104 protein-coding genes, 1 tRNA gene, 1 other RNA gene and 1 riboswitch (2 of these 107 cut by a window edge) are annotated in these 111,803 nt (G+C 61.0%); of the genes, 47 read left to right on the forward strand and 59 right to left on the reverse strand.

Annotation, left to right across the window (positions count from 1 at the left end; all coding sequences use genetic code 11):
* Positions 1-58, forward strand: the 3' portion of a protein-coding gene (gene mtgA, locus ACTJJ6_RS11905) for a monofunctional biosynthetic peptidoglycan transglycosylase (protein ID WP_143778463.1). 674 nt of this gene lie to the left of the window's left edge; the window shows 58 of its 732 coding nt (coding positions 675-732); the start codon falls outside the window, past its left edge; the stop codon is at positions 56-58.
* Between the two features lie 39 nt (positions 59-97).
* Here mtgA and dolP read toward each other — a convergent pair whose 3' ends face one another.
* From dolP to ACTJJ6_RS11925, 4 genes are read right to left on the reverse strand one after another with little or no spacing between them, the layout of a single operon-like run.
* Positions 98-673, reverse strand: a complete 576-nt coding sequence (gene dolP, locus ACTJJ6_RS11910; protein WP_004937101.1) for a division/outer membrane stress-associated lipid-binding lipoprotein — start codon at positions 671-673, stop codon at positions 98-100.
* A 9-nt stretch (positions 674-682) separates the two neighbouring features.
* Positions 683-1,273, reverse strand: a complete 591-nt coding sequence (diaA, locus tag ACTJJ6_RS11915; RefSeq protein ID WP_004937103.1) for a DnaA initiator-associating protein DiaA — start codon at positions 1,271-1,273, stop codon at positions 683-685.
* 51 nt (positions 1,274-1,324) lie between these two features.
* Positions 1,325-1,678 (reverse strand): YraN family protein, encoded by a 354-nt coding sequence (locus ACTJJ6_RS11920; RefSeq protein ID WP_015379164.1) that lies wholly within the window; start codon positions 1,676-1,678, stop codon positions 1,325-1,327.
* Positions 1,675-3,714, reverse strand: coding sequence for a penicillin-binding protein activator (locus ACTJJ6_RS11925; protein ID WP_143778464.1), 2,040 nt, complete (start codon positions 3,712-3,714; stop codon positions 1,675-1,677). Before ACTJJ6_RS11925 ends, ACTJJ6_RS11920 begins: the two co-directional genes overlap by 4 nt.
* A gap of 62 nt (positions 3,715-3,776) precedes the next feature.
* On the opposite strand from ACTJJ6_RS11925, the gene rsmI reads away from it, so the two are divergent.
* Together rsmI and rnpB are read left to right on the forward strand one after the other, a co-directional pair.
* On the forward strand, positions 3,777-4,640 hold the full coding sequence (gene rsmI, locus ACTJJ6_RS11930) for a 16S rRNA (cytidine(1402)-2'-O)-methyltransferase (protein ID WP_004937108.1): 864 nt from the start codon (positions 3,777-3,779) through the stop codon (positions 4,638-4,640).
* 41 nt (positions 4,641-4,681) lie between these two features.
* Positions 4,682-5,059, forward strand: an RNA gene (rnpB, locus tag ACTJJ6_RS11935) — RNase P RNA component class A.
* A gap of 57 nt (positions 5,060-5,116) precedes the next feature.
* On the opposite strand, the gene ACTJJ6_RS11940 is transcribed toward rnpB, so the two are convergent.
* Complete coding sequence (locus tag ACTJJ6_RS11940; protein WP_048794646.1) at positions 5,117-5,818, reverse strand: pirin family protein; 702 nt, start codon at positions 5,816-5,818, stop codon at positions 5,117-5,119.
* 107 nt (positions 5,819-5,925) lie between these two features.
* Here ACTJJ6_RS11940 and ACTJJ6_RS11945 point away from each other — a divergent pair, with 107 nt between their 5' ends.
* The gene (locus ACTJJ6_RS11945) at positions 5,926-6,822 is read left to right on the forward strand and encodes a LysR family transcriptional regulator (RefSeq protein WP_004937113.1); all 897 of its coding nucleotides are present in this window, start codon (positions 5,926-5,928) and stop codon (positions 6,820-6,822) included.
* 51 nt (positions 6,823-6,873) lie between these two features.
* On the opposite strand, the gene ACTJJ6_RS11950 is transcribed toward ACTJJ6_RS11945, so the two are convergent.
* The 11 genes from ACTJJ6_RS11950 to ACTJJ6_RS12000 all read right to left on the reverse strand — a co-directional run bounded on the left by ACTJJ6_RS11950 (position 6,874) and on the right by ACTJJ6_RS12000 (position 14,420).
* On the reverse strand, positions 6,874-7,860 hold the full coding sequence (locus tag ACTJJ6_RS11950; protein WP_004937116.1) for a glutathione S-transferase family protein: 987 nt from the start codon (positions 7,858-7,860) through the stop codon (positions 6,874-6,876).
* A gap of 70 nt (positions 7,861-7,930) precedes the next feature.
* Positions 7,931-8,326: a DoxX family protein gene (locus ACTJJ6_RS11955; protein ID WP_016930186.1), complete on the reverse strand. Its 396-nt coding sequence runs from the start codon at positions 8,324-8,326 to the stop codon at positions 7,931-7,933.
* 295 nt (positions 8,327-8,621) lie between these two features.
* Positions 8,622-8,909 carry a YqjK-like family protein gene (locus ACTJJ6_RS11960; protein WP_016930185.1) on the reverse strand — a complete coding sequence of 96 codons (288 nt, stop codon included), beginning with the start codon at positions 8,907-8,909 and terminating at the stop codon, positions 8,622-8,624.
* Positions 8,906-9,307, reverse strand: coding sequence for a phage holin family protein (locus tag ACTJJ6_RS11965; protein WP_015379160.1), 402 nt, complete (start codon positions 9,305-9,307; stop codon positions 8,906-8,908). The genes ACTJJ6_RS11960 and ACTJJ6_RS11965 overlap by 4 nt, the downstream gene beginning before the upstream one ends.
* A gap of 2 nt (positions 9,308-9,309) precedes the next feature.
* The gene (locus tag ACTJJ6_RS11970; RefSeq protein WP_004937125.1) at positions 9,310-9,615 is read right to left on the reverse strand and encodes a DUF883 family protein; all 306 of its coding nucleotides are present in this window, start codon (positions 9,613-9,615) and stop codon (positions 9,310-9,312) included.
* 162 nt (positions 9,616-9,777) lie between these two features.
* Positions 9,778-10,149: a DUF1090 domain-containing protein gene (locus tag ACTJJ6_RS11975; RefSeq protein ID WP_048794645.1), complete on the reverse strand. Its 372-nt coding sequence runs from the start codon at positions 10,147-10,149 to the stop codon at positions 9,778-9,780.
* Positions 10,150-10,391: 242 nt separating this feature from the next.
* On the reverse strand, positions 10,392-10,766 hold the full coding sequence (gene mzrA, locus ACTJJ6_RS11980) for an EnvZ/OmpR regulon moderator MzrA (protein ID WP_004937130.1): 375 nt from the start codon (positions 10,764-10,766) through the stop codon (positions 10,392-10,394).
* Positions 10,763-11,443: a DedA family protein gene (locus ACTJJ6_RS11985; protein ID WP_004937132.1), complete on the reverse strand. Its 681-nt coding sequence runs from the start codon at positions 11,441-11,443 to the stop codon at positions 10,763-10,765. The genes mzrA and ACTJJ6_RS11985 overlap by 4 nt, the downstream gene beginning before the upstream one ends.
* Before the next feature lie 136 nt (positions 11,444-11,579).
* A complete protein-coding gene (locus ACTJJ6_RS11990; protein WP_004937135.1) occupies positions 11,580-12,026 on the reverse strand; it encodes a hypothetical protein in 447 nt (148 codons plus the stop codon).
* Between the two features lie 186 nt (positions 12,027-12,212).
* Complete coding sequence (exuR, locus tag ACTJJ6_RS11995) at positions 12,213-12,989, reverse strand: transcriptional regulator ExuR (protein WP_004937137.1); 777 nt, start codon at positions 12,987-12,989, stop codon at positions 12,213-12,215.
* A 132-nt stretch (positions 12,990-13,121) separates the two neighbouring features.
* Positions 13,122-14,420: an MFS transporter gene (locus ACTJJ6_RS12000; RefSeq protein ID WP_015379157.1), complete on the reverse strand. Its 1,299-nt coding sequence runs from the start codon at positions 14,418-14,420 to the stop codon at positions 13,122-13,124.
* 284 nt (positions 14,421-14,704) lie between these two features.
* On the opposite strand from ACTJJ6_RS12000, the gene uxaC reads away from it, so the two are divergent.
* Together uxaC and ACTJJ6_RS12010 are read left to right on the forward strand one after the other, a co-directional pair.
* Positions 14,705-16,117: a glucuronate isomerase gene (uxaC, locus tag ACTJJ6_RS12005; protein ID WP_079451619.1), complete on the forward strand. Its 1,413-nt coding sequence runs from the start codon at positions 14,705-14,707 to the stop codon at positions 16,115-16,117.
* Between the two features lie 20 nt (positions 16,118-16,137).
* Positions 16,138-17,625 carry a UxaA family hydrolase gene (locus tag ACTJJ6_RS12010; protein ID WP_049299891.1) on the forward strand — a complete coding sequence of 496 codons (1,488 nt, stop codon included), beginning with the start codon at positions 16,138-16,140 and terminating at the stop codon, positions 17,623-17,625.
* Between the two features lie 53 nt (positions 17,626-17,678).
* Here the strand turns inward: ACTJJ6_RS12010 and sstT are convergent, their stop codons facing one another.
* From sstT to ACTJJ6_RS12045, 7 genes are all read right to left on the reverse strand, one after another.
* Positions 17,679-18,914 carry a serine/threonine transporter SstT gene (gene sstT, locus ACTJJ6_RS12015; RefSeq protein ID WP_049299890.1) on the reverse strand — a complete coding sequence of 412 codons (1,236 nt, stop codon included), beginning with the start codon at positions 18,912-18,914 and terminating at the stop codon, positions 17,679-17,681.
* 262 nt (positions 18,915-19,176) lie between these two features.
* On the reverse strand, positions 19,177-20,145 hold the full coding sequence (locus ACTJJ6_RS12020; protein ID WP_016930179.1) for a TerC family protein: 969 nt from the start codon (positions 20,143-20,145) through the stop codon (positions 19,177-19,179).
* 252 nt (positions 20,146-20,397) lie between these two features.
* Entirely contained in the window at positions 20,398-21,129 is a 732-nt protein-coding gene (locus ACTJJ6_RS12025; protein ID WP_016930178.1) for a glutamine amidotransferase, read from the reverse strand.
* 1 nt (position 21,130) lies between these two features.
* Positions 21,131-22,111 (reverse strand): Gfo/Idh/MocA family protein, encoded by a 981-nt coding sequence (locus ACTJJ6_RS12030; protein WP_049299889.1) that lies wholly within the window; start codon positions 22,109-22,111, stop codon positions 21,131-21,133.
* 49 nt (positions 22,112-22,160) lie between these two features.
* Positions 22,161-22,673: a M48 metallopeptidase family protein gene (locus tag ACTJJ6_RS12035; RefSeq protein WP_016930176.1), complete on the reverse strand. Its 513-nt coding sequence runs from the start codon at positions 22,671-22,673 to the stop codon at positions 22,161-22,163.
* Complete coding sequence (locus ACTJJ6_RS12040; RefSeq protein WP_016930175.1) at positions 22,666-22,989, reverse strand: HigA family addiction module antitoxin; 324 nt, start codon at positions 22,987-22,989, stop codon at positions 22,666-22,668. The genes ACTJJ6_RS12035 and ACTJJ6_RS12040 overlap by 8 nt, the downstream gene beginning before the upstream one ends.
* Positions 22,990-23,003: 14 nt before the next feature.
* On the reverse strand, positions 23,004-23,294 hold the full coding sequence (locus tag ACTJJ6_RS12045) for a type II toxin-antitoxin system RelE/ParE family toxin (protein ID WP_049299887.1): 291 nt from the start codon (positions 23,292-23,294) through the stop codon (positions 23,004-23,006).
* A gap of 230 nt (positions 23,295-23,524) precedes the next feature.
* On the opposite strand from ACTJJ6_RS12045, the gene rlmG reads away from it, so the two are divergent.
* Positions 23,525-24,664, forward strand: coding sequence for a 23S rRNA (guanine(1835)-N(2))-methyltransferase RlmG (gene rlmG, locus ACTJJ6_RS12050; RefSeq protein WP_016930173.1), 1,140 nt, complete (start codon positions 23,525-23,527; stop codon positions 24,662-24,664).
* Positions 24,665-24,858: 194 nt separating this feature from the next.
* Here rlmG and ACTJJ6_RS12055 read toward each other — a convergent pair whose 3' ends face one another.
* A complete protein-coding gene (locus ACTJJ6_RS12055) occupies positions 24,859-26,880 on the reverse strand; it encodes an oxidoreductase (RefSeq protein WP_440803706.1) in 2,022 nt (673 codons plus the stop codon).
* A gap of 424 nt (positions 26,881-27,304) precedes the next feature.
* On the opposite strand from ACTJJ6_RS12055, the gene ACTJJ6_RS12060 reads away from it, so the two are divergent.
* Positions 27,305-28,924 (forward strand): ABC-F family ATP-binding cassette domain-containing protein, encoded by a 1,620-nt coding sequence (locus ACTJJ6_RS12060; RefSeq protein WP_049189086.1) that lies wholly within the window; start codon positions 27,305-27,307, stop codon positions 28,922-28,924.
* A gap of 22 nt (positions 28,925-28,946) precedes the next feature.
* On the opposite strand, the gene pdxR is transcribed toward ACTJJ6_RS12060, so the two are convergent.
* On the reverse strand, positions 28,947-30,419 hold the full coding sequence (pdxR, locus tag ACTJJ6_RS12065; RefSeq protein ID WP_440803703.1) for a MocR-like pyridoxine biosynthesis transcription factor PdxR: 1,473 nt from the start codon (positions 30,417-30,419) through the stop codon (positions 28,947-28,949).
* Between the two features lie 121 nt (positions 30,420-30,540).
* On the opposite strand from pdxR, the gene ACTJJ6_RS12070 reads away from it, so the two are divergent.
* The 3 genes from ACTJJ6_RS12070 to ACTJJ6_RS12080 are packed head-to-tail and all read left to right on the forward strand — an operon-like array spanning position 30,541 to position 34,573.
* Complete coding sequence (locus ACTJJ6_RS12070; protein WP_049189084.1) at positions 30,541-31,806, forward strand: 4-aminobutyrate--2-oxoglutarate transaminase; 1,266 nt, start codon at positions 30,541-30,543, stop codon at positions 31,804-31,806.
* A gap of 12 nt (positions 31,807-31,818) precedes the next feature.
* Entirely contained in the window at positions 31,819-33,273 is a 1,455-nt protein-coding gene (locus ACTJJ6_RS12075; protein ID WP_004937166.1) for an NAD-dependent succinate-semialdehyde dehydrogenase, read from the forward strand.
* Positions 33,274-33,331: 58 nt separating this feature from the next.
* Entirely contained in the window at positions 33,332-34,573 is a 1,242-nt protein-coding gene (locus ACTJJ6_RS12080) for an aromatic amino acid transport family protein (RefSeq protein WP_028127589.1), read from the forward strand.
* 73 nt (positions 34,574-34,646) lie between these two features.
* On the opposite strand, the gene yfcF is transcribed toward ACTJJ6_RS12080, so the two are convergent.
* Positions 34,647-35,282 (reverse strand): glutathione transferase, encoded by a 636-nt coding sequence (gene yfcF / locus ACTJJ6_RS12085; RefSeq protein ID WP_004937171.1) that lies wholly within the window; start codon positions 35,280-35,282, stop codon positions 34,647-34,649.
* A gap of 171 nt (positions 35,283-35,453) precedes the next feature.
* On the opposite strand from yfcF, the gene ACTJJ6_RS12090 reads away from it, so the two are divergent.
* The gene (locus tag ACTJJ6_RS12090) at positions 35,454-36,170 is read left to right on the forward strand and encodes an HPP family protein (RefSeq protein ID WP_016930165.1); all 717 of its coding nucleotides are present in this window, start codon (positions 35,454-35,456) and stop codon (positions 36,168-36,170) included.
* Here ACTJJ6_RS12090 and ACTJJ6_RS12095 read toward each other — a convergent pair whose 3' ends face one another.
* Complete coding sequence (locus ACTJJ6_RS12095; RefSeq protein WP_016930164.1) at positions 36,171-36,611, reverse strand: aminoglycoside N-acetyltransferase AAC(6')-Ial; 441 nt, start codon at positions 36,609-36,611, stop codon at positions 36,171-36,173.
* A 175-nt stretch (positions 36,612-36,786) separates the two neighbouring features.
* Here ACTJJ6_RS12095 and ACTJJ6_RS12100 point away from each other — a divergent pair, with 175 nt between their 5' ends.
* The 3 genes from ACTJJ6_RS12100 (at position 36,787) to ACTJJ6_RS12110 (ending at position 37,909) form a co-directional block, all read left to right on the forward strand.
* Entirely contained in the window at positions 36,787-37,116 is a 330-nt protein-coding gene (locus tag ACTJJ6_RS12100) for a hypothetical protein (protein ID WP_440803695.1), read from the forward strand.
* Positions 37,117-37,134: 18 nt separating this feature from the next.
* Positions 37,135-37,422, forward strand: coding sequence for a hypothetical protein (locus tag ACTJJ6_RS12105; RefSeq protein ID WP_164052767.1), 288 nt, complete (start codon positions 37,135-37,137; stop codon positions 37,420-37,422).
* Positions 37,423-37,687: 265 nt separating this feature from the next.
* Positions 37,688-37,909 (forward strand): hypothetical protein, encoded by a 222-nt coding sequence (locus ACTJJ6_RS12110; protein ID WP_164052765.1) that lies wholly within the window; start codon positions 37,688-37,690, stop codon positions 37,907-37,909.
* A 106-nt stretch (positions 37,910-38,015) separates the two neighbouring features.
* On the opposite strand, the gene ACTJJ6_RS12115 is transcribed toward ACTJJ6_RS12110, so the two are convergent.
* A tRNA-Ile gene (locus ACTJJ6_RS12115) sits at positions 38,016-38,091 on the reverse strand.
* A 146-nt stretch (positions 38,092-38,237) separates the two neighbouring features.
* Between ACTJJ6_RS12115 and mug the strand changes: the two genes are divergently transcribed.
* Together mug and ACTJJ6_RS12125 are read left to right on the forward strand one after the other, a co-directional pair.
* Complete coding sequence (mug, locus tag ACTJJ6_RS12120) at positions 38,238-38,726, forward strand: G/U mismatch-specific DNA glycosylase (RefSeq protein WP_016930160.1); 489 nt, start codon at positions 38,238-38,240, stop codon at positions 38,724-38,726.
* A gap of 17 nt (positions 38,727-38,743) precedes the next feature.
* Positions 38,744-39,196, forward strand: coding sequence for a nuclear transport factor 2 family protein (locus ACTJJ6_RS12125; protein WP_079451628.1), 453 nt, complete (start codon positions 38,744-38,746; stop codon positions 39,194-39,196).
* 55 nt (positions 39,197-39,251) lie between these two features.
* On the opposite strand, the gene rpoD is transcribed toward ACTJJ6_RS12125, so the two are convergent.
* The 3 genes from rpoD to rpsU form a co-directional block, all read right to left on the reverse strand.
* Positions 39,252-41,093, reverse strand: a complete 1,842-nt coding sequence (rpoD, locus tag ACTJJ6_RS12130; RefSeq protein WP_004937194.1) for an RNA polymerase sigma factor RpoD — start codon at positions 41,091-41,093, stop codon at positions 39,252-39,254.
* Positions 41,094-41,250: 157 nt separating this feature from the next.
* On the reverse strand, positions 41,251-42,999 hold the full coding sequence (gene dnaG / locus ACTJJ6_RS12135; protein ID WP_016930158.1) for a DNA primase: 1,749 nt from the start codon (positions 42,997-42,999) through the stop codon (positions 41,251-41,253).
* Positions 43,000-43,135: 136 nt separating this feature from the next.
* Entirely contained in the window at positions 43,136-43,351 is a 216-nt protein-coding gene (gene rpsU, locus ACTJJ6_RS12140) for a 30S ribosomal protein S21 (RefSeq protein WP_001144069.1), read from the reverse strand.
* Between the two features lie 325 nt (positions 43,352-43,676).
* Here rpsU and tsaD point away from each other — a divergent pair, with 325 nt between their 5' ends.
* The gene (tsaD, locus tag ACTJJ6_RS12145; RefSeq protein ID WP_440803688.1) at positions 43,677-44,693 is read left to right on the forward strand and encodes a tRNA (adenosine(37)-N6)-threonylcarbamoyltransferase complex transferase subunit TsaD; all 1,017 of its coding nucleotides are present in this window, start codon (positions 43,677-43,679) and stop codon (positions 44,691-44,693) included.
* A gap of 268 nt (positions 44,694-44,961) precedes the next feature.
* On the forward strand, positions 44,962-46,002 hold the full coding sequence (locus tag ACTJJ6_RS12150) for an Abi family protein (protein ID WP_197798899.1): 1,041 nt from the start codon (positions 44,962-44,964) through the stop codon (positions 46,000-46,002).
* 94 nt (positions 46,003-46,096) lie between these two features.
* Here ACTJJ6_RS12150 and plsY read toward each other — a convergent pair whose 3' ends face one another.
* Complete coding sequence (plsY, locus tag ACTJJ6_RS12155; RefSeq protein WP_197798898.1) at positions 46,097-46,738, reverse strand: glycerol-3-phosphate 1-O-acyltransferase PlsY; 642 nt, start codon at positions 46,736-46,738, stop codon at positions 46,097-46,099.
* Between the two features lie 107 nt (positions 46,739-46,845).
* Here plsY and folB point away from each other — a divergent pair, with 107 nt between their 5' ends.
* Positions 46,846-47,205 (forward strand): bifunctional dihydroneopterin aldolase/7,8-dihydroneopterin epimerase, encoded by a 360-nt coding sequence (folB, locus tag ACTJJ6_RS12160; protein ID WP_015379095.1) that lies wholly within the window; start codon positions 46,846-46,848, stop codon positions 47,203-47,205.
* 133 nt (positions 47,206-47,338) lie between these two features.
* Entirely contained in the window at positions 47,339-48,163 is an 825-nt protein-coding gene (bacA, locus tag ACTJJ6_RS12165; RefSeq protein ID WP_016930155.1) for an undecaprenyl-diphosphate phosphatase, read from the forward strand.
* A gap of 39 nt (positions 48,164-48,202) precedes the next feature.
* Here the strand turns inward: bacA and ACTJJ6_RS12170 are convergent, their stop codons facing one another.
* Positions 48,203-49,447 (reverse strand): multifunctional CCA addition/repair protein, encoded by a 1,245-nt coding sequence (locus tag ACTJJ6_RS12170; RefSeq protein ID WP_049299879.1) that lies wholly within the window; start codon positions 49,445-49,447, stop codon positions 48,203-48,205.
* 122 nt (positions 49,448-49,569) lie between these two features.
* Complete coding sequence (locus ACTJJ6_RS12175) at positions 49,570-50,190, reverse strand: TIGR04211 family SH3 domain-containing protein (RefSeq protein WP_016930153.1); 621 nt, start codon at positions 50,188-50,190, stop codon at positions 49,570-49,572.
* 278 nt (positions 50,191-50,468) lie between these two features.
* Between ACTJJ6_RS12175 and ACTJJ6_RS12180 the strand changes: the two genes are divergently transcribed.
* From ACTJJ6_RS12180 to hldE, 3 genes are all read left to right on the forward strand, one after another.
* A complete protein-coding gene (locus ACTJJ6_RS12180; RefSeq protein WP_033639359.1) occupies positions 50,469-51,776 on the forward strand; it encodes a CYTH domain-containing protein in 1,308 nt (435 codons plus the stop codon).
* A gap of 45 nt (positions 51,777-51,821) precedes the next feature.
* Complete coding sequence (gene glnE, locus ACTJJ6_RS12185) at positions 51,822-54,659, forward strand: bifunctional [glutamate--ammonia ligase]-adenylyl-L-tyrosine phosphorylase/[glutamate--ammonia-ligase] adenylyltransferase (RefSeq protein WP_049299878.1); 2,838 nt, start codon at positions 51,822-51,824, stop codon at positions 54,657-54,659.
* Positions 54,660-54,736: 77 nt separating this feature from the next.
* Positions 54,737-56,167 (forward strand): bifunctional D-glycero-beta-D-manno-heptose-7-phosphate kinase/D-glycero-beta-D-manno-heptose 1-phosphate adenylyltransferase HldE, encoded by a 1,431-nt coding sequence (gene hldE, locus ACTJJ6_RS12190; RefSeq protein WP_004937214.1) that lies wholly within the window; start codon positions 54,737-54,739, stop codon positions 56,165-56,167.
* A 51-nt stretch (positions 56,168-56,218) separates the two neighbouring features.
* Here hldE and ubiK read toward each other — a convergent pair whose 3' ends face one another.
* Positions 56,219-56,494 carry a ubiquinone biosynthesis accessory factor UbiK gene (ubiK, locus tag ACTJJ6_RS12195; RefSeq protein ID WP_004937216.1) on the reverse strand — a complete coding sequence of 92 codons (276 nt, stop codon included), beginning with the start codon at positions 56,492-56,494 and terminating at the stop codon, positions 56,219-56,221.
* Between the two features lie 145 nt (positions 56,495-56,639).
* Positions 56,640-56,800: riboswitch (FMN riboswitch) on the forward strand.
* Between the two features lie 109 nt (positions 56,801-56,909).
* On the opposite strand from ubiK, the gene ribB reads away from it, so the two are divergent.
* Positions 56,910-57,563 (forward strand): 3,4-dihydroxy-2-butanone-4-phosphate synthase, encoded by a 654-nt coding sequence (ribB, locus tag ACTJJ6_RS12200; protein WP_004937218.1) that lies wholly within the window; start codon positions 56,910-56,912, stop codon positions 57,561-57,563.
* A gap of 54 nt (positions 57,564-57,617) precedes the next feature.
* Here the strand turns inward: ribB and ACTJJ6_RS12205 are convergent, their stop codons facing one another.
* On the reverse strand, positions 57,618-59,150 hold the full coding sequence (locus ACTJJ6_RS12205) for an alkaline phosphatase (RefSeq protein ID WP_440803678.1): 1,533 nt from the start codon (positions 59,148-59,150) through the stop codon (positions 57,618-57,620).
* Positions 59,151-59,472: 322 nt separating this feature from the next.
* Between ACTJJ6_RS12205 and ygiD the strand changes: the two genes are divergently transcribed.
* Positions 59,473-60,255, forward strand: a complete 783-nt coding sequence (gene ygiD / locus ACTJJ6_RS12210; RefSeq protein WP_028127592.1) for a 4,5-DOPA dioxygenase extradiol — start codon at positions 59,473-59,475, stop codon at positions 60,253-60,255.
* 48 nt (positions 60,256-60,303) lie between these two features.
* Here the strand turns inward: ygiD and ACTJJ6_RS12215 are convergent, their stop codons facing one another.
* Positions 60,304-61,464, reverse strand: a complete 1,161-nt coding sequence (locus tag ACTJJ6_RS12215; protein ID WP_016930148.1) for a glutathionylspermidine synthase family protein — start codon at positions 61,462-61,464, stop codon at positions 60,304-60,306.
* Between the two features lie 3 nt (positions 61,465-61,467).
* Positions 61,468-62,130 carry a DUF1190 family protein gene (locus ACTJJ6_RS12220; RefSeq protein WP_004937226.1) on the reverse strand — a complete coding sequence of 221 codons (663 nt, stop codon included), beginning with the start codon at positions 62,128-62,130 and terminating at the stop codon, positions 61,468-61,470.
* Positions 62,131-62,482: 352 nt separating this feature from the next.
* Between ACTJJ6_RS12220 and ACTJJ6_RS12225 the strand changes: the two genes are divergently transcribed.
* From ACTJJ6_RS12225 to dhaM, 4 genes are read left to right on the forward strand one after another with little or no spacing between them, the layout of a single operon-like run.
* Positions 62,483-63,583, forward strand: a complete 1,101-nt coding sequence (locus ACTJJ6_RS12225; protein ID WP_440803673.1) for a glycerol dehydrogenase — start codon at positions 62,483-62,485, stop codon at positions 63,581-63,583.
* 51 nt (positions 63,584-63,634) lie between these two features.
* Entirely contained in the window at positions 63,635-64,705 is a 1,071-nt protein-coding gene (gene dhaK / locus ACTJJ6_RS12230) for a dihydroxyacetone kinase subunit DhaK (protein ID WP_015379086.1), read from the forward strand.
* 9 nt (positions 64,706-64,714) lie between these two features.
* Positions 64,715-65,347, forward strand: a complete 633-nt coding sequence (gene dhaL / locus ACTJJ6_RS12235; RefSeq protein ID WP_016930145.1) for a dihydroxyacetone kinase subunit DhaL — start codon at positions 64,715-64,717, stop codon at positions 65,345-65,347.
* Positions 65,348-65,358: 11 nt separating this feature from the next.
* Entirely contained in the window at positions 65,359-66,789 is a 1,431-nt protein-coding gene (gene dhaM / locus ACTJJ6_RS12240) for a dihydroxyacetone kinase phosphoryl donor subunit DhaM (RefSeq protein ID WP_176062646.1), read from the forward strand.
* On the opposite strand, the gene dhaR is transcribed toward dhaM, so the two are convergent.
* The gene (dhaR, locus tag ACTJJ6_RS12245) at positions 66,786-68,735 is read right to left on the reverse strand and encodes a dihydroxyacetone kinase operon transcriptional regulator DhaR (RefSeq protein WP_143778504.1); all 1,950 of its coding nucleotides are present in this window, start codon (positions 68,733-68,735) and stop codon (positions 66,786-66,788) included. The two genes, dhaM and dhaR, sit on opposite strands and share 4 nt — an antisense overlap.
* Before the next feature lie 151 nt (positions 68,736-68,886).
* Positions 68,887-70,386: a multidrug efflux transporter outer membrane subunit HasF gene (gene hasF, locus ACTJJ6_RS12250; RefSeq protein ID WP_016930142.1), complete on the reverse strand. Its 1,500-nt coding sequence runs from the start codon at positions 70,384-70,386 to the stop codon at positions 68,887-68,889.
* A gap of 347 nt (positions 70,387-70,733) precedes the next feature.
* On the opposite strand from hasF, the gene nudF reads away from it, so the two are divergent.
* From nudF to ACTJJ6_RS12280, 6 genes are all read left to right on the forward strand, one after another.
* Positions 70,734-71,366, forward strand: a complete 633-nt coding sequence (gene nudF, locus ACTJJ6_RS12255) for an ADP-ribose diphosphatase (protein WP_016930141.1) — start codon at positions 70,734-70,736, stop codon at positions 71,364-71,366.
* The gene (locus tag ACTJJ6_RS12260) at positions 71,366-71,791 is read left to right on the forward strand and encodes a DUF1249 family protein (RefSeq protein ID WP_004937244.1); all 426 of its coding nucleotides are present in this window, start codon (positions 71,366-71,368) and stop codon (positions 71,789-71,791) included. The genes nudF and ACTJJ6_RS12260 overlap by 1 nt, the downstream gene beginning before the upstream one ends.
* Positions 71,792-71,818: 27 nt before the next feature.
* Positions 71,819-72,646: a 3',5'-cyclic-AMP phosphodiesterase gene (gene cpdA, locus ACTJJ6_RS12265; protein WP_004937250.1), complete on the forward strand. Its 828-nt coding sequence runs from the start codon at positions 71,819-71,821 to the stop codon at positions 72,644-72,646.
* Entirely contained in the window at positions 72,646-73,230 is a 585-nt protein-coding gene (gene yqiA / locus ACTJJ6_RS12270; protein ID WP_015379081.1) for an esterase YqiA, read from the forward strand. Before cpdA ends, yqiA begins: the two co-directional genes overlap by 1 nt.
* 46 nt (positions 73,231-73,276) lie before the next feature.
* Positions 73,277-75,172, forward strand: coding sequence for a DNA topoisomerase IV subunit B (parE, locus tag ACTJJ6_RS12275; RefSeq protein ID WP_025304305.1), 1,896 nt, complete (start codon positions 73,277-73,279; stop codon positions 75,170-75,172).
* An 82-nt stretch (positions 75,173-75,254) separates the two neighbouring features.
* Positions 75,255-76,151, forward strand: a complete 897-nt coding sequence (locus ACTJJ6_RS12280; protein ID WP_164052759.1) for a LysR substrate-binding domain-containing protein — start codon at positions 75,255-75,257, stop codon at positions 76,149-76,151.
* A gap of 8 nt (positions 76,152-76,159) precedes the next feature.
* Here ACTJJ6_RS12280 and ACTJJ6_RS12285 read toward each other — a convergent pair whose 3' ends face one another.
* Positions 76,160-76,468, reverse strand: a complete 309-nt coding sequence (locus tag ACTJJ6_RS12285; protein ID WP_004937258.1) for a putative quinol monooxygenase — start codon at positions 76,466-76,468, stop codon at positions 76,160-76,162.
* A gap of 33 nt (positions 76,469-76,501) precedes the next feature.
* On the reverse strand, positions 76,502-77,083 hold the full coding sequence (locus ACTJJ6_RS12290; protein ID WP_016930136.1) for an NAD(P)H-dependent oxidoreductase: 582 nt from the start codon (positions 77,081-77,083) through the stop codon (positions 76,502-76,504).
* A gap of 325 nt (positions 77,084-77,408) precedes the next feature.
* Between ACTJJ6_RS12290 and parC the strand changes: the two genes are divergently transcribed.
* The 3 genes from parC to ftsP all read left to right on the forward strand — a co-directional run bounded on the left by parC (position 77,409) and on the right by ftsP (position 82,211).
* A complete protein-coding gene (gene parC, locus ACTJJ6_RS12295) occupies positions 77,409-79,682 on the forward strand; it encodes a DNA topoisomerase IV subunit A (RefSeq protein WP_016930135.1) in 2,274 nt (757 codons plus the stop codon).
* Positions 79,683-79,928: 246 nt separating this feature from the next.
* Positions 79,929-80,663, forward strand: a complete 735-nt coding sequence (locus ACTJJ6_RS12300; protein WP_004937266.1) for a 1-acylglycerol-3-phosphate O-acyltransferase — start codon at positions 79,929-79,931, stop codon at positions 80,661-80,663.
* A 132-nt stretch (positions 80,664-80,795) separates the two neighbouring features.
* Complete coding sequence (gene ftsP / locus ACTJJ6_RS12305) at positions 80,796-82,211, forward strand: cell division protein FtsP (protein ID WP_004937270.1); 1,416 nt, start codon at positions 80,796-80,798, stop codon at positions 82,209-82,211.
* A 17-nt stretch (positions 82,212-82,228) separates the two neighbouring features.
* Here the strand turns inward: ftsP and ACTJJ6_RS12310 are convergent, their stop codons facing one another.
* On the reverse strand, positions 82,229-83,140 hold the full coding sequence (locus ACTJJ6_RS12310) for a LysR family transcriptional regulator (protein ID WP_049278926.1): 912 nt from the start codon (positions 83,138-83,140) through the stop codon (positions 82,229-82,231).
* Positions 83,141-83,277: 137 nt separating this feature from the next.
* Between ACTJJ6_RS12310 and xapA the strand changes: the two genes are divergently transcribed.
* A complete protein-coding gene (gene xapA, locus ACTJJ6_RS12315) occupies positions 83,278-84,099 on the forward strand; it encodes a xanthosine phosphorylase (protein WP_079451636.1) in 822 nt (273 codons plus the stop codon).
* Between the two features lie 82 nt (positions 84,100-84,181).
* Entirely contained in the window at positions 84,182-85,432 is a 1,251-nt protein-coding gene (locus ACTJJ6_RS12320) for a nucleoside permease (protein WP_176062653.1), read from the forward strand.
* Positions 85,433-85,465: 33 nt separating this feature from the next.
* On the opposite strand, the gene ACTJJ6_RS12325 is transcribed toward ACTJJ6_RS12320, so the two are convergent.
* Both ACTJJ6_RS12325 and ACTJJ6_RS12330 read right to left on the reverse strand, forming a co-directional pair.
* Positions 85,466-86,398: a PfkB family carbohydrate kinase gene (locus tag ACTJJ6_RS12325; RefSeq protein ID WP_143778506.1), complete on the reverse strand. Its 933-nt coding sequence runs from the start codon at positions 86,396-86,398 to the stop codon at positions 85,466-85,468.
* Positions 86,395-87,792 (reverse strand): purine-cytosine permease family protein, encoded by a 1,398-nt coding sequence (locus ACTJJ6_RS12330; RefSeq protein WP_004937281.1) that lies wholly within the window; start codon positions 87,790-87,792, stop codon positions 86,395-86,397. Before ACTJJ6_RS12330 ends, ACTJJ6_RS12325 begins: the two co-directional genes overlap by 4 nt.
* A 657-nt stretch (positions 87,793-88,449) precedes the next feature.
* On the opposite strand from ACTJJ6_RS12330, the gene ACTJJ6_RS12335 reads away from it, so the two are divergent.
* Entirely contained in the window at positions 88,450-89,184 is a 735-nt protein-coding gene (locus ACTJJ6_RS12335; protein WP_110147419.1) for a GntR family transcriptional regulator, read from the forward strand.
* 80 nt (positions 89,185-89,264) lie between these two features.
* Positions 89,265-91,433 (forward strand): YgiQ family radical SAM protein, encoded by a 2,169-nt coding sequence (locus ACTJJ6_RS12340; RefSeq protein WP_004937285.1) that lies wholly within the window; start codon positions 89,265-89,267, stop codon positions 91,431-91,433.
* A 63-nt stretch (positions 91,434-91,496) separates the two neighbouring features.
* Here ACTJJ6_RS12340 and ACTJJ6_RS12345 read toward each other — a convergent pair whose 3' ends face one another.
* The 3 genes from ACTJJ6_RS12345 to yqhD form a co-directional block, all read right to left on the reverse strand.
* Positions 91,497-92,102, reverse strand: coding sequence for a transglycosylase SLT domain-containing protein (locus ACTJJ6_RS12345; RefSeq protein WP_016930129.1), 606 nt, complete (start codon positions 92,100-92,102; stop codon positions 91,497-91,499).
* Between the two features lie 142 nt (positions 92,103-92,244).
* Positions 92,245-93,069: a 2,5-didehydrogluconate reductase DkgA gene (dkgA, locus tag ACTJJ6_RS12350; RefSeq protein WP_016930128.1), complete on the reverse strand. Its 825-nt coding sequence runs from the start codon at positions 93,067-93,069 to the stop codon at positions 92,245-92,247.
* Between the two features lie 285 nt (positions 93,070-93,354).
* The gene (yqhD, locus tag ACTJJ6_RS12355; RefSeq protein ID WP_016930127.1) at positions 93,355-94,518 is read right to left on the reverse strand and encodes an alcohol dehydrogenase; all 1,164 of its coding nucleotides are present in this window, start codon (positions 94,516-94,518) and stop codon (positions 93,355-93,357) included.
* A gap of 226 nt (positions 94,519-94,744) precedes the next feature.
* On the opposite strand from yqhD, the gene ACTJJ6_RS12360 reads away from it, so the two are divergent.
* Entirely contained in the window at positions 94,745-95,632 is an 888-nt protein-coding gene (locus tag ACTJJ6_RS12360) for an AraC family transcriptional regulator (protein ID WP_156866316.1), read from the forward strand.
* Positions 95,633-95,639: 7 nt separating this feature from the next.
* Here the strand turns inward: ACTJJ6_RS12360 and ACTJJ6_RS12365 are convergent, their stop codons facing one another.
* Positions 95,640-96,668: a zinc-dependent alcohol dehydrogenase family protein gene (locus ACTJJ6_RS12365; RefSeq protein WP_123867903.1), complete on the reverse strand. Its 1,029-nt coding sequence runs from the start codon at positions 96,666-96,668 to the stop codon at positions 95,640-95,642.
* Positions 96,669-96,776: 108 nt separating this feature from the next.
* Here ACTJJ6_RS12365 and ACTJJ6_RS12370 point away from each other — a divergent pair, with 108 nt between their 5' ends.
* Positions 96,777-97,697 (forward strand): LysR family transcriptional regulator, encoded by a 921-nt coding sequence (locus tag ACTJJ6_RS12370; RefSeq protein WP_016930125.1) that lies wholly within the window; start codon positions 96,777-96,779, stop codon positions 97,695-97,697.
* A gap of 10 nt (positions 97,698-97,707) precedes the next feature.
* On the opposite strand, the gene ACTJJ6_RS12375 is transcribed toward ACTJJ6_RS12370, so the two are convergent.
* On the reverse strand, positions 97,708-98,370 hold the full coding sequence (locus ACTJJ6_RS12375) for a DedA family protein (RefSeq protein WP_004937300.1): 663 nt from the start codon (positions 98,368-98,370) through the stop codon (positions 97,708-97,710).
* A gap of 145 nt (positions 98,371-98,515) precedes the next feature.
* A complete protein-coding gene (metC, locus tag ACTJJ6_RS12380; RefSeq protein WP_016930124.1) occupies positions 98,516-99,712 on the reverse strand; it encodes a cystathionine beta-lyase in 1,197 nt (398 codons plus the stop codon).
* Positions 99,713-100,143: 431 nt separating this feature from the next.
* Here metC and exbB point away from each other — a divergent pair, with 431 nt between their 5' ends.
* Entirely contained in the window at positions 100,144-101,124 is a 981-nt protein-coding gene (gene exbB / locus ACTJJ6_RS12385) for a tol-pal system-associated acyl-CoA thioesterase (protein WP_075205904.1), read from the forward strand.
* 3 nt (positions 101,125-101,127) lie between these two features.
* On the forward strand, positions 101,128-101,550 hold the full coding sequence (gene exbD / locus ACTJJ6_RS12390; RefSeq protein ID WP_004937307.1) for a TonB system transport protein ExbD: 423 nt from the start codon (positions 101,128-101,130) through the stop codon (positions 101,548-101,550).
* A gap of 55 nt (positions 101,551-101,605) precedes the next feature.
* On the opposite strand, the gene ACTJJ6_RS12395 is transcribed toward exbD, so the two are convergent.
* The 8 genes from ACTJJ6_RS12395 to ACTJJ6_RS12430 all read right to left on the reverse strand — a co-directional run.
* The gene (locus ACTJJ6_RS12395) at positions 101,606-102,649 is read right to left on the reverse strand and encodes a LacI family DNA-binding transcriptional regulator (RefSeq protein ID WP_016930122.1); all 1,044 of its coding nucleotides are present in this window, start codon (positions 102,647-102,649) and stop codon (positions 101,606-101,608) included.
* Between the two features lie 21 nt (positions 102,650-102,670).
* Entirely contained in the window at positions 102,671-104,080 is a 1,410-nt protein-coding gene (locus ACTJJ6_RS12400) for a sucrose-6-phosphate hydrolase (RefSeq protein WP_440803725.1), read from the reverse strand.
* The gene (locus ACTJJ6_RS12405; RefSeq protein ID WP_049299867.1) at positions 104,080-105,450 is read right to left on the reverse strand and encodes a sucrose-specific PTS transporter subunit IIBC; all 1,371 of its coding nucleotides are present in this window, start codon (positions 105,448-105,450) and stop codon (positions 104,080-104,082) included. The genes ACTJJ6_RS12400 and ACTJJ6_RS12405 overlap by 1 nt, the downstream gene beginning before the upstream one ends.
* A gap of 63 nt (positions 105,451-105,513) precedes the next feature.
* Positions 105,514-106,923 carry a carbohydrate porin gene (locus ACTJJ6_RS12410; protein ID WP_117287317.1) on the reverse strand — a complete coding sequence of 470 codons (1,410 nt, stop codon included), beginning with the start codon at positions 106,921-106,923 and terminating at the stop codon, positions 105,514-105,516.
* A 194-nt stretch (positions 106,924-107,117) separates the two neighbouring features.
* On the reverse strand, positions 107,118-108,044 hold the full coding sequence (locus ACTJJ6_RS12415) for an aminoimidazole riboside kinase (protein WP_016930118.1): 927 nt from the start codon (positions 108,042-108,044) through the stop codon (positions 107,118-107,120).
* Between the two features lie 178 nt (positions 108,045-108,222).
* Positions 108,223-109,749, reverse strand: a complete 1,527-nt coding sequence (gene abgT, locus ACTJJ6_RS12420; protein ID WP_028127596.1) for a p-aminobenzoyl-glutamate transporter — start codon at positions 109,747-109,749, stop codon at positions 108,223-108,225.
* Between the two features lie 100 nt (positions 109,750-109,849).
* On the reverse strand, positions 109,850-111,301 hold the full coding sequence (locus tag ACTJJ6_RS12425) for a M20 family metallopeptidase (protein ID WP_117287301.1): 1,452 nt from the start codon (positions 111,299-111,301) through the stop codon (positions 109,850-109,852).
* Positions 111,298-111,803, reverse strand: the end of a protein-coding gene (locus tag ACTJJ6_RS12430) for a M20 family metallo-hydrolase (protein WP_016930115.1). Its footprint extends 811 nt past the window's final position; the window shows 506 of its 1,317 coding nt (coding positions 812-1,317); its start codon lies off the right edge, out of view; the stop codon is at positions 111,298-111,300. The genes ACTJJ6_RS12425 and ACTJJ6_RS12430 overlap by 4 nt, the downstream gene beginning before the upstream one ends.

A 111,803-nucleotide genomic window follows, 5' to 3' on the forward strand; every position in this document is an offset into this window, starting at 1 on the left:
GCGGCAGATGCGGCAACTGGGCGGGGAAGCGTTTTTACGCGAGAACAAGCTGGATTAAACGGGCGGGAACGGCACGGCGCCGCTCCCGCCAGGCGGATTATTTCACGTAGGTAAAGGCGGTGGTGACGTGCTTCACGCCGCTGACCTGGCTGGCGATCTGCGCCGCCGACTGCCCTTCCTGCTGTGTGACCAGGCCCAGCAAGAACACTTCGCCGTTTTCGGTGGTGACCTTCACATTGGACGATTTCACCGTATCGCTGGTCAACAGCTGCGAACGCACCTTGGTGGTGATCCAGGTGTCGGAGGACGCGGTGCTCAGGCTGACCGGTGTGCCCTGACGGATTTCGTTATACACTTCGGTGGTGCCTTCCACGCCCATGGCGATCTGCTTGGCGCGCGCGGTGAGATCGGCGTTAGGCGACTGGCCGGTCAACAGCACCTTGCCCTGATAGGCGGTGGCGACCACCCGGGCATCTTTCTTCAACTGCTGGTCTTTGCTCAGGGCGCTTTCGACCCTGGCTTCCAGCGTGCCGTCATCCACCTGGGTCCCTACGCTGCGCGGGTCGGTGGCGGTTTTGGTCGCGACGGCCGCACTGCCGACGACGACGCCGGCGATACAGCCTTGCAACAGCAGGGCGCTGGACAGCACTGCAAATGTGGCTTTTAGCTTCATCTCAGTTCCTTAATCGTCCTGGTGGGGGAATAACGTATTGTCTATCAGGTCGCACAGGCAGTTTACGGTCAGCATATGCATTTCCTGAATGCGCGAGCTGCGGTGCGACGGGATGCGGATTTCGACATCCTGCTGTCCGAGCAGCCCGGCCAGCTCGCCGCCGTCGTAGCCGGTGAGCGCGACGATGGTCATATCGCGCGTAACGGCCGCCTCGACCGCTTTCACAATATCACGGCTGTTGCCGCGGGTGGAAATCGCCAGCAGCACGTCGCCGGTGTGCCCGAGCGCACGCACCTGCTTGGCGTACACTTCGTCGTGCAGCCGATCGTTGCTGATTGCCGTCAGCACCACGTTGTCGGCGTTGAGAGCGATGGCCGGCAGGCTGGGGCGCTCGGTTTCAAAACGGTTGATCATGCTGGCGGCGAAGTGCTGCGCGTTGGCTGCCGAGGTGCCGTTGCCGCAGCACAGGATTTTGTTGCCGTTGAGTAAGGATTGAACCAGCGTCATCGCAGCGCGGGAAATGGCGTCCGGCAGTGCTTCCGCCGCCGCGATCTGGGTTTGGATGCTTTCGGTGAAACAGACTTTAATTCTATCCAGCACGTTGTATTAATCCACTAAGTCAAAGGGCCGGTCTGCGCCGTAAAACCCCGATTAATCCGCATTGAAGGCGTTGGGTATCCATTCTAACTGGCTACCGGTAATGGCCAAAACATCAAAACGGCAAGATGATGTGTCAAAACTGGCTCCGCGCCCCGCCAGCCAGACGGCGGCGGCGTGCAGCAACCGCTGTTGTTTGCGAAAGGTGACGCTGGCGGCCGCGCCGCCGAAGGCGTCGTTGCGGCGGTAGCGCACTTCGACGAACACCCAGGTGGTGCCGTCGCGCATGATGAGGTCGAGCTCACCGCCGCGCACCGCGACATTGGCGGCGCAGAAGGTGAGCCCGGCGTGTTCCAGGTGACGGCGGGCCAGTAACTCATAGCCCGCCCCTGAGGCGCGTGGGTTCAAGAGACTGGAACGACCGTGCCCTGACGGTATTGCAGCCAAGGCAGCTTACGGTTGATCACGCAGTTCGGCGACGCGCTCAGCGTGCCGGTGGTGCCGGAAACCTGGAAGCCCGGCAGCTGGCGCATTTCAGCAAAGTGGTTGGCCAATGTCCAGGCATCCATCCCCATTGCATACAGGCGCACCAGCGAGTAGTCGTTGCGGAAACGCGCGCTGGCCTGCTGCAACAGCTGAGGGTTTGAGCCGGCAAGCAGCGGGATGTCGCTGAACTGCAGGCCTTCCATTTCCAGACGGAAGTCCGGGCCGGCGCCGGCCTGGTAGCTGCGCGAACTGGCGTACATCGCCGGCTTGCCGCGCGAGCTGGTGGCCATGTCGATCATCGGTTTGATCAGCGTCAGCTGAGACTGCGTGGCGACGATATACACCGCGTCAACGCTGCCGCCGGTGGCGGCGGGCACGTCGCTCGGCGGCGCAGGAATGGTCAGCCCGGCGATGGTGACGCTCTGCGGCGCCGGGGCGCTCGACATCGGCGTGCCGGTCATGCGGATGCCGCCGCTGTTCACCATCTGGCGCAGCTCGCCGGCGGAGCCGATGTCCTGGCGCAGCACGGTTTGCCCGCCTTGCTTCTGCCATTCCTGGTTAAAGGCCCTGGCGACGCGATCGCCGAAGGCGCCGCGCGGCACCAGCAGCAGCGGTTGACGCTTCTGCTGTTCCCAGATGTGGCGGGCAGCGTCGCGCGCTTCATCTTCCGGCGACAGGGCGAAGTAACAGATGTTCAGATTGTCCTTCGGCGTTTCGGGCTGGTTGAGCGCCAGCACGTTCAGCGTGGTGGTGCTGGCGGACAACTGATCGACGTTCTCTTTCAGCAGCGGCCCGACCACCAGAGTGGCGCCATCCTGCTGCGCCTGGCTCAGCAAGGCGGCCAGCGGCTGGCTGGTGGTGTCGTACACTTTGACCTGCGCATTAGCGGCCTGCAGCGGCGTTATCGGCGCGCTGGACGGCGCAGCGGGTTGCGCGGCGGTCACGGCGGGCTGGCTCTCTTGCGCCGAAGGGCTGACAGCGCCGTTGGCGTTGATGTCACCCGTAGTGGCCTGATCGGCCGGCGCCGTTTGAGCCGGCGTGCTGGCCGGTTGCGCGGCTTGAGGCTGCGGCGCCGGCATGGAGCCGCCGTTTTTCGCCGCTTCGAAGCCTTGCTGGATGGCGTCGGCGAACACTTTCGCCTGGCCGTTCAACGGCAGCAGCAGGGCGATTTTCGAGGTGGAGGCCTGGGTGAAGTTCAGCACCTGGTTCAGGCGAGCCGGCAGCGTTTTGGCCGCCGGGTTCTTCGGATAACGGTTCTGCCAGTCTTTGATGCCGGCCTTCAGCAGATCGGGATCCTGCTTGTTGTCCTGATAGACGCGCAGCAGATCCAGCCATCCTTGCAGCACGTTCTCGTCGGCGTTGATCACCAGGCTGTTCATCTCCTGCGGCGGCAGTTGCAGCAGGGCCTGCCAGGTTTGATCCAGGTTGTCTTGGTGCGCCTTGCCGGTCAGCAACGGCTCCTGAGCGATATAGGCGCGGATCAGCGGCAGCGACGCTTTGCCCTGGTTGGCGGCGATCTGCGCCTGGTAGTAGCGCACCTTCTGATTCGGCGACAGCGCACCGCTGTCCAGGTGGCCCAGCGTGCTGCGGGCGCTGACGTAGCTCTTGTTGGCGATCTGCAGTTCGGCAGTCAGCAACTGGCGTTCAGTCTGCTGTGCGCCGCTGAGGTTTTTCGGCAACTGATTCAACTGGTCGCCGGCCTGCGGCAGTTTTCCTTCACGCAGCAAGGCGCGAATAGCAAGTAATTGCCAGTCAGCCTTGTTATCATCGCTGCTTTGCTGCAACTGCTGCAGGTAGTAATCGGAGCTGGCGCTCGCTTCGTCCTGTATATTGGCGGGCGGCGTTTGCGGGGCCCGACTTGGACAGCCTGCCAGGAAAAGGGCGGCCGCGATGACTGCGGTAAGTCGGACAGGCTTGGAACGCCCTGCTTTGGTACGAACGAATGTTGAGGAAAGCATACTGTATCCAGTGATGTTTTTTTCAAGATGCTCAATATTAAATCGGCAACCCGGATGAAACAATGAATCAACACCAACAATCAGTCATTTCTGCATCAACGCTGTATGTGGTGCCCACCCCCATCGGCAATCTGGGCGATATCACCCACCGTGCGTTAGAGGTACTGAAAAGCGTTGATCTGATCGCGGCGGAAGACACGCGCCATACCGGATTGCTGCTGCAACACTTCGCGATTAACGCGCGTCTGTTCGCGCTGCACGATCACAACGAACAGCAAAAGGCCGATCAGCTGCTGGCGAAACTGCAGGAAGGCCAGAGCATCGCGCTGGTGTCCGACGCCGGCACGCCGCTGATCAACGATCCCGGTTATCACCTGGTGCGCCGCTGCCGTGAGGCCGGCATTCGCGTGGTGCCGCTGCCGGGCGCCTGCGCCGCCACCACCGCGCTGTGCGCCGCGGGCGTCGCTTCCGACCGTTTCTGCTACGAAGGCTTCCTGCCGGCGAAAACCAAGGGACGCAAGGATACGTTGATGGCGCTGGCGGAGGAACCGCGCACGCTGATTTTCTACGAATCCACCCATCGCCTGCTGGAAAGTCTGCAGGACATGGTCACCGTCTGGGGCCCGCAGCGCTATGTGGTGCTGGCGCGCGAGCTGACCAAAACCTGGGAATCCATCCACGGCGCGCCGGTGGGCGAGCTGCTGGCGTGGGTGCAGGAAGATGAAGTGCGCCGCCGCGGTGAGATGGTGCTGATCGTCGAAGGCCACAAGGCGCAGGAGGATGCGCTGCCGCTCGAGGCGCTGCGCACGCTGGCGCTGCTGCAAAAAGAGCTGCCGCTGAAAAAGGCGGCGGCGCTGGCGGCGGAAATCCACGGCGTGAAGAAAAATGCGCTGTATAAGCACGCGCTGGAGCAACAACAGCCGTAAAGCGGTTGACCTGCCGCCGTCGCGACGCTACTATCCGCGCCGGAGTTGACCAGACAGTCGCCGCTTCATTGCCGTCCTCTTCGGGGAGACAGATGGAGGGGAGGAAAGTCCGGGCTCCATAGGGCAGGGTGCCAGGTAACGCCTGGGAGGCGCAAGCCTACGACTAGTGCAACAGAGAGCAAACCGCCGATGGCCCGCGCAAGCGGGATCAGGTAAGGGTGAAAGGGTGCGGTAAGAGCGCACCGCGCGGCTGGCAACAGTTCGTGGCACGGTAAACTCCACCCGGAGCAAGGCCAAATAGGGGTTCACATGGTACGGCCCGTACTGAACCCGGGTAGGCTGCTTGAGCCAGTGAGCGATTGCTGGCCTAGAGGAATGACTGTCCACGACAGAACCCGGCTTACCGGTCAACTCCCTCGACAAAAGAAAACCCCGCGCAACGCCAGTTGCGCGGGGTTTTTCGTTTTTCGGCCGGCTTACACCGGCAGGTCAATCAGCAGCGCGCGCAGCGGCGTCTCGGCGCGGATCGTCAGGCGATTCTCCTCACGCACGAAGGCGCCGTCGCCGCAGGTCAGACGCTGTTCCTCGTGGCGCTCGCCGGTGGCGGCGATGGTGCCGTGAATCGACTGCAAATAGGCGCGCGGCCCGTTAATCGTCAGCGTTTGTTCTTCGCCCGGCTGCAGATCGAGATGGTGGATCCAAACCTGCTGGCGCAGCTGCAGGCTGCCCTGCGCGCCGTCCGGCGAGGCCAGCAGCAGGTTGCCTGCCGCCGGCAGCGCCAGGCGCTGTACCCGCTCGTTGTTGCGTTCCGGGCAGGCGTCCAGCCACAGCTGCAGGCGGGTCAGCGGCGTATCGCTGCTGACGTTCTGTTCGCTGTAACTCAGGCCCGGCTGGGTGGCCAACAGCAGCGCCTCGCCGGCTTTGGCGCGCGCGGTGTTGCCGTCGCTGTCGCGGTATTCCGCCTCGCCCTGCAGGATCAGGTTCAGGATATCCACGCTGGGATAGGTGCGCGGCTGGAACGACGCGCCCGGTGCCAGCACCTCCTGATTCAACACCCGCAGCGAGGCGTAGCCCATCAGTTTGGGATCGAAGTAGTGACCAAAGGAAAAGGTGTAGCGAGCCTGCAGCCAACCAAAGTCAGCTTGCCCGCATTGTTGTGCTGTTCTGCATGTAATCATGGCAATCGGCTCTCTAAATTCATTATCCAAATGGTAAGCATCTGGACGTCGGATTGTTAGCCAGTTAATCTGGTCGGCATATTCAAATTTCCTGACAGAGGGATGTGATGGCCAGAGATCGGGCGCTCACGCTTGAGGCGCTGAGAGTGATGGATGCGATCGACCGGCGTGGCAGTTTCGCCGCGGCCGCCGACGAATTGGGCCGGGTGCCGTCGGCGCTCAGCTACACCATGCAAAAATTGGAAGAAGAATTGGACGTGGTGCTGTTCGACCGTTCGGGCCACCGCACCAAGTTCACCAACGTCGGGCGCATGTTGCTGGAGCGCGGGCGGGTGCTGCTGGAGGCGGCCGATAAGCTGACCACCGACGCCGAGGCGCTGGCGCGCGGTTGGGAAACCCACCTGACCATCGTCAGTGAAGCGCTGTCGCCGCCAAGCCTGCTGTTCCCGCTGGTGGACAAGCTGGCGCTGAAGGCCAACACCCAGGTGTCGATTTTCACCGAAGTGCTGGCGGGCGCCTGGGAGCGGCTGGAACAGGGTCGCGCCGACATTGTGATCGCGCCGGACATGCATTTTCGCGCGTCGTCGGAGATCAACACCCGCAAACTGTACAAGGTCATGAGCGTTTATGTCGCCGCGCCGGATCATCCTATCCACCAGGAGCCGGAGCCGTTGTCCGAGGTGACCCGCGTGAAATACCGCGGTATCGCGGTGGCGGATACCGCTCGCGAGCGCCCGGTGTTGACCGTACAGCTGCTGGACAAGCAACAGCGCCTGACGGTGAGCACCATTGAAGACAAACGTCTGGCGCTGCTGGCCGGGTTGGGGGTGGCGACCATGCCGTATCCGATGGTGGAGAAAGATATCGAAGCCGGCCGGCTGCGCGTGGTGGGGCCGGAATACAGCCGCGAAGCCGACATCATTATGGCCTGGCGGCGCGACAGCATGGGGGAGGCGAAGGCCTGGTTCCTGCGCGAAATCCCGCGCCTGTTCGCGCAACGTTAACGTCGGTGGGATGACATCCCCTTGCCGGGCGGCAAGGGGATTTTTTTCGCCTTAACCGAAGCGCTGGTCGCGGCCGTGCGGCTCGTCCAGATCCTGCGCCGGCCCGATGGAAATGATGCCGTGCGGGTTGATGGTGGCGTGGCTGCGGTAGTAGTGGTTGCGAATGTGCGGCAGGCTGACCGTTTCGGCGATGCCCGGCATCTGGTAGATGTCGCGCAGGAAACCGTACAGGTTCAGATAGTCGCTGATGCGGTGTTTGTCGCACTTGAAGTGGGTGACGTACACCGGATCGAAACGCACCAGCGTGGTCCACAGACGCAGGTCGGCTTCGGTCAGCCGATCGCCGGTCAGGTAGCGATGTTGCCCCAGGATCTGCTCAAGGCGCTCCAGCGCGTTGAATACCCCGTTGACCGCTTCGTCATAGGCTTCCTGGCTGGTGGCGAAACCGGCCTTGTACACGCCGTTGTTCACTTGATCGTAAATCCAGCCGTTCAGCTCATCGATCTTGCCGCGCAGATCGGTCGGGTAGTAGTCCCCAGCCCGAGCGCCGACGCCGTCAAACGCGCTGTTGAACATGCGGATGATGTCGGCGGATTCGTTGCTGACGATGGTTTGCCTCTGTTTATCCCACAGCACCGGCACGGTCACGCGCCCGCTGTAGTGCGGGTCTGCCCGCAGGTAGATCTGGTACAGGAAGTCGGCGTGATACAGCGGATCGCCGGTGGTTTCAGGAAAATCCTGGCCGAAGGTCCAGCCGTTTTCCAGCATCAGCGGGTGCACCACCGAGACCGGAATGATCTGCTCCAGCCCTTTCAATTTGCGCATCAGCAGCGTGCGGTGCGCCCAGGGGCAGGCGAGAGAAACGTACAGGTGATAACGGCCCGCTTCGGCCTGGAAGCCGCCCGCGCCGTGTTCGCCGGGCTGACCGTCGGCGGTCACCCAATTGCGAAACTGAGCGGTTGAACGTTTGAAACGGCCGCCGGTAGATTTCGTGTCATACCAGATGTCTTGCCAAACGCCATCGACGAGTTGTCCCATGGGAATCTCCTTGGTGTCCGAGTGAAAAACGACAGGGCCCGGCATGCCGGGCCCTGAATGACAGTTTAGATTACCATTTCTTGTTCAGAAGACGGTCGATGCTGAAGCCGCCCGGGCCTGCGACCGCCAACACGATGAAGCCGCCGGCGATGGTCAGGTTTTTCATGAACATCAGCTGGTTTACGCCTTCCGCAAAATCAGTGTGGAACAGCAGCGCGGTCAGGATGGTGAAACCGGCAGTGAACAGCGCCACGGTGCGGGTCAGGAAGCCGAACAGGATCGCCAGACCGCCGCCAAACTCCAGCAGAATGGTCAGCGGCAGCAAGAAGCCAGGCACGCCCATCGATTGCATGTACTGTTGAGTTCCGGCGTAAGCGTCACCCATTTTGCCGTAGCCTGCCACGATAAACAGGATTGGCATCAGGATACGAGCAACCAGCAAACCTGCATCTTCTAATTTTTTCATCATCTACTCCAAAGTGTTTTTGTGTGCCTGTTCGGCGGTAGTCATATCAACGGGCGGCGTAGCGGGTCTCTGACCCTGTCCGCTCCGTATCGTATTGATGGAGTGAATGTTAAGCGGGAAGTGCTCAGGTTGTTAGCAAGTAAAACTGTCGTAATTTTTCAAAAAATCTGAATCTTTAGCGTGCTAATAAAATACCGCCGATCAGCAGGTTGCCCGGCCCCGGGGTTAGACGCGTTGTATCAAGGGAGAAAATGCGGGCAGAGCAACAGGAGGTTTGAAGGAAAGGTTAAGTGACTTACTTGGAGGAAAACGTCTTTTTAAACAGTCGAATAGCGCTCCAGGCGCCGAAAGCACGACGCGACCAGCGGATCATCTTGCTGGGGTGGCGGATGCCGTACAGCGCCATGACGCTGGAACCGAGTACCAGATAGCGGCGCAGGCCAAACACTGTCTGCCAGCCGCGGTCAATGCGTTCGGTCTTTTCCAGCCACAAAGACTTGTGTTCGGCCAGATCCAGACGCTGTTGCTGGATCTGGCGAATCAGCCTCTCTTTTTTCCATTCCAGGTAGCGGCGGCGGCTCATGGTTCGCGCTCCAGTTCGGCGCGGTCGAGTTCCAACTGCTTGCGCGTGGCGCCCAGCAGCGTGGTGCGACGAGCCTTGACCAGCGTCCAGATGGTGCCGACCACGGCCAGGAACAGCAGCACGCCGGTTGTTGCGCCCAGCGCCACCAGCCGGTAGACCGGATCGATGGCCCAGAAGATCAGGATCAGCAGGCTCATCAAACCGAAGGCGGTGAACAGCAGCGTCATGCCGGCCATGATCAGCAGCTGAATGAGGTTGGCTTTCTCCTCTTCCAGCTCGACTACCGCCAGCCGGACACGGGTTTCCACCATGCCGACCAGGATCGTGATGATGCGCTGACCGATATCCAGGACCCCTTTGGCGGGGCCCTGCGCGCGAACTTGCGGTTGTTCAGCCATGATTAACGACGCGCGAGCAGCACGCCCAACACCACGCCGACCGCCGCGCCGATACCGATGCCGGTCCACGGGTTGTCGCGCACATAGTCGTCGGCCTGGCCGGCGATCTGTTTGGTTTGCGAAGCCAGCTTGTCACCGGCGTCGCTCAGGCGAGCGCGGGTCTCTTTCAGCGCGCCTTCCGCTTTCGAACGCAGCTTCTCCAACTCGGCTTTCGGCTTGTCGGTGGAGGAGTTCAGCACTTCCTCCAGCGTATCGGCTAAGGACTTCAGTTCAGCGCGTAAGTTTTCTGCATTTGAATCATGTGCCATGTGATTATTCCTTAACGTTTATTTCGACAGACTTTTAACATAGCGGATTTTTTCGCCGGAGCAAAGGGGTGATGGTCAGAAGATAACACCAGACATCAATTCCATATGCTTAAGAAATCCCGTACGATGGGGCTCTCATCGACAAATCCGCTGGTATAAAAATTATTCCGCTTGGGCGCGTTTCAGCTCAGCCTGCGCTTCCGTCAGCTTTTGCTGTTTCTTGGCGACCTTGTCCAGCTTGCCGGTTTGCTGCGCTTCTTTCAGCTCCTGCCGGCGCTCGTCGACCTTGCGCTGTTTCTCTGCGATGTTTTTCTGGCGTTCGGCCTGCAGGCCGGCTTCGGTGCAGTGGGTCTGCACTTCGCTCAGCGCTTTTTTCAGCCCTTCCACGCGGCGGGTGTTGCCGTGTTGGGTGGCGTAGTCAATTTGCTGCTGGATGTCTTGCGCTTTGGCGGCGCAGCCGCCCTCAGCGGCCGAAGCGAGCGCCGGCAGCGTGCAGAGTGGCAACAGCAGTAACAGTGAGTGGCGTAATTTCATCTTTCAGTTCCTTTTCATGAGATGCCTGAACAGGCATCCGCTTTCCTGGCTGCCGAAGGCGGCAGCACGAGAGGAGGGCGTTCATCGCCGGCTGAAGTTACCCTTCAGCATAGTCATGAAACCGGCGAGCCCCCAAAGAATCAGCCGTGACCCAGTGCTGACTGATTAATTCTTGAGCTAATCGATGCGAATGAAAATGAAGATAATGGCAATGAAAGGAAACCCCTTCATATGAAGGGGGATTATCCCAGATTGAGTGGGGAACGCGCAAATTCGCGCACCCAATGCGACGGCACGGGGGACTCGCTCAATGCGATGTGGTAACCGGGCGGCAGAATGGTTTGCAACGCTTCGCGCGCCAGCAATTGCTGCTCTGGCGAATCCAGACGGATGACCAGGCCATCGCCTTCCGGCGTAATGCTTTTGATGCGGATGCCGCGTTCATCCAGGCGCTGGTAGACATAAAAGCCGTCGGGCAGCGACAGCCCTTGCTGGCTGGCGCGGATGCGCAGCTCGCTCTCGGTGCGCACCATACAGGGCACCAACAGCGTCGCCAACGCCAGCAGGGCGAGCGCGATCATCAGGACGTATTGCCAGCGCGGGCGCTTTGCTGTCACGCCCCTTTCCCCGGGTTCTGGCTGTTGGCGCGCTTCTTGCGCCACAACACGATCAACGAGCCGACCAGCCCGACCACCAGCAATACCAGCGGTAACATCATCAGGCAGAACATCAGCTGATCTTCATACTTGCGGAACACCGGAGTTTTCCCCAGGGCGAAGCCCAGCGTCGTCAAGATCAAGACCCACAGCAGGCCGCTCATCCAGTTGAAGAACTGGAAGCGCGCGTTGCTCAGGCCGGACAGGCCGGCGATGGTTGGCAGCAGGGTGCGCACGAAGGCCAGGAAGCGGCCGACCAGCAGGGCGGAAAGGCCGTGGCGGTGGAACAGGTTGTGAGCGCGTTGATGGTAGTGAGCCGGCAGATGCGAAAGCCAGCCTTGCACCGTTCGCGTATTGCCGAGCCACCGGCCTTGTATATAACTGACCCAGCACCCCAGGCTGGCGGCGACGGTCAGGATAACGATGGTCAATGGGAAGCCCATGGTGCCTTTGGCGATCAGCACGCCGACCAGGATCAGCAGGCTGTCACCCGGCAGGAAAGCGGCCGGCAGCAGGCCGTTCTCCAAAAACAGGATCATGAACAGCAGGATGTAGAGGGTCCACACCAACGAAGGGTTCGCCAGCGTCTCAAAATCCTGCTGCCATAAGGCATGTATCAGTTCTTTAATGATGTCCATCCGGTGTTCCTAAAACGTCATTGTTTATTTTTATCTCAGCGGCGGAGCGGGCGTGAGCTGAAAGCGCGCGGCGATCCTGAGTGCTGATAACGATGAAACGGCGTTGCTTTAAGGTTTCTAAGCGGTGCGACACCGGTCATAGGTGGTAAGTCAGCGTGCCACGGTACTGCATGTTGCTTTCTTTCCAACCGGCCTGGCGACTCTGTTGCCTGGAAGCGTCCAGCATCCAGTCGACCTGGGCAAGCCGGTTGGGGGCCGGGGTGTCCTGGCGGGGGAAGCGAATTCGGTAACCCGGCTCTGCGGCCAGGGTATAGACCGGCGCCGGCAGGGAGGATGCGAGCAGCGAACCGGAGAAAGAGTGCGCTCTGGGCAGCAGCAGCGGCAACTTGCCGGGGGCTTTGCGGCGCGCTTCGGCCGGCGCCCGATACACATGATCATAGGGGGAAAGCGCCGGCTCCGCCAGCAGCGGCAGGCTGCTCAGCGCGCTGGGGGTTGGCTTGGGTGACGCCACGCATAGCTGTTGGCCGGAGACCGAACCGGTCCAGCAGAAAACAGCAATCAGCATGGCAAACAACCAGCGCATTTATTCGCGTCCCGCCCCCGCAGCAATGGGTAAAAAAGTGGGCTAACTCTACCAAAATAGCACGATTGGCAACAGGGAAATCTACGTTGCCGACGGTGAAATAGTACACGGCAAACGGCGGTTCCGGCATCGATTCAGCGGATTTTACATTACCTGACATAAGCCGACGGTTTTTGACCGCCGTGGCTATTTCGGCTCGTGGTTCACGCCATCCAGATGCACCACCGGATTCTCGGCGAACAGGTAGCGATCGGCGTTGTATTCGAAGTCATCGCTGGTGGCGTTGAACAGCATCTGTTTGGTGTTTTCCAGGTGCTGCCACATCGCCAGTTTGGCGGCGTAAGGGTCTTTGCGCATCAGCGCTTTGAGGATCTGATCGTGATCGTCGCACCAGCTGGCGATCGAGCGTTCGTCGATATGTTCATGCAGTTTTTTCCAGTAAGGGTTGTTGACCCGCTGCACCCACATTTTTTCCACGATGGTGGCCATGGCGGTGTTCTGGGTGGCCAGCGCCACCTGCACGTGGAACTTCAGATCCCACTGCGAGTCGCGGAAGCGATCCTCTTTACGGGCGTGCTCCTGGATCTCCATCAACTGCACGATATCTTGTTTGGTCACCTGGGTGGCGGCGAATTCGGCGATGTTGCTTTCTATCAGCTGGCGCGCCTGCAGCAGCTCAAACGGGCCGGCGGTGGCGAACTCGATGCTGTCGCCCGGCACCACCAGGTGCTTTTGCTGGTTGGACACCACGTGGATCCCGGATCCTTTGCGCACGTCCACATAGCCTTCCACCTCCAGCATGATGATCGCTTCGCGCACCACGGTGCGGCTGACATTCATCTCTTCGGCGATGTATCGCTCGGCCGGCAGCTTGTCGCCTACCGGGTAGCGGCCGCTTTCGATGCGTTGCTTGAGCTCGGCGGCCAGTTGCTGATACAGGCGTCTGGTTTCGGTGAATTCCATAGTGAATGCTCTATACGGTGCGGTGGGAAGGGGCGCGTGGCCATCGGATTTGTTATACCACTTATTCGGCACCGCTGCCAGAGGAGCAAGAGGCCCGGCGCGCAGCGGCCGGGCGGCGGCCGGGCGGCGGGATCAGCTGCGCGCCGGGGCAGGCTGCAGCGTGGCCGGCTGCGTTTCGGCGGCCGGGCGGTTTTGCAACACCGTCCAGATGACGATGGCGCCGAGAATGTCGAAGACCGACAGCGCGGCGAACAGCGGGCTGAAGCCGAGGGTGTCCGCCAGGGCGCCGACCACCAGGGCGAACAGTGTGCTGGCTGTCCAGGCCGCCATGCCGGTCAACCCGTTGGCGGTCGCCACCTCATTGCGGCCGAATACGTCGGAAGAGAGGGTAATCAACGCGCCGGACAGCGCCTGATGGGCGAAGCCGCCGACGCACAGCAGCGCGATAGCCGCGTAAGGGCTGGTGAACAGGCCGATCATGCCGGGGCCGATCATCAACACCGCTCCCATCGTCACCACCAGCTTGCGTGAAACGATCAGATTAACCTTGAAATACTTCTGGAACAGCGGCGGCAGGTAGCCGCCGACGATGCAGCCGAGATCGGCGAACAGCATCGGCATCCAGGCGAACATGGCAATCTCTTTCAGATTAAAACCGTAGGCCTTGAACATGAACAGCGGGATCCAGGCGTTGAAGGTGCCCCAGGCCGGTTCCGCCAGAAAGCGCGGCAGCGCGATGCCCCAGAACTGGCGGTTGCGCACGATCTGCCAGGCGGACATCTTTTTGGCGTTAGAGGTCTGGTGCTGCGCTTCCTGGCCTTCGAGGATGTAACGGCGCTCTTCCTGGCTCAGTTTCTTCTGATCTTTCGGGTGTTTGTAGAACAGCAGCCAACAAATGGCCCAGATCAGGCTCAGCACGCCGGTGATGATGAACGCCATTTCCCAGCTGTGCGCCACGATGGCCCATACCACCAGCGGTGGGGCGATCATGCCGCCGATCGATGAACCCACGTTGAAATAACCGACGGCGATCGAACGCTCTTTGGCCGGAAACCACTCGCTGCTGGCCTTCAGCCCGGCGGGGATCATCGCCGCCTCGGCCATGCCGACCGCGCCGCGCGCCAGCGCCAGGCCGCCCCAGCTGTTGGCCAGCGCGGTGCCCATGCAGAACAGCGCCCACAGAATGGCGAACATGGCGTAACCGACCTTGGTGCCCAGCACGTCCAGCACGTAGCCCGCCACCGGTTGCATCACGGTGTAGCAGGCGGAATAGGCGGCGACGATATAGGAATACTGTTGGGTGGTGATGTGCAGCGTATCTTCCAGCGTCGGCGCCGCGACGGCGATGGCGTTGCGGGTCAGGTAGCCCAGCACGGTGCCGATGGTCACCAGTCCGATCATGTACCAGCGTAACCCTTTAATTTTACGCATCCGAAATGTCTCCCCGTTTGAAGGTGTGGCCGTCGATGCGGCTGGCGAGACAATAACCTGTCATACAGGTTTAAAAGTTGAGTGATATCACAAAAGGAATTATTCGCCTGAGCGATACTGTGGCCGGTGAAATAGGGCATTTTTGCCGGTAAATTGAGCGAAAAAGGGCGTGGAGAGAGGATGAACGGCAGACATCGGGAAAAATCTGCTGGACGCTAGTTAAAATTGGTGTGATAACTTTTGTGATTCGAACCCCGTGCCGCACGGCAAGTAAGGAGCCCGAGATGGCGACGTTTTTGAGCGAAGATTTCCTGCTGGACAGCGAATTTGCCCGGCGCTTGTATCACGATTATGCGGCGCCGCAGCCGATTTTCGATTATCACTGCCATTTGCCGCCGCAGCAGATCGCGGAGAATACCCGCTTCAGCAACCTGTACGATATCTGGCTGCGGGGCGATCACTACAAATGGCGGGCGATGCGCACTAACGGCGTGGCGGAGCGGTTATGCACCGGCGATGCGGGCGATCGCGAGAAATTCGACGCCTGGGCCGCCACGGTGCCGCACACCATCGGCAACCCGCTCTATCACTGGACGCATCTGGAGCTGCGTCGGCCGTTCGGCATCACCGGCACGCTGCTGTCGCCGGCCACGGCGGATGAGATCTGGCAGCGCGGTAATGCGCTATTGGCGCAGGATGCGTTTCGCGCGCGCGGCATCATGCGGCAGATGAACGTGAAAATGGTCGGCACCACCGACGATCCGATCGACGATCTGCGCCACCATCGGGCGATCGCCGACGATCGTGGCTTCGATATCAAGGTATTGCCGAGCTGGCGGCCGGACAAGGCTTTCACCATCGATGCGCCCGGCTTCAACGACTATCTGCGGCAGTTGGAGGCGGCGGCGGACACCGCCATCGGCCGCTTCAGCACGCTGTGCGACGCGCTGTACAAGCGCATGGATCACTTCGCCGCCCACGGTTGCAAGGTGGCCGATCATGCGCTGGACGTGGTGGTGTTCGGCGAGGCCGATGAAGCGACGTTGGATGCGATCCTGCTGCGCCGCCTGAACGGCGAGCTGCCGACGCCGGAACAGAGCGCCCAGTTCAAAAGCGCGGTGCTGCTGTTCCTGGCCGGCGAATACCGGCGCCGCGGCTGGGTGCAGCAGTATCACATCGGCGCGCTGCGCAATAACAACAGCCGCATGCTGGCCGCCGTCGGGCCGGATATCGGCTTCGACTCGATCAACGATCGGCCGCTGGCGGAACCGCTGTCGCGGCTGCTGGATGCCCAGGCGCGGCAGGGGGGCCTGCCGAAAACCATTCTCTACTGCCTCAACCCGCGCGATAACGAAGTGATCGGCACCATGATCGGCAATTTCCAGGGGGAAGGCACGCCGGGCAAGATGCAGTTCGGCTCCGGCTGGTGGTTCAACGATCAGAAGGACGGCATGCAGCGCCAAATGACGCAGCTGGCGCAGCTCGGGCTGCTGAGCCGCTTCGTCGGCATGCTGACCGACAGTCGCAGCTTCCTGTCGTATACGCGCCATGAATACTTCCGCCGCATCCTTTGCCAGATGATCGGTCGTTGGGTGGCGGACGGCGAAGCGCCGGCGGATATCGCGCTGCTGGGCGAGATGGTGAAAAACATCTGCTTCGACAACGCCAAAGACTATTTCGCCATTGAACTGGCGTAGCCGTTATCCGGGACCGGTTTATGCAAAGTACGATAAAGATTCATGAGCAGGATAACGTGGCGGTGGCGCTGCGCGATCTGGCTGCCGGAGAGTGCGTTGAGCTGGAAGGCGCGGTCATCCAACTGGCGCAGCCGGTGGCGCGCGGGCACAAATTTGCGCTCGGCCCAATCGCCGAGGGCGAAGACATCATCAAATACGGCCAGCCGATCGGCCATGCGCTCGCGGCCATTGCGCCTGGGGAGCACATTCATTCGCAAAACGTCAAAACCAACCTGAGCGATCTGGACAGCTACCGTTACCAGCCGCAGTTCCCGACGTTGCCGCCGCAGGCGGCGGATCGCGAGGTGCTGCTGTACCGCCGGGCCGGCGGCGAAGTGGGGATCCGCAACGAGCTGTGGATCGTGCCGACCGTCGGCTGCGTCAACGGCATCGCCCGTCAGATCCAACAGCGCTTTTTGCAGCAAACGCAGGCGGACGGGATCGACGGCGTTCACCTGTTCAGCCATCCGTTCGGCTGCTCGCAGCTTGGGCAGGATCATGCCAATACTCGCATCATGCTGCAAAACATGGCGCGCCACCCCAACGCCGGCGCGGTGCTGGTGATCGGGCTGGGTTGCGAGAACAATCAGGTGGATGCCTTTCGCGCCACGTTGGGGATAGAGGACGAGCGGCGGCTGCGCTTTATGGTGTGCCAACAACAGGACGACGAAGTGGAAGCCGGGCTGGCGCTGTTGCACGAGCTGTACCGGGAGATGCGCCACGATCGCCGCGAGCCGGGCCGCCTGAGCGAGCTGAAGTTCGGCCTGGAGTGCGGCGGTTCGGACGGATTGTCGGGTATCACCGCCAACCCGCTGCTGGGGCGGTTCTCCGATTATGCGATCGCCAACGGCGGCACCACGGTGCTGACCGAAGTGCCGGAGATGTTCGGCGCCGAGCGCATTCTGATGAGCCGCTGTCGCGATGGGGAGACCTTCGGCAAAACCGTCGACATGATCAACGATTTCAAACGCTATTTCATTGCCCATCAGCAGCCGATTTATGAGAATCCGTCGCCGGGCAACAAGGCCGGTGGCATCACCACGCTGGAGGAGAAGTCGCTTGGCTGCACCCAAAAGGCGGGGCTAAGCCAGGTGGTGGACGTGTTGAAATACGGCGAGCGGCTGCGCGTGCCGGGGCTGAATCTGCTCAGCGCGCCGGGCAACGATGCGGTGGCGACCAGCGCGCTGGCCGGCGCCGGCTGTCATATGGTGCTGTTCAGCACCGGGCGCGGCACGCCGTACGGCGGCTTTGTGCCGACGGTGAAGCTGGCGACCAACAGCGAGCTGGCGGCGAAGAAACCGCACTGGATCGATTTCGACGCCGGCGGCCTGGTTCACGGCGTGGCGATGGAGACGTTGCTCAGCCGCTTCATCGACCTGATTGTCGAGATCGCCAACGGGCGTCCGGCGCGTAATGAAACCAACGACTTCCGCGAGCTGGCGATATTTAAAAGCGGGGTGACGCTGTAAGGCTGATAAAAAAGGCGCTCGAGGGAGCGCCTTTTTGATGAGGCAAGGCGGGGTTAACGCACCTTCAGCGGGTCTTCGTTCGCCAGCCGCTGGTCTTCCGCCTGGCAGGCCGCGGCGGTGAACAGCACGTCGGTGGAGGAGTTGAGGGCGGTTTCCGCCGAATCCTGCAGCACGCCGATGATAAAGCCGACCGCCACCACCTGCATCGCCACGTCGTTCGGAATGCCGAACATGTTGCACGCCAGCGGGATCAGCAGCAGCGAGCCGCCGGCCACGCCGGAGGCGCCGCAGGCGCAGAGGGCGGCCACCACGCTCAGCAACAGGGCGGTCGGGACGTCTACCGCGATGCCCAGCGTGTTTACCGCCGCCAGCGTCAGCACGGTGATGGTGATCGCCGCGCCGGCCATGTTGATGGTGGCGCCCAGCGGAATGGAAACCGAGTAGGTGTCCTCATTCAGGTTCAGCTTCTTGCACAGCTCCATGTTTACCGGGATGTTGGCGGCCGAGCTGCGGGTGAAGAAGGCGGTCACGCCGCTCTCGCGCAGGCAGGCGAACACCAGCGGATACGGATTGCGGCGGATCTTCCAGTAAACGATCAGCGGGTTGAGCACCAGCGCCACCAGCAGCATACAGCCGAGCAGCACCATCAGCAGCTGGGCGTAGCCCCACAGCACGCCGAAGCCGGTTTCCGCCAGCGTGGAGGCCACCAGGCCGAAGATGCCGAGCGGCGCACAGCGGATCACTGCGCGCACCACCAGCGTGACCGCATGGGACATGTCGTTGATCAGCCCCTTGGTGGTCTCGGAAGCGTGGCGCAGCGCCAGCCCCAGCCCGACGGCCCACGCCAGAATACCGATGTAGTTGGCGTTAATCAGCGCATGGAACGGGTTGGCCACCACGCTCATCAACAGGCCCTTCATCACCTCCACAATGCCGCCCGGCGGGGTAATGTCGGTCGCGCCGGTGGTCAGCGCCAGCGTGGAAGGGAAGATAAAGCTGACGACGACCGCCACCAGCGCTGCGGCGAAGGTGCCCAGCAGGTAGAGGAACAGGATCGGGCGAATGTTGGTTTTCTGCCCCTGTTTATGGTTGGCGATCGAGGCCATCACCAGAATCAGCACCAGCACCGGCGCCACCGCTTTCAGCGCGCCGACGAACAGGGAACCGAGCAGGCCGACCGCCGCCGCGGCCGCCGGCGAAACCAGCGCCACCAGAATGCCGGCCACCAGGCCGGCCATGATTTGTTTGACCAGGCTGCCCTGCGTGATCTTTTGTAGTAGTTTTTGCATAGTGCTTTCTTCCTGATGTTATCTGGCCGCCGCGGCGGGAACGACGCCGGGCAGCTTTATATGATTCTGTAACTAAGTGTGTTTGCCGAATCAGTATTCAGCAATCGAATGAGGTTGGAAAGAGGCGAGGGTGAAATTCTGAGCGCGGATCAACACTTGATAACATACTGGTTACATTTGTGTGATCGCAATAACGTTTGGCGTTTTGGGGGAATTGCCAAACAATCGCGGGGCGGCTAGCGCCCCGGATAACAGATTATGGTTATTTCTTCGCCAGGCGATCGTTGCGGCGATTGACCCAGGCGTTGATCAGCAAGGTGAGCGTCAGGATGCCCGCCACCACGCCGAGCGATATGCCGATCGGGATGTGGAAGAAGTCGATAATCAGCATCTTGATACCGATAAACACCAGGATCACCGACAGGCCGTATTTCAGCATCGAGAAACGTTCCGCCACGTTGGCCAGCAGGAAGTACATGGCGCGCAGACCCATGATGGCGAACAGGTTAGAGGTCAGGACGATGAACGGATCGGTGGTCACGGCGAAGATCGCCGGAATGCTGTCCACCGCGAAAATCACGTCGCTCAGTTCCACCAGGATCAGCACCAGCACCAGCGGGGTGGCGAACAGGATGCCGTTGCGGCGCACGAAGAAACGCTCGCCTTCCAGGCTGTCGGTCATGCGCAAGCGGCTGCGCAGCCATTTCACCAGCGGTTTGTCGCCGATCGCCGAGTCATCTTCCTTCGCCAGCGCCATTTTAATACCGGTGAACAGCAGGAAAGCGCCGAACAGATACAGCAGCCACTGGAACTGGCTGACCAGCCAGCTGCCGGCGAAGATCATGATGGTGCGCAGCACGATTGCGCCCAGCACGCCGTAGATCAGCACCCGCCGTTGCAGGTTGGCCGGCACGGCGAAGTAGCTGAACAGCATCAGCCAGACGAACACATTATCCACCGCCAGCGCTTTTTCGATCAGGTAACCGGTCAGGAAGGCCAGCGCCTGGGTATCGGCGACGGCGCGCCCGGCGGTTTCATTCAGGTAGTACCAGAAACCGAAGTTGAACAGCAGGGAGAGGCTGACCCACACCAGCGACCAACTGGCGGCCTGCTTCATAGTCATGGTGTGCGCGCCTTTACGGCCCTGCAACAGGAGATCGATTGCGAGCATCACGACTATGACGGCGGCGAAGCTGCCCCATAACCACGGTGTGCCAACGGAATTCATCATCAGAGGTATCCTTCAAAAACAAAAACGGCCAACGTCGGAAGACGCCAGCCGCTCTGTGAACGCTGCAAGCAAACCTCGCCTTCCGGCAAGGTCTCACTTACAACGTTGATGAAGGTGGTTACACCTTTGACATCAGGTTGCCCGGTAACCGGATGCTTGCGCATCGTAATGACGATTGACCGGCAATGAAGTTACTCCCCTTTGCAGAGCAGAAAGTAATGCAAAATGTGTCGGCGGTCAACGTGAATCGCGTTAGCCGGCCATCGCTTTTTGCGCACCGAGGCTGACGACGAATCCCTGCAGCAGCAGGCGGCTGAACGGCGTGTCGCTAACCTGTTGTTGTTGCTGGTGGTAGCGGGCTTGCTGCTCGGGATGCAGCTGGCCGAGCCACTGCAGATACTGGCTCATCACCGCGCCGTTGAATTCCGGGTGGAACTGGGTGGTCAGGGCATGATCGCCATAGCGCAGGATCTGGTGCGCGTCCTGCTGCGAACGCGCCAGCGTCTGCGCGCCGGCGGGCGGCGTCAGCACGCTCTGCGAGTGGATCAGGTTGGCTTTGAAGCGCGGCGGCAGCAGGGTGAGCCGCCGATCGTCGGCCGCGGCGGGCAGCAGTTCGATCTCCAGCGTGCCGACTTCCATGCCCTGCGGGTGGTAACCCACTTCGCCGCCGAGCGCGTAGGCCAACAGCTGATGGCCGTAGCAGACGCCGAACAGCGGCAGTTTGATCGCCATCGCCTGACGCAGCCATTCGGCGGCCTCCTCGCTCCACGGCAGCCGTTCGGTCACCATCGCCGGCGAGCCGGTGATGACCACGCCGCAATAGGCGGCCGGCGGCAACGGCCGTTCGCCGGCGGGCAAGTGTACGATGTGCGCGCGTTCGGCGTCGATATTGCCCTGTTGCAGGAACATGCCTTCAAAGTTTGCCAATTCCTGACGAATGGCCTGCGGCGCGTCGCCGGTTTGCATCACGAGCAGCGGTTTCATCTCATTCTCCGTCGGCGGGGAAGACGACGCCGGTCTGGCGGCGGATATCGGTCAGCAGGCGGGCGACGATCAGCGAATTCTCCAGCCCCGGATGTTCCACCTGACGCTTCTCAACCAACTCGGCGAAGGCCAGCGCCTCATACAGCATGGTGTTGATGTGCTGCGGCTGGCTCAGATCCTGGCGGTTGCCGCCGCGCGGCGTCAGCGCCACGCCCTGGCACTCGGAGATTTTGTCGATAATCAGCGTGCCTTCTTCTCCCTGGATCTCGCTGGGGATCGCCGAGTCGCTGACCTTGGAATGGGAAAGCGTGACGTCGAAATCGCCGTAGTTCAGGCAGACGGTGCCGTGGGCGTCCACACCGGTATCGAGCAGCGTGGCGTTGGCGAGCACCGACTGCGGCGCGCCGAACAGCGCCACCGCGCTGGCCAGGCAGTAGTAGCCGATGTCCATGATCGAGCCGTTGGAGAACTGCAGATTAAACGTGTTGGGGTTCTCGCCGGCCAGGTAGCGCGGGTAGCGCGAAGAGTATTGGCAATAGTTGATGAAGGCTTTGCGCAGCCGGCCGATTTTCGGCAATGCCAGTTGCAGCGCCAGAAAATTCGGCAGATAGGCGCTTTTGAACGCCTCGAACAGCACCACCTGGTTTTCCCGCGCGCAGGCTACCACCTGTTCCGCTTCGCGCTGGTTGGAGGCCAGCGGTTTTTCGCAGATCACATGCTTTTTATGGCGCAGGAACAGCAGCGATTGCGGGCAGTGCAGGGAGTTGGGGCTGGCGATATACACCGCGTCTATGGCATCGGACTGGGCCATGGTCTCGAGCGAGTCGAAAAACTGCGTGACCTGATAGTTGGCGCCAAACGCCTGCGCCTGTTCCAGGGAGCGTGAATACACGGCGCTCAACTTGAGTTTGCCGCTTTCATGGGCGGCATCGATAAAACGTTCCGTAATCCAGTTGGTGCCGACAACGGCAAAGCGAATCATAGCGAGCTCCGGTCCAGCCTAAAACCGCAGATTATCACGCCCTCACTCGCTATGCATACAGCTCGCCGAACAGCGAAAGGTGCGTCAGATACAGCCGGGTATCGAACTCCAGCTGGTGGTAATCCGGCTCCATATGGCAGCACAGGCTGTAGAACGCCTTGTTATGATCTTTCTCTTTCAGATGCGCCAGCTCATGCACCACGATCATGCGCAGGAACGGCTCGGGCGCGACCTTGAACACCGTCGCCACGCGGATTTCCGCCTTGGCCTTCAGCTTGCCGCCCTGCACGCGCGAGATGGCGGTGTGCAGGCCCAGCGCATGTTTCATGACGTGGATCTTGCTGTCGTAGGCCACCTTGCTCAGCGGCTGGGCGTTGCGCAGATACTGGTTTTTCAGATCGACGGTAAACTGATACAGCGATTTGTCGGTGGTGCAGTCGTGCACCTGCGGATAGCGCTGCAGCAGCACGTCCCCCAGCCGATTCTGATGGATCAGTTGCTGCACCTGGCTTTGCAGATGCGTTGGGTAGCCTTGCAGGTAGGCGAGTTCGATGTCATGCATGAGTGATATTGCGCCTCAGTATTTCTTTGATCGGCCGCAGCCGCACACGCTGCGCATCGGCCTGTCTGGCTTCCCAGCGATCGTGCGCCGCCTGCAGGTTTAGCCAAAAGTCAGCGGTCGTTTCGAACAGATCGGCAAACAGATTGGCCTCGGCAACGCTCATGCGTCGATGCCCGTTGCACAGGCGATTGACGGTGGCGCGGGTGACGCCCAATACCTTTGCCAGTTCCTCCTGGCCGATGCCTAGCGGCGTTAAATATTCTTCCTGCAGCACTTCTCCCACCGTGGTGGGTTCGCGAGTCGTGGTTTCCAACATAGGTACCCCCTCGTTCAGGTATCTTGATGAGGATCGAGGTAAATTTTTTCAGCGGCATCATGCCGCCACTGGAACATCAGCCGCCAGTGCATATTGACGCGCGGACTTGACCATCCCTGAAATGGTCCGGATAGCCGCTTGTAATAGTTACCCGTGGGGTGATGCAAATCACGCTCTTGCTGCGCGGCGGCCAACATATCGAGTTTTCTGGCCAACTGTCGCTCAAGCGCGCCGGGGATCAGACGGCTGCGCCTGCCTTCCAGATAGAACTGCTCCAGATAGCGATCGCGGAAAGATTTAATCATGCTTTCCCCCTTCCATAGGGACTGCCAGTGTAACATTTAAAGTTACACCCCGTCAGGTTAAAAAAACGTCGACATGGGTGCTCGGGAGGGAAAGGTTAATGTTGTTAAAGGAGAAAAGGGGCACGGGTTTTCAGATACGCGGCGCAATACGCAATTTATCCGAAAAAACATTTTACTGACGGGCGTTTTTAGGGGATAAACAGCCCAAATTTTATCAGTCAGGAGGGGCAATGAGCCAACTCGATCTGGGAACACAGCAACTTGAGCTGGAGCGTTATCCCCAACAGGAAGAATCCACCCAACTGCAGGCGTGGGAAGCGGCGGACGAATATCTGCTGCAACAGCTTGAAAACGTAGATATCGGCGGCCGTCCGGTGCTGATTTTCAACGATAACTTCGGCACCCTGGCCTGTGCGTTGCACGCGCATCGCCCTTACAGCGTCAGCGACTCGTACATGAGCCAGCTGGCGACGCGCCACAACCTCAAGCTCAACGGTCTGGATCCCGAGCAGGTCACGCTGCTGGACAGCCTGGCCGAGCTGCCGGCGGCGCCGGCGGTGGTGCTGATTCGCGTGCCGAAAGCGCTGGCGCTGCTGGAACAGCAGCTGCGCGCGCTGCGCCACGTCGTGACCGAAGACACGCTGATCGTTGCCGGCGCCAAAGCGCGCGACGTGCACACCTCGACGATGCAGCTGTTTGAAAAAGTGCTGGGCCCAACGCGTACCAGCCTGGCGTGGAAGAAGGCGCGCCTGATCTTCTGCCAGGCGGCGGACATCGTTCCGCCGGCGGCAGCGGAAACCACCAACTGGACGCTGGACGGCACCGATTGGCTGATCCACAACCACGCCAACGTCTTCTCGCGCGGCAGCCTGGATATCGGCGCGCGCCTGTTTATGGAGCATCTGCCGCGCGGCCTGAACGGCCATATCGTCGATCTGGGCTGCGGCAACGGCGTGATTGGTTTGACGGCGCTGGCGCAAAACCCGGAAGCGCAGGTGACCTTTGTCGATGAATCTTACATGGCGGTGGCCTCCAGCGAGCTGAACGTGGAGCACAACCTGCCGCAAGAGCTGGATCGCTGTCAGTTTGAGGTGAACAACGCGCTGGCGGGCATCGAGCGCGAAAGCGTGCAGGCGGTGCTGTGCAACCCGCCGTTCCACCAGCAACACGCCATTACCGATCACACCGCCTGGCAGATGTTCTGCGACGCCAAGCGCTGCCTGCAGGTGGGCGGCGAATTGCGCATCGTCGGCAACCGTCACCTCGACTACCATCAGAAACTCAAGCGCCTGTTCGGCAACTGCACGCTGGTGGCCTCGAACAAGAAGTTCGTGATTCTTCGAGCGGTGAAATCCGGCGCGCGTCGCTGAGCGTGAATAACAAGGGGCGCCGGGCGCCCCTCAGTCTGCAGACAAAGGAGGAAAAAGCGTGGTTTTTCCCCCTTTGTGGTTATCAGCCGAAAATCAATAAATTGATTTTCCTTGTTTTCTTTTCGCTGCTCTCTGCCAACCCGGCATGGGGATGAGGTTTGTCATCAATATCAGGGGCGCCGGGCGCCCCTTTTTTATAGCGTCATCGCCAACCGCGTGCCCTGATCGATCGCGCGGCGGGCGTCCAGCTCGGCGGCCACGTCGGCGCCGCCGATCAGGTGCACGGTTTTTCCCATTGCCAGCAGCGGCTGCTGCAGTTCGCGGCGCGGTTCCTGCCCGGCGCAAATGACCACCGTGTCCACCGGCAGGCATCTGTCTTGCTCGGCGCGGGTGATGTGCAGCCCTTCGTCGTCGATCAGCCGATAGCTGACGCTGTTGAGCATCTTCACGCCGCGCATCGCCAGGCTGGCGCGGTGGATCCAACCGGTGGTTTTCCCCAGGCCTTCGCCCACTTTGCTGGTTTTGCGTTGCAACAGGTAGATCTGCCGGGCGGCGCGCGGCGCCTGCGGCCCTTGCTCCGCCAGCCCGCCGCGCTGCTCAAGGCGCCCGTCGATGCCCCATTCGCGATTGAATTCCGCCTGATCCAGGCTGCTGGACACGCCGTGCTGGCTGAGGTACTCGGCGGTATCGAAGCCGATGCCGCCGGCGCCGACGATCGCCACCCGCTGGCCGACCGGTTTTTTATCGCGCAGCACGTCCAGATAGCTCAGCACCTTGGCGTGCCCGATGCCGGGAATATCCGGGGTGCGCGGCACGATGCCGCAGGCGAGGATCACCTCATCGAATTCGCTTAAATCCGCCGCTTCGACCTTGACGCCCAGCCTGACCGTCACTTCACGCAGCGCCAGCTGGCGACGGAAGTAACGCAGGGTTTCATGGAATTCTTCCTTGCCGGGGATCTGCTTGGCGATGTTGAACTGGCCGCCGATCTGCTCGGCGGCGTCGAACAGCGTCACCCGATGGCCGCGGCTGGCGGCGGTGGTGGCAAACGCCAGCCCGGCGGGGCCGGCGCCGACCACCGCCAGTTTTTTCGGTTTTTCCGCCATCGTCAGCGGCATTTCGGTTTCACGGCAGGCGCGCGGGTTGACCAGACAGGAAGTCAGCTTGCCTTCAAAGATCTGGTCGAGACAGGCCTGGTTGCAACCGATGCAGGTATTGATCTCGTCGGCGCGCCCCTCGGCGGCTTTCTGCACAAAGGCGGCGTCGGCGAGAAACGGGCGCGCCATCGACACCATGTCGGCGCAGCCGTCCGCCAGCACCTGCTCGGCCACCGCCGGATCGTTGATGCGGTTGGTGGTGATCAGCGGGATGCTGACCTTGCCCATCAGCTTGCGGGTCACCCAGCTGAATCCGGCGCGCGGCACCATGGTGGCGATGGTCGGAATACGTGCTTCGTGCCAGCCGATGCCGGTATTGATGATCGTGGCGCCCGCCTGTTCGATCGCCAGCGCCAGCTGCTCGATCTCCTCCCAACTGGAGCCGTCTTCCACCAGATCAAGCATCGACAGCCGGTAGATCAGAATGAATTCCGGGCCCACGGCCTGGCGTACCGCCCTGACGGTCTCGACGGCGAAGCGCATGCGGTTGGTGAAGCTGCCGCCCCATTGGTCGTCGCGCTGGTTGGTGCGCGTCGTCAAGAATTGGTTGATCAGGTAGCCTTCGGAACCCATCACTTCAACGCCGTCGTAGCCGGCCTGCTGCGCCAGCGCCGCGCAGCGGGCGAAGTCGGCGATGGTCTGCGCGATCTCCGCTTCACTCAGGGCGCTCGGCGTAAACGGGTTGATTGGCGCCTGCAGCGCGGAAGGGGCCACCAGCTTGGGTTGATAGCTGTAGCGGCCGGTGTGCAGGATCTGCAGCGCAATTTTGCCGCCCGCCCGGTGGACGGCCTCGGTTACCGGGCGGTGGTGAGGCAATTGCGCCTCGCTGTTGAGGATCGAACCGCCGCGAAACACCACGCCCTGTTCGTTCGGGGCAATGCCGCCGGTGACGATCAGCGCCACGCCGGCGGCGGCGCGCTCGGCATAGAACGCGGCCAAGCGCTGCGGGCCGTCGGGCAGCTCTTCCAGGCCGGTATGCATCGATCCCATCAGCACCCGGTTTTTCAGGGTGGTGAAGCCGAGATCCAGCGGCGCCAGCAGGTGAGGGTAATTGCTCATTGCACTCTCCATCGTTCATCCCCCGCCTCTTTCAACCTGCAGCGTTGTTGCCTGCGTTCGCTCGCCCCAGTCACTTACTTGAGTAAGCTCCTGGGAACGCCCGAACTTGCCGCCTAGCTGCAGGTTGAAAGCGATTGGGGATGAGCATCTGTTATTATTATGTGAACACAAGTGGTCGGATGAGATAAATCTAGCCGTTGTCGCGCCGCTTGGGAATCTGCGTTGCGCCGAATGTGATAGATGTCATGAATCTCAGACTCTGTTTGCATAACGAACAAAAGATCGGTTAGCCTTTACGCGTTGCAAATTCCTTCTCTCTGCGGAGCCATAACCGAAAATGAACAACCACGCCTGTTGATATCTGGTCCCACGCTGTGCGCTCTCGCGCCCTGTGGGGATATTTTGATCTCATTCAGGAGTGCTTATGGCTCATTTAGCGCAGTCCCCTTATTTCGTTTTACATCAACTGACCTGCCAATTTGCTGACGGCGAAACGCTGTTCGGCCCGCTGGATCTCGTTTTTGATCGGTCGCGCTGCGGCCTGGTGGGGCGCAACGGCGTTGGCAAAACCCAACTGCTGCGCCTGATCGCCGGATTGGATCTGCCGGGCAATGGACACGTTGAATCTCATGCCGCAGTAGTTTACGTTGCGCAGCAGCCGGAGATCGCGCCGCACACTACGCTGGCCCAGCTGTTGGGCTACGGCGAGGTGTTCGCCGCGCTGGCGCGTCTCGAGCAGGGGCGGCCGTTGGCGGACGATATCGATCGTCTGGAAGGGCGCTGGGATCTTCACGATCGTCTGCAAAACGCCTTTGCCGCCGCCGGGTTGCCGGCCTTCGATCCGTTGCGATCCGCCAGTTCGCTGAGCGGCGGCGAGCGGATGCGCGCGTCGCTGTGCGGCGCCTTGCTCGGCGAGGCGGATTTTCTGCTGCTGGACGAACCGACCAACCACCTCGACAGCGCCGGCCGCGCCTGGCTGTATCAGCAGCTGGATCAGTGGCGGGGCGGGCTGCTGATCGCCAGCCATGACCGGCAGCTGCTGGGGCGCATGGAGCGCATCGTCGAACTGACGCCCGGCGCGCTGCGCAGCTACGGCGGCAACTATGAGGACTACCGGCGCCAGCGCGATATGGAGCAGCAGGCGGCGCGCGCCGATCTGGAGCATGCGCGCGAGGAGCGCCGCCGCACCCGTGCTCGCCAACAGAAAGAGCACGACATGAGCCAGCGGCGCTCGGCGCAAACGCTGCGCGTCGTCGATACGCTGAATATCGCCTCTTTCGAACGGGTGGCCTACAAGTCGGCGGCGAAGGAGAGCCTCGGCACGCTGCGCAAACAGCATCAGGATCGGCGCGACAGCCTCGATGCGGCGGTGCGTGAAGCCTATCAGCGGGTGGAGGAGGAACCGCCGGTGTTGCTGGCGCTGCCGGGCAGTGAAGTGAACGCGAACAAGCAGGTGCTGGTGCTCGAGCGGCTGCAGCTGCCGTTCGTCAGCGCGCCGCCGCTGGATCTGCGGATCGACGGCCCGATGCGCGTGGCGTTGACCGGCCCCAACGGCTGCGGAAAATCCACCTTGCTGAAGACCCTTCTCGGGCAGCTGACGGCGCTTTCCGGCCATTGTCATTGCCCGCTGTCGACGGCCTACCTCGATCAAACCCTGTCGCAGCTCGATCCAGGCCTGTCGGTGATGGAACATCTGGGGCTACAGGATTCGCCGCTGGCGGAAGGGGCGTTGCGCACCCGGCTGGCGCAGCTGCAGCTTGGCGCGGATCGCATCGCGTTGCCGCTGGGCTCGCTGAGCGGCGGTGAACGCTTGAAGGCGGCGCTGGCCTGCGCGCTGTGGCGGCGACAACCGGCGCAGCTGCTGTTGCTCGACGAGCCGACCAACCATCTGGATCTGGCGTCGTCGCTGGCGATCGAAACCGCGCTGGCGGATTTCCCCGGCGCGATGCTGGTGGTGTCGCACGACGAAGACTTCCTGCAGGCGCTGAGGCCGACGCACCGCCTGAACAGGCAAGCGGACGGCTGGCGGCTTCAGGCCTGGTGAGGCAGGCGGGCGGCGCTCTGACCTAGTGCGGGGCGTTGATGCACGCCAGCAGCTGGGTGAAGGCGGCGGCCATTTGCTCTTCCGGCACGCAGGCAAAGCCCATCAGCAGGCCGCGCCGGCGGTTGGGCAGCATGTAGTAGCGCGACAGCGGCCGCACCAGCACCCCTTGCGCGCCGGCGGCGGCGGCGATCGCCACGTCGTCGGCCTCGTCCGGCAGGTTGAGGATCAGATGCAAGCCGGCGTTGCTGTTGAACTCGCTGAGCGCCTGCTTGCCGAGATGTTGTTCGATCAAGCCGGTCAGGAAGGCGCGCCGCCGGGCATACAGCAACCGCATGCGGCGGATATGCGCCGTGTAGTGCCCCGCCTGAATAAACTCCGCCAGCGCGCTCTGGATCAGCAGGTGCCCGCCGCGGTACAGCTCGGCATGGGCGGTTTTCAGCGCCTGCACCAGCGGCGGCGGCAACACCACATAGCCGAGGCGCAGCGCCGGGTAGAGCGTTTTGCTGAAGGTGCCGATATAGATCACCGGCGCGTCGGCTTCCAGCCCTTGCAACGCCGGGATCGGCTGGCCGGAAAAACGGAATTCGCTGTCGTAGTCGTCCTCGACGATCCAACCGCCGGCGTTGCGCGCCAGCGCCAGCAGCCGTTGGCGGCGCGCCAGGCTCATCACCGAGCCGAGCGGATACTGGTGCGACGGGGTGACGAAGATCAGCCGCGGTGGGTTGACCGGCTGCTCCGGCGGCACCAGCCCGGCCTCGTCCACCGCCAGCGGGCAGATGTTCAGCGCATTGATGCGCAGGATATTGCGGATCCCCCAATAGCCCGGCTCTTCGATCCAGGCGTCATCCCCCGGATTGCACAACATGCGCGTCACCAGATCGATCGCCTGATGGATGCCTTCAGTGATCAGGATCTGTTCCGGCGAGCAGCGCACCGAGCGCGCCACCCGTAAATACTCCACCAACGCATGCTGCAGCTCCGGGCTGCCGCCCTGATTGCTGTAGGTCAGCCGTTGCGGCGTCGGGCGGCGGCTGAGGCGCGCCTGGATCTTGCTGAACAGCTGATGAGGAAAGGCGTTGACGTCGGGGACGCCGGGAATGAACGCCCCCCACTGTTTGGGGCTGGCGCTGGCGTGGTGCAGCAGCGTGGCGCCGCGCTCCGACAGTTCGACGCGCCGCGGTTGCCCGCTGCCGTCCGCCGGGGCGCCGCCGGTGGACAGGCAGCTGTCCGGCACCGTGTCGGCGACGAAGGTGCCGCTGCCGGCGCGCGCCGACACGTAGCCTTCCGCCAGCAGTTGTTCATAAACGGTTAACACGGTGTTGCGGGACAGGCTGAGCTCCTGCGCCAGATCGCGCGAGGCGGGCAGGCGGCTGGAGGGCGGCAGGCTGCCGTCGAGAATGCTGGTGCGGATCGCGTTGTAAAGCCGCTTGTGCAGCTTGTCATCGGGCTGTTCGCCGAGGCGCTGCAGCAACAGATCACCACTCAATGAGCGCAATTGGATCCCTCAATTATTCGTAACTGGCACTCGATTATAGGGCCACATCCTGTGTAAATAAACGGCATTGTTTCACGAATGTGAACGAAACGTGTAACTGGCACCGACCGGAGAGAACAGCATGAAAAACGCAGAATTGAACCAACGCCGTCAGGACGCCACCCCGCGCGGAGTGGGCGTGATGTGTGGTTTTTACGCCGAGCGCGCAGAGAACGCCACGCTGTGGGATGTGGAAGGCAAAGAAGTGATCGACTTTGCTTCGGGGATCGCCGTGCTGAACACCGGTCACCGTCACCCGAAGGTGATCGCCGCGATTGAAAAGCAGCTGCAGGCCTTCACTCACACCGCCTATCAGATCGTTCCTTACGAAAGCTATGTCTCTCTGGCGGAGCGCATCAACCAGCGCGCGCCGATCGCCGGTCCGTGTAAAACCGCCTTCTTCACCACCGGCGCGGAAGCGGTGGAAAACGCGGTGAAGATCGCCCGCGCTTACACCGGCCGCCCGGGGTTGATCACCTTCGGCGGCGGTTTCCACGGCCGCACCTACATGACCATGGCGCTAACCGGCAAAGTGGCGCCTTACAAACTGGGCTTTGGCCCATTCCCCGGCTCGGTGTTCCACGGCCAGTACCCGAACGCGCTGTACGGCGTGACCACCGAAGACGCGATGAACAGCCTGGACCGCCTGTTTAAAGCGGATATCGATCCCAAGCAGGTGGCGGCGATCGTGCTGGAGCCGGTGCAGGGCGAGGGCGGCTTCAACGTGGCGCCGGCCGATTTCATGCAGGCGCTGCGCACGCTGTGCGACCAGCACGGCATTCTGCTGATCGCCGACGAAGTGCAGACCGGCTTCGCCCGCACCGGCAAGCTGTTCGCCATGGAACACTACAGCGTTAAGCCCGATTTGATCACCATGGCGAAAAGCCTGGCGGGCGGTATGCCGCTGTCGGCGGTGGCGGGCCGCGCCGAAGTGATGGACGCGCCGGCGCCGGGCGGGCTGGGCGGCACCTATGCCGGTAACCCGCTGGCGGTGGCCGCGGCGCACGCGGTGCTGGACGTGATCGACGAAGAGCAGCTGTGCCAGCGCGCCCAACGCCTCGGCCAACACCTGGTGGAAGTGCTCCAGCAGGCGCGCAAAACCAGCCCGGCGATCGCCGATGTGCGCGCGCAGGGGTCGATGGTGGCGGTGGAGTTCAACGATCCGGCTACCGGTAAACCTTCAGCCGATATCACCCGTCAGGTGCAGCAGAAGGCGATGGAGGAAGGGCTGCTGCTGCTGAGCTGCGGCGTGAACGGCAACGTGATCCGCTTCCTGTATCCGCTGACTATCCCGGACGATCAGTTCACCAAGGCGATGGGTATTCTGTCCCGCGCGCTGGCCCACTAAGGAGCGAACGGCATGAAATTGAACAATCCCGAGCTGTTGCGCAGCCAGTGTCTGATCAACGGCGAATGGTGCGACGCCCTGAGCGGCAAGCGCGAAGCGGTGATCAACCCGGCCACCGGCGCCGAACTGGCCAGCATTCCGCTGGTCAGCGAAGAGGAAACCCAACAGGCGATCGCGGCGGCGCAGCGGGCGCAAAACGACTGGAAACAGCTGACCGCCAAGCAGCGTTCCGCACTGCTGTTGGCCTGGGCTGATAAGGTGCTGGCCGCGCAGGAAGATCTGGCGCAGCTGATGACCGCCGAGCAGGGCAAATCGCTGGCGGAAGCGCGCGGCGAAGTGGCCTACGCCGCGTCGTTCATCACCTGGTTCGCCGAAGAGGCCAAGCGGGTGGACGGCGCGGTATTGCAGGCGCCGCAGGCTTCGCAGCGCCTGGTGGTGGTGAAGCAGCCGATCGGCGTGTGCGCGGCCATCACCCCGTGGAACTTCCCGGCGGCGATGATCACCCGCAAGGTGGCACCGGCGCTGGCGGCCGGTTGCGCCATCATCGTCAAACCGGCCGAGCAAACGCCGTTGACCGCGTTGGCGCTGGCCAAGCTGGCGCAGGACGCCGGCATTCCCGCCGGCGTGTTGCAGGTGGTGACTGGGGAAGCGGCGCAGGTGGGCAAGGTGTTGTGCGACAGCCCGGTGGTACGCAAGCTGAGCTTTACCGGTTCGACCGAGGTCGGCCGCATCCTGATGGCGCAGTGCGCGCCGAGCATCAAGAAACTGTCGCTGGAGCTGGGCGGCAATGCGCCGGTTATCGTGTTCGACGACGCCAATCTGGACGCGGCGGTGGCGGGCATCATGGCCTCCAAGTTCCGCAACAGCGGCCAGACCTGCGTGTGCGCCAACCGCATCTACGTGCAGGACGGCATCTACGAGCGGCTGGCGGAGAAGCTGGTGGCGGCGGTCGAGCAGTTGAAAGTCGGCGACGGCAGCCAGGAAGGCACCACTCAGGGGCCGCTGATCGACAGCGATGCGGTGGCGAAGGTGCAGAGCCACATCGACGACGCGCTGATCAAAGGGGCGCAGATCGCCACCGGCGGCCAGCCGCACGCGCTGGGCGGCACCTTCTTCCAGCCGACGGTGGTGACCGGCGTGACGCAGAAGATGCGCTTCGCCAAAGAAGAGACCTTCGGGCCGGTGGCGCCGTTGTTCCGCTTCCATGACGAGGCGGAAGCCATCGCCATGGCCAACGACACCGAATTCGGCCTGGCCGCCTACCTGTTCACGCAGAACGCCGCGCGCCAGTGGCGGGTGCCGGAAGCGTTGGAGTACGGCATGGTCGGCATCAACACCGGGCTGATTTCCAACGAAGTGGCGCCGTTCGGCGGCGTGAAACAGTCAGGGCTCGGGCGTGAAGGATCGCGCTACGGGATAGAAGAATATCTGGAGCTGAAATACCTGTGTATCGATGTGAGCCGTTGAGCGTCAGGACGTTAACCCATCCCGGCGGCCAGCGTCGCCGGGCGATAAAGGATGATGCATGTCTGATAATATCTCTGTTTCTCCGGCGCTTGCCGCCGGGGTGCGAGCACCTGCACCCGCCAAATCGTTAAGTTTCCTCGAAGGGGTGGCGATGATCGTCGGCACCAACATCGGCGCCGGCGTGCTCTCCATCGCCTACGCCTCCAGCAAGGCCGGCTTTCTGCCGCTGCTGTTTTGGCTGGTGCTGGTGGGGAGCCTGACCACCATCACCATGCTGTACGTTGCTGAATCTACGCTGCGCACCCGCGCGCATCTGCAGCTGAGCGGACTGGCGAAGCGCTACGTCGGCGGCCTGGGCGCCTGGCTGATGTTCGCTTCGGTGTGCGTCAACAGCGTCGGGGCGCTTACCGCCTACATGACCGGCAGCGGCAAGCTGCTGCAATCGCTGTTCGGCATCTCGCCGGCGCTGGGCAGCCTGCTGTTTTTCGTGCCCGCCGCCGGTGTGCTGTACCTCGGTTTGAAAGCGATCGGCCGCGGCGAGAAGTTCATCAGCATCGGCATGGTGGTAATGTTGACCGCGCTGGTGGCGGCGACGCTGCTGAAAGACACCACCCAGATGCGCAACCTGCTGGACGGCGACTGGCGCTATATGGTGCCGGTGTTCAACGTGGTGGTGTTCTGCTTTTCGGCGCAGTACATCGTGCCGGAGATGGCGCGCGGCTTCGCCGACAAGCCGGAACAACTGCCGAAGGCGATCATCGTCGGCATGGTCGTGACCTTCATTTTGCTGGCGGCGGTGCCGATGTCGGTGATTGCGCTCAGCGGGCTGGATGACATCTCCGATGTGGCCACCATTTCCTGGGGCCAGGCGCTGGGGCAGTGGGCGTTCTTCTCCGCCAACATCTTCGCGCTGTGCGCGATGCTGACCTCGTACTGGGGGTTGGGCGGCAGTTTTCTGACCAATATTTTCGACAAGTTTAGGCTGGGCAACGACGAGCTGCCGCTGCGCCGTTTCGGCGTGCTGCTGCTGGTGGTGGTGCCGCCGTTCGCGCTGGCTTACAGCGGGCTGGTGTCGTTCGTCAACGCGCTCTACTTCGCCGGGGTGTTCAGCGGGGTGATCCTGTCGATCATGCCGATGCTGATCTTGCGCGGCGCGCGCAAACACGGTGACCAGACCCCGCGCTGGCAGTGCAACTGGATCACGCACCCGCTGCTGCAGGTCAGCATTGTGTTGCTGTACCTGGCCAGCGCGGTGTACGCCATCGCTTCATTGTTAGGCTATCTGCCCTCTGGATGGTGATTTGCCTTCCCTCAAGCAGTAATGTTGTTTCTCGGCATTGAGAACGGCGGCGTCGTGGCCGCCGATTTTTTTCTCAGGCGCGCCGTTTTTCCGACAACGCCAACCAGGCCTGCACCGACGGGCGCTGCCACTGCTTGTGCGCATAGTGGCGCACGCGCTCCGGCACCGGATCGCCGTGCATCACCAGCCGGTTGAGCATCAGCGCCAGATCGGTGTCGGCGATGCACCACTCCCTGAACAGATTGTCCTGCCCGTGGCTCAGCAGCTTTTCCACGGCGGCGATCAGCTTGCGCGCGGCCTCCTGCGCGGCTTCGGACAGCGGCGGGAACTTGCCGTTGTTGAACACCACTTCGGTCGAACGCTCGGCGCGGATCGGCAGCAGATCGCTGCGCAGCCAGGCCTGGATCTCGCGTGCCTTGGCGCGCAGCTTCACGTCGCGCGGATACACGGCGTGGGCCGGGTGGATGTCTTCCAGGTATTCGGCGATCGCCGAAGACTCCGAGAGCTGGAACTCGCCGATCGCCAACGTCGGCACCCGGCGGGTGAGCGATAGCGCCGCGTAGGCCGCCTCTTTGTTCTCTTCTTTCGCCAGATCCACCGGCTTCACGGTGAACGGAATGCCTTTTTCCGTCAGCACGACAAAGGCGGACATGGCGTACGGGCTGAAAAATTCACTGTCGGTATAAAGCTCGGTGATCGGTTGAGACATCGGCGTTTCCTCGGGGTTAAGGGGGGAACATTCATCATTGTTGAGGGGAGGCTAAAAATCAATCTGTTAGCCTAAAAGTTCTTGGGCGGCGCGGTTTACGGCGCCGTGAGTTCCTTCAGGATGATGTGATATATTTGTTGCCAACACGTGAATTGAGCCGTATTGGGTAACATGAAGACGCAGTGGATAGAACGGGTGAAAGTGGGATGCGCGCGCCTGTGGCCGCACCCGCTGGCGGTGGGCAAACGAGAGATGCTGATTTCCAGCGTCGGCGCCGGTTTGGGGCTGATGCTCGCCGGCTGGATCAGCCACTTTATTTTGGGCGAGGTGAACCTGTGGTTTATCGCGCCGATGGGCGCTTCGGCGGTGCTGCTGTTCGGCGTGCCCAACAGCCCGTTGGCGCAGCCCTGGTCGATCGTCGGCGGCAATGCGCTGGCGGCGACGGTGGGCGTCAGCGCCGGTCTTCTGATCCCCGATCCCGGCCTGGCCTGCGGCGCGGCGGCGGCAGTGGCCATCGGCCTGATGTTCAAGCTGCGCTGCCTGCATCCACCCGGCGGCGCGGTGGCGCTGACCGCCATCCTCGGCGGCCCCGGCATTCACCAGATGGGCTACCACTTTGTGTTGTACCCGGTGCTGCTGAACTCGGTGCTGCTGGCGGCGCTGGCCATTCTGTTCAATAACCTGGCCGGGCGGCGCTACCCGCACGCGCTGGCGCCGGCGGAGGCCAAACCGGCCAATCTGCCGATCGATGCCGTTTCCATTACCCGCGCCGATCTGCACGAGGCGCTGATGGAGGGGGATCTGTTCGATATCGACGAGGACGATCTGCAGGAGATCCTGCTGCGCGCCGAGCAACTGGCGCATCAGCGGCAAAGCAAGATTGCCTGATCAGCCCAGCGTTTTGCGGTAAAACACCACCCGTTCCGTTTCGGCAAAGCCCAGCGCTGCATGCAGGCGTTGGGAGTCCAGGTTGGCGATGTCGGTATCCGACGCCAGCTCGCTGCACCCCTGTTGCTTCGCCCACTCCTGCACCTGCGCGATCAGGTGCGCGGCCCAGCCCTGTCGACGGGCGCATTCGACGGTGTAAATCCCTTCCAAAAACGCCACCGGCGACGATTCGCAGCCGTTGACGTAATCGTGGCGCAGCGCGACCTCGGCAAAGCCAACGAAAGCGCCGTCCAGCCCCCGGGCCATAAACGCGGTGTGATGCGGCGAAGCCAATATTTCGCGCATCTCCGCGCGGTGCTCTTCCAACGGACAAGTGGGCCACAGCGCTGAGCGCAGCGCCAGCCAGGCGTCGAGGTTGTCGTGGTCGCAGTTGACGATCATGCGGGGTCCTTTTGAGTCGGAATAAATCAGGCATGCCGAGAGGGAAGTGTGGCACGGCAGCGGGAAACAAAAAAGCCATTATGCCGAGGGGCGCCCTTCATTAGGATGAAAGGGGTGTTGATATTTTAAGCGAAGTTAGTATAGGGTACGGCTAGGGCGCTGATAAGGGATTGTTATGGATGCGAAAGCCGTAGCTCAAGGAATTCTTGAGGGAATAGAGTCTTTACCAAGGGGCATTGCCTATAGTGCTCGTAGGACATGGCAGGGAGCAGGGCTCGGCGGTCGAGAGCTTAAGCACCGCAATGAAATCGAAACGGAACGGTTCATCAAGGTCGTTCGTGCCGGCTATGGTATCGAAGCCCCGCTACGTGAGCTGATAGCGGTGATTATCCGTGACTGCTATCAGCGGATGGATCTGCAAACACAAACCGTGCTAAGCCAAAAATTAAACCATGTAGAGGGTTATCTTACAGGACGTATGGGGACGCAGTTCATTCTGGTTTAGCAAATCACACACCATATTTTGAAAAAGGTTATCGGCAGCACACTTTTCAAATGGGTATTCAAAGGTGTCACCATTGCTGGGCTAAACATCATTCTTTTACAAGGAATTATTGAACAGGCCGCCGTTTCTTCGCGTCGTTTGCGGGAACAATATCCCTCAACGTACCATAAGCTCACGCCACGAAATTTGGACATGATCTACTTTCTGGCGGAGGAGTATCTTGAACCCTTTGTTGCCTATACCAGCAAATCGAAAATGTTCTGTGAAGGTGTGAATCATGAGCTATCTAAAGTCTTGGGGCAGTAAGCTCGGTAAAGGATTGTCGCACCTTGTGGAAGCGATTTTGGGCGGGATATTTTCTGTCGCTGCGTTTGGCTCACTGTTCTGGTTCGACGAATGGTGGCAACGAATTCTGAGCGCGGCAATATTCCTGTTACTGGTGTTTGTCACTATTGCTTTGTGTAGCCTTGTGAGAGGCGACCGATAGCGGATAGATCAATCAAAAGCCAGCGGTTGGATTTTAACTAATGGTTAAGTGATGATGACTTCCTATCGTTAAGTAATAAAATCAATGAACTGGCTAAAATCCTTTCTTGTGAAGTTCGTTAAATTTGTTGGCCGACAAACTGCTGACTTGGCTGAGTCCATAGTCATTGGCCTGTTCTCTATAGCGGCATTTGTTGCCTTGTTCTGGTTTGATGAGTGGTGGAAATCTATCGCTGCGGCTGTCGCGATCTTCTTTGCCGGCTTCCTGGTAAGTCTGGCTATAGGCTGGTTAAGAAGGGAAAGATAGCTGAGAGTGTTGGCATACCGCCGCCATTTTGCCGCCACTGTGAGCAAGAAATAAAAAAGCCACTTCGAGAAAAGTGGCTTTTTTATATGATTTTAGAGCTAAAATTTGGTGGCCCCTGTTGGGTTTGAACCAACGACCAAGCGATTATGAGTCGCCTGCTCTAACCACTGAGCTAAGGGGCCAAGCCGCGAGATTATAGGGAATCCTTAAGCATCGGTCTACTGTTACCCGCCCGTATGTTGCTTTTCTGCGCAGTTCTAGCCTGTTGTAATTGCTGGCGGATTTTGCGATAACCGCAGTAAATCCCTGCAATGGACTCACGATACTCATGGAACTTCTGGCGCCCAATCTGCGGGTGGTGTTTTGCGGCATCAACCCCGGCCTCTCTTCCGCCCATCAGGGCTATCCTTTTGCCAACGGCAGCAACCGCTTCTGGAAGGTGATCCATCAGGCCGGCTTTACCGAGAGCCAGCTGGCGCCGGAGCAGTGGCAGCAGCTGAAGGACAACGGCTGCGGCATTACCGCGCTGGTGGCGCGCCCGACGGTGGCGGCCAGCGAGCTGTCGCGCGACGAGTTGCGCAGCGGCGGTGAGGCGCTGCAAGAGAAGATCCTGCGCTATCAGCCGCGCGCGCTGGCGATCTTGGGCAAGCAGGCGTTCACCACCGCCTTCGGGGTGAAAAACGCGCCCTGGGGCAAGCAGACGATGATGCTGGGAGAAACCGAGGTCTGGGTATTGCCCAACCCCAGCGGATTGAATCGCGCCACGCTGGAACAACTGACCGCCAGCTATCGCGAGCTGTTCCTGGCGCTGCAATGAGATAAGGGGAGTGTGCGATGACATCGATGATGAAAGGCTGTTTGATGGCGCTGCTGTTGGTGACCGGCGCCGCACAGGCGGGGCATTCGCCACAGGAAGCGCGCAACAAGCAGAACGTGCTGGAGTTTTATCGGCAGGGGCTGAACAACAAGGATTTTGCGGCGGCGCGGCCGTTTTTGGGCGAACAATACAAACAGCATAACCCCAATGCCAAAGACGGCGTGGCGGGTTTTCGTCAATTTGTCGAGCTGCTGAAAACGCGCTACCCCAACTCGCACAGTGAAGTTAAACAGGCGTTCGTCGACGGCGACTTCGTGATTTTGCATGTGGAAGTCAGCGGGCGCGAGGCCGGTAAAACCGCGGCGATCGTCGATATCTTCCGTCTGGACAGCGCCGGAAAGATCGTTGAACACTGGGACGTGACGCAGCCGGTGCCGGAGAAAACTGCCAGCGGCAACGGCATGTTCTGAGGCATAAAAAAACCCCGGCAGGCCGGGGTTTTTGTTTTGGGTGCGGCAGCCGGACTTAGTCGTCCAGGAAGCTGCGCAGCACTTCGGAGCGGCTAGGGTGACGCAGCTTGCGCAGCGCCTTGGCTTCGATCTGACGAATACGCTCACGGGTAACGTCAAACTGCTTGCCAACCTCTTCCAGCGTGTGGTCGGTGTTCATGTCGATGCCGAAACGCATGCGCAGCACTTTCGCTTCGCGCGCGGTCAGGCCGGCCAGCACGTCGTGAGTGGCGGAACGCAGGCTTTCCGAGGTCGCGGAATCCAGCGGCAGTTCGAGGGTGGTATCCTCGATGAAGTCGCCCAGATGCGAATCTTCGTCGTCGCCGATCGGCGTTTCCATCGAGATTGGCTCTTTGGCGATCTTCAGCACTTTGCGGATCTTGTCTTCCGGCATCAGCATGCGCTCGGCCAGCTCTTCCGGCGTCGGCTCGCGGCCCATCTCTTGCAGCATCTGGCGCGAAATACGGTTGAGCTTGTTGATGGTCTCAATCATATGCACCGGAATACGGATGGTGCGCGCCTGGTCGGCGATGGAGCGGGTGATAGCCTGACGGATCCACCAGGTGGCGTACGTCGAGAACTTGTAGCCGCGGCGGTATTCGAACTTGTCTACCGCTTTCATCAGGCCGATGTTGCCTTCCTGGATCAGATCCAGGAACTGCAGGCCGCGGTTGGTGTATTTCTTGGCGATAGAAATAACCAGACGCAGGTTGGCCTCAACCATCTCTTTCTTCGCACGGCGGGCTTTCGCTTCACCGATCGACATGCGACGGTTGATGTCTTTGACCTGCTCGATGGTCAGGCCGGTCTCTTCTTCGATCTGACGCAGTTTCTGCAGGCTGCGCTGCACGTCTTCAGCAACGTCTTTCAGCTTTTCCGACCATGGCTTGGCCATCGCCAGCGCGGCTTCAAACCAGGAATCGCTGGTTTCGTTGCCGGCGAACAGGGTGACGAAGTTTTTCTTCGGCATTTTGCACTGTTCAACGCACAGCTTCATGATGATGCGTTCCTGGGTGCGAACGCGGTCCATCATGGTGCGCATGCTGTTGACCAGGAAGTCGAACTGTTTCGGCACCAGGCGGAACTGCTTGAACACTTCAGACAGCTTCAGGATCTCGTCCGCGGCGCTGGCGTGGCTGCGGCCGTTTTTCTTGATCACCAAACGCGTCGCTTCATACTGATCGCGCAACTCGGCGAACTTCTGACGCGCCAGCTCAGGATCGATGCTGTTATCGTCTTCGGTGTCGTCGTCTTCGTCGTCTTCATCTTCTTCGTCGTCGTCTTGCTCTTCGCTCGACAGTTCAGAACCGATGTGGGTCGCGGTGGGGGCGATGTCCTCTTCCGCGTTAGGATCGACGAAGCCGGTGATCAGATCGGACAGGCGCGCTTCACCCGCTTCGACGCGATCGTACTGCTCAAGCAGGTAGGTGATGGCTTCCGGGTATTCGGCAACCGAGCACTGTACCTGGTTGATGCCGTCTTCGATGCGCTTGGCGATGTCGATTTCGCCTTCGCGCGTCAGCAGTTCGACGGTGCCCATTTCGCGCATGTACATGCGCACCGGGTCGGTGGTGCGGCCGATTTCGGATTCCACGCTGGACAGAACCTGTGCGGCGGCTTCTTCCGCATCTTCGTCCGTGCTGTTCGAGTTTTCGGCGAGCAGCAGGTCATCGGCGTCCGGTGCTTCTTCCATCACCTGGATGCCCATGTCGTTAATCATCTGGATGATGTCTTCGATCTGATCGGAGTCGACGATATCTTCCGGCAGATGGTCATTGACCTCAGCATAGGTCAGATAGCCTTGCTCCTTACCACGGGTGACAAGTAGCTTCAGCTGTGACTGCGGGTTTTGCTCCATAAGACGGTATCCACACTTCAGAGTATTTAGGTTGGTGTCGGTCGGCGAAACCGCCAACAATAGCATTTGGGGCGTTTTCGTTATCGCCGCGGCCCACTATGGCGGCACTGTGCAGGGCTCTGCCCTCGCAATTATCGGCACTTAAGCCGTTTGGTATTCAGTTTTTCTTCGCTAAAACCTGGTTGAGAGAACGGACTTCTTCACGTTCCTCCGCGCTCAGACCGCGCGTTCTGGCCTGGGCGATCAGCGTTTCCAGCCGTTGCTCGAGCACCGAGTCGTACAGGCTGGCCAACGTATCCAAAAAGGTCTGTTCGACCATGTCCTCAACGATCATATGGTTCCATGTCGCCAAGGTTTCAAGCTGCTGGCTGAATTTGTTGTCGCGATACAGCTCCAGCAATTGCCCGGTCGTCAGGCCCGGCTGCGCCAAACAGGTCTGCACCAGTTCGACGAACAGCGGCAATCCCGCCTGTTTGGTCTGCTCCAACCCTTCCAGCGAAGGGATAAGTGTAGCCAACTGCGGATTTTGCACCAGTAACCCTATCAGTATACGCATGGTTGTGCGTTTTAGCTGGGGCGCCTGATAAGGATTCGCATTTTCAGCCTGCTTGGGCATCAGCTTGTCGAGCTGGCTGTCGTCCAGCAGCCCCAGCTTGTTGCCGAGCTCCTGGCGCAGGTACAAGCGCAACGTTTCGCCCGGCACCTGAGTAATCAGCGGCAGCGCCAGCGTGCTCAGCTTGGCGCGCCCGTCCGGGCTGCTCAGATCCACCTGCGGCAGCAGGCTTTCGAACAGGAACGTGGACAGCGGCTGCGCCTGCTCCATTCGTTGTTCGAAGGCTTCTTTGCCTTCCTTGCGCACCAGCGTGTCCGGATCTTCGCCGTCGGGCAAAAACATGAACCGCAGCTGGCGCCCGTCGTTCAGGTATGGCAGCGCGGTTTCCAGCGCCCGCCAGGCCGCTTCGCGGCCGGCGCGGTCGCCGTCGTAACAGCAGACGACGTTGTCGGTAGCGCGGAACAACAGCTGAATGTGTTCCGCCGTCGTCGAGGTGCCGAGCGAGGCGACGGCATAGTCGATGCCGAATTGCGCCAACGCCACCACGTCCATATACCCTTCCACCACCAGCAGCCGCTGCAGGTTAGGGTGGTTCTGCTGTGCTTCATACAGGCCGTACAGCTGGCGGCCCTTATGGAAAACTTCGGTTTCCGGCGAGTTCAGGTACTTCGGCATACCGTCGCCCAGGACGCGGCCGCCGAAGGCGATCACGCGCCCGCGCTTGTCGCGGATGGGGAACATCACCCGTTCGCGGAAACGGTCGTACGAACGCCCCTGATCGTTAGTCACCAGCATGCCGGCATCGTTCAATGCGCGGCGCGAGTCGGCGTCGCGGCCGAAACGCTTCAGGGCGTTGTCCCATCCCGCCGGCGCGAAGCCGATGGCGAAATGGCGAATAACGTCGTCACTCAATCCGCGCTGCTGCAAATAGCTGCGCGCCGGCGCCCCGGAGGACTGCTGCAGTGACTGTTGATAGAACGCGCTGAGCTGTTCCATCAGTTGGTACAGGCTCTGGCGCTGATGGCGCTCGATCTGGGTTGGCCCGGTGCCCGCTTCGTAAGGCACTTCCAGCCCGTGCATGGTCGCCAGTTCTTCGATGGTTTCGACAAACTCGAGTCGGTCGTAATTCATCAAAAAGTCGACGGCGTTGCCGTGCGCACCACACCCAAAACAGTGATAAAACTGCTTTTCGCCATTAACGGTAAAGGAAGGCGTCTTTTCGTGGTGGAACGGACAGCACGCGTGATAGTTCTTGCCTTGCTTCTTGAGCTTCACGCGGGCGTCGATCAAATCGACGATGTCGGTGCGAGCCAGCAAGTCATTGATAAATACGCGCGGAATTCGTCCAGCCATAAGCCCTTACTTCATTAGCCTATAAACGAGAACAAGCCGCGCATTCCTTTCGGAAAGCACGGCCTTCGTATGCAACTACTCGGTCTGCGCGATTTTGAAAATCAGAAATTCACGCGGTGGGGTTGCCCCCGAAGAATTAATACAGACGAGTGCGGCGTGCGTTTTCGCGAGCCAGTTTCTTCGCGTGACGTTTCACAGCAGAAGCTTTAGCGCGTTTACGTTCGGTAGTTGGTTTTTCATAAAACTCACGACGACGAACTTCAGCTAAAACACCCGCTTTTTCGCAAGAGCGTTTGAAACGACGCAGAGCAACGTCAAATGGCTCGTTTTCACGTACTTTAATTACCGGCATGTGCCTCTCACCTCAATAAAATTCGGTTTGCTGCTGGCCAAGCGCCAGCCTTTTCAAAATGGTGCGGAATTTTACTCCAATGGATGCTGCTTTGTAAAGCATCACAGCAAATTGAAACCCGCGTCGCTCTGCCGCAACGTGCGCAATTTTGCACCGGGCGCTGATTATAGACTAATCAGAAAAAAATGCTCGTGTTTAATCGCTCGGGCATTTTCTGGATGAATCATCGACATAGGCGCAAGCCGGTGACAAGATGCGCCGCATCGGCGGTAAATGCGGCGGAATGTGGTAGACTGGCGGCCGCACGTGAATGATGGGAAATGTAATGCGAGTACTGGGTATAGAAACGTCCTGCGATGAAACCGGAATTGCAGTGTATGACGATCAAACCGGTTTGTTGGCCAACCAATTATACAGCCAGGTGAAGCTGCACGCCGACTACGGCGGCGTAGTGCCGGAACTGGCCTCCCGCGATCACGTGCGCAAAACCGTGCCGCTGATTCAGGCGGCGCTGAAAGAGGCCAGTCTGACCCCGGCCGATATCGACGGCGTGGCTTACACCGCCGGGCCGGGCCTGGTGGGGGCGCTGCTGGTCGGCGCTACCGTGGGGCGTGCGCTGGCGTTCGCCTGGAACGTGCCGGCGGTGCCGGTGCACCACATGGAAGGCCACCTGCTGGCGCCGATGCTGGAAGATAACCCGCCGGCGTTCCCGTTCGTCGCGCTGCTGGTCTCCGGCGGCCACACTCAGTTGATCAGCGTCACCGGCATCGGTGAATATGAACTGCTGGGCGAGTCGATCGACGATGCCGCCGGCGAAGCGTTCGACAAAACCGCCAAGCTGCTCGGCCTGGATTATCCCGGCGGGCCGATGCTGTCGAAGATGGCGCAGCAGGGCACGGCGGGGCGTTTTACCTTTCCGCGGCCGATGACCGATCGTCCGGGGTTGGACTTCAGCTTCTCCGGGCTGAAAACCTTTGCCGCCAACACCATTCGCTCCAACGGCAACGACGATCAGACGCGTGCCGACATCGCCCGCGCCTTCGAGGATGCGGTGGTGGATACGCTGGCGATAAAATGCAAACGCGCGTTGGATCAGACCGGCTTCAAACGCCTGGTGATGGCCGGTGGCGTGAGCGCCAACCGCACGCTGCGCGCCAAACTGGCGGAGATGATGCACAAGCGCGGCGGGGAAGTGTTCTATGCCCGCCCGGAATTTTGCACCGACAACGGCGCGATGATCGCCTATGCCGGCATGGTGCGGCTGAAGAGCGGCGCCAACCCGGAGCTGAGCGTTTCGGTGCGGCCGCGCTGGCCGCTGGCGGAATTGCCTGCGGTTATATAATCATCAAGGCTAAAAACGAGAAAACCCGCCATGTAATGGCGGGTTATCCCGAATGTTTTCGGCTTATTAGGCGGAACTGTCTCCCCTAAATGCCTATCAATGTGTACCGAATTGCGGTACACAGCAAATCTACCTTGAGTTAGGCACTATGTCAACACCACTTTTGCTTTGCGACATGGTGCATATTTATGATAACGAAAGGAACAATCTGTAAGATATTGTGTATTATGTTGGTAACAACATGATAACAATATAAAAGTGGTAAGTAATGACTCTTCAGCGGATTACAAGCTCCATATCAGATAAACGATTGGCGACATATCAACGCTGTTTCGCTACTACGGACATGGCGGAGTGTCTAGGTTTATACATTTGGAATAAGCGAGTTTGTGCTGAGTTTCTTCCGGTATTACAAATACTTGAGGTTTCTCTGCGTAACGCTATTTGTTCTGGATATGAAACGATGACTCGACAACAGCTCATTGAGTCAGGCAAGGCTTTAGATGAAGTTGAAGGTTTGCTTGATCCATTATGGTTCAAGACGTTTTATGAGGCATCAGCAGAACCTCAATACGAAGAAACGAAGAAGGCGTTAGGAACAGCAGAAAGAAAGCTTCAAAATAGTGGGTTGGAAGTGACCGCAGATAACATTATTCCACAGCTATCATTTGGTGTATGGAATCATATATGCCAGTCGCATCTTGAAACTGATGCGGCATCTCTCCGGTTATGGCCAAAAATGATCCCATACTCTTTTCCTGGTCGCAGGATTAGTCATGGTGAAATTGCTCGCATTCTAAGGACTGTAAACAAGATGCGTAATCGAATTGCTCACCATGAGCCCCTATGGTTTTCAAAGGATTTGTATGGCATCGAGTCTTACCTTAACAAAGTTATTGATTTTTATTATGATTGTCTACGGCTGATTGAGGCGATAAACCCATCTAATTTGAAGTCACTCGAACTTGTTGGTAGCCATCATGCCTTAACCAACTTATTAATGGTTCAATCTATTGAGCAGTTTAGGGGGATCGCGTCAAATCTTACCACTGTTCCTGCGATAGATGTTGATGCATGGCACCAGCAAGCATTCTGTAAAACTCGTATTGAAGGCGCTATTATTTTTATAAATCAGCGTGTTGTTGTTCTTAAACCACTTAGATGTGCTTTTACAGAAACATTCGTTATTGATAGAAATGAGGATATTATCAAAAACAAGTTGGACACTCTTCGGAAGGGAATGATAGTCACATTTATTCCAAAAAGATATAAGAACACAAGGTTAGCTACAAGGATTTTGGCTAATTGAGCTTCGTTATTAAGTAGGATTAACTGTTTTTCTATTCTACTTCTATCTTAAACAGACTGCCGCCTAATTGTGGCGGCAGTTTTACTATTGCTTTTCAATCTTCCCGATCTTTTCCTATTGGTTCGATCGCCGCGTTTTTCTTCTTGCGGAACTTGCCCCAGATCTTGCCTTCCTGGCCGCGCCACAGGCGCTGAATATTGTCGTGATGCCGCATCAGGATCAGGCAGGAGAGCATCGCTACCGGGAAGGTGAACTGCGGTTTGAACCACCAGACGTAGAACGGGGCGATCAACGCGCTGACGATGGCGCCGAGCGAAGAGTAGCCGCTGAGCAGCACCGTCAACAGCCAGGTGCCGGTCATCAGGCCGGTCAGATCCCAGCCGATAGGCGCGATGGCGCCAAACGCCGTCGCCACGCCTTTACCGCCGCGGAAGTGGAAGAACACCGGATAGATGTGCCCCAGGCAGGCGGCGATCGCCGTCAGGCCGAGATACAGCGGCGGCACATCGAGTTTGTAGGCCAGCCAGACCGGCAGCATCCCTTTCAGAATATCGAACACCAGCACCGCCGCCGCCGCCAGCCGGCCGCCGATGCGCAGGACGTTGGTCGCCCCGGGGTTTCCTGAGCCATGTTCACGCGGATCCGGCAGCCTGGCGATCCGGCAAACCAGGATCGCGCTGGAAATCGAGCCGCACAGATACGCGAAGATAATCATGCCAAGCGCGGTAGCACTCATAACGCGGTTCCGTTTAATAATGGTCGTTTTACTCGCAACATCTATGGATAATACGCACATTCCGCTGGAAGTGGTATCCGGCAAGGCCAAAAACAGAGAATGACGTGATGGATATCGTATTTATTGAAGAGCTTACCGTAATTACCACCATTGGCGTTTATGAGTGGGAACAGGGCATTCGTCAGAAGCTGGTGTTCGATATCGAAATGGGCTGGGATAACCGGCCGGCCGCCGCCAGCGACGATGTAAATGACTGTCTGAGCTATGCCGATGTCAGCGACGCCGTGATCCAGCATGTTGAGTCGAACCGCTTCGCGCTGGTGGAGCGCGTAGCGGAGGAAATATCCGAAATTTTGCTTCAGCGCTTCAATTCCCCGTGGGTCCGTATTAAGGTCAGCAAACCGGGCGCTGTAGCACATGCCAATCGGGTCGGCGTGATCATTGAGCGCGGCACTCGTCCCGCATGATTTTATGTCATCTGCTTGCAACGAAAGACCGTTAAACTGGTCTTAATCCTGAGAATTGTTTTAGCGGCATTGTCTTTTAAGCACTGCCGCTTTTTTATGTGATGGCCGTTATTTTATGGGGTGAGCGAAGCACATGGCTGACATGCATTCACTGTTTATTGCGTTTGTTCTTGGGGTTGTCGAAGGGTTAACCGAATTTCTGCCGGTGTCTTCCACCGGGCATATGATTATCGTTGGCGAGTGGCTGGGTTTTACCGGCGACAAAGCCAAAACCTTTGAAGTCATCATCCAACTGGGGTCGATCCTGGCCGTGGTGGTGATGTTCTGGCGCCGGTTGTTCGGCCTGATCGGCATCCATTTCGGCGGCAAGCCAGTGGAGCACGAGGGCAAAACCAGCGGCCAACTGAAGCTGGGGCATATCCTGCTGGCGATGATCCCGGCGGTGGTGCTGGGTCTGGTATTCCACGATGTGATTAAATCGCTGTTCGCGCCGAAAAACGTGATGTACGCGTTGGTCGTCGGCGGCCTGCTGTTGCTGGCGGCGGAATGGCTGAAGCCGAAGAAACCGAGAGCGGAAGGGCTGGATGACATCACCTACCGCCAGGCGTTCATGATTGGCTGCTTCCAGTGCCTGGCGCTGTGGCCGGGCTTCTCCCGTTCGGGTTCCACTATCGCCGGCGGTATGCTGGTGGGCGTAAACCGTTATGCGGCGTCCGAGTTCTCCTTCATCCTGGCGGTGCCGATGATGATTGGCGCCAGCGGTCTGGATCTGTACAAGAGCCTGCACTTCTTGACCTGGAGCGATCTGCCGATGTTCGCCGTCGGTTTCGTTACTGCCTTCGTGGTGGCGCTGATTGCGATCAAGACCTTCCTGTCGCTGATCAAACGCATCTCGTTCGTGCCGTTCGCCATCTACCGCTTTATCGTGGCGGCCGTGGTTTACATGGTATTCCTGTAAGCACGATGGCAAGAAAAAACCCCGCTCTGCGGGGTTTTTTTATGCCTGATCGTTGAGGATGGTTTGGTTGAGCTTCCAGTCGGCCAGCGCCTGCTGGCGACGGCGTTTGAGCTCATCGCGGATCGCGGTGCCCTGCAGCCCGCTGGCTACCACCTCTTTAATCGATACCGCGTTCGCCACCTGATACGCCTGGCGCAGATAGTCGCCCTGCGGATAAGGATTCTCCTCAAAGCCGGTGCGGCCGCGCGCGTCCGCTTCGCTGGTCAGGATCATCTGCTCCAGCCTTTGGGGCTTGCGCCAGACGTCGATGGCGTCGAACAGCTTCAGCAGGGTCTCCGGCCGCAGCTTGTTCACGGTGTGGATCAAATCATGGTACTCGGCCACCAGCTTGCTCAGATCGCGCACCGGGTTGGGCACCCGCAGCCGCTGGCACAGCGCCTCGACCAGCCGTACGCCCGCCGGGCCGTGGCCGTGGTGATGCGGCCAGAACGCTTTCGGCGTCAACCCTTTGCCAAGATCGTGGCACAGCGTGGCGAAGCGCACGTCCACCTCCGGCGTGAGGCGGGCGGCCATCGCCAGCGCCATCAGCGTGTGTACGCCGGTGTCGATCTCCGGGTGCCACTTGGCGGGGGCCGGCACGCCGAACAGCGCGTCGATTTCCGGGAACAGCACCGCCAGCGCATCGCAGTCGCGCAGCACCTGAAAATAGACCTGCGGGCTCTGGCTTTGCAGCGCTTTTTCAGTTTCTTTCCAGACGCGTTCGGCGGTCAGCGCGGCCAGTTCACCGCTGTGCGCCATCCGGCGCATCAGGGCCAGCGTTTCGTCGGCGATGCGAAAACCCAGATGAGCGAAGCGAGCATTGAATCGCGCCACGCGCAGCACGCGCAGCGGATCTTCGCCGAACGCGTCGGAAACGTGGCGCAGCACGCGCGCCTGCAGATCGGCCACGCCGCCGTAAGGGTCAATCAGTTCCCCTTCGGCGGAACGGGCGATGGCGTTGATGGTCAGATCGCGCCGCAGCAGATCGTCTTCCAGCGTCACGTCCGGCGCGGCATAGCAGGTAAAACCGGTGTACCCTTGGCCGGATTTGCGCTCGGTGCGCGCCAGCGCATACTCCTCGTGGGTATCGGGATTGAGGAACACCGGAAAATCTTTGCCGACCTGCTGGTAGCCCAACGCCAGCAACTCCGCCGGCGTGGCGCCCACCACCACCCAATCATGATCGACCACCGGAATGTTGAGCAGGCTGTCGCGAACGGCACCGCCGACCAGATAAATCTGCACTGTTGACTCCTGAATATCGTGTAAGGCCCTGTCTATCAGATTACATGAATTGGCCGCGGGATGTCGGCGCCAATGAAAAAGGCGCCCGCAGGCGCCCATACTCAAACTGAACGATACTGAAATCAGTTCATCCAGCGATTGTTGTTCTTGCGACGCGGGATCAGGTGCGGCAACAGCAGGCCCAACAGCAAACCGACGCCGGCAACGCCGCCGCCGTACATGAACCACTGCAGGATAATGGTGCGCTGCTTGTCGTCGAGCTGCAGGTTAACGGCGTTGACCTTCTTCTGCGCGACCACCAGCTGGTTTTTCAGATCCTGGTTTTCCTTCTGCAGGCTGCTGATGGTGCTGTCGCTGCCCGCGACTTTTTCCTGCATTTCCGAGGTACGCTGGTTCCAGGTGTTATCGATGTTGGCCAGTTTGTCGGTCAGGGTTTTCACCTGCTGTTCCAGCTCCGGCACGCGGGTGCGCAGGCTTGGCGTCTGGCTGAGCTGATCGAGCGGGATCCAGGTGGTGCGGCCTTTCGGATCGCGGATCTGGCCGTAATTGGTGCTGTCGTTGACGCTCAGCAGGGTCACTTCTTCACCGGCGTTCAGAGTGCCGACAATACGGTACTGATTACCTGGGCCGCTATGGACGTAAGTGCTTAACTCATCGGAGATATAGCGTTTATCTTCGGCATGTGCGGCCCAAGTGATGCTGAAGCTCAGCGCGGCAAGGAAAATCAGGCGTAATTTCTGCATTAGTTCATCGTTTCTGGGTGAATTTATGGAACGATAGTAGAGGGTTCAGTCTGACGACGCAACGCCAAAACCGGAATGAGAACTATCTTACTGTGGCTGATTCTGTGAGTTGCGCAGCGTTTTATAACGTAACAGGTTTTTTCTACAGTTAGCAGGGTTAAGGCGCTGGGAATCGCGGTAAGATAATGACAACTGTGCGTCAGTGGGCAGCATACGGCGGGCCGAGCGCGCCGCGCTGAAACCGACGCGAATGCGTAACTTATTGGTGTTAAAGAATTATGACCGTTGAAATTGAACTGAAATTCATCGCCGCGCCGCAAGCGGTGGCCGCTCTGCCACACTGGCTCGCCGCCTGGCCGCATCAGCATTCCGCGCCGCAAAAGCTGACCAACATTTACTTCGAAACGGCCGACAACTTCCTGCGCCGTCACGACATGGGGCTGCGCATTCGCGGTTTCGACGATCGCTTTGAGATGACCATCAAAACCGCCGGTAAAGTGGTGGGCGGCCTGCACCAGCGCCCGGAATACAATGTCGCTATCGCCGAGCCGCAGCTGGCGTTGGCGCAGTTCCCTGCCGACATCTGGCCGCAGGATTGCGATATCGCGGCGCTGCAGCAGGCGTTGCAACCGCTGTTCCGTACTGATTTCGTGCGTGAGAAGTGGGTGGTTACTTACGGCCAAAGCGAGATAGAGATTGGCTTGGATCAGGGTGAGGTGCGCGCCGGTGATCTCAGCGAAGCCCTGAGTGAGATAGAACTGGAGTTGCTGAAAGGCAATACCGCCGATCTGCTGGCGTTGGCCGGTGAGCTGGCGGCGCACGACGGGCTGCGTCAGGGCAGCCTGAGCAAGGCGGCGCGCGGTTACCACCTGGCGCAGGGCAATCCGCCGCGTGAGGTGCGTCCGCTGCGGGTGCTGAAGCCGGCGGCGAAGGCGACCGTAGAGCAGGGGATGATCGCCGCCTTCGAGCTGGCGCTCAGCCACTGGCAGTACCATGAAGAGCTGTGGCTGCGCGGCGACGCGCAGGCGCGCGCTTCGGTGATTGAGGCGGTCGGAACGATCCGCCAGGCGCTGGTGATCTTCGGCGGCCTGGTGCCGCGCAAGGCCAGCGCCGATCTGCGCGCCCGCCTGACCGAGCTCGAACCGCTGTTGGCGGACAAAACCGCGCAACCAGAGACCCTGTGCTACAGCGCGGTCTACCTGCAATGTAAGTTGGCGCTCACATCATGGCTGGTGAGCGGCGCCTGGCGGCCGTTTATCGACGCCAAAGCGCAGGCCAAGCTGGATGGTTCTTTCAAACGCTTCAGCGACATCATGCTGGGGCGCAGCGGCGCAGAGCTGAAAGAGGCCTTCAGCCGTACGCTGAACGAAGATGAATATCAGGAACAATTGCCGCGCCTGACGCGTCAGATTTCGGCGCTGGTCCTGCTGTCGGGCGCTTATCCCGACGAACAGACCGGGCCTTATATCGAGGCCTGGCGCGAGCTGCAGGCGGCGCTGAGCGAGCGCCGTCAGGGCTGGTATGAAGCCAGCCGCAAACAGGCCTTATCGCATGCGCCATTCTGGTTAAACGGCGCGCTTCGTTAATCCAGCCGGCCCGCCAGCCGTGGGCCGCAGAACGGGTCATACACTATGTCGCCACTTTCAGCCGCGTTACAGGCTCAGGCACAGCAGATTGTGCAGCGTTTTCAGGAAGTTCACGGCGCGGACTGCGCCTTTAGCGAGCAGGAACAGTGGGTGCTGGCGTCGAGCGATTTCGTCAGCGACGCGCTGCTCGCTCAGCCTGCCTGGCTGGCGACGCTGCGCGAACAGCCGCCGGCGCCCGGCGAGTGGCAGCACTATGCCGCCTGGCTGCAGGACGAGCTGGAAGAGGTGCGCGACGAGGCGCAGCTGATGCGCACGCTGCGTCTGTTTCGCCGTGAAACGCTGGTACGCATTGCCTGGGCGCAGGCTCAGGGGCTGTGTTCGACCGAAGAAACGCTGCTGCAGCTGAGCGGACTGGCGGAAACGTTGATCGTCAGCGCGCGCGACTGGCTGTACCAAACCTGCTGCCGCGAATGGGGCACGCCGTGCAACGCCGCCGGCGAGCCGCAGCCGCTGTTGATCCTCGGCATGGGCAAGTTGGGCGGCGGCGAGTTGAATTTCTCGTCGGATATCGATCTGATCTTCGCCTACCCGGAGAACGGCCAGACCCAGGGCGGACGGCGCGAGCTGGACAATGCCCAGTTTTTCACCCGCCTCGGCCAGCGGTTGATCAAGGCGCTGGATCAGCAAACCATCGACGGCTTCGTCTATCGCGTGGACATGCGGCTGCGGCCGTTCGGCGACAGCGGCCCGTTGGTGATGAGCTTCGCGGCGCTGGAAGATTATTATCAGGAGCAGGGGCGCGATTGGGAGCGCTATGCGATGGTGAAGGCGCGCCTGATGGGCGGGGCGGAAGACGCCTATAGCCAGGAGCTGCGCAAAACCCTGCGGCCGTTCGTGTTCCGCCGCTACATCGATTTCAGCGTCATCCAATCTTTGCGCAACATGAAGGGCATGATCGCCCGTGAAGTGCGGCGGCGCGGTCTGAAGGACAACATCAAGCTGGGCGCCGGCGGCATTCGAGAAATCGAATTCATCACTCAGGTATTCCAGCTGATCCGCGGCGGCCGTGAACCGGCGCTGCAAGGGCGTTCGCTGCTGCCGACGCTGCAGGCGGTGGGTGAGCTGGGGCTGTTGGAGGCCGAGCAGGTGCGGGCGCTGAGCGCCGCCTACCTGTTCCTGCGGCGGCTGGAGAACCTGTTGCAGGCGATCGGCGATCAGCAAACCCAGACGCTGCCGCAGGAGGCGCTCGATCAGGCGCGGTTGGCCTACGGCATGGGATTGGCGGATTGGCCGGCGCTGATAGCGGCGCTGGACGCGCACATGCAGGCGGTGCGCGCGGTGTTCGACGACCTGATCGGCGACGATAGCCCGGATGTCGGTGAAGATCCCGACTACCAGCACTACCACAGCCTGTGGCAGGACGCGCTGGAGGAGAACGAGCTGGCGCCGCTGACGCCGCATCTCGACGAAGAGGGGCGCCGACAGATGCTGCGCACCATCGCCGATTTCCGCCACGACGTCGACAAGCGCACCATCGGCCCGCGGGGCCGCGACGTGCTCGATCAGCTGATGCCGCGCCTGCTGGCGGAGGTGTGCCCGCGTCAGGACGCGCCGACCGCGCTGGTGCGGCTGGCGCAGCTGCTGCTCAGCATCGTCACCCGCACCACCTACCTCGAGCTGCTGGTGGAGTACCACGCGGCGCTCAGTCATCTGATCCGCCTGTGCGCCGCGTCGCCGATGGTCGCCAACCAGCTGTCGCGTTACCCGCTGTTGCTGGACGAACTGCTGGATCCGGCCACGCTGTATCAGCCGGTGGCGCTGGACGCCTACCGCAGCGAGCTGCGGCAATATCTGCTGCGGGTGCCGGAAGACGACGAAGAGCAAAAGCTGGAGGCGCTGCGCCAGTTCAAACAGGCGCAGCAGCTGCGCATCGCCGCTGCGGATATCGCCGGCGCGCTGCCGGTGATGAAAGTGAGCGATCACCTGACTTATCTGGCGGAGGCGATCATCGACGCGGTGGTGCAGCAGGCCTGGATCGACATGGTGGCGCGCTACGGCCAGCCCACCCATTTGCAGGAGCGTGAGGGGCGCGGCTTTGCGGTGATCGGCTACGGCAAACTGGGCGGTTGGGAGCTGGGTTACAGTTCCGACCTCGATCTGGTGTTCCTGCTGGATTGCCCGCCGGAGGTGATGACCGACGGCGATCGCTGCATCGACGGCCGCCAGTTCTACCTGCGGCTGGCGCAGCGGGTGATGCATCTGTTCAGCACCCGCACCTCTTCCGGCATTCTGTATGAGGTGGACGCGCGGCTGCGGCCTTCCGGCGCCGCGGGGATGCTGGTCAGCACCGTCGAGGCGTTCGCCGACTACCAGCAAAATGAAGCCTGGACCTGGGAACATCAGGCCCTGGTGCGCGCGCGTATCGTGCATGGCGACCCGGCGCTGCATCAGCAGTTCGACGCGATCCGGCGCGAGATCCTGTGCAAAACGCGCGATCCGGAGACCCTGAAGCGCGAAGTGCGCGAGATGCGCGAAAAGATGCGCAACCATCTCGGTAACAAGCAGCGCGATCTGTTTGATATCAAAGCTGATGAGGGCGGCATTACCGACATCGAATTTATCGCCCAATATCTGGTCTTACGCTATGCGCCGGGTGAACCGCGCCTGACGCGTTGGTCGGACAATGTGCGCATCTTCGAGCTGATGGCCAATTACGACATCATGCCGGAAGAGGAGGCGCGCGCGCTGACCCAGGCTTATGTCACCATGCGCGACGAGATCCACCACCTGGCGCTGCAGGAGCATTCCGGCAAGGTCGACAGCGAGCTGTTTGCCGCCGAGCGCGAGCAGGTGCGCGCCAGCTGGGCCAAATGGCTGGATTGATACCTTTTTGCGGGTATTCCGGCGGTCTGTGGTAATATCTGCGCCACTAAAATTTTGTTCTTTTTTGGAGTTATCGGATGAAAGTTACGCTGCCTGATTTTCGCCGCGCCGGTGTGCTGGTGGTCGGTGACGTCATGTTGGATCGCTATTGGTATGGGCCGACCAGCCGCATTTCACCGGAAGCCCCGGTGCCGGTGGTCAAGGTCGATACCATCGAAGAGCGTCCCGGCGGCGCGGCTAACGTGGCGATGAACATCGCTTCGCTGGGCGCCACTTCCCGCCTGGTGGGTCTGACCGGCATCGACGATGCGGCGCGGGCGCTGAGCGCCAAACTGAATGAAGTCAACGTGCGCTGCGACTTCGTCTCGGTGCCGACCCATCCGACCATCACCAAGCTGCGCGTGCTGTCGCGCAACCAGCAGCTGATCCGTCTCGACTTCGAAGAAGGCTTCTCCAACGTCGATCCGCAGCCGATGCTGGAGCGCATTCAGCAGGCGTTGCCGCAGATCGGCGCGCTGGTGCTGTCCGATTACGCCAAGGGGGCGCTCAGCCAGGTGCAGGGCATGATCCAGCTGGCGCGCGCCGCCAAGGTGCCGGTGCTGATCGATCCGAAAGGCTCCGATTTCGAGCGCTATCGCGGCGCGACGCTGCTGACGCCGAACCTGTCCGAGTTCGAAGCGGTGGTGGGCCACTGTAAGGATGAGGCGGAACTGGTGGAACGCGGCATGAAGCTGGTGGCGGATTTCGAGCTGTCGGCGCTGCTGGTTACCCGCTCCGAACACGGCATGACGCTGCTGCAGCCTGGCGTTGAGCCGCTGCACTTGCCGACTCAGGCGCAGGAAGTGTTTGATGTGACCGGCGCCGGCGACACCGTGATCGGCGTATTGGCCGCCTCGCTGGCCGCCGGCAACTCGCTGGAAGAGTCCTGCTTCCTTGCTAACGCCGCCGCCGGCGTGGTGGTGGGTAAGCTCGGTACGTCTACCGTGTCGCCCATCGAGCTGGAAAACGCGGTGCGCGGCCGCGCCGAAACCGGCTTTGGCGTGATGACCGAAGCGCAGTTGAAAAACGCCGTGGCGCAGGCGCGTCAGCGCGGCGAGAAAGTGGTGATGACCAACGGCATCTTCGACATTCTGCATGCCGGCCACGTCTCTTATCTGGCCAACGCCCGCAAGCTGGGCGATCGCCTGATCGTTGCGGTGAACAGCGATGCGTCGACCAAACGCCTGAAAGGGGAAAAACGCCCGGTCAACGCGCTGGAGAACCGCATGATCGTGCTGGGCGCGCTGGAAGCGGTGGATTGGGTGGTGCCGTTCGAGGAGGACACGCCGCAGCGCTTGATCGCCGACATCTTGCCGGATCTGCTGGTCAAAGGCGGCGATTACAAGCCGGAAGAGATTGCCGGCAGTGCGGAGGTGTGGGCCAACGGCGGCGATGTCAAAGTGCTGAACTTTGAAGACGGCCTGTCGACCACCAACATCATCAAAGCGATCAAAGACGGGCGCGGCTAACGCCGGGCGACGTAAAGTACAAGGGCGCGCGGTGCGCGCCCTTGGCGGGAATTATTCGTCTTCCTGCTTGGCGGCCGGCGCCGCGCTCAGCTTGCTTTCCAGCTCGGCCATGCGCTGCTCCAACAGCGCCAGCTTCTCGCGGGTGCGCAACAGCACCTGAGTCTGCACGTCGAACTCTTCGCGGTTAACCAAATCCAGACGGGTCAGCTGCGACTGCAGCACCTGACGGATTTTTTTCTCAACGTCTTCCCCGAATTCACGAACGCCTTTAGGCATGGACTCATGAACCTGGCGTGCGATTTGTTCGATTTTTTTCGGGTCAATCATGGCGTATCCCTTTCAGAGTTTAATAGCTGCCGCTTAGTGTAATGCGAGTTGCCCGTCGGATAAACCATTAAGCGCATTCGCCGTACGTGGCCGAATTGTGCTTTTGCCAATTGCCCTGCCTACCCATTAGCGTTATAGTCATCTTGCTTATTCTCAGGGCGGGGTGAAAGTCCCCACCGGCGGTAAATCACCTTCTACGGTGAAAGCCCGCGAGCGCTCAGCCAGCCTGTAAAGGCCGGTTAGAGGTCAGCAGATCCGGTGTAATTCCGGGGCCGACGGTTATAGTCCGGATGGGAGAGAGTAACGGTATCTGCCGGGCATGCGCCCGCTTGCGTTATTTTTTTAGCTATTGCTAGCTACTCCTCAAGATCGCCCTGGTTCTGGTAATCCATAATTTTTAATGAGGTTTTTTACCATGAATCAGACGCTACTTTCAGACTTCGGCACGCCAACAGAACGCGTTGAACGCGCGATCGACGCACTGCGCAACGGGCGCGGCGTAATGGTGCTCGATGATGAAAACCGTGAAAACGAAGGTGACATGATCTTCGCCGCGGAAACCATGACCGTTGAGCAGATGGCGCTGACCATTCGCCACGGCAGCGGTATCGTGTGCTTGTGCATCACCGAAGAACGCCGTCAGCAGCTTGAGCTGCCGATGATGGTGACCAATAACTCCAGCCAGTTCCAGACTGCCTTCACCGTGACCATCGAAGCGGCGCAGGGCGTGACCACCGGGGTTTCCGCTTCCGATCGCCTGACCACCATCCGTGCGGCGGTGGCAGACAGCGCCAAGCCGAGCGACCTGAACCGCCCGGGCCACGTGTTCCCGCTGCGCGCGCAGCCGGGCGGTGTGTTGAGCCGTCGCGGCCACACCGAAGCGACCATCGATCTAGTTTCCATGGCCGGTTTCAAACCAGCCGGCGTGCTGTGTGAACTGACCAACGACGATGGCAGCATGGCGCACGCGCCTGAAGTGATCACCTTCGCCAAACAGCACGACATGGTGGTGCTGACCATCGAAGATCTGGTGGCCTACCGCCAGGCGCACGAGAAAAAAGCCAGCTGATAGCCGGCCGCTTTCAACGATAAAAAAAGCCGCGTAAAGCGGCTTTTTTTGTGGCTACCGTTTTGACAGGCGTTCGCCGATGCGGCTGGCGTAATTCATCACGTGGAAGGTGTAGTTCTCCTCCACCGTGCCCTGGAACAGATGCGCCCAGGGGCCGATGGCGTAGATGCCGAGATCTTCCCCGCCGTGCGTCTCGCTGTTCAGCGGCACCAGCGCCGGCTGAATAAAGTCGGGCGCGGTGGTTTGCTCCATGGTCAATGTCGGGCGCTCGGTCAGCGGGATCGCGCCGCCGGGGCCATTGGCGAAACCGAGGGTGGTGTAGGGCTTGCCGTCGCTGCCCAGCCGAGGTTTGCCGTCGACGCCGACGGAAATGCCGAGGATAGGATTGCCGCGCTTGGCATAGCCGGCGATGGTCAGCGTGTGGCTGTGATCGCCGGTCACTATCACCAGCGTGTCGTCCAGATCGACCTTATCGACGATGGTTTTCACCGCTTCGTTCAGGGCGACCGCGTCGCTCAGCGTGCGGTAGGCGTTGCCGTTATGGCTGCCGTGATCGACGCGCCCACCCTCCACCAACAGCAGATAACCCTCAGGATTCCTGGACAGAATATCGATGGCCTTGCCGGCCATTTCCGCCAGTGAGGGTTCTCCCGCCGCGTCTTGTCGCCGGTCGTGCTCGAAGTTCATGTGCGACGGCTCGAACAGAGCCAGCAGATGGTCGACGTTGCCCGGTTCGATTTTGTTGAACTGCGCCTGATTCCAGACGTATTGTCCGCGCTCGCCGTAGCGTTGCAGCCAGGCCTGCGTCAGGTCGCGGCCGTCCTTTCTGGCACCTTTCTTGCCGGGGTATTCCGGATCGCTCACGCTGTCGGGCAGGAAGTTGGCGCGCCCGCCGCCCATCGCTACGTTCAGGCCGTTGCCGTACTTCATTTCCACCAACTGGCGCGCGATGTCGCGGCAGCCTGCGGCCAGGGCATTTGCCGGCATTTTGGCGTCAGACTCCCAGTCGCGATTGGCGATATGGGCATAGGTGGCGCCCGGAGTGGCGTGGGTAATGGTGGCGGTCGTCACGGCGCCGGTGGACATGCCGAGCGTTGCGGCCATCTCCCACAGTGTGGTGACGGCCTTGGTTTGCTGATCCTCGCAGTTGTTGAGGGTAGCCGTATGATCGAGACCCATCAGATCGTTGATGGTTTTGACGCCGGTGGTCATCGCCACCGCGCTGGGCGCAGAGTCGGTGATTTGGGCGTCGGCGGAGTAGGTTTTGGCCGCCGCCAGATAGGGGAAGGCCTCCCAGGCCAACACGTTGGATTCGCCGTCCACGCCGCGCTGCTGCCCTTCAAAAATGCGGGCGGCGGTCACGGTGGAAAACCCCATGCCGTCACCGACGACCAGAATGACGTTTTTGGCGCGGTTGGTATTTGGGGTTTGTTTCAGTCGCTGTTGCAGCTGAGTTTGCGCCTGAAGGAAGTAAGGATCTTCGCGCTGCGTCAGTTGCGCGTTGTCCGCCGCGCCGGTGGTTGCCGTCCAGCCGGCGAGTAAGAACATGGAAAGCGCCAGGCGGGTTGCCAGTGTGAGTCTGAACATGAATTCCTCCTTGGTGAGACGTAATTCCCATCGCGCGACGGCGTTGCCTGCTCCCGTCGGCAGAGGAGGAGTGTATAGATTTTGTTAACAAAAAATACATAAATTGTTCACAAATTGGATCTGTGTGGCAGTAATGTCATGGTATTCACTGATCTTATTATTTTATTGAAATATATGATTTTTTTATCTTTCTGTTGACCGGCGTATTTCTCTACTTTTAATTCAAATTTATTGAATATCTTCATCACGGTTATCCGGCTGTGTTGCTGCGGCAAAGCGCGTAATGTAGCGGCATAGCACAATTTGAACTAAGGATCCCTCTATGAACACCTCTCGTATGCCGGCACTGTTTCTTGGCCACGGTAGCCCGATGAACGTGCTGGAAGACAACCGTTACACCCGGGCATGGCGTGCGTTGGGTGAGTCATTGCCGCGCCCGAAGGCGATCGTGGCGGTTTCCGCGCATTGGTATACCCGCGGCACTGCGGTCACCGCGATGGAAAAACCCAAAACCATTCACGACTTTGGCGGGTTCCCGCAGGCGCTGTTTGATACCCGTTATCCGGCGCCAGGCTCTCCCGCACTGGCCGCGCAGCTGCAGCACATTCTGGCGCCGGTGCCGGTAACGGCGGATCTCGGCGAGTGGGGGTTGGATCACGGCACCTGGGGCGTATTGATCAAGATGTATCCCAATGCCGATATCCCGGTGGTGCAGCTCAGCGTCGACGGCACGCAGCCGGCGGCTTACCACTATGAGCTGGGCCGCAAACTCGCGGCGCTGCGGGATGAGGGCGTGATGATCGTCGCCAGCGGCAACGTGGTGCACAACCTGCGCATGGTGAAATGGCAGGGCGACACCAGCGCCTACCCATGGGCGGAATCGTTCAATAACTTTGTCCGGGATAACCTGCGTTATCGGGGCGATAATCACCCGCTGGTGGATTTCATGCGCCATGAGGGCGCGGCGTTGTCGAATCCGACGCCGGAACACTATCTGCCGTTGCTGTATGTGCTTGGCGGTTGGGATGGAAAAGAGACCATCAGCGTGCCGATCGACGGTATCGAAATGGGGGCGCTGAGCATGCTGTCGGTACAGGTGGGGTAAAGAAAGAACGCCAGTCAGAGACTGGCGTTTTTGCTTTCAGCGGGGCGATCAGCCGAGAATAGTGTGCGGATAGAAGCGCGACAGATCCTGCGTGATCAGTTCGCGATCTTCGCGCAGGCCGATGCCGCAGGGTTGATCGTTCACCAGCCAGCTGCCGATCAGCGTGTAGCTGTCTTCGAACTTCGGCAGCGGATGGAACTGCTGCACGATCATGCCTTCTTCACCGTACGGCCCATCGACGCGCGCCACTTCCTGACCGTTTTCGACGATCTGGATATTGGCGCCTTCCCGCGAGAACAGCGGTTTGGTGACGTAATGATCCATCGGCGGATGATCGTCTTGCGCGAAATAAGCCGGCAGCAGGTTAGGGTGGTTCGGGAACATTTCCCACAGCAGCGGCAGCAGCGCCTTGTTGGAGATGATGCTCTTCCAGGCCGGCTCCAGCCAACGCACACCGGCGTCTTCCAGCTTGGTGGAGAACATCTCGCGCAGCATGAATTCCCACGGGTAGAGCTTGAACAGGTTACCGATCACCTGATCCTGCAGATCGGTGAACTGGCCTTTCTCGCCAAGGCCAATCTCTTCCATGAACAGGAATTCGGTCGGCAGACCGGCTTCCTGCGCGCAGTCCTGCAGATATTGCACCGTGCCGCGATCTTCTTCGCTGTCCTGGCAGCACGCCAAGTGCAGCAGGCCGAAGCCGTGGTGCGCTTTCAGCTCGCCGAAACGCTCGATCAGCTTCTCCTGCAGGCTGTTGTACTGATCCGATTGCGGATCCAGCTTGCCGGCATTGATCTGGTCTTCCAGCCACAGCCACTGGAAGAAGGCCGCTTCATACAGCGAGGTCGGCGTATCGGCGTTGTTCTCCAGCAGCTTCGGCGGGTTGACGCCGTCGTAGGCCAGATCGAGACGCGAATACAGCGACGGCTGGTTGGTGCGCCAGGAGCTGCGCACGAACTCCCAGGTGTGTTTCGGGATGCAGAACTTGGCCATCAGCTCGTCGCTGCCGACCACTTTTTCCACCACCTGCAGGCACATCTGATGCAGCTCGGCGGTGGCGCTTTCGATCTCTTCAATCTGCGCCAGCGTGAATTGGTAATAGGCGTCTTCACACCAGTACGGCTCGCCGTACATGGTGTGGAAACGAAAACCGAACTCGGTCGCTTTTTCACGCCAGTCCGGGCGCTCGGTAATAGCAATACGTTTCATGCATCAACCGCCCATGCTGCGAGAGCCGGAGTTGGAAGTGGCGCTGCTGCGCTGCATGCTGGTCTGCTTGGCCACGGTCTCGCCGAAACCACCGCGGGTCACGGTATTGGTGACCGCAGGCTTCGGCGCCATGGCGGTTTTCGGCACCGTCATGGTGCGGCCGCCGGCGGTGGCCGGGCCGTAGCTCTTGCCGCTGGCGTCGACAAACTTGCCGTTCGCCGGGCTGGCGGCGTTCTTGGAGGTGAACAGCGGCTGCTGCGCGAAGCCGGAACCGCCCATCAGGCGGCCCATCATATAGCCCGCCATCAGCGGCATCCAGAAGCTGCCGCTGCTTTGTGATTCCGCCGCCATGCCGGCCTGTGCCGGAGCCTGGGTACACTGCGCTTCGCCGAACTCGGCGACGCAGTCTTCGCGAGTGGCGTATTTCGGCGCGGTTTTCGCGGCTTCTTTCAGGGCATTGTTGTAGGCGGTGGTGCACTGCTCGCTCATCGAAGGATTGGCGCGCGAACAGTCATCGGCATTCTGATACAGGGAGACCGTTTCATCGCTCTTCTCGCAGCCGGCCAGCATAAAGACGGCGCTGATCGCCAAAGCCACGGGCGCGACACGGTAGCTGCGCCAGGATTTGCGGAACGTCTCTTGGTTGATGTTTTTTGTCCGTTTCATCGTTATCAATCCCATCATGCGGGCTGTTTTCGCCCTTTCCCAGTAGTGGCGCTAAGGATAGGGGAAACATGGTCAAAATTAAAGCTGAAACGCCCGCAGAATCGACTCTTTACGCAGTTATACGTTGGGGTGTGCGCCAGTTCGCTTTCGCGGCGAAAAAACGCGCGTTGGCGTTTCATCATGAAACGTTGTCGCTATGATGATGTTCCATAATGGAACAAAAATCGCGTGGCTCGCCAGGTGGGCGGCAGGCGCTCATAGTCGAAGCACAACAACAAGCCGGCGGCGAAGTCGGCGCGTCATCACCTGATATCTGAACGTACCATCGCCAACTCCCTACAAGGATCCGGTTATGTTGAGAATCATCCAGTCACCAGGCAAATACATTCAGGGCGCCAATGCGCTGGCCGCCGTCGGCGAATACGCCAAATCCCTCGCCGACCATTATTTCGTGATCGCCGACGACTTCGTGATGCAGCTGGCGGGCGACACCCTGATGGGTAGCCTGCGGCAGCACGGCGTGAAACATCATGCGGCCCGCTTCAACGGCGAGTGCTGCCGTAAAGAGATAGACCGGCTTGGCTGCGAGCTGCAGACCCATGGCTGCCGCGGGGTGATCGGCGTCGGCGGCGGCAAAACGCTCGACACCGCCAAGGCCGTCGCCCACTACCAACGGCTGCCGGTGGTGCTCATTCCCACCATCGCCTCCACCGATGCGCCGACCAGCGCGCTGTCGGTTATCTACACCGAACAGGGCGAATTCGCCGAATACCTGATCTACCCGCGCAACCCGGACATGGTGGTGATGGACAGCGCCATCATCGCCAACGCGCCGGTGCGCCTGCTGGTGGCCGGCATGGGCGACGCGCTCTCCACCTATTTCGAAGCGCAGGCTTGTTTCGACGCCCAGGCCACCAGCATGGCCGGCGGCAAATCGACACTGGCGGCGCTCAGTCTGGCGCGGCTGTGCTACGACACGCTGCTGGCCGAAGGGGTGAAGGCCAAGCTGGCGGTCGAGGCCGGCGTGGTGACGGAAGCGGTGGAACGCATCATTGAGGCCAATACGTATCTGAGCGGCATCGGCTTCGAGAGCAGCGGGCTGGCGGCGGCGCACGCCATTCACAACGGTTTCACCGTGCTGGAGGAGTGTCACCACCTGTATCACGGCGAGAAAGTGGCGTTCGGCACCCTGGCGCAACTGATGCTGCAGAACAGCCCGATGGCGCAGATTGGAACCGTGCTGGCGTTTTGTCATGACATCGGCCTGCCGATCACGTTGGCGCAGATGGGCGTCACCGGCGATGCGGCGGCGAAGATGATGGCGGTGGCCGAGGCCAGCTGCGCCGCGGGTGAAACCATTCACAACATGCCGTTCAAGGTCACCCCTGCGGGCGTGCAGGCGGCGATCCTGACGGCGGATAGGCTGGGCGCCGCCTGGTTGCAACGTCATTGATACCGTTGGGGCACGGTGCGCCGCGCCCCTGTTCTTACAGAGGAAACCATCGTGAAAAAACTGATTAATCAGGTCGAGTCGGTGTTGGAGGAGCAATTGCAGGGGCTGGCGGAGGCCCATCCCGAGCTGCTGGTGCACGCGGATCCGGTGTTCGTGACCCGCGCCGACGCGCCGGTGGCGGGCAAGGTGGCGATCTTGTCCGGCGGCGGCAGCGGCCATGAGCCGATGCACTGCGGCTTCGTCGGTGAAGGGATGCTCGACGGCGCCTGTCCGGGCGAGATTTTCACCTCGCCGACGCCGGATAAAATGTACGAGTGCGGTCAGGCGATCGACGGCGGCGCCGGGGTGCTGCTGCTGATCAAGAACTACACCGGCGACGTGCTCAACTTCGAAACCGCCACCGAGCTGCTGCACGACAGCGGCGTCGCGGTGGCGACGGTGCTGGTGGATGACGACGTGGCGGTCAAAGACAGCCTGTTTACCGCTGGGCGGCGCGGGGTGGCTAACACCGTGCTGATGGAGAAACTGCTGGGCGCCGCCGCGGCGCGCGGCGACGATCTGGACAGCGTGGTGACGCTGGGGCATCGCATCAACAACCACGGGCATTCAATCGGCATCGCGTTGGGCGCCTGTACCGTGCCGGCCGCCGGCAAGCCGTCGTTCACCCTGGCGGAGAACGAAATGGAGTTCGGCGTCGGCATTCACGGCGAGCCGGGCATTGCGCGCCGCCCGTTCACCACGCTCAACGCGGCGGTGGACGACATGTTCCATACGTTGATCGACCACGGCCACTATCAGCGCGCGATCCGCGTCTGGGATCGTCAGCAGGGCGAGTGGCGCGACGAGATGCAGACCAAGCAGCCGCTGACGCGCGGCGATCGGGTGATCGCGCTGGTCAACAATCTGGGCGCCACGCCATTGTCTGAGTTGTATGGCGTGTACCATCGGCTGGCGGAGCGCTGCGCCGAGGCGGGCATCATCATTGAACGCAACCTGGTGGGTTCTTATTGCACCTCGCTGGATATGCAGGGGGTGTCCATCACGTTGTTGAACGTGGACGACGAGCTGTTGTCCTTGTGGGATGCGCCGGTGAAAACGCCTGCGCTGCGTTGGGGTTGCTGAGGAGGAATCATGGCGTTGACCAAACAGCAGGTTGTCGATTGGCTGATGCGTTGCGGCGAGGTGTTCAGCCGGGAGCGCGATTTTCTGACCCAACTGGACACCGAGATCGGCGATGCCGACCACGGTTTGAACATGAATCGCGGTTTCAACAAGGTGGTGGAAAAGCTGCCGTCGGTGGCGGACAAGGATATCGGCTTTATCCTGAAAAACACCGGCATGACGCTGCTGTCGAGCGTGGGTGGCGCCAGCGGTCCGCTGTTCGGCACCTTCTTCATCCGCGCGGCGCAGGCGGCGAACGCCAAGCAGAGCCTGGATCTGGCGGAGCTGCATCAGGTGATGCAGGAAGGGGTGGAAGGCGTGGTGATGCGCGGCAAGGCGGAGCCGGGCGACAAGACCATGTGCGACGTCTGGTGGCCGGTGGTGGACAGTCTCGGCCAGTCCGCGCAGCAGAACCTGAGCGTGGCGGAGGCGCTGCAGCGCGCCGCCGACAGCGCCGAGCGGGCGGTGGAGAGCACCATCACCATGCAGGCGCGCAAAGGGCGGGCCAGTTACCTGGGCGAGCGCAGCATCGGCCACCAGGATCCCGGCGCCACTTCGGTGATGTTGATGATGAAAACGCTGGCCGAGGTCGCCGGCAGTTAGCAGGAGGCGAGATGATTAATATCGTGGTGGTTTCGCACAGCGCGTTGCTGGCGCGCGGCGTTGAGCAGTTGGCGCGGCAGATGATGCGCGGCGACGGCTGCAAACTGGCGCTGGCGGCGGGCGTGGATGACGAGCAGCACCCGATCGGCACCGACGCGGTCAAAGTGATGGAGGCGATCGAAGCGGTCGCCGACGGCGACGGCGTTCTGGTGCTGATGGATCTGGGCAGCGCGCTGCTCAGTGCCGAAACCGCGCTCGATCTGCTGGATCCGGATCTGGCCGCCAAAGTGCGGCTGTGTGCAGCGCCGCTGGTTGAAGGCACGCTGGCGGCGGTGGTGGCCGCCAACTCCGGCGCCTCGCTGGAGCAGGTGGTGGCGGAGGCGCAGGGGGCGCTGCAGGCCAAACAGGCACAGCTGGGCGAGTCTTCACCGACGGCGAAAAGCGTGGCCTTGCCGCTGGCGCAGGGCAAAAGCGCAACCTGGACGGTGCAGAACCCGCATGGGCTGCATGCGCGCCCGGCGGCGCGGCTGGTCGAGACGCTGGCGCCGTTCAAGGCCGAGCTGGTGCTGGAGAAGCAGGGGCAGTGCGTCGATCCGCGCAGTCTCAATCAGCTGGCGCTGCTGCAGGTGCGTCACGGCGACACCGTTCGCCTGATCGCCGACGGCGCGCAGGCGGACGAGGCGCTGGCGGCGTTCAAAGCGCTGGCGGAACAACATTTTGGCGAGACGGTCTCCGAGCGGCAGCAGCCTTCGCTGCACGGTATCCCGGTGGCGGAAAGCGTCACCAGCGGGCCGGTGTTTCAGGCCCACAGCTTCTGGCCGCCAACCGCCGATCGGCGTATCGGCGCGGACGAGGTGCTGGGCGAACAGCAACGCCTGCGGGAGGCGTTACAGCACACGCTGAGCGATCTGAACCGGCTGGCGGAACGCACCGGCACGCTGATCGGCAAGCCGCAGGCGGCGATCTTCGGCGCCCACAGCATGCTGCTGGACGATCCGGATCTGCAGCAGGCGGCTTACACCCGCATCGCGCAACAGCTGTGCAGCGCCGAGCAGGCCTGGCGGCAGGTGCTGGAGGCGATCGCCGAAGAGTACCGCGAGCTGGATGACGACTACATGCGGGCGCGCGAATTGGACGTGCGCGACATGCTGCGCCGCACGCTGTGCCATCTACAGAGGCTGCCGCTGCCGGTTATTGCGCTCGCAGAACCGTCAATATTGGTGATGGACGAACTGATGCCTTCGGAGGTGGTGATGCTCGATCGCCGGCTGGTGCTCGGCATCTGTCTGAGCGGCGGCAATGCCCTGTCGCACAGCGCCATTCTGGCGAAGGCGATGGGCATTCCGATGGTGGTCGGTATGCAGGATTGCCTGAGCAAAACCCGCAGCGGACAGAAGGCGATGCTGGACGCCGCGCGCGGGGTATTGCAGCTCAGCCACTAAGCGCGCAGCTTGAACTGGCGGATGTCGATCCCGTGCTGTTTGATCTTCCGCCACAGCGTGGTGCGGCCGATGCCCAGCAGCTGCGCCATCTCCGTCACCTGGCCGCGGCTGACGGTCGCCGCGCGCAGGATCGCCTGGCGTTCCATGTCCGTCAGCGTCAACAGCGGCGCGCCGGGCGGCGGATCGCTTTCCAGCAGCGACGGCTGGCCGAGCAGGTGCGCCGGCAGATCCGCCAACTGGATGTGGTGGCCGTGGCAAATCATCGCCGCGCGCTCCACCACCCCTTTCAGTTCCAAATCGTTGCCCGGCCACAGATAAAGCGCCAACTGGGCCATCACCTCGTCATCCACCCGGAAGCGACACTGAAAATGCTGCTCCAGCGTGCGCAGATGGTGTTTGACCAGCAGCGGAATATCGCTCAGCCGCTGGCGCAGCGGCGGGATCTGGATCTCGAACGCCTGCAGGCTGTAAAACAGCTGGCGGCGGAAGCGGTTTTGCTGCACCAGCAGCGGCAGGTCGGCGGCGCTGCCGGCGATGACTCGGACATCGACCGGGATCACCCGGCTGGAATTGAGGCGGATCACCACGCCGGTTTTCAGCACCTGCAGCAGCGCCGACTGCATCTCCGCCGGCAGGTATTCGATCTGTTCGAGATACAGCGTGCCGCCGTTGGCCAATTCGAATTTGCTGAGCTGGCCCGCCTCTTCTTCGCTGGCGTCGCTGCCCAACAGTTCACGCAGCCCCTGCGCCTGCGGCAGCAGCTGGCAGTTGAGGGCGATATACGGCCCGGCGGCGCGTTCGCCGGCGTTGTGGATAGCCTGGCTGAGCAGCTCTTTGCCAACCCCTTCCTCTCCGCGCAGCAGGATCGGATGCAGGCCCTTGGCCGCCTGCTGGCCGTAACGGATCAGCCGCCGCATTTCCAGCGAGGCGGAGGGCATTTGCTCGAAACTGTGGCTGACGCGCCCCAACTGGCTGCTGACGTACTGGCGCAGCCGCTCGAGCGGGTGCAGCAGGGCGATGAAACTGCAGCGATCGCCGTCGAAAATCGGCTTTAGCGTCAGCAAAGCGGCAATAAACTGCCGCTGGCTTTCGAAGGTGACTTCGACGTGTTGCAGCGGCTGCCGGTCGGCGATGGCGCGCTTGAGCAGGGCGGGCAGCGTCAACAGCTGCGCCAGCGGTTTGCCCTGGCTCTGCTGTTCGTCCAGCTTCAGCAGGCCGGCGGCGCGCTGGTTGATGTATTGCAGGTAGCCGCGGTGATCCCAGGCCATGACGCCGTCGTCCACGCCGTCCAGCAGGCCGTAAAGTTGATTCAGATGGCGGTTGGATTCCGCCAGTAGGCCGTCGGCGTTCAGCGAGTTGCCGATTTCGCGGGCGATGGCCAGCGTCAGCGACAGATCGCCGGCGGCACAGTCGGCCAGCAGGCAGCCCAGCGCGATCGAGCCGCGCTGGCGGCCGCTGTTGTCGTAGACCGGCGTCGCGCAGAATGACCAACCGTGCAGCGCCCGGCGCACGTGCTCTTCACCGCTCACTCGTACCGGGTGGCCTTCCGCCGCCGCCAGCGCCGGAGCATTGGTGCCGATCTGCCCCTCGGCCCAGTAGGCGCCGGGGGCGAACCCCAATTGCTGCAAAAGCTCCCAGGTTTGGGCGTCGCCGCAGCGCCACAGCATGCAGCCGCTCTCGTCGAAGATCATCAACAGACAGCGACGCGGCTCCATGTATTCGCAGGCGTCTTCCAGCGCCGCCTGGCCGAGCGTCAGCAGATCGTTCTTGCGGCGGCAAATCGATTCGAAGGTGGCGCCCTGAGCGCGGTGCGGTGCTTGCCAGACATCGGGTTGCATCAGGCTGCGGCAGCGCAGCCAGGAGGCGTACACCGCCGGCGTCGGGCGCAGCGGCGGCGGCAATTCGCCATCGTTAATCAGACGCTGCCAGCGTGAATCGTTGTCCATCGAACCTCATCCAGACTGCGAAAACGAGAGTGACGATGATACCACCTGACGCGGCGGCGGCTGTGAGGCGGCGGGCAGAAGCGGGGAAAATCGGGACAAAAAAAACGGGGCGCGGCGCAGGCCGGACCCCGTGTTTGTCAGCGTGCGCGCATCAGTTGCGGAATGGGTTGCCGCTGTTGCGAGCCGGTTGGCTGGTGGTAACGGCCGGCGCAGATGCGCGAGTGGCCGCCGGTGCCGGCGCCGCAGTTTGTTGCATCGGCGCATTGTCCTGATAGCCGTCCGCATAGGCGTCCTGCGCGCGATTCTGCGGTGCGACGGCGTCAGGCGCGGTCGATACCGGTTTGCCCAACGCGCCGTTCAACAGCAGCAGATCGTTCTGGTTCAGCGTGCCGAGCGCCGACTTGATGTTCAGTTGGTTGATCAAATAGGTATAACGCGCGTCGGACAGCTGACGTTTGGCGTTATACAGCGTGGTGGTGGCGTCCAGCACGTCGACGATGGTGCGGGTACCGACCTGATAACCGGCTTCCATCGCGTCCAGGGAGCTTTGCGCGGAGATCACCGCCTGTTTGTAGGCGTTGATGCTGCTGATCGAAGCGTTAACGTTGTTGAACGACGAACGCACGGTCTGCACCACGCTGCGGTGTGAGCTTTCCAACTGCTCGCTGGCGCCGACGAAGCCGTACTGCGCTTGTTTCACCTGCGAATTGGTCGCGCCGCCGCTGTACAGCGGCAGGTTGAAGCTCAGACCCACTTTGTTTTCACCGAGGTCTGCGTCGCGCGTGGTGTTGCGTGAGCCGCCGTAATTGTTGTTGGAGATCGCCGTGGAGGCGCTGAAGTCCACTGTCGGCATATAGCCGGTCTGCGCGGCGCGGATCTGTTCGCGCGCCAGATCCTGGCTCAGGCGGGCGGACAGCAGGCTCAGGTTGCGCGCTTCCGCTTCTTTCAGCAGGTTGTTCACCGCTTCCGGGCGTTGGGTGCTGAAGCGATCGGTGTTCAGCGAGGCCAGCTCGGGGTAGAAGGTGCCGGTGACCTGACGCAGCGTTTCCAGCGCGTTGTCCAGATCGTTGCGGGCGGAGACTTCCGCCGCCAGCACGGTGTCGTAGTTCGAGCGGGCGTTCTGCACGTCGGTGATCGCCACCAGACCCACGTTGAAGCGCTGGGTGGTTTGATCCAGCGTGCGGTACACCGCGTCTTTCTGCGCCTGGGTATAGGACAGCGTATCGATCGCTTTCAGCACGTTGAAGTAAGCGGTCGCCGTGTTGAGAATAAGCTGTTGCTCAGCGGTCTGGAAGGTGACGTCGGAGATGCCGGCGGTCTTTTCCTGCAGCGTCAGTTGGCGCCATTTCGACATGTCGAAGATGGTTTGCGTCAGCGCCAGCGAGCCGCTTGTGCTATCGCTATGGGTGTCGCGGCTGTCTCGATACCCGCTGGTGTAGTTGTAACCGGCGGTCAGGCCGAGCTGCGGCAGCAACGGGCTGCGCGCTTCATTGATCTTTTCGAATGCGGCGTCGCGGTCAGCTGCACTTTTGCGCAGATCCGGGTTACTTTCCCTAGCCTGTTTGTAGACCTGCAGCAGGTTCTCTGCCTGGCTCATTGCACTGAAGCCGCCCAGGCTCAGTCCGATAAGAAGGGGGAGCAGTTTCTTCATTTGCATTCCTTGTTGTGCAGCAATATTGCTATGTTAGCGCTGACGATAGACGAAATAGTTGCCGATTCTAGCAGAGTCTGAGGTACGCATCAGGTGGCTGAATGTGCCATCTCACGTAACTTTTACCTTTCAGACCGCCCATTTACCTTGGCGTACTGCCCGGGTCGACTGCAGCTGATATTATGGCTGACAATCCGGATTGTTTCCCGCTATTACCTGCGAGCGCACAAACGTGCCGCATCCGGCGGCGAAAAACAGCCTAACATAAAGCCGCGGCGGAGAGTCCCGCTGTTTCTGTCATCAAAACCGTTTATTTTATCGGCATACTCACGCAGGAGAATTCGCGCATGAACCGTTCGCAGCCGTCGCCCGTTACTTTCGATAAAAAAGATGTAGAAATTATTGCACGCGAGACGCTGTACCGTGGTTTTTTTTCACTCAATTTATACCGGTTTCGCCACCGGTTGTTCAATGGTGAAATGAGCCCTGAAATCACGCGTGAAATTTTCGAACGCGGCCATGCGGCGGTGCTGCTGCCCTACGATCCGGTGCGCGACGAGGTTGTGCTGGTTGAACAACTGCGCATCGCCGCGGTCGATACCAGTAATTCGCCCTGGCTGCTGGAAATGGTGGCGGGTATGATCGAAACCGGTGAAAGCGTCGAGGACGTATGCCGCCGCGAAGCGCAGGAAGAGGCCGGCGTGGTGGTCGGGCGCTGCAAACCGGTGCTGAGCTACCTGGCCAGCCCCGGCGGCACCAGCGAACGTTTGTCGATCATGGTCGGCGAAGTGGACGCCGGCACCGCCGAGGGCATCCACGGCCTGGCGGAAGAACATGAAGATATCCGCGTCCATGTGGTCAGCCGCGAACAGGCTTACCGCTGGGTTGAGGAAGGCGCGATCGATAACGCCGCATCAGTGATTGCATTGCAATGGCTGGCGTTGCACCATGAATCGTTGAGAAAAGAGTGGGCCAACTAATGAAACAGCGCTATACCCCTGATTTCCCCGAAATGATGAGATTGTGCGAAACCAACTTCGCGCAATTGCGCCGCTTGCTGCCGCGCAACGACGAAGCGGGCGAAACGGTGACTTATCAGGTGAACGGCGCCGGCTATCGTTTGACCATCGTTGAGTCCACGCGTTACACGTCGCTGGTGGAGATCGAGCAGATCTTTCCGGCGGTCAGCTACTGGAGCCTGCCCGCGATGACGGTGCGGTTGTACCATGACGCCATGGTTGCGGAAGTGTGTTCCAGTCAGCAGATCTACCGCTTTAAAGCGCGTTATGATTATCCTAATAAAAAGTTGCATCAACGCGACGAAAAGCATCAAATTAACCAGTTTCTTGCTGATTGGCTGCGCTACTGTTTGGCGCATGGAGCGATGGCGGTTCCGGTTTGTTAGACAGACTGAAATAACAAAGGACACCATTTGGAAAGCCTGTTTAAACTGCCCGTGGCGAGTGGGGCCGCGGTCAGGATTCTACAAATAACAGATACCCACCTTTTTGCCGGCGAACACGAGACGTTGCTCGGCATCAATACCTATCGCAGCTATCACGCGGTGCTGGACGCCATCCAGGCGCAGCGCCGCGACGTCGATTTGATCGTCGCCACGGGAGATTTGGCGCAGGATCATTCGCAAGAGGCGTACCGCCACTTCGCCGCCGGCATCGCGCAACTGCCGGCCCCCTGCGTGTGGCTGCCGGGCAACCACGATTTTCAACCGGCGATGGTCGACGCGTTGGCCGCCGCGGGCATTGCGCCTTCCAAACAGGTGCTGTTGGGTGATAACTGGCAAGTGCTGATGCTGGACAGCCAGGTGTTCGGCGTGCCGCACGGCGAATTGAGCGAATACCAGCTGGAGTGGATGGAGCGTTGCCTGCAGGCTCACCCCGAGCGCTATACGCTGCTGCTGCTGCACCATCATCCGCTGCCTTCCGGTTGCACCTGGCTCGATCAGCACAGCCTGCGCAACCCGCATATGCTGGGCGCAATCCTGCTGCGTTATCCGAAAGTGAATACCGTGGTGTGCGGGCACATTCACCAGGATCTGGATTTGGAATGGCAGGGTCGGCGCCTGTTGGCGACGCCGTCTACCTGCGTGCAATTCAAGCCGCACTGCACGAACTTCACCATCGACGACGTTTCCCCCGGCTGGCGCTACCTCGATCTGCTGCCGGACGGTCGCGTCGAGACGCAGGTGTTCCGCCTGGAAAACGACGATTTCCGCCCCGATATGGACTCGGATGGATACTGATGCCTTCGACACTGCTCTACCTGCACGGTTTCAACAGCTCGCCGCAGTCGGCCAAGGCGGTGGCCTTCAAGGCCTGGCTGGCCGAACACCATCCCGATATCGAGATGCTGGTGCCGCAGCTGCCGGCCTTTCCGGCGGAGGCCGCCGAGATGCTGGAAAATCTGGTGCTGGAACGCGCCGGGCAAACGCTCGGGCTGGTCGGCTCGTCGCTGGGCGGCTATTACGCCACCTGGCTGTCGCAGTGTTTTTCCCTGCCGGCGGTGGTGGTCAACCCGGCGGTCAAGCCGTTTGAGCTGCTGGTCGACTATCTCGGCGCCAACGAGAACCCCTACACCGGCCAGCAATATGTGTTAGAGTCTCGGCACGTTTACGATCTGAAAGTGATGCAGATCGATCCTTTGGAGTCGCCGGATTTAATCTGGCTGCTGCAGCAAACGGGCGATGAAATTCTCGATTACGGCCAGGCAGTGGCGTATTACACCGCGTGTCGGCAAACGGTGGAGTCGGGTGGAAACCACGCCTTCGTCGGTTTCGAGCACTACTTCCCCCAGATTGTGGATTTTTTAGGGCTAAACGCGGTCTGACGGACCGTTCCGGCACCTCCCTTTAACCACGAAAAAATAATCAACGATGACTCAATCCAGCTATAACGCTGATGCCATTGAAGTACTCAGCGGTCTAGAACCAGTGCGCCGTCGTCCCGGCATGTATACCGACACGACGCGCCCAAACCACCTCGGCCAAGAGGTGATCGATAACAGCGTCGACGAAGCGTTGGCCGGTCACGCCAAGCGCATCGACGTGATCCTGCACGCCGATCAGTCGCTGGAAGTGATCGACGACGGCCGCGGCATGCCGGTGGACATCCACCCGGAAGAGGGCGTGCCGGCGGTTGAGTTGATCCTGTGCCGGCTGCACGCCGGCGGTAAATTCTCGAATAAAAACTACCAGTTCTCCGGCGGCCTGCACGGCGTTGGGATCTCGGTGGTCAATGCCCTGTCGAAGCGGGTGGAAGTCAACGTGCGCCGCGACGGCAACGTCTACGGCATCGCCTTCGAAAACGGCGACAAAGTGCAGGATCTGACGGTGACCGGCACCTGCGGCAAACGCAACACCGGCACCAGCGTGCACTTCTGGCCCGACGAACAGTTCTTCGACAGCCCGCGTTTCTCGGTATCGCGCCTGACTCACCTGCTGAAAGCCAAAGCGGTGCTGTGCCCCGGCGTCGAGATCTATTTCATCGACAAGGTGAACAACACCGAGCAGCGCTGGTGCTACCAGGACGGCCTGACCGACTACCTGATGGAAGCGGTTAACGGCCTGATAACCCTGCCGGAAGCGCCGTTCGTCGGCAATTTCGCCGGTGACACCGAAGCGGTGGACTGGGCGCTGCTGTGGCTGCCGGAAGGCGGCGAGCTGCTGACCGAAAGCTACGTCAACCTGATCCCGACCATGCAGGGCGGCACTCACGTCAACGGCCTGCGTCAGGGGCTGCTGGACGCGATGCGCGAGTTCTGCGAATTCCGCAATATTCTGCCGCGCGGCGTGAAGCTGTCGGCGGAGGATATCTGGGATCGTTGCGCCTACGTGCTGTCGGTGAAGATGCAGGATCCGCAGTTTGCCGGGCAGACCAAAGAGCGTCTCTCCTCGCGTCAGTGCGCGGCCTTCGTTTCCGGCGTGGTGAAAGACGCCTTCAGCCTGTGGCTGAACCAGAACGTTCAGGCGGCGGAACAGCTGGCCGAGCTGGCGATCTCCAGCGCCCAGCGCCGCCTGCGCGCGGCCAAGAAAGTGGTGCGCAAGAAGCTCACCAGCGGGCCGGCGCTGCCGGGCAAGCTGGCGGACTGCACCTCGCAGGATCTGGCCATGACCGAACTGTTCCTGGTGGAAGGGGATTCGGCGGGCGGATCGGCCAAGCAGGCGCGCGATCGCGAGTATCAGGCGATCATGCCGCTGAAGGGCAAGATCCTGAATACCTGGGAAGTGTCCTCGGACGAAGTGCTGGCCTCGCAGGAAGTGCACGACATTTCCGTGGCGATCGGCATCGATCCGGACAGCGAAGATCTCAGCCAATTGCGCTACGGCAAAATCTGCATCCTGGCGGATGCGGATTCCGATGGCTTGCATATCGCCACGCTGCTGTGCGCGCTGTTCGTGCGCCACTTCCGTTCGCTGGTGAAAGGCGGCCACGTCTATGTCGCCATGCCGCCGCTGTATCGCATCGATCTCGGTAAAGAAGTGTTCTACGCGCTGGATGAAGAAGAGAAAGCCGGCGTGCTGGAACAGCTGAAGCGCAAGAAGGGCAAGCCGAACGTGCAGCGTTTTAAAGGGCTGGGCGAGATGAACCCGCTGCAGCTGCGCGAAACCACCCTCGATCCGAACACCCGCCGTCTGGTGCAACTGACGGTGGCGGAGGATGACGTCGATCAGACGCTGGCGGTGATGGACATGCTGTTGGCCAAGAAGCGTTCGGAAGATCGCCGCAACTGGCTGCAAGACAAGGGCGACATGGCCGAATTGGCGGTCTGAGCCTGACCCTGGCCCGGTGAAACGCCGGGCCGGCTTTCCCGCAGGGCGTTCATGCGGCGCCCGATAACCTGGGCCGGAATGCATGAAGATCACGCTCGAAGAATTGCTGGCGTTCACCTCGGTGGTCGACAGCGGTTCCATCACCGCCGCCGCCGATCAGCTCGGCCAGACAACATCCGGCATCAGCCGCGCGCTCAGCCGCCTGGAGAATAAGCTCGATACCACCCTGATGCGCCGTACGACGCGTCGTTTGGAGCTGACCGAAGAGGGGCTGAGCTTCCTGAACCATGCGCGTACGATCATCAGCTCGGTGGAAAATGCCGAAGAGCAAATGGCGGTGCGCCGGCAAATGCCCGCCGGGCGGCTGCGGATCAATGCGGCCGCACCTTTTATGGAGCACGTCATCGTGCCGCTGGTGGCGGGGTTCAGAGAACGTTATCCGCAAATTTCGCTCGAGCTGAACACCGACAACCTGATTATCGATCTGCTGGAAAAACGCACGGATATCGCCATTCGCATCGGTGCGTTGCGTGATTCGACCATTCATGCGCGCGCGCTGGGAGCCAGCCGGCTGCGCATCCTCGCCAGCCCGGCTTATCTGCAGCAGCACGGCACGCCGCAGAGCGTGGAGGAGTTGCATCGGCATTGTCTGCTCGGTTTTACCCAGCCGGAGTCGCTTAACCAGTGGCCGTTGCGCTATCGCCAGGCGCCGCATTTCACCATCACGCCGACGATCTCTGCGTCCAGCGGGGAAACGTTGCGGCAATTGGCGCTGCGGGGCGAGGGGATCGTACAGCTGGCAGACTTTATGACCCGCCGCGATCGGGAAGCCGGCAAGTTGGTGACGTTGCTGGAGCAGGAGACGCTGGACGTGCGCCAGCCGATCAATGCGGTGTATTACCGCAATACGCAATTGGCGGCGCGCATCACCTGTTTTCTTGACTACGTCAGCGCGCACATCGACGCGCAGACGTTATAAGGCGGAGCTTACAGGGCGTTTTCCAGGATGTATATCTCGGTGTCCAGCACGCTGTCCTTGATGGTCTCGCGGTGTTTGAGCATGTGCTCAATGGCCAGGTGTTTTTCCAGATGCGCCATGCTTTCCCATTTCTCCAGCATGAATACCGAATCCGGCGACCGTTTCTGCCAGGGTGCCTGGGTATTGCTGTCGACCATCGGCGTATATTCGCCGCAGCCGTCTTCCGCCAGCACCAGCGGCACCAGTTTTTCAATGGCTTGCAGTACGGTGGCGCGGTGGCCGGGTTTCACTTTGATTTCTGCGATTACGGTGATCATGTCTGCCTCGTTGATGAGAATGTTCTGCGTCAGTTAAGCAAAAATTTTCGCCAAATGCTCGCGATAACGTGCGATGTCCGCTTCGATATCCGGTTGTTTTATCACGTTATTGCAGATAAAGGTCGGCAGCGCTTCCATTCCCAGGAACTGGTTGGCCTTGTGGAAGTGCAGGTAAACGCCGTCGACGCCGATACCGTGGAAGAACTGATCGGGATCGGTGAAGGCCTCCATCGGGGCGTTCCAGGTCAGGCTCAGCAGGTATTTTTTGCCCTGGATCAGGCCGCCGGAGCCATATTTTTTGCTTTCGTCAGAACGAGAGCGACCGTCGTTGGCATACAGGCTGCCGTGACCGGCGGTGAACACTTCATCGATGTATTTTTTCAGGATCCAAGGTTCGCCCATCCACCAGCCCGGCATCTGATAGATGACCGCGTCGGCCCACAGGTATTTCTGTACTTCGGCTTCGATGTCATAGCCGTCGTCGACCACGGTGACCTGCACATCGTGCTGCAGATCGCGCAGGAAGCCTTCCGCCACGTCGCTCAGGGTTTGGTTGAGTTCACCGTTGGAATGGCCGAATTGTTTTTTAGCGTTGATAATCAGGATATTGCTCATCTTTCACGGCTCCCGTCAGAGTTAAGATATGGCATGCTTCCCGCTGAAAAGGCGGAAACCATCTCGCTGGTGACGAGTGTAATCGTGAGTCAGGCAAGTAAAAATGCGATCTAGCGCACAACAGTGTTGACTGCCAGTCAATAAACGGGCCGCCAGACAGCGAAATTTTGCATAAACCGCATCGCGCAACCGGCCGCCGGCGGCGATCCTTGCGCCAACTGTGACAGCTACCCCGCAGATGGGTTACTATCGCGGGCAGAATCGACAAGCGATGCCTTTTGTCGTCCAAGGGATTGCCAAGCCACGGTCTGAGGATAATTGAGTAATGAGTGATCTGACTCATGACGGTGTAGAGCGTTTACCGCTGCACACATTCACTGAAAACGCCTATCTGAACTATTCCATGTACGTCATCATGGATCGGGCGTTGCCGTACATTGGCGACGGTTTGAAGCCGGTACAACGCCGCATCATCTACGCCATGTCTGAACTGGGGCTGACCAACAGCGCCAAATTCAAGAAATCCGCCCGCACCGTGGGCGACGTGCTGGGTAAATACCACCCGCACGGCGACAGCGCGTGTTATGAAGCCATGGTGCTGATGGCGCAGCCGTTCTCGTATCGCTATCCGCTGGTGGACGGCCAGGGGAACTGGGGGGCGCCGGACGATCCCAAGTCGTTCGCGGCGATGCGTTATACCGAATCGCGCCTGTCCAAATACGCCGAGGTCTTGCTGGCCGAACTGGGCCAGGGCACGGTCGACTGGATCCCGAACTTTGACGGCACGCTGCAAGAGCCGAAGATGCTGCCGGCGCGTCTGCCGAACATCCTGCTGAACGGCACCACCGGCATCGCGGTCGGCATGGCGACCGATATTCCGCCTCACAACGTGCGCGAAGTCGCCGCTGCGGCGGTGGCGCTGCTCGACAAGCCGGGCGCCTCGCTCGATGACCTGCTCGAGTTCGTGCAGGGGCCGGACTTCCCGACCGAAGCCGAGATCATTACCCCGCGCGATGAAATTCGCAAAATTTACCAGAGCGGCCGCGGCTCGGTGCGCATGCGCGCCGTGTGGAAGAAAGAGGACGGCAGCGCGGTGATCACCGCCTTGCCGCATCAGGTCTCCGGCGCCAAGGTGCTGGAGCAGATCGCCAGCCAGATGCGCGCCAAGAAGCTGCCGATGGTCGAGGATCTGCGCGATGAATCCGATCACGAGAACCCGACGCGTCTGGTGATCGTGCCGCGTTCCAACCGCATCGATCTGGAGCAGGTGATGAATCACCTGTTCGCCACCACCGATCTGGAACGCAGCTACCGCATCAACATGAACATGATCGGTCTGGACAACCGCCCGCAGGTCAAAGGGCTGGTGGAGATCCTCACCGAATGGCTGGCCTACCGTCGCGATACGGTGCGCCGCCGCCTGAACTACCGCCTCGAGAAGGTGCTCAAGCGTTTGCATATCCTCGAAGGTTTACTGGTGGCGTTCCTCAATATCGACGAGGTGATCCACATCATCCGCAGCGAGGATGAGCCGAAGCCGGTGCTGATGCAGCGTTTCGGCATCTCCGATACCCAGGCGGAAGCGATCCTCGAGCTGAAACTGCGTCACCTGGCCAAGCTGGAAGAGGTCAAGATCCGCGGTGAGCAGGACGAGCTGGCGAAAGAGCGCGATCAACTGCAGGCGCTGCTGGCGTCCGAGCGCAAGTTGAATACGCTGATTAAGAAAGAGATCCAGGCCGACGCGCAAACCTACGGCGACGATCGCCGTTCGCCGCTGACCGAGCGTGCGGAAGCCAAGGCGATGAGCGAGCACGATTTCGTGCCGTCCGAGCCGGTGACCATCGTGCTGTCGGAAATGGGCTGGGTGCGCAGCGCCAAGGGCCACGACATCGATCCGGCAGGGTTGAGCTACAAGGCCGGCGACAGCTTCCGCGGCGCGGCGCGCGGCAAGAGCAACCAGCCGGTGGTGTTCATCGATTCTACCGGGCGCAGCTATGCGCTCGATCCGATGACGCTGCCTTCGGCGCGCGGGCAGGGCGAACCGTTGACCGGCAAGCTGACGCCGCCGCCGGGCGCCACCATTGAGCAGGTGCTGATGGCGGCCGACGATCAAAAACTGCTGATGGCGTCCGACGCCGGTTACGGTTTCGTTTGCACCTTTAACGATCTGGTGGCGCGCAACCGCGCCGGCAAGGTGATGATCACGCTGCCGGACAACGCCAGAGCGCTGCCGCCGATGGAAATTCACGGCGCAGACGATATGCTGCTGTCGATCACCGCCGCCGGGCGCATGTTGATGTTCCCGGTCGCCGATCTGCCGCAACTGTCGAAGGGCAAGGGCAACAAGATCGTCTCCATTCCGGCGGCGCAGGCCGCAGCCGGTGAAGACAAGCTGGCCTGGCTGTTCGTGCTGCCGCCGCAGGCGTCCGTCACGTTGTACGTCGGCAAACGCAAGCTGACGCTGCGTCCGGAGGATCTGCAGAAGTTCCGCGCGGAGCGCGGCCGCAAGGGCACCCAGCTGCCGCGTGGCCTGCAGCGCATCGATCGCGTCGAAGTGGATGCGCCGGTGCGGGCGTCGGGAGGCGACAGCGAAGAGTAAGCGTTGGCGCCGGCGTTAAAGGGCGGTCGCAGCATGCTGTGGCCGCCTTATTTATTTTTGCTGGCGTTTATTTTCCAAATAGTTAACATTTCTGCGCATAAAATTATTGTGCGTACTGCCGCCTGGCAGGAAAATAGCGAGAAATGCAGGTGACATCGGCGTGCTTACCGCCTGGCCGGCAAATAATGAGTAAAGGAATCTGCGCAGCGAAGTAAACTGCGTTGGCAGTGTGCTAATGAGGTTGTTATGTTATTGATTTTGCGTGCCGTTCTCGCCACTCTTTTCTGTATTCTGGTGTGTATTTTCGGTTCTGTTTATTGCTTGTTCAGCCCGCGCAACCCTCGCCACGTGGCGACCTTCGGCCATCTTTTCGGCCGCCTGTCGACGCTGTTCGGCATCAAGGTTGAAACCCGCGTGCCGGCCGATGCGGCCAACAATGGCAACTGCATCTATATCGCCAACCACCAAAATAACTACGACATGGTGACGGCCTCCAATATCGTGCAGCCGCGCACCGTGACCGTCGGTAAAAAAAGTCTGGTGTGGATCCCGTTTTTCGGCCCGCTGTATTGGCTGACCGGTAATCTGCTGATAGATCGTGATAATCGCGCCAAGGCGCACGGCACCATCGCCCAGGTGGCGGAGCAGTTCAAAAAGAAAGACATTTCGATCTGGATGTTCCCGGAAGGGACCCGCAGCCGCGGTCGCGGGCTGATGCCGTTTAAAACCGGCGCGTTCCACGCGGCCATCGCCGCCGGCGTGCCGATTGTGCCGATCTGTGTATCAACCACCAGCGGTAATATAAATCTTAATCGCTGGAATAACGGTCATGTGATCGTCGAGATGTTGGCGCCGGTGGATACCAGCAAATACGGCAAAGAAAACGTGCGTGAGTTGGCGGCCCATTGCCGTGAGCTGATGGAGGCGAAAATCGCCGAATTGGACGCCGAAGTCGCCCAGCGCAACGCCGCCAAAAAATAAGAGTCTATCGGCTTCAAAGAATAGGGTTTTAATTGGCGTTCAGCGCCGTTAACGCCTGAACGCCTGCTAATCTTGATTGGCGGGCGTTTGGGTTTTGCACACGGTTTAGTTATTGCTTTTCATGGAGAAAATATGTCACTCAGTCGACGTCAGTTTTTACAGGCATCGGGCCTGGCGCTGTGCGCGGGCGCCGTGCCGCTGAGGGCTGAGGCGAGCGGAACGCAGACCCCGTTACCCATTCCCCCGCTGCTGGAGTCTCGCCGCGGTCAGCCGCTGTTCCTGACCTTGCAGCGCGCCCATTGGGCGTTTATGGATAACCGCAAAGCGGCGGTGTGGGGCATCAATGGCATGTACCTGGGGCCGACGGTGCGGGTTTACAGCGGTGACGACGTCAAACTGATCTACAGCAACCGCCTGCAGGAGCCGGTAGCGATGACCGTCAGCGGTCTGCAGGTGCCAGGCACGCTGATGGGCGGCGCGCCGCGCATGATGTCGCCTAACGTCGACTGGTCGCCGGTGCTGCCCATTCGTCAGGCGGCGGCCACCTGCTGGTACCATGCCAACACGCCGAACCGTATGGCGCCGCACGTTTACAACGGGCTGGCCGGGCTGTGGCTGGTGGAAGATGCCGTCAGCAAAGCGCTGCCGCTGCCCAACCACTACGGCGTCGACGATTTCCCGCTGATCATTCAGGACAAACGCTTCGATAACTTCGGCACACCGCAATACGATGCACCGTCGCAGGGCGGTTTCGTCGGCGATACGCTGTTGGTCAACGGCGTGCAAAACCCGTATGTCGACGTGTCGCGCGGCTGGGTGCGTCTGCGCCTGCTTAACGCCTCCAACGCGCGCCGCTATACCCTGCAGCTCAGCGACGGGCGGCCGTTCAACGTGATTGCCAGCGATCAGGGCTTCCTGCCTGCGCCGGTCGCGGTGCAGCAGCTGTCGTTGGCGCCTGGCGAACGCCGGGAAGTGCTGATCGACATGTCGAAGGGCGAAGAGGTGACCATCACCGCCGGTGAAGCGGCGGGCATCATGGATCGCCTGCGCGGCCTGTTCGAGCCGTCGAGCATTCTGGTGTCCACCCAGGTGCTGACGCTGCGCCCGACCGGCCTGCTGCCGCTGGTGACCGACAACCTGCCGATGCGCCTGCTGGCGGATCAGCTGTTGGACGGCAGCGCCAGCCGCACCCGCGATTTCCGCCTGGGCGACGGCGGCGTCGGCATCAACGGCGCGATTTGGGACATGAACCGCATCGACGTACAGGCACAGCAAGGCACCTGGGAACGTTGGAACATTCATGCGGATACGCCGCAGGCGTTCCATATTCAGGGCGTGCAGTTCCTGATCAAACGCGTCAACGGCGCGCAGCCGATGGCGGAAGATCGCGGCTGGAAGGACACCGTCTGGGTCGATGGCGACGTCGAGCTGCTGGTGTATTTCAACCAACCTACCTCCGAACACTTCCCGTTCCTGTATTACAGCCAGACGCTGGAGATGGCCGATCGCGGCACCGCCGGCCAGCTGATGGTGCAGCCGACGATGTAATCTGCGCTGCGGGCCGCTTACGGCGCCCGCAGCATTTCCAGGAAGGCCTGCACCACCGGCGTGACGCTGTCGGCGCGATACACCGCGTACAGATCCGCCGGCGGCGCCTGTTGCAGCGAGCAAAAGCGTACGCCGGGCCACGGGATGCGGCCGTAGCTGTCCGGCAGCAGCGTGATGCCGCAGCCTTCCGCCACCAGCGCCAGCAGGGTCTGCGGTTCGTTGACCTGATAAGCGACGTCCGGCAAAAATCCCTGCTGCAGACACAGATTGTGCAGATACAGCCCCAGGCTGGCCTCATGCGGCGGCAGCACGATGAAGCTGTCGTTCTGCAGCGCCGCCAGCGGTATATTTTCCTGCTGCGCCAGCGGATGATCGAGCGGCAACACCACGGCGATGCTCTCGCTTGCCAACCGTTGGCAGGTTAACCCCGGCAGCGTCTGCTGCTGCGCCTCTCGCCAGACCCCGATGTCGATATGCCGCTTTTGCAGCGCGGCGATTTGCTGGCTGGGCGTCAGCTCGTTCAACGACCAGGTGACGCCGGCGCTCCGCTCGCTGAATCGCCGCAGCGCCGCGATCAGACCGCCCCAGGCCGAGGTGCCGACCATGCCGACCACCATGTGGCCGCCTTCGCCACGCCCCATCTGTTGCACCTGATGCAATGCGCTGTCGGCCTGATCCAGCAGCCGCTCGACGTTGCGCAGCAGCGTGCGGCCGGCCGGCGTCAGCGTCATGGAGCGGGTGGTGCGTTTGAACAGCACCACCCCGAGCTGACTCTCCAGCTCCTTGATGTGCTTGCTGAGCGGCGGCTGTGACATATTCAGCCGCCGCGCCGCCTGGGTGAAGTTCATCTCTTCCGCCACCACGCGGAAATAGTGCAGCAGGCGGAAGTTAATCCGGCCGGGATCGGGCAGGGCTTGGGGCGGGTTCATCCGGGGTATCGCCTCCTTGTGACGCAGCTCAACTTATAGGTAAATGGAATAAATCGGCCGCCAAGAATGTATTGGTCTCGGCCGCGCCTCGCTCTCTACTATGGGGCTTATTATCCCCCGCTGAAAGAGAGAATACGATGTTTAATCAAGAAGATGCTTTTACCTGCGCCGATGTCGTCCGCGCACGCCTGCCGGGTTTCCAGCCGAAAGCGGCCTTGATTCTCGGCTCCGGGCTTGGCGCCCTGGCGGAGGTGATGACCGAAACCGTCACCCTCGATTACGCGGAGCTGCCGGGCTTTCCGGTGAGCGGCGTCGCCGGCCACGCCGGGCAGCTGGTCGCCGGCAAGCTGGAAGGCGTGCCGGTATTGTGCATGAAAGGGCGCGGTCATTTCTATGAAGGGCGTGGCATGCAGGTGATGACCACCGCGGTGCGCACTTTTAAACTGCTGGGCTGCGAATTCCTGCTGGCGACCAACGCCGCGGGTTCGCTGCGCCGTTCGGTGGCGCCGGGCAGCCTGGTGGCCATTACCGATCACATCAATTTCATGCCGGAATCGCCGCTGGTCGGCGCCAACGACGATCGCTTCGGGCCGCGCTTCTTCAGCCTGGCGAACGCCTACGATCGCGATCTGCGCGCCGGGCTGGCGGCGGTGGCCGAAAGCGCGGGCATTCCGCTGGCGGAAGGGGTATTCGCCGCCTACACCGGGCCGAATTTCGAAACGCCGGCGGAGATCCGCATGATGCAGACCCTGGGCTGCGACGTGGTGGGCATGTCGATCGTGCCGGAAGTCCTGGCGGCACGCCACTGCGGTCTCAAGGTGCTGGTGGTGTCCGCGATGACCAACTACGCCGAAGGGCTGTCGGATACGCCTCTTTCCCACGAACAAACGCTCAGCTGCGCGGCGCTGGCGGCGGACGATTTCATGCGCCTGATCCGCGAGCTGTTCAAAACGCTGTAACACCGCAAGCAAACCGGCGGCGGGCTGCAGGGGGCCCCGCCGCACCAATCATCGTTGAAAGCATAATAACAAGGTGATGGCGATGGCGATAAAAACACGATTAAAAGTCATGATTTTCCTGCAGTTCTTTATCTGGGGCGCCTGGCTGGTGACGCTGGGCTCCTACATGATCAACACGCTGCATTTCAGCGGCATGCAGGTGGGGATGGTCTACAGCGCCAAAGGCATCGCCGCGCTGATCATGCCGGGGCTGGCGGGCATCATCGCCGATCGGTGGATGAAGGCCAACTATCTGTATGCGCTGTGCCACCTGCTCGGGGCACTGGCGCTGTACTGCGCGGCGCAGGTCGAGCAACCGATGCTGATGTTCTGGGTGATGCTGTTCAATGCCATGGTCTATATGCCGACCATCGCGCTCTCCAACGCCATTTCCTATTTTTGCCTGGAGAAGCACGGCTTTGACACGGTGAGGGATTTTCCGCCGGTGCGGGTGTACGGCACCGTGGGGTTCATTCTGGCGATGTGGTTGGTCGGCTTCAGCCGCATCGAGCTCAGCAATCTGCAGCTGTATCTGGCTTCTGCGGCGTCGCTGCTGCTGTCCGCCTATTCGCTGACGCTGCCGCGTTGCCCGACCAACCGCGCGGCCGAGTCGAAAAGCTGGGTGAGCGTGCTGGGGTTGGATGCGCTGGTGTTATTCCGCCAGCGGCGCATGGCGCTGTTTTTCCTGTTCGCCATGTTGCTTGGCGCGGCGCTGCAGATAACCAATACCTTCGGCAACCCGTTCCTGCACGATCTGTCGCTCAATCCGCTGTATCAGGACAGCCTCAGCGTCCGGTATCCGGCGGTGCTGCTGTCGCTGTCGCAGATCTCCGAAGTGTTCTTTATCCTCACCATTCCCTTCTTCCTGCGCCGTTACGGCATCAAGCAGGTGATGCTGATCAGCATGGCGGCCTGGACGCTGCGCTTTCTGTTCCTGGCTTACGGCACGCCGGTCGGCTTTGGTTTCGTGCTGCTGTTGCTGTCGATGATTGTCTACGGCTGCGCCTTCGACTTCTTCAATATCTCCGGCGCCATCTTCGTCGAGAAAGAGGCCGATCACCGCATCCGCGCCAGCGCGCAGGGGCTGTTCATGACCATGGTCAACGGTTTGGGCGCCTATCTGGGGGCGCTCGCCAGCGGCGAGGTGGTGGACTTCTTCAGCCATGACGGCGTGAAAGACTGGCAGAGCATCTGGCTGGTGTTTGCGCTGTATACGCTGGTGCTGGGGATCGTGTTCGCGTTGAGCTTCAACTACCGCCACCTGCCGCAGGAGAGCGCGGCGGCGGCGCAGTAAGGCAGGGGGCGCAGCTGGCTGCGCCCTGAAACGTCAGGCCTGCGGGAAGCGCTGCTGCAGCTGCTGCCGGTCCGGCGGATTGGCGGCGCCGAGGCTGGCCACCACGCAAGCGGCGACCCGGTTGGCCAGATCGACCGCCCGCGGCAGTGGCCAGCCGGCAGACAGGCCCGCCAGCAAACCGGCGCAGTGGGCATCGCCCGCGCCGATGGTGTCAACGACCTCTACCGGATAGGCCGGAACGTGCAGCGGCGGCGTGCGGCCGTCGCAGATCCACGCGCCGTCGCGATCCAGGCGACAGATCAGCGTCAGATTACGGGCGGCGGCATAGCGCTGTGCGGCCTCCACGGCGTCGCCGGCGCCGCACAGCGTGGCCACTTCGTCGCGGTTGAGCGTCAGCAGAGTGTGGCTGTCGCTGAGCATGGCGAAGAAATCTTCGCTGAGCTGGGCGATGCGCGGGCCGGGATCGATCAGGCGCGGTTGGTCGAACGGCATGCGCGTCAGCCACTCGCGCAGCGCTTCGCCGTTTTCGCCCGCCAGCTCGTAGCCGCTGGCGTAGATCAGCGTGTGTTCCGTCAGCGGCAGGGTCGCCAGCTGCGCTTTATTCCATTGGCTTTCGCAACCGGACACCGTGATAAAGGTGCGTTCGCCGTCGGGCTCCACCAGCGCCAGGCACCAGCCGTTGTCCATCTGGCCGTGGCGCAACAGCACCTCCAGCCCCAGTTCGCCCATGGCGGCTTCGATCGCCGCGCCCCACTCGCCGTTGCCGACCGGCATGCCGTTGATCACCGGCGCTTCAAGGCGCGTCAGCGCGCGCGCCACGTTGAACGCGCAACCGCCGATTTGCCGCGCCTGCGGCAGGGCTTCGATATCTTCACCGCGGATCGGCAGGCGCGGCAGCGTCATCACCAGATCGCCGACCGCGCCCCCAATCACCAGGACAGGTGTTACAGCTTCCCACTCATTCATTGATGTTCTCTGCGTTGGGTCAGGTACAGACCGTAAGCGATCAGACTCACCGCAAACGACACAAACAGCCCCAGGCTGGAGTCGGCGAACAAGCCTTTGGCCAGCGGGCCGTCGATAAAACCGGTTTTGGTGACCAGCAGGCCGCACAGGGCGCCGAGGAACCAGCAAAACAGCGGGGCTTTGCGCACGCCGCGGTTCTGGCCATGCAGGCCGTACAAAGCGTTGCCATCATACCCGTGGCGGCGGCGCAGGCACAGGTAATCGAGCAGGAAAATCGCCTCCCAGGCCGCCAGAAACACCCCGCAGAACACCAGGAAGGAGATGAACGGCCCCATGAAATCGCCGGAGATGAACAGCACATACAGGGCGATGCCCAGCACCACCACGGCGTCGATCGATACCGCCAGCCATTGTTTGACCTGCACGCCGATGGTCAGCAGGTTAAGGCTGGCGGAATACAGGCTGAGCACCGCGATGGTGACGATGCCGGCGGTGGCGGCCAGCAGATAAGGGATGGCCATCCAGGCGGGCAGCACCGAGCCTATCAGCGCGATGGGGTTGGCGGCGCTGGCCAGATCGGGGAGCTGCACGGAAAGCAGAATACCGGCCAGCATCAGCAGCATCAGCGGCAAACAGGCACCGCCCATCACCGCGGCGAAAATGCCTTTGCTCGACGAGCTCGGGCTTTGATAGCGGCTGTAATCGGCGCCGGCGATTGCCCAGCTGATGCCGGTGCCGGCGGCGATCACCGATACCGCCGGCAGGAAACCGGTCAACCAGCTGCCGGAAGGCAGCGCCAGCACCTGGCTCCACTCGGTGTTGAACAGGATATAGAGCACCACGATCAGCGTCATGGTGCCGAAGATGCGGCTGAACCAGCTCTGCATCCAGACCACGGTATTTTGCCCCAGCAGGCTGACGACGACAGTGAGCCCGCCGAACAGCAGCAGGCTGAGCGCGGTCAACAGGTGGCTGGTTCCCAGTCCGAAGGCCTCGAACAGCGCCGCCAGCGTCAGGGTGCCGGTGATCACGTTGACCGCTTCCCAGCCCATCAGGTTGATCCAACTGAACAGGGTGGGCGCCACGTTGCCCTTCAGCCCGAAAATCACCCGCGAGAGCGTCAGCGTAGAGGTGCGCCCGCGCTTGCCGGCGAAGCTGGTGAGGCCGACCAGCACGAAGCTGGCGACGCCGACCAGCGCGGCGAGTACCGATTGCAGAAAGGATAAGCCGAAGCCGACGATGATGGCGCCGTACACCACGCCGAGAATACCGATATTGGCCGCCGACCAGATCCAAAACAGCTCGATGGGCTTACCGGTCTGTTCCGCGTCCGGCACCCGGTCGATACCGGTGCTTTCTACCTTCCATGCTTCATTGCGATTGATATCGGTCATAGCAAATGATCCCTGTTGCGCAGGGCCGCGAGGGCCGCCGCAGTTGACTGAAAATCGATTCCGTTGGCGCGGTTGAGGCCGGCTATCCCGCTGTCGGTGAAGACGCCGATTCCGCGCAGTGTGTAGCGGCTGATGCCGCCGGGTCTGTCAAAATGAGGGCGGTATCCGCCTTATCGGGTGAGGCACGTCGGCCGCACGGCGCCAATGAGTGTAGTCAAAGAGTGGGGCTGCAGCGGGGATTGGCGAAGCGGGAACGTTTCTATTTGCCGACATCGATCCGCTTCGCCCTCCGCGATGGGATCCTGTGATGCGGCGATGAGCCGTGAGCAGGCTATCCATTAGCTCCGTTGCTTATTATCGGCCGTTTGCGCCGGCAGTATAGGCCCGCTGCCGGCCATCAAGGGTATCCTTTAGGGCTGGCAGCGGGTTTTTTATTGTTTTTAAAGTGGGTCCCTGGTGTTGGTGCTATTGATGTATCAACATCAATAAGCACAGATTACGCGCGATCTAGATCCAATGAAAGTCCATTAGGCAAAAATTGTGATGCCACTCTGAAAGCATTAGCGATATTTTAGTTAAAGTGAGGTGCCTATCGCCGGACAGGCGATAGGATAACAATGAGACTCAGACGAATGGCATAAGCAAGAGGGCGGGCGAATGACGGATTTTATGGCCTGGCTGCGTGGTCATCTGGCGCAGGGGACGGTAGCGCCGCGTTATATTCAGCTGGCGGCGGCGATAGAAACCGCGATCAGGCAGCAGGTGTTGGCGGCGGAGGCATTTCTGCCGCCGGAACGGCAGATGGCGGAGGGGCTGGCGCTGTCGCGCGTCACCGTCAGCAAGGCAATGAAGCTGCTGGAGGATAAAGGGCTGATTTCACGGCAGCAGGGGGTCGGCACCCGCGTGGCGATGCGCATTGGTTATTCCCTCGATAAGGACAGCGGTTTCACCGCTCAGGCGCTGCGTCACGGCAGCCGCGTCAGCAATCGATGGCTGCTGCGCACTCGAGTCGGCGCGCCGGCCAAGGCCGCGGCGGCGCTGGGGCTGGCGGAGGGGGATGAAGTGATCAAACTGCGGCGGTTACGCTTGCTGAACGGCAGCCCGGTCTCGCTGGAAACCACCTATATACCACCGCGCTTCTTGCCCGAACCGGCGCAGCTGGAGCATTCACTGTATGCGCTATGGCAATCGCGCGGCATCGTGCCTGAAGATAAACACTTTCTGTTGAAGGCGGTGTCCTGCAGCGACGAGGTCGCCGAACTGCTCAACGTGCCGTGCGGCGCGCCGTTGTTGCACATCATCCAAACCAGCCGCAACGCTCAGGGTGAGGCGCTGGAGTTCAGCGATATCTTGTGCCGCAGCGACGTTTATGAATTCGAAGTGAACGGTTAGCGAAATAACCATGCTCTTTTTGCTGCTAGTGCGTATAATCGCCGCCCGGCGATTAATTAACCTGTAAAAAGAGCAGCAGAATGAGCACCACCAGCCTGATCCAACCCGATCGTGAACTGTTTTCCTATAAGCCCTATTGGGCCGAATGTTTTGGCACCGCGCCGTTTTTACCGATGTCGCGGGCAGAGATGGATCAACTGGGCTGGGACAGCTGCGACGTGATCATCATCAGCGGCGACGCCTACGTCGATCACCCAAGCTTCGGCATGGCGATCATCGGCCGCATGCTGGAAGCGCAGGGCTTTCGCGTCGGCATTATCGCGCAGCCGGACTGGAGCAATAAAGAAGACTTCATGCGGTTGGGGAAACCGAACCTGTTCTTCGGCATCACCGCCGGCAACATGGACTCGATGATCAACCGCTACACCGCCGATCGCAAACTGCGCCACGACGATGCCTATACCGCCGGCAACGTCGGCGGCAAGCGGCCGGATCGCGCCACCCTGGTCTACAGCCAGCGCTGCAAAGAAGCCTATAAAGACGTGCCGATCGTGCTGGGTGGCATTGAAGCCAGTCTGCGTCGCATCGCCCACTACGATTACTGGTCTGATACCGTGCGCCGCTCGGTGCTGGTGGACTCCAAAGCCGACATGCTGATCTACGGCAACGGCGAGCGTCCGCTGGTGGAAGTGGCGCACCGTCTGGCCGCCGGTGAGAAGATCGGCGATATCCACGATATCCGCAATACCGCGGTGATGCGCAAAGAAGCGCTGCCGGGTTGGAGCGGTGTGGATTCCACCCGCCTCGACAAGCCGGGCCGCATCGAACCTATCCCGAACCCGTACGGCGAGGATCTGCCGTGCGCCGACGGCGCCAAGCCGAAAGAGCCGGAAGCCAAGCCTGTCACCGTGCGCGCCGCCAAACCGAAGCCGTGGGAGAAGACCTACGTGCTGCTGCCGTCCTTCGAGAAAGTGAAGGGCGACAAGGTGCTGTATGCGCACACCTCGCGTATTTTGCACCATGAAACCAACCCAGGCTGCGCCCGCGCGCTGATGCAAAAACACGGCGATCGCTACGTGTGGATCAACCCGCCGGCGATCCCGCTGACCACGCCGGAGATGGACAGCGTCTTCGCCCTGCCTTATCAACGCGTACCGCACCCGTCCTACGGTCAGGATCGCATTCCGGCCTATGACATGATCCGTTTCTCGGTGAACATCATGCGCGGCTGCTACGGCGGCTGTTCGTTCTGTTCGATCACCGAGCATGAAGGGCGCATCATCCAGAGCCGTTCGGAAGATTCGATCGTTCGCGAAATCGAAGAGATCCGTGACAAGGTGCCGGGCTTTACCGGTGTGATCTCCGATCTGGGCGGCCCGACCGCCAACATGTATATGCTGCGTTGCACCAACCCGCGCGCTGAGCAGACCTGCCGCCGCGCCTCGTGCGTGTATCCGGAGATCTGCACCTATATGGATACCAACCACGAGCCGACCATCAAGCTTTACCGCCGCGCGCGTTCTCTGGAGGGCATCAAGAAGATCCTGATCGCTTCCGGGGTACGTTACGATCTGGCGGTGGAAGATCCGCGCTATATCAAGGAACTGGCGACCCACCACGTCGGCGGCTACCTGAAGATCGCGCCGGAGCACACCGAAGAAGGCCCGTTGTCGAAGATGATGAAACCGGGCATGGGCAGTTACGATCGCTTCAAGCAGCTGTTTGATCACTATTCGAAGCTGGCGGGTAAAGAGCAGTACCTGATCCCATACTTTATCTCGTCGCACCCGGGCACCCGCGATGAAGACATGGTGAACCTGGCGCTGTGGCTGAAAAAGAACCGTTTCCGCCTCGATCAGGTGCAGAACTTCTATCCTTCGCCGATGGCCAACTCCACCACCATGTATTACAGCGGCAAAAACCCGCTGAGCAAGGTGGGGTACAAGAGCGAAGACGTGGTGGTGCCGCGCGGCGATCGCCAGCGCCGCCTGCATAAGGCGCTGCTGCGTTACCACGATCCGGCCAACTGGGCGCTGATCCGCGCCGCGCTGGAAGAGATGGGCCTGAAGCACCTGATCGGCAGCCGCCGCGATTGTCTGGTGCCGGCGCCGAGCATCGACGAACAGCGCGAAGCGAAACGGCTGCAGCGCCATACCCGGCCGGCGCTGACCAAACATACCGATATCAATCGGCAGCGCACGCCGTCCAACCGGCCGCCGCGCAAACCGATTCGCAAAGCCAAGCCGTAACGGCCGCACCGCATGCGTAAACAAAAAGGAGAACCCCCGGGTTCTCCTTTTCACTGTTGAGCGTCACAGCTGCTCGTACGCGGCTTCCACTTTCATCAAATGGCGCGGCGCCTGCGGCGCGGGATGGTATTTGCGCACGTGCCAGTTAAAGGCCTCCGGCGACAGGTTGTTAATCATCGCGATGGCCTGCTGACGGTTGCTGGAGAAGGTGCGCAGCAGTGCCCCGGTGCCGTTGACGTAGGCGATGATGGTGGCGTAGCGCAGCGTGACGGGATTGGCGATCCCTTTAAGCTGTTGTTTCTGCAAGGTGGCCAGATAGGCGGCGCCGAGATCGATATTGGTGTCGGGATCCCGCAGATCGTCATCGTCCGGGCAACCGCGTTTGCCTTTGTAGCGATAGGCGTCGCAGCCGGCGGTATCGGCTTTCAGCTGCATCAGGCCGATCGCATTGGATCTGCTCACTGCGGCGGGGTTGAAACCGGACTCCACCTGGATCATGGCGGTGATCAGCTTGGCGTCTACGCCGTATTCGCTGGCGGCGTCTTTGATGGCGCTATCGAAGGCGTGGCGATCGTAGCTGACGCGCTGTTTCTTGCCGGCGCAACCCGCCAGCACCAGCATGACGCAAAGCATGCCCAGCCGTGACCCGTGTGAGAAAGAGAATTTCATGGTGCTCCGTGCTTGTCTGTTTTTTAACGGCGTTAACCGGCGGGCGGAGCCTCCGGCGTCGTCATCATAACGTCAGGCGGCGCAAAGGAGCAATGTGCGGGAAGGAAAAGCCCCCTCCGGCCGGAGAGGGCTTGGGGGGAGATTACAGGGTATCCGGATCCGGCCCGAGGCGGTTGCCGACATCCAGCTTGGCGATCTCGCCCAGTTCATCTTTATCGAGTTTGAAATCAAACACCTCGAAGTTTTCGCGAATCCGCGACGGCGTGACCGATTTCGGGATGACGATAAGACCGCTGTCCAGGTGCCAGCGCACCACAATCTGCGCCGGGGTTTTCTCGTATTTTTCGGCCAGCGCCTTGATCAGCGGCTGGTCGAACACGCCTTCACCGCCTTGCGCCAGCGGGCTCCAGGATTCGGTGGCGATATGGTGCGTGGCGTTCCAGGCGCGCAGCTGGCGCTGTTGCAGCAGCGGGTGCAGCTCGATCTGGTTGACGACCGGCGCCACGTTGGTTTCATCCAACAGACGCTGCAGGTGCGGCGTATGGAAGTTGCATACGCCGATGCTTTTCACCAGGCCTTGTTCGCGCAGCTTGATCAGCTCGCGCCAGGCGGAGACGTATTGATCCTGCTGCGGGCGCGGCCAGTGGATCAGATACAGATCCACATAGTCCAGCTTGAGCTTTTCCAGACTGGTTTCCAGCGCCGCCAGCGGATCGCCCTGATCGTCGTTCCACAGCTTGGTGGTGATGAACAGGTCGCTGCGCGGCAGCGCGCTGGACTGCAGCGCGGCGCCGACGCCTTCTTCGTTCTTGTAAATCGCGGCGGTGTCGATGGAGCGGTAACCGATCTCCAGCGCTTTGCTCACCGCGCGGGTGGTCTCTTCAATACTCGCCTGCCAAACGCCGAGACCCAACTGCGGCATCAGATTACCATCGTGGAGTTTGATGATGGGTTGTTGCGTTGTCATGCGCATCTCCTTGTGTACGGATTGCGGCGCCTGCGGCGCCGAAACGGCTATAGATAAATTCTAGTTGGCAAAATGGGCGGTTGCCGGGTTTGCCAGCCTAATTTCAGCGGTGGCGGGAGGGCCATTTTCTCCCCGCTCTCCCTGCGAATGAGCGGTAAGACGAGTGGTGCGAAACGATCGGCGGCGCTGAAGCGCCCGATTGCGCCCGGTGATCGGCCGGGCGCAGGATGCGGCGAAAAATGGCTGGCGGAGACTAAAGCCTAGCAAAAAATCGCCGTTTTGCGATTAACGCGCCGCTTCATAAATGCGGCGGCTGACGTCCAGGGTAATGTCCTGATGCTCGCCCAGGGCGGTCATGCCGTGCTGATGGAGCTTGTCGAGCAGCGCCGGAATGCTGCTGCCGTCGAGCTGATAATCCGCCATGCGGGTCGGCACGCCCATCTGTTCGAAGAAGGCGCGGGTGGCGGCGATGGCGCCGTCGATCCGGCTGTCTTCGCTGCCTTCGCGCAGGCCCCAGACGCGTTCAGCGTACTGCAGCAGTTTTTCGCGCTTCTGCGCTTTCTTCTCGTGCAGCAGCGCCGGCAGCACGATGGCCAGCGTTTGCGCGTGGTCGAGATCGTGCATGGCGGTCAGCTCGTGGCCCAGCATGTGGGTCGCCCAGTCCTGCGGCACGCCGGCGCCGATCAGGCCGTTCAGCGCCATGGTGGCGCTCCACATCACGTTGGCGCGCACCGCATAGTTCTCCGGCTCGGCCAGCGCGCGCGGGCCGTCTTCCAGCAGGGTCAACAGCAGGCCTTCGGCGAAGCGATCCTGCACCTTGGCGTCGACCGGGTAGGTCAGATACTGCTCCAGGGTGTGCACGAAGGCGTCGACCACGCCGTTGGCGATCTGGCGGGGCGGCAGCGAGTAGGTCACCACCGGATCCAGCACGGCGAAGCGCGGCTGCACCAGCGGCGAGAAGAAGTGCTGCTTGTCGCCGCTGCTTTTGCGGGTGATCACCGCGCCGCTGTTGGACTCGGAGCCGGTGGCCGGCAGCGTCAGCACGCAGCCCATCGGCACTGCGTCGGCGATGTGGCTGCCGACGGTCTGCAGAATGTGCCAGGCGTCGTTGCTGGCCGTATAACGGGCGGCGGCGGCGATGAACTTGGTGCCGTCAACCACCGAACCGCCGCCGACCGCCAGCAGGAAATCGATGTTTTCCGCTTTCACCACCTCGACCGCTTTCATCAGCGTTTCGTAGGTCGGGTTAGGCTCGATGCCGGAAAACTCCCGCACGTCGCGGCCGGCCAGCGCGCTATGCACCTGATCCAGCACGCCGTTTTTCTTTACGCTGCCGCCACCGTAGGTGATCAGGATGCGCGCGTCCGCCGGGATTTGGCCGGCCACGTCGGCAATTTGGTCCTTGCCGAACAGGATTTTGGTTGGGGTATGCAGAATGAAGTTGTGCATGGTTGATTTCTCTCTTTCTGTCAGGCGGGCGCCAAAGTGGCGCAAAGGTATCTGGCCCGTATTGTCAGGAACCGGGCGGCAACGCACAATGCACATTCCTGTTTGGTTCTTGCCTATTTCTACAACTGTCTGTAGAAATGGCGAGTTTTAAATTATGATTTATGCCGAATCGTTCTGACTGTAAGAGGGTGTTTCCGTGATTGAAATCGATGCGCTGCGCAGCCGCATGGCGCGCCAGGCGATGGCTATCGCCAGCGGCAACGGCTACACGCCGTCGCCGGTGCCGCGGGTGAAGATTTTGTATGTCGATCGCCACAGCCCGCGTCAGCCGGTGATGTATGAACCGGGGATCGTCATTGTTTTTCAGGGGCACAAGGTCGGCTATTGCGGCAATAAGAAGTTCCAATACGATCCGCGCAACTACCTGCTGATGACGGTGCCGCTGCCGTTTGAATGCGAAACCTTCGCCAGCCCGGAACTGCCGCTGGTTGGGTTGGCGGTCAATATCGATACCCAAATGCTGCAGGACTTGCTGATCGACATCGGCGATGACGACTACCTGATGCAACCGCGCGCGGAGAGCAACGGGGTGAACCTGGCGGAAATGACGGAAGAGTTGCTGTGCGCCACCGAGCGTCTGCTCGACGTGATGGCCAATCCGCTCGACGCCCGGGTGCTTGGGCCGCAGATTGTACGGGAGATTCTCTATTATGTGCTGCGCGGCGCCTGCGGCGCGTCGCTGCAGGAGTTGGTCAATCGGCATACCCACTTCAGCCAGATCGCCAAGGCGCTGCGGCGTATCGAACATCAGTATGCCGACAGCATCAACGTCGAGCAGTTGGCCAGCGAGGTCAACATGAGCGTCTCGGCGTTCCACCACAACTTCAAGGCGGTGACCAACACCTCGCCGCTGCAGTACGTGAAGTCGTACCGGCTGCATAAGGCGCGACTGTTGATGGTTCATGACGGTCTGAAGGCCAGCACGGCGGCGATCCGCGTCGGCTACGAAAGCGCGTCGCAGTTTAGCCGCGAGTTCAAACGGCTGTTCGGCATGACGCCGAGCGATGAAGTCGCCCGGCTGCGCGAGGCCAACCCGCTGTTGCTGGAGGGCTGAGCCGCGTTTATGGGGTTAAGACGATCTTGCCGAATGGCCCGCGATCGAGGTGATCCAGCGCCTGCGGCAGCTGATCGAAGCGGTATACCTGGTCGATCACCGGCTGCAGGTTGACGGCGTCCACGGCGCGCACCAGGTCTTCCAGCGCGCGGCGGTGGCCGACGCCGATGCCCTGAATCACTGCGGATTTTAATAGCAGCGGGCCGGCGGGGGCGGAAATTTCGTTGCCTTCCAGGATGCCTATTACCGAGATGCGTCCTCCCACCGCCACGGCGCGCACCGAATTGCCGAGGTTGGTGCCGCCCACGGTATCCACCACATGGTCGATGCCGCGATCCTGGGTCAGCTGATAGACCTTCTCCACCCAGTCGCCATGCAGGCGATTGATGCCGCGGTCGGCGCCCAGCGCCTTGGCGCGAGCCAATTTTTCGTCGCTGCCGGAAGTGACGTACACCTCGGCGCCGTGCGCTTTGGCGATCTGCAGCGCGAACAGCGCCACGCCGCCGGTGCCTTGCACCAATACCGAGTCGCCGGCGCGCAGTCTGCCTTGCTCCACCAGTGCGAACCAGGCGGTCAGCCCGGCGCACGGCAAGGTGCTGGCCTGAACATCGTCTAGCGACGCTGGCGCCGCCACCAGCCAATCTTCATGCACTATCACGTATTCCGCCAGCACGCCCTGATAAAAACCGCCGAGGGTGTGATAAGGCACCCGGCGCGCATCGCCGTAGGGTTTTTGCTCGCCGTCGAGCCAACCGGGGCTGAAGGTGGAAATGACGCGCGCGCCGGGCTGAAAGCGGCTGACGCCGGGGCCGATGGCATCGACCTCGCCGGCCATGTCCGAGGCGGGCGTGAACGGCTGCGGCAGCGTGAGCCCCATGCCGCTTTCAATCATCAATTTGTCACGGTAATTGAGTGAGATAGCCTTCACTTTCACTCTGATTTCGTGCGGCCCCGGCTGTGGGATGGCGCTTGCGCTCAGCTGCAGGTGCTCACGCCCCAGGGCGCTCATCGTCCAGCGTTGCATTGTATTGGTCATGATGTTCTCCAAAGTCAGCGATTAACAGACCTGCCGATAATATCGTTGATAGAGGTTCGCCAGTGGCGATAAGATTTCCGCAGATTGTTTCTTTCAGAGCGACAAATCATGAGCGATCGGTTGAGCGGCATTTCGGTATTCGTTACCGCCGTGGAGGCGGGCAGTTTTGCGTTGGCGGCCAGTCGGCTGCATCTTTCGCGTTCGGCGGTCGGCAAAACCATCGCCCGGCTGGAACAGCGGCTGGGGGTGCGGCTGTTTCATCGCACCACGCGCAGCCAGAGCCTGACCGACGACGGTGCGCTGTTTTATGAGCGCTGCCTGCGGGCGCTGGAGGAGATCCGTGGCGCGGAAACGCTGCTGGAGTCGGGGAAACGACAGGTCAGCGGCCGGCTGCGGGTGTCGATGCCGGTGCTGTTTGGCCGCATGTGCATTGCGCCGCTGCTGACCGAACTGACGCGCGAGCATCCTGGGTTGGAGCTGGAGCTGTCGTTCAGCGATCGGGTGGTGGACCTGATTGAGGACGGCTTCGATATGGCGATTCGCAACGGTACGCTGGCCAACAGCAGCGGCTTGGTGGCGCGCCGCATCGGCGATCACCGCATGGCGCTGTGCGCCTCGCCGGCCTATCTGCAGCGGTGCGGCGAACCGCTCAGCATCGAGCAACTGGCGCAGCATGAGGCGGTGACCTATATGCGCGCCGGCGCGCGGCGCAGCTGGTTGGTATTGGATAGCGACGGCAAGCCGCAGGACGTAATGCCGAATAACCGGCTGCAAATGGACGACCTGCAGGCGATTGCGGATGCGGCCACGGCGGGTTTCGGCATTGCCTGGCTGCCGTGCTGGCTGGTACGTGAGCAGTTGTTGAGCGGGGCGCTGGTGCGCTTGCTGCGCGATCGGCCGGGCGCCGCCTTTGAAGCGCATGCGGTGTGGCCGCACACGCCCCACCTGCCGCTGAAGGTGCGGCTGGCGGTGGATACGCTGGTGAACAAACTGCCTGCCAGTCTGGCGTTGGTCGAGAAGGCGCTGTAGCGCGCCCGGTTCAGGAAGAGGCGGCGCGTTTTTTACGCCAGATCACCAGCATGGCGCCCAGCAGGCCGACGAACAGCAGCAACAGCGGCAGCAGCATCAGGCCGGTCATCACCTGGCTTTCATAGCGTTTCACCAGAGGGATTTGGCTGAACGCGTAGCCGAGGCCGACCAGCGCGCAGACCCAGATCGCCGCGCTCAGCCAGTTGAATACCTGGAAGCGCGAGCTGTTGAGCCCGGAAATGCCGGCCATGGTCGGCAGCAGGGTGCGCACGAAACCGAGGAAGCGGCCGATCAGCAGCGCCGTCAGCCCGTGGCGGTTGAACAGGTTGTGCGCGCGCTGGTGGTACTGTGCCGGCAGTTGCAGCAGCCAGCTCTTCACCAGGCCGGTGTGGCCCAGCCAGCGGCCCTGGATATAGCTCAGCCAGCAGCCGAGGCCGGCGGCGGCGGTCAGTATCAGCAGAGTGGGGGCAAAGCCCATCACGCCTTTGGCGATCAGCGCGCCCGACAGCAGCAGCAGGCTGTCACCGGGAAGGAAGGAGGCGGGCAGCAGTCCGTTTTCCAAAAACAGAGTGGTGAAAAGTACGGCGTAAACCACCCAAATTACGCTTGGATCGGCGAGGGCGATGAAGTCCTGCTGCCAAAGCGCATGAATAATCTCTCGTAATACATCCATTTTATGTCCTGTTGCATGCCGGTTGCGCCCGGGGTCACGTTCTCCAGGATGCGGCGGTTACCGTATCTGACAGTTACCCGGTTAGTGTACCGCTAATAGCTTAAGCCGACATTAAACGAGACGAAGAAAATTATCGGAATCCGCCTTAGCGCACGCCGTTGAGGCGATCGAAGCCGGCCGCCAGATCGGCGATCAGGTCTTCGACGTTCTCCAGACCGATATGCAACCGCACCAGCGTGCCGGAAAAATCGACGCCGCCCGCCGGGCGGATCGCTTCCAGTTCTTCCGGCTGGTTGGCCAGGATCAGCGACTCGAAGCCGCCCCAGGAGTAGGCCATGCTGAAGTGGCTGAAGTTGTCCAGGTAGGCGGCCAACTGCGCCTCATCCAGCCGCTCTTTCAGCACGAAGGAGAACAGTCCATTGCAGCCGCTGAAGTCGCGGCGATAGAACGCGTGGCCTTTGCAACTGGGCAGGGCCGGGTGATTGACCGTCGCCACCTCCGGCCGTTCGGCCAGCCAGTTGGCGACCTCAATGCTGCTGCGTTCGTGCTGCTTCAGGCGCACGCTCAGGGTACGCAGGCCGCGGCTCGCCATGTAGGCGGTGTCGGCATCCACCATCTGCCCCATCAGATAGGAGTACTCGCGCAGTTGATCCCAACAGCGCGCGTTGGCGACGGCGGTGCCGAGCATGTAATCGGAATGGCCGATCAGGTATTTGGTGCCGGCCTGAATGGAGATATCGATGTCGAAATCCAACGCCTTGAACAGCACGCCCGCCGCCCAGGTATTGTCGATCATGATCACCACCTCCGGCGCCACGGCGCGAATGGCCTGCACCATCGCCGGAATGTCCTGCACTTCCAGGGTGATGGAGCCGGGGGATTCCAGGAACACCACGCGGGTGTTGGGTTGGATCAACGTGGCGATATCGGCGCCGATCAGCGGATCGAAATAAGTGGTGCTGACGTTCATGCGGCCGAGGATATGGGTGCAGAAATCCTGGGTCGGTTCGTACGCCGAACCAGTGACCAGCAGGTGATCGCCGGCGCCGACGAACGACAGGATCGCATTGGCCACCGCCGCCGCGCCGCAGGGGTACAGCACGCAGCCGGCGCCGCCCTCCAGCTCCACCATTGCATCCTGCAGGGCGAAGTGGGTCAGGGTGCCGCGTCGGCCGTAAAACAGCTCGCCGTGGGCGCGTTGCGCGGTGGCGTGTTTTTTGGCAGCGACGGAGTCGAAGACCAAAGAAGAGGCGCGTTGCGTGACGGGATTGACGGAGCCCTGGGTGTAACGCTGGCTGCGGCCGGCGCCGATCAGCGTGGTTTCGATATGTTTTGACGTCATGGTACCTGGCTCACCTCTGGTTGCTCTGCACGTGCCCGTTTGCGATAGCCCTTACGTTAACATGAGTTAATATAGCCATCCAGACGTTTTAACTTCCAGATATAGAAACGGCTATAATTGTCTGTCGGGCGCGCATTTCTCGCCTCATCCTTCTGCCGTGGTGCGAGAGAGAAGCCCATTCATCGGTCAAGACGCCGTTCGGCAGCGCGGCGTTGTTGCGTCGTTGTGGGAGAAAAGTAACGAAATAACCCTATAAAAGGGGCAGTTGGCGGTGAACGGACGCAGATTGGCGCTTTGTGGCGGGGCTGGCTAAAATTTTCTCGTTTATTTGGTAAATAATAATGAGAACTACTATCAATCCCCGGTTGGTTTGATATGATCGCACGCTGAATTATTCCTTAATTTTGATCGGTAATGGGTGGAGGCACAGCGTGAAAACGGCTGGCAAGAATTTAAATCAAGGATCGTTCGGCCAGGGCCGGGCGCAGTGGGGCAAGGCCTTCGGCCGCAGCCTGATGGCTTCTATGGTGCTGGTCGTGGGGCTGGCCGGCAGCGCGCAGGCCGCGCCGGCGAGCAATCCGGCCGTTGCCGAAAGCGTTGCGCCGACCACCGCGCCTGCACCTGCGGCAGCCGCCGCGCCGGAGAGCATCACGCCGGTGAATCCGGCGCCAACGATCCAGCCACCGGAAACCCGCGGCATGGACCTGTCCGTTTGGGGCATGTACCAGCACGCCGACGCGGTGGTGAAAGCGGTAATGATCGGCCTGGTGCTGGCCTCGATCGTGACCTGGACCATTCTGTTCTCCAAAGGCAGCGAACTGCTGCGCGCCAAGCGCCGTCTGCGCCGCGAGCAGTTGGCGCTGGCCGAAGCGCGCACGCTGGATGAAGCCTCCGAGCTGGCGCAAAACTTCGCCCCGGAGAGCGTCAGCGCGGTATTGCTGAACGATGCGCAAAACGAGCTGGAGCTGTCTGCGGAATCCAACGACAACAACGGCATCAAAGAGCGCACCGGCTTCCGCCTCGAGCGCCGCGTGGCGGCCTACAGCCGCAACATGGGCCGTGGCAACGGCTTCCTCGCCACCATCGGCGCCATCTCGCCGTTCGTCGGCCTGTTCGGCACCGTGTGGGGCATCATGAACAGCTTCATCGGCATTGCCCATTCGCAGACCACCAACCTGGCGGTTGTGGCGCCGGGCATCGCGGAAGCGCTGCTGGCGACCGCGCTGGGCCTGGTGGCGGCGATCCCTGCCGTCGTTATCTACAACATCTTCGCCCGCGTCATCAGCGGCCACCGTGCGCAGGTGGGCGACGTGGCGGCGCAGGTCATGCTGCTGCAGGGCCGCGATCTGGATCTGGCCGCGACGGCGGAAGCCAAGCGCTCACAGCACGCGCACCAACTGCGGGCGGGGTGAGTCATGGCGATGCGCTTAAATGAAGATCTGGACGACAGCGGCGAACTGCATGAAATCAACGTGACGCCGTTTATCGACGTCATGTTGGTGCTGTTGATCATCTTTATGGTGGCCGCGCCGCTGGCAACGGTAGATATCCGCGTCGATCTGCCGGCTTCTTCCGCCAAGCCGCAGCCGCGGCCGGAAAAACCGGTGTTCCTGTCGGTGAAGGCCGACAAGCAGCTCTACGTCGGCGATCAGCCGGTGAATGCCGATCAGCTGACTTCGGTGCTGGATCAACGTACCCAGGCTAACAAAGAAACCACCATCTTCTTCCAGGCGGACAAGAGCGTGGACTATGAAACGCTGATGAGCGTGATGGACACCCTGCGTAAAGCCGGCTACCTGAAAGTGGGGCTGGTGGGCATGGAGGGCGCCGCCAAGTAGCGGCAGCAAAACGATAAAGGGCGCTCAGGCGCCCTTTTTTATTGATTCTGAGATATCACTCCCCGGCTAACAAAGCCCGGGAACCGGCATGACGCCAGTGGATACGGCCCGGCAGATAAAGCGCGCTCTGTTCCAGCGGCCGTTCGTCGATAAGCGCGGTGACTTGGTCGAAGCTATGTTGCGCCAGTGCCAGGCAGTCTTGCGCGACCGTGTCTATCTTCAGCGTCATGCAGTCGAACAGGTAGTGATCGTCGAAGCTGCACAGGTGAATGTCGCTCTCCATCAGCTGATGCTGAGTCAGATAACGCAATACGCCTTCCAGCAGGCCGCAGGCGGCGGTAAACAGCGCTTTAGGCGGACGCCCCAGCTGTGCGCACAGCTGAGCAAACATCTCGTAACCTGAGCTGGGGTGATAGTTGCCGTTGATGATCCATTCCGGTTTGCATGTGATGCCGGCGCGCTCCAGGCCAAGCTGGAAGCCGGCGAGGCGATCGCGGGTCGGCGAAATGCGCGGCTGCCCGCCGAGAAAATAGATCTCATCCGGATGTTGGCGCGCGACCTTTTCCACCAGGTCGGCAGTCGAATTGACCGAATCGGTGATCACCAGCGGCAGTTCAGAGCCGGCGATCAGACGGTCCATCTGCACCACCGGCAGCCCGGCGTTGATCTTCTGGTATTCCGCGTCGTTCAACTGGCTGGAGGCGACGATCAAGCCATCCACCTGCCGCTGCACCAGACTGTTCACCGCCATCATCTCCTGCGCCGGGTTTTCATCGGTGCAGGCGATCAGCAGCTGCAGACCGGCTTCGCGGCACAGCGTTTCCAGCTCGCGCGAAATCACCGCAAAGCCGTAGTTGGTCATCTCCGGCACCACCAGCCCCAGCGTGTGGCTGCGGTTGGAGCGCAAAGAGCGGGCGTGGATGCTGGGCTGATAATGGTGTTCGTGCGCCAGCGCCAGAACGCGATCGCGGGTGTCGTCGGACACCCGATATTCCTTGCTGCGGCCGTTCAGCACCAGGCTGGCGGTCGATTTCGACACCCCGGCCAGCGTGGCGATGTCACTGATGGTAATGCGTTTATTTTTTTTCACTGACGCCATCTGAAGTCATCGGAGGATGCGTCATTCTAGCATGCATGGCGTCAGCGGCCAGTATTCCAACGCCAGCGGCACGCTCCCGCACAGCCGCAGTTGCGGCTCACCCGCCGGGAAGTAGCGCGCGCTCATCACCGCCTCGCCGCGGTTGATGAAAATTTCCACGCTGGAACGATCGAACAGCAGTTGCAGATGCGTGACCGAGCCGCGCCAGTAACGGTGCTCCGGCCTGCCGTCGGTCAGGGAAGTGCGCGTCAGCTGCAGCCTTTCGCCGTCCCAGTTCAGCGTCATCGCGTCGCCAAAGGTTGCGCTGAACGCGCCCTGCGGCGTCATTTGCAACTCCGCGGCCTCCAGCGCATAGGCGGGGGCGTCATCGGCGCGGCCTTGCCAGCCTGCTCGCTCACCGCGCAGCTGTTGCAGCTCGCGCGCCGGGCGCTGGTGGAGGCGGCCATGCCGCAGAGACAGCTCGCGCGGGCAGGTCATGGTGTGGATCCAGCCGTAACGGCGCGTCGGATGGGCTTTTTCATCTTGATCGGGCACGCCCATCCAGCCGAACAGCAGGCGGCGGCCATCTTCCGCCAGCGTCGTCTGCGGCGCGTAGAACTCGAAGCCGGCGTCCAGCTCGCGGAATTCGCCGTGGCTGAAGGCCGCCTGCCGGTAATCCAGCTTGCCGAGCAGATAGCCGGCCTGATAACGGTTGAGATAGCGTTCCGGCTGCGGCGCCAGCCCCTGCGGGCAGCAGATCAACACATCGGCGCCGTCCAACGTGAACAGATCCGGGCACTCCCACATGTAGCCGAATTCCTCTAAGCCGTTCAGACCGGAACCGGCGATCTCGCCCAGCGATTGCCAGTCACGCAGATTGCTGGAACGAAACAGCAGCACCTTACCGCGATCCTGCAAGTCACGCGCGCCGAGCACCATGTACCAGTCATTTTGATGACGCCACACTTTCGGATCGCGTACGTGACCGCTGTAGCCCTCCGGCAGCGGCAGCACCGGCCCGAGCTTGCGGTATTCGCCCCGTTCGCTTTCCTGAGCCAGGCATTGGTAAGCGGTGCGTGAGCCGTCTGGGAATTTCACGTTGCCGGTGTAGATCAGCGTGATTTTGCCTTCCGCCGCCACCGCCGAGCCGGAGTAACAGCCGTGGCTGTCGTAACAGGCGCTGGGCGCCAGGGCGATTGGCTGGTGCTCCCAACGCAGCAAATCGGCCGACTGCCAGTGTCCCCAGCATTTGTTGCGATGATCGCAACCCAGCGGATTCCACTGATAAAACAGATGATAAACGCCGTTGTGCTGGATAAAGCCGTTGGGATCGTTCAGCAGGCCAACGCTGGGCGCCAGATGCCAGGCCGGGCGGTGCGGATCGCGCAGCGCGAGCGGCTGGCCGTTCATGACCGCCCGCATTGCCTGTTTGATTAAGCTGAGTTCTTCCATCATTGCGCGTCCGTTTTGTATTTCAGCAGCAGAGAGAGGACAAAGGCGCTGCCAAACGCGATCGCCAGACCGATGATATAGCTGACCAGAGAACTGGCCTGCACGATCGCCATGCCGGGGATCGCCGTCAGCCCGACCGCGTTCATGCCGACATGGTTGGCCACCACCCAGGCCCCGCCGAGCGCGCCGCCCGCCAGCGCCGCCAGAAACGGTTTCACGAAGCGCAGATTGATGCCGAACAGCGCCGCCTCGGTGATGCCGAGCATGGCGGAAAAGGCCGAAGGCACCGCAATGGCTTTGATTTTGGCGTCGCGGGTTTTGAAATAGACCGCCAGGCAGGCGCCGCCCTGAGCGATGTTGGCCATCGACCAGATCGGCAGCAGGAAGTTGACGCCGATAGTGGGGTTGCCGAGCAGCCCGGCCTCTACCGCGTGGAAACTGTGGTGGATGCCGGTAATGACGATAGCGGAATAGAGGCCGCCGAACAGCAACCCGGCGAACCACCCCGCATGAGCGATCAGCGTGCTGAGCACGAAGGAGATGCCGTCGCCCAGCGCACGGCCGGCGGGGCCGATAAACAGCAGGGCGACAAAGCCTGAGATCACCACCGTCAGGAACGGCGTCAGGATCAGATCGAGCGCGTTGGGGATCACCTTACGCAGACGTTTTTCCAACAGGCTCATGAACCACACCGCCAGCAGCACCGGAAATACCGTGCCCTGGTAGCCGATCATGGCGATGTCCAGACCGAAGAAATTCATGGTGTGGAACCCGCCGGCGACGCCCCAGGCATTGGTCAGCGCCGGATGCGTCAAAATGCCGCCGAGCGTGGCGCCCAGATAGGGATTGCCGCCGAATTCGCGTGCGGCGGTGAAACCGATCAGAATCGGCAGGATAATGAACGCCGCCGAGCTGAACATATCCAGCATGATGAACAGCGCGCTGTTGGCATCGGCCCAGCCGTAGGTTTTCACCATGCCGAGCAGCCCCATCAACAGGCCGGAAGCGACGATCGCCGGGATGATTGGCACGAAGATGTTCGACAGCAGGCGCGCGATGCGCTGCAGCGGGTTGAGCTTTTTCGCCGCGATATCGGCGGCTTCGGCCTTGCTGGATTCGCTGACGCCCGCCGCCTTGATGAATTCCGCATGCACCTTGTTGACCAGTCCGGTGCCGAAGATCACCTGGATCTGACCGGCGTTGCTGAAGCAGCCTTTAACGCCGTCCAGTTTGCCGATGGCCTCTTTGTCCACCTTGCTGTCGTCCACCAGCACCAGGCGCAGGCGCGTGGCGCAGTGGGCGGCGCTGGCGATGTTCTCTTTACCGCCGAGCAGCGGCAACAGCGCGTTGGCGGTTGCGGTAATGTCCATGTTGTCCCCTTGCTAAATAAAAATACCGCCGCGCAGTTTGCGGCGCAGCGCCGTGAATCGATGTCAGAAGAAATACTTGAATCTGGCGCGCATGCCGTAACGCTGGTCGTTGTCGCCGTTGGCGATCTTGTTGTCGGCGTTGGCTTCCAGCAGCGACACATAGGCGCCTAAATACAGGTTGAAATTCTTCATATTCATAATGTTAGGTATCTGATACGACGCGTGAACGGTGTGGATGTCGTAGTTGCCCGGTTCGCTGAGCGGGTTGTGGATATCGGCGGCGATCCCGGCGGTATTGAACTCTTTGATATTGTTATGGGCATAGATATAACCCAGTTCGAAGCGTCGCCACAGCACGTTGACGCCGGCGGTGAAGTCTTGCTCGCCTGAGGCATCCAGATAGGCGGTGCTCAGGTTGGCCACCACGCCGTTATCCGGGTTGGCGGCGCTGTTGTTCCAACTCATCGTCATGCCGTAGCCGTTGCGCTTGGATTGGTCGACGAAGCGGCCCTGGCTGTCCTGATAGCCGTAAGCGTTATTCACCACGTTGCTTTCCATCGCCGCCGCGATGCTGAGGGCGTCTTTCTTCCAGGCGATCACCGGGCGCAAATAGGCGACGTTTTTCTTATTTTCCAGCGCATTGCCGTGGTAGCTGTTGTCCTGGAACAGCGAGGTGCCGTCTTCCACCAGCGTGTTCAGTTCGAAATAGACATCCCCGGCGTATTTGCTCAGCATCAGGTTGCCGCCGCTGCTGCTGCGACCGCGGCCTTCTTTCATCATGTAGATATAGCCGAAGCCGTCGGCGTACAGGTCGTTGGCGGTATTGCCGGAGTATTGAATGAAGGTGTCCTGATTCAGCGGGAACATGTCGTAGGCTTCGAAGCGGCCGATTTTGGTTTGCCAGTTCTTTTCATTGCCGAAGAAGAAAGCGGCGTCGTCCAGGTTCATTTTGCCGCTCATGTCCGCCAGCGGCTGGACGCTGAAGCCGGAGAAGTTGCCGTCCGGATTGCGGCGGTAGCCGTCCAGCCCGACCAGAATGCGGCCATTGATGTCCCAGCGCTCTTTGTTGCCGGGTTTCCAGTCCTTGTGGTCGCTGCCTTTCAGCGACGTCAGCTGGCCGCTGCGGCTGGCGCCGTCCAGATTGAACTCCACGTCGCCGTACAGTTTCAGATCGTTGAAACCGTTCAGTTTCAGCGCGCTGGTCGGAGAGGATTGCGTTTCAAGCGCGGCGGCGCGCTGCACGACCTGCGCGGTTTGCCTTTCGGTGCTGGCGGTGCGCAGTTCCAGCTGTTGCGCCCGGCGTTCCGCCGCGGTGGCGCGAGTTTCAGCCTGAGCGGCGCGCTGTTCCGCCTGCGCCAGGCGTTGTTCCAGCGCGTTGAGGCGCGCCTCGATGCCGCCGTCGCCGGAGGCTGCAGCGGCAGACGTGGAGAGGAAAAGCCCTGTTGTTATCGCCAAATAGCTGAGTTTTTTCATCATCGTCTATCATCCGGGAAGGGTTGTTATTATTTTTTGCTAAATTGCTAAACCGGTTTTTCATGGCGAAAGATAACGATCGAGGAGCGGACTGGCAATCAAGTTTGCTAACCCGATTCAGCTATTGTGATCGAGCGCGCAAATCGCGGGTTAAAAGACCACGGCGCCCAGGGGATCGCCGTGGATGCAGGGGATCAACGCAGAAAAGCGGCCAGCTCTTCGGCGTGAGGCAGGGCGGTCATGGCGCCCTTGGCGGTGGTGGCCAGCGCGCCGCAGGCCTGAGCCTGGGCGATAACCGCCGGCCACTGCGCGTCCTGCGGCAATGCGTGAAGGCGCGCCAGTGCCGCTAACAGCCCGGCGACAAACGCGTCGCCGGCGCCGGTGGTATCGACCGGCACGACCGACGGCGCGCGGAAATGGCGCAGGCGATGCCCATCGTGTACGCAGACGCCGTCGCCGCCCAGCGTCACCAGCAGCAGGCGCAGCGGATAGGTTTGCATCATCCAGCGGATGCCGTTCTCCACATCGTCAAGGTGGCTGATGAAAGCCAGCTCTTCGCGCGACAGTTTCACCACATCCGCCAGCAGCAGCGCCTTTTGCAGGCAGGGGCGCAGCGCTTCCGGCTGACGCCAGACCTCTTCGCGGATGTTGGGATCGAAACTGACCCGGCCGCCGACTGCCCGCATGCGTTCCATCGCCGTAAAGGCCGCGCTGCGGCTGGGCTCCTGCGACAGCGCGATGGAGCAGAGGTGCAGCCATTCGCCCCGTTGGAAAGCCGGCAGATCGTCGGGCTGCAAAAACAGATCGGCGCTGGGCTGCACCATAAACGTGAATGAGCGCTCACCGTGCTGATCGAGATCCACCACCACCGTGGAGGTGTGGTGTTCGGGATCCGGTCGCATATGACCGATATCCACCCCTTCATCGCTCAGCACCTGCTGCAGAAAGGCGCCGAAGCTGTCTTGCCCCACCCGGCCGATAAAGGCGCTGTCGCCGCCCAAACGGGCGATACCCACCGCCACGTTCGCCGGCGCGCCGCCGGGGCATTTGAGATAACCGTTGGCATTTTCCGGCACCAGGTCGATCACGGCGTCGCCCAGTACCCATACGCGATTCATCATGCTTAATCCCTGTTTTTGTCGTTGTCAGATGGTGAGCTAAAATAGAAGAACCGGTTTAGCAAGGCAATGAAATAATCCTCAGAGCCGCTTGGTCAGTGAGGAAGATCAATCTTTCTGCTGGGCTTGGGGAAGAGGGAATCTGCCCCGCGAACCAGCGCGGGGCGAGATAGCGGGGCGTTTAGCCCAGCTTCGGATAGACGCCGGGACCGATTGGCAAGCCTAGCGCATACCAGACCAGCAGCAGCAAAATCCACACGCTGAAGAACACCACGGGATAGGGCAGGATCAGCACGTAATAGGTGCCGAGCTGCGCGTCTTTGCGGTAGCGCTGCAGGAAGCCGAGGAACAGCGGCAGGAACGGTGACATCGGCGCCAGCGGCAGCACTGCAGAGTCGGCGATGCGAAAGATCATCTGGGCGAACGCCGGGTGGAAACCGAGCAGCATAAACATCGGCACGAAGATCGGCGCCAAAATTGACCAGATCGCCGAGCCGCTGGCGATGAACATGCACAGGAAGGCGGAGAGGAACATCAGGCCGAGAAATGCCGGTGCGCCGCTCATGCCGGCGGCTTCCAGCATATCGGTCAGACCGACGGCCATAAACTTGCCCATGTTGCTCCAGTTAAAGAACGCCACGAACTGCGACAGCGGAAACACCATCACGATGAAACCCGCCATGCTTTTCATCGGATCGAGCAAGTGGTGGGGAATATCGTCCGGCCGCCGGATCTGTTTGGTGACTACGCCATAGGTAATGGCGACGGTGAAGAAGAACAGGATGATGATCGGCACAATACCCTTGATGAACGGGGAAGGGATCACCGAACCGGTGTTCGGGTCACGCAGCGGCGCGGCCTCCGGCACCACCAGAGCGGCGATGATGGCGATAAACACCAGCGCGGCGATGCCGCTCATCATCAGCCCCCGGTTCTGCAGCGGGGTCAGCGCTGCGATTTTATCTTCGGCGCCGCCTTGCCACTTCGGCAGACGGGGCTCGATAAACTTGTCGGTGAGCAGCGCGCCGGCGATGGTCAGCACGATCACGGAGGTGGCCATAAAGTACCAGTTGTCTATCACGCTGACGTGAACCGCGCCATCCACCGCTTTGGTGGCTTCGGTGCTGATGCCGGAAAGCAATACGTCGGTGGTGACGATCAACAGATTGGCGGTAAAACCGGAGGCGACGCCGGCGATCGCCGCCAGCAGTCCGGCTATCGGGTGGCGACCCACCGCTACAAACATCAGCGCGCCGAGCGGCGGCATCACCACCAGCGCGGCGTCCGACGATATATGACTGAAGAAGGCGATAAACAGCACCATATAGCTGGCGTAGCGGGCGCTGACGCGCGAGGCCATTTTATACATCAGCGCCTGCAGCAGGCCGACCTTTTCCGCCAGGCCGGCGCCTATCACCAGCGCCAAAATGGCCCCCAGCGGCGCAAAACTGCTGAAATTATGGATGATATTGGGAAATATCCACTGCATGCCCGCCACGCTCATCAGGTTATTCACCTTGATGAGCTCGCCGGTGGCCGGATTTTTCACCGCCACATCGAGCCAGGAAAACAGCGCGGTGGCCAGCATAAGCACCAGGATCAAATAGACGAACAATAAAAACGGATTGGGGATCTTATTGCCGATGCGTTCCACCCAGTAAAAAACGCGTCCGGGGCTTTTATTGATTGGCGTTGTGGCCTCACTCATGATTTTACCCTCTGTGTTTGTTCTGTTGTGTGATTGTTATTATTTGATTTATTTATAATTATGCTCGGTGGCCCGGTGATCCGGGCCCTGTCTGTTCATGCTATTTCAATGGAGATGGCTTCACCCCCTGCGGGATGGGGCAGCGGTACGGCTGTTCGGCGCGCTGGCGCTCAAACTCGCTGCGGCAGCGCGCCAGCAGGGCGCTGTCGCTCAGCAGATCGACGGCGGTCGCCGCCATCACCTTGCCGGCCAGGCACATGCCCTTATGGGCGATAGCGGTGCGGCCCTGCGCCACCAGTTGCCAGGTGTGCAGCGGAGTGCCGAGTGCGAAACAGGGGCTAAAGCATTGGGCGGTCGGCGCCACCCAGCTCACGTCGCCAACGTCGGTAGAGCCGTACAGCAGATCGTCGGATTCCACATAAGGAGCGACCTCGTCCATCAGCACCTTATCTCCCAGCAGTTGCACCCACTCGCGCCCGGCTGCACCGCCGGTGCGGGCAATGTTGAGTTTGGCGTTGCGCAGATCGTCGCGGCTCAGCGTCTGGCGGATTTCCTCGGCGAAGCGGCGTTCGGCGTCGCTGTACTCGGGCAGACCGAAATCACACAGGTTTTGATACATCGCGCGTTCAAGACTGCGGTTTGGCACATAGTTGGAGCAGGCCTTGTCGAAGCGCACTTCCATCTGGGTGTCAGTCATCAGCGCTGCGCCCTTGGCGATGTTGATCACCCGTTGGTAAATGTCCTGCGCCTGGTCGAGCTGCGGTGCGCGGATCAGGTACAACACCTCGGCGTCGGCCTGCACCACGTTGGGGGAGCTGCCGCCGGTGTGGGTGACCGCATAGTGCAGCCGCGCTTCTTGCACAATATGTTCGCGCAGGAAGTTGGCGCCGGTATTCATCAGCGTCACCGCGTCCAGCGCGCTGCGCCCCAGGTGCGGCGAGTTGGCGGCATGGGCGGCGACGCCTTTGAAGTGAAACGCCGCCTGAATGTTGGCCAGCGTACTGGTGTTGAACATGCCGCTGAAGCCTTCCGGGTGCCAGGTGAGGGCGGCGTCGACGTCGTCGAACAGGCCTTCGCGCACCATAAAGGTTTTGCCGGAGCCACCCTCTTCGCCCGGGCAGCCGTAGAAGCGCAGGGTGCCGGTCAGCCGGTTCTGCTGCATCCACGCCTTGGCGGCGAAGGCGCCCGCCAGCGCCGCGGTGCCCAGCAGATTGTGGCCGCAGCCATGGCCGTTGCCGTTTTCCACCAGCGGCTGCGGCGTGGCGCAACCGGACCGCTGGCTCAGCCCGGCCAGCGCGTCGTACTCGCCCAGCAGCGCGATAACCGGGTGACCGTTGCCGTAGCTGGCGATAAACGCCGTCTCGATGTCGCCCACGCCGCGCTCGACCGAGAAGCCTTCCTGTTCCAGCGCATCGGCCAGCAACGTGGCGGAATAGGTCTCGTTAAAGCGCGTTTCCGGATGGTCCCAAATCGCGTCGCTCAGCGCGCTGAAGCGGGACTGGCGTTGGTCAATGTAGTCGTCGATAAAAGCCTGCAGTTCTGAGTTGCTCATGCTCCGCTCCCGAATGTCGGCAGGTTCAGCGCCAGCGACGCCAGCGTTTTCACCGCCACCGCCATCACCTGTTCGTTGAAGTCGAATTTCTCGTTATGGTGTCCGGCGCTCAGCTCGGTGCCGAAAATGACATATGAGGCTTGGCCGCCGCGGGATTTCACCCGTTCCATCATGTAGGTGGCGTCTTCCGAACCCGCAGCCTGTTCGCGGCGATCGACCACCGAGGTCAGCTCGGTTATCTGCTGCGCCTGGCGACGGATGTAATCCACCCACGGTTGGGTCGGTTTGCTGCTCTGCGCCGCGCCCATCAGCGCGATGTCGCAGGCGACGCCGTGCATTTTGGCTGCGCCTTCGATGGCGTTCAGCGCCTGTTGATAGACGAACGCGTTGATCTCATTGGTGGCGCCGCGCGTCTCCACCTTCATAAACGCCCGATCGGCGATCACGTTGCGGCCGGTGCCGGCCTGCAGCACGCCGACATTGATGCGCGAGCTGCCTTCGC

It is taken from the genome of Serratia sp. 22278 (assembly GCF_052045405.1).
Taxonomy (GTDB): domain Bacteria; phylum Pseudomonadota; class Gammaproteobacteria; order Enterobacterales; family Enterobacteriaceae; genus Serratia; species Serratia marcescens.

What these genes read in the sequence shown, in the direction of transcription:
- dolP (WP_004937101.1), bottom strand. Translation starts at nt 673, where the DNA reads ATGAAGCTAAAAGCCACATTTGCAGTGCTGTCCAGCGCCCTGCTGTTG.
- ACTJJ6_RS11925 (WP_143778464.1), bottom strand. Translation starts at nt 3,714, where the DNA reads ATGCTTTCCTCAACATTCGTTCGTACCAAAGCAGGGCGTTCCAAGCCT.
- rsmI (WP_004937108.1), top strand. Translation starts at nt 3,777, where the DNA reads ATGAATCAACACCAACAATCAGTCATTTCTGCATCAACGCTGTATGTG.
- ACTJJ6_RS11940 (WP_048794646.1), bottom strand. Translation starts at nt 5,818, where the DNA reads ATGATTACATGCAGAACAGCACAACAATGCGGGCAAGCTGACTTTGGT.
- ACTJJ6_RS11945 (WP_004937113.1), top strand. Translation starts at nt 5,926, where the DNA reads ATGGCCAGAGATCGGGCGCTCACGCTTGAGGCGCTGAGAGTGATGGAT.
- ACTJJ6_RS11950 (WP_004937116.1), bottom strand. Translation starts at nt 7,860, where the DNA reads ATGGGACAACTCGTCGATGGCGTTTGGCAAGACATCTGGTATGACACG.
- ACTJJ6_RS11955 (WP_016930186.1), bottom strand. Translation starts at nt 8,326, where the DNA reads ATGAAAAAATTAGAAGATGCAGGTTTGCTGGTTGCTCGTATCCTGATG.
- ACTJJ6_RS11960 (WP_016930185.1), bottom strand. Translation starts at nt 8,909, where the DNA reads ATGAGCCGCCGCCGCTACCTGGAATGGAAAAAAGAGAGGCTGATTCGC.
- ACTJJ6_RS11965 (WP_015379160.1), bottom strand. Translation starts at nt 9,307, where the DNA reads ATGGCTGAACAACCGCAAGTTCGCGCGCAGGGCCCCGCCAAAGGGGTC.
- ACTJJ6_RS11970 (WP_004937125.1), bottom strand. Translation starts at nt 9,615, where the DNA reads ATGGCACATGATTCAAATGCAGAAAACTTACGCGCTGAACTGAAGTCC.
- ACTJJ6_RS11975 (WP_048794645.1), bottom strand. Translation starts at nt 10,149, where the DNA reads ATGAAATTACGCCACTCACTGTTACTGCTGTTGCCACTCTGCACGCTG.
- ACTJJ6_RS11985 (WP_004937132.1), bottom strand. Translation starts at nt 11,443, where the DNA reads ATGGACATCATTAAAGAACTGATACATGCCTTATGGCAGCAGGATTTT.
- ACTJJ6_RS11990 (WP_004937135.1), bottom strand. Translation starts at nt 12,026, where the DNA reads ATGCGCTGGTTGTTTGCCATGCTGATTGCTGTTTTCTGCTGGACCGGT.
- exuR (WP_004937137.1), bottom strand. Translation starts at nt 12,989, where the DNA reads ATGGAATTCACCGAAACCAGACGCCTGTATCAGCAACTGGCCGCCGAG.
- ACTJJ6_RS12000 (WP_015379157.1), bottom strand. Translation starts at nt 14,420, where the DNA reads ATGCGTAAAATTAAAGGGTTACGCTGGTACATGATCGGACTGGTGACC.
- uxaC (WP_079451619.1), top strand. Translation starts at nt 14,705, where the DNA reads ATGGCGACGTTTTTGAGCGAAGATTTCCTGCTGGACAGCGAATTTGCC.
- ACTJJ6_RS12010 (WP_049299891.1), top strand. Translation starts at nt 16,138, where the DNA reads ATGCAAAGTACGATAAAGATTCATGAGCAGGATAACGTGGCGGTGGCG.
- sstT (WP_049299890.1), bottom strand. Translation starts at nt 18,914, where the DNA reads ATGCAAAAACTACTACAAAAGATCACGCAGGGCAGCCTGGTCAAACAA.
- ACTJJ6_RS12020 (WP_016930179.1), bottom strand. Translation starts at nt 20,145, where the DNA reads ATGATGAATTCCGTTGGCACACCGTGGTTATGGGGCAGCTTCGCCGCC.
- ACTJJ6_RS12025 (WP_016930178.1), bottom strand. Translation starts at nt 21,129, where the DNA reads ATGAAACCGCTGCTCGTGATGCAAACCGGCGACGCGCCGCAGGCCATT.
- ACTJJ6_RS12030 (WP_049299889.1), bottom strand. Translation starts at nt 22,111, where the DNA reads ATGATTCGCTTTGCCGTTGTCGGCACCAACTGGATTACGGAACGTTTT.
- ACTJJ6_RS12035 (WP_016930176.1), bottom strand. Translation starts at nt 22,673, where the DNA reads ATGCATGACATCGAACTCGCCTACCTGCAAGGCTACCCAACGCATCTG.
- ACTJJ6_RS12040 (WP_016930175.1), bottom strand. Translation starts at nt 22,989, where the DNA reads ATGTTGGAAACCACGACTCGCGAACCCACCACGGTGGGAGAAGTGCTG.
- ACTJJ6_RS12045 (WP_049299887.1), bottom strand. Translation starts at nt 23,294, where the DNA reads ATGATTAAATCTTTCCGCGATCGCTATCTGGAGCAGTTCTATCTGGAA.
- rlmG (WP_016930173.1), top strand. Translation starts at nt 23,525, where the DNA reads ATGAGCCAACTCGATCTGGGAACACAGCAACTTGAGCTGGAGCGTTAT.
- ACTJJ6_RS12055 (WP_440803706.1), bottom strand. Translation starts at nt 26,880, where the DNA reads ATGAGCAATTACCCTCACCTGCTGGCGCCGCTGGATCTCGGCTTCACC.
- ACTJJ6_RS12060 (WP_049189086.1), top strand. Translation starts at nt 27,305, where the DNA reads ATGGCTCATTTAGCGCAGTCCCCTTATTTCGTTTTACATCAACTGACC.
- ACTJJ6_RS12070 (WP_049189084.1), top strand. Translation starts at nt 30,541, where the DNA reads ATGAAAAACGCAGAATTGAACCAACGCCGTCAGGACGCCACCCCGCGC.
- ACTJJ6_RS12075 (WP_004937166.1), top strand. Translation starts at nt 31,819, where the DNA reads ATGAAATTGAACAATCCCGAGCTGTTGCGCAGCCAGTGTCTGATCAAC.
- ACTJJ6_RS12080 (WP_028127589.1), top strand. Translation starts at nt 33,332, where the DNA reads ATGTCTGATAATATCTCTGTTTCTCCGGCGCTTGCCGCCGGGGTGCGA.
- yfcF (WP_004937171.1), bottom strand. Translation starts at nt 35,282, where the DNA reads ATGTCTCAACCGATCACCGAGCTTTATACCGACAGTGAATTTTTCAGC.
- ACTJJ6_RS12090 (WP_016930165.1), top strand. Translation starts at nt 35,454, where the DNA reads ATGAAGACGCAGTGGATAGAACGGGTGAAAGTGGGATGCGCGCGCCTG.
- ACTJJ6_RS12095 (WP_016930164.1), bottom strand. Translation starts at nt 36,611, where the DNA reads ATGATCGTCAACTGCGACCACGACAACCTCGACGCCTGGCTGGCGCTG.
- ACTJJ6_RS12100 (WP_440803695.1), top strand. Translation starts at nt 36,787, where the DNA reads ATGGATGCGAAAGCCGTAGCTCAAGGAATTCTTGAGGGAATAGAGTCT.
- ACTJJ6_RS12110 (WP_164052765.1), top strand. Translation starts at nt 37,688, where the DNA reads ATGAACTGGCTAAAATCCTTTCTTGTGAAGTTCGTTAAATTTGTTGGC.
- mug (WP_016930160.1), top strand. Translation starts at nt 38,238, where the DNA reads ATGGAACTTCTGGCGCCCAATCTGCGGGTGGTGTTTTGCGGCATCAAC.
- ACTJJ6_RS12125 (WP_079451628.1), top strand. Translation starts at nt 38,744, where the DNA reads ATGACATCGATGATGAAAGGCTGTTTGATGGCGCTGCTGTTGGTGACC.
- rpoD (WP_004937194.1), bottom strand. Translation starts at nt 41,093, where the DNA reads ATGGAGCAAAACCCGCAGTCACAGCTGAAGCTACTTGTCACCCGTGGT.
- dnaG (WP_016930158.1), bottom strand. Translation starts at nt 42,999, where the DNA reads ATGGCTGGACGAATTCCGCGCGTATTTATCAATGACTTGCTGGCTCGC.
- rpsU (WP_001144069.1), bottom strand. Translation starts at nt 43,351, where the DNA reads ATGCCGGTAATTAAAGTACGTGAAAACGAGCCATTTGACGTTGCTCTG.
- tsaD (WP_440803688.1), top strand. Translation starts at nt 43,677, where the DNA reads ATGCGAGTACTGGGTATAGAAACGTCCTGCGATGAAACCGGAATTGCA.
- ACTJJ6_RS12150 (WP_197798899.1), top strand. Translation starts at nt 44,962, where the DNA reads ATGACTCTTCAGCGGATTACAAGCTCCATATCAGATAAACGATTGGCG.
- plsY (WP_197798898.1), bottom strand. Translation starts at nt 46,738, where the DNA reads ATGAGTGCTACCGCGCTTGGCATGATTATCTTCGCGTATCTGTGCGGC.
- folB (WP_015379095.1), top strand. Translation starts at nt 46,846, where the DNA reads ATGGATATCGTATTTATTGAAGAGCTTACCGTAATTACCACCATTGGC.
- bacA (WP_016930155.1), top strand. Translation starts at nt 47,339, where the DNA reads ATGGCTGACATGCATTCACTGTTTATTGCGTTTGTTCTTGGGGTTGTC.
- ACTJJ6_RS12175 (WP_016930153.1), bottom strand. Translation starts at nt 50,190, where the DNA reads ATGCAGAAATTACGCCTGATTTTCCTTGCCGCGCTGAGCTTCAGCATC.
- ACTJJ6_RS12180 (WP_033639359.1), top strand. Translation starts at nt 50,469, where the DNA reads ATGACCGTTGAAATTGAACTGAAATTCATCGCCGCGCCGCAAGCGGTG.
- glnE (WP_049299878.1), top strand. Translation starts at nt 51,822, where the DNA reads ATGTCGCCACTTTCAGCCGCGTTACAGGCTCAGGCACAGCAGATTGTG.
- hldE (WP_004937214.1), top strand. Translation starts at nt 54,737, where the DNA reads ATGAAAGTTACGCTGCCTGATTTTCGCCGCGCCGGTGTGCTGGTGGTC.
- ubiK (WP_004937216.1), bottom strand. Translation starts at nt 56,494, where the DNA reads ATGATTGACCCGAAAAAAATCGAACAAATCGCACGCCAGGTTCATGAG.
- ribB (WP_004937218.1), top strand. Translation starts at nt 56,910, where the DNA reads ATGAATCAGACGCTACTTTCAGACTTCGGCACGCCAACAGAACGCGTT.
- ACTJJ6_RS12205 (WP_440803678.1), bottom strand. Translation starts at nt 59,150, where the DNA reads ATGTTCAGACTCACACTGGCAACCCGCCTGGCGCTTTCCATGTTCTTA.
- ygiD (WP_028127592.1), top strand. Translation starts at nt 59,473, where the DNA reads ATGAACACCTCTCGTATGCCGGCACTGTTTCTTGGCCACGGTAGCCCG.
- ACTJJ6_RS12215 (WP_016930148.1), bottom strand. Translation starts at nt 61,464, where the DNA reads ATGAAACGTATTGCTATTACCGAGCGCCCGGACTGGCGTGAAAAAGCG.
- ACTJJ6_RS12220 (WP_004937226.1), bottom strand. Translation starts at nt 62,130, where the DNA reads ATGAAACGGACAAAAAACATCAACCAAGAGACGTTCCGCAAATCCTGG.
- ACTJJ6_RS12225 (WP_440803673.1), top strand. Translation starts at nt 62,483, where the DNA reads ATGTTGAGAATCATCCAGTCACCAGGCAAATACATTCAGGGCGCCAAT.
- dhaL (WP_016930145.1), top strand. Translation starts at nt 64,715, where the DNA reads ATGGCGTTGACCAAACAGCAGGTTGTCGATTGGCTGATGCGTTGCGGC.
- dhaM (WP_176062646.1), top strand. Translation starts at nt 65,359, where the DNA reads ATGATTAATATCGTGGTGGTTTCGCACAGCGCGTTGCTGGCGCGCGGC.
- dhaR (WP_143778504.1), bottom strand. Translation starts at nt 68,735, where the DNA reads ATGGACAACGATTCACGCTGGCAGCGTCTGATTAACGATGGCGAATTG.
- hasF (WP_016930142.1), bottom strand. Translation starts at nt 70,386, where the DNA reads ATGAAGAAACTGCTCCCCCTTCTTATCGGACTGAGCCTGGGCGGCTTC.
- nudF (WP_016930141.1), top strand. Translation starts at nt 70,734, where the DNA reads ATGAACCGTTCGCAGCCGTCGCCCGTTACTTTCGATAAAAAAGATGTA.
- ACTJJ6_RS12260 (WP_004937244.1), top strand. Translation starts at nt 71,366, where the DNA reads ATGAAACAGCGCTATACCCCTGATTTCCCCGAAATGATGAGATTGTGC.
- yqiA (WP_015379081.1), top strand. Translation starts at nt 72,646, where the DNA reads ATGCCTTCGACACTGCTCTACCTGCACGGTTTCAACAGCTCGCCGCAG.
- parE (WP_025304305.1), top strand. Translation starts at nt 73,277, where the DNA reads ATGACTCAATCCAGCTATAACGCTGATGCCATTGAAGTACTCAGCGGT.
- ACTJJ6_RS12280 (WP_164052759.1), top strand. Translation starts at nt 75,255, where the DNA reads ATGAAGATCACGCTCGAAGAATTGCTGGCGTTCACCTCGGTGGTCGAC.
- ACTJJ6_RS12285 (WP_004937258.1), bottom strand. Translation starts at nt 76,468, where the DNA reads ATGATCACCGTAATCGCAGAAATCAAAGTGAAACCCGGCCACCGCGCC.
- ACTJJ6_RS12290 (WP_016930136.1), bottom strand. Translation starts at nt 77,083, where the DNA reads ATGAGCAATATCCTGATTATCAACGCTAAAAAACAATTCGGCCATTCC.
- parC (WP_016930135.1), top strand. Translation starts at nt 77,409, where the DNA reads ATGAGTGATCTGACTCATGACGGTGTAGAGCGTTTACCGCTGCACACA.
- ACTJJ6_RS12300 (WP_004937266.1), top strand. Translation starts at nt 79,929, where the DNA reads ATGTTATTGATTTTGCGTGCCGTTCTCGCCACTCTTTTCTGTATTCTG.
- ftsP (WP_004937270.1), top strand. Translation starts at nt 80,796, where the DNA reads ATGTCACTCAGTCGACGTCAGTTTTTACAGGCATCGGGCCTGGCGCTG.
- ACTJJ6_RS12310 (WP_049278926.1), bottom strand. Translation starts at nt 83,140, where the DNA reads ATGAACCCGCCCCAAGCCCTGCCCGATCCCGGCCGGATTAACTTCCGC.
- xapA (WP_079451636.1), top strand. Translation starts at nt 83,278, where the DNA reads ATGTTTAATCAAGAAGATGCTTTTACCTGCGCCGATGTCGTCCGCGCA.
- ACTJJ6_RS12320 (WP_176062653.1), top strand. Translation starts at nt 84,182, where the DNA reads ATGGCGATAAAAACACGATTAAAAGTCATGATTTTCCTGCAGTTCTTT.
- ACTJJ6_RS12325 (WP_143778506.1), bottom strand. Translation starts at nt 86,398, where the DNA reads ATGAATGAGTGGGAAGCTGTAACACCTGTCCTGGTGATTGGGGGCGCG.
- ACTJJ6_RS12330 (WP_004937281.1), bottom strand. Translation starts at nt 87,792, where the DNA reads ATGACCGATATCAATCGCAATGAAGCATGGAAGGTAGAAAGCACCGGT.
- ACTJJ6_RS12335 (WP_110147419.1), top strand. Translation starts at nt 88,450, where the DNA reads ATGACGGATTTTATGGCCTGGCTGCGTGGTCATCTGGCGCAGGGGACG.
- ACTJJ6_RS12340 (WP_004937285.1), top strand. Translation starts at nt 89,265, where the DNA reads ATGAGCACCACCAGCCTGATCCAACCCGATCGTGAACTGTTTTCCTAT.
- ACTJJ6_RS12345 (WP_016930129.1), bottom strand. Translation starts at nt 92,102, where the DNA reads ATGAAATTCTCTTTCTCACACGGGTCACGGCTGGGCATGCTTTGCGTC.
- dkgA (WP_016930128.1), bottom strand. Translation starts at nt 93,069, where the DNA reads ATGACAACGCAACAACCCATCATCAAACTCCACGATGGTAATCTGATG.
- yqhD (WP_016930127.1), bottom strand. Translation starts at nt 94,518, where the DNA reads ATGCACAACTTCATTCTGCATACCCCAACCAAAATCCTGTTCGGCAAG.
- ACTJJ6_RS12360 (WP_156866316.1), top strand. Translation starts at nt 94,745, where the DNA reads ATGGCGCGCCAGGCGATGGCTATCGCCAGCGGCAACGGCTACACGCCG.
- ACTJJ6_RS12365 (WP_123867903.1), bottom strand. Translation starts at nt 96,668, where the DNA reads ATGACCAATACAATGCAACGCTGGACGATGAGCGCCCTGGGGCGTGAG.
- ACTJJ6_RS12370 (WP_016930125.1), top strand. Translation starts at nt 96,777, where the DNA reads ATGAGCGATCGGTTGAGCGGCATTTCGGTATTCGTTACCGCCGTGGAG.
- ACTJJ6_RS12375 (WP_004937300.1), bottom strand. Translation starts at nt 98,370, where the DNA reads ATGGATGTATTACGAGAGATTATTCATGCGCTTTGGCAGCAGGACTTC.
- metC (WP_016930124.1), bottom strand. Translation starts at nt 99,712, where the DNA reads ATGACGTCAAAACATATCGAAACCACGCTGATCGGCGCCGGCCGCAGC.
- exbD (WP_004937307.1), top strand. Translation starts at nt 101,128, where the DNA reads ATGGCGATGCGCTTAAATGAAGATCTGGACGACAGCGGCGAACTGCAT.
- ACTJJ6_RS12395 (WP_016930122.1), bottom strand. Translation starts at nt 102,649, where the DNA reads ATGGCGTCAGTGAAAAAAAATAAACGCATTACCATCAGTGACATCGCC.
- ACTJJ6_RS12400 (WP_440803725.1), bottom strand. Translation starts at nt 104,080, where the DNA reads ATGGAAGAACTCAGCTTAATCAAACAGGCAATGCGGGCGGTCATGAAC.
- ACTJJ6_RS12405 (WP_049299867.1), bottom strand. Translation starts at nt 105,450, where the DNA reads ATGGACATTACCGCAACCGCCAACGCGCTGTTGCCGCTGCTCGGCGGT.
- ACTJJ6_RS12410 (WP_117287317.1), bottom strand. Translation starts at nt 106,923, where the DNA reads ATGAAAAAACTCAGCTATTTGGCGATAACAACAGGGCTTTTCCTCTCC.
- ACTJJ6_RS12415 (WP_016930118.1), bottom strand. Translation starts at nt 108,044, where the DNA reads ATGATGAATCGCGTATGGGTACTGGGCGACGCCGTGATCGACCTGGTG.
- abgT (WP_028127596.1), bottom strand. Translation starts at nt 109,749, where the DNA reads ATGAGTGAGGCCACAACGCCAATCAATAAAAGCCCCGGACGCGTTTTT.
- ACTJJ6_RS12425 (WP_117287301.1), bottom strand. Translation starts at nt 111,301, where the DNA reads ATGAGCAACTCAGAACTGCAGGCTTTTATCGACGACTACATTGACCAA.